The 115343-nt window shown below is 47.9% G+C and carries 98 protein-coding genes and 1 other RNA gene (2 of these 99 cut by a window edge); 91 read left to right on the forward strand and 8 right to left on the reverse strand.

All coding sequences use genetic code 11. The annotated features are described in order from the left end of the window. Positions 1-1013, forward strand: partial view of an anti-sigma factor gene (locus BAZ21_RS14565; protein WP_068501947.1) — the 3' portion only. 454 nt of this gene lie to the left of the window's left edge; only the last 1013 of its 1467 coding nucleotides appear in the window; its start codon lies off the left edge, out of view; its stop codon occupies positions 1011-1013. A 213-nt stretch (positions 1014-1226) separates the two neighbouring features. Next, complete coding sequence (gene holA, locus BAZ21_RS14570) at positions 1227-2258, forward strand: DNA polymerase III subunit delta (protein ID WP_068501949.1); 1032 nt, start codon at positions 1227-1229, stop codon at positions 2256-2258. A gap of 143 nt (positions 2259-2401) precedes the next feature. On the opposite strand, the gene rpsT is transcribed toward holA, so the two are convergent. Further along, the gene (gene rpsT / locus BAZ21_RS14575; RefSeq protein ID WP_007431285.1) at positions 2402-2674 is read right to left on the reverse strand and encodes a 30S ribosomal protein S20; all 273 of its coding nucleotides are present in this window, start codon (positions 2672-2674) and stop codon (positions 2402-2404) included. A gap of 198 nt (positions 2675-2872) precedes the next feature. Between rpsT and gpr the strand changes: the two genes are divergently transcribed. From gpr to BAZ21_RS14685, 21 genes are all read left to right on the forward strand, one after another. After that, a complete protein-coding gene (gene gpr, locus BAZ21_RS14580; RefSeq protein WP_068501952.1) occupies positions 2873-3874 on the forward strand; it encodes a GPR endopeptidase in 1002 nt (333 codons plus the stop codon). A 228-nt stretch (positions 3875-4102) separates the two neighbouring features. Further along, positions 4103-5371 (forward strand): stage II sporulation protein P, encoded by a 1269-nt coding sequence (locus BAZ21_RS14585; RefSeq protein WP_068501954.1) that lies wholly within the window; start codon positions 4103-4105, stop codon positions 5369-5371. 50 nt (positions 5372-5421) lie between these two features. Next, a complete protein-coding gene (locus BAZ21_RS14590; protein ID WP_068501957.1) occupies positions 5422-5931 on the forward strand; it encodes a DUF3679 domain-containing protein in 510 nt (169 codons plus the stop codon). 71 nt (positions 5932-6002) lie between these two features. Next, positions 6003-7817: a translation elongation factor 4 gene (lepA, locus tag BAZ21_RS14595; RefSeq protein ID WP_068501960.1), complete on the forward strand. Its 1815-nt coding sequence runs from the start codon at positions 6003-6005 to the stop codon at positions 7815-7817. A gap of 361 nt (positions 7818-8178) precedes the next feature. Then, positions 8179-9366, forward strand: a complete 1188-nt coding sequence (hemW, locus tag BAZ21_RS14605) for a radical SAM family heme chaperone HemW (RefSeq protein WP_068501967.1) — start codon at positions 8179-8181, stop codon at positions 9364-9366. A 172-nt stretch (positions 9367-9538) separates the two neighbouring features. Beyond that, positions 9539-10015 (forward strand): N-acetyltransferase, encoded by a 477-nt coding sequence (locus BAZ21_RS14610; RefSeq protein WP_007431279.1) that lies wholly within the window; start codon positions 9539-9541, stop codon positions 10013-10015. A 368-nt stretch (positions 10016-10383) separates the two neighbouring features. Then, entirely contained in the window at positions 10384-11415 is a 1032-nt protein-coding gene (gene hrcA / locus BAZ21_RS14615) for a heat-inducible transcriptional repressor HrcA (protein ID WP_007431277.1), read from the forward strand. A 134-nt stretch (positions 11416-11549) separates the two neighbouring features. Then, complete coding sequence (grpE, locus tag BAZ21_RS14620; protein WP_068501970.1) at positions 11550-12125, forward strand: nucleotide exchange factor GrpE; 576 nt, start codon at positions 11550-11552, stop codon at positions 12123-12125. Between the two features lie 89 nt (positions 12126-12214). Beyond that, the gene (dnaK, locus tag BAZ21_RS14625) at positions 12215-14059 is read left to right on the forward strand and encodes a molecular chaperone DnaK (RefSeq protein ID WP_068501973.1); all 1845 of its coding nucleotides are present in this window, start codon (positions 12215-12217) and stop codon (positions 14057-14059) included. 245 nt (positions 14060-14304) lie between these two features. After that, positions 14305-15432 (forward strand): molecular chaperone DnaJ, encoded by a 1128-nt coding sequence (gene dnaJ / locus BAZ21_RS14630; RefSeq protein WP_007431274.1) that lies wholly within the window; start codon positions 14305-14307, stop codon positions 15430-15432. A gap of 160 nt (positions 15433-15592) precedes the next feature. Next, complete coding sequence (gene dcuS / locus BAZ21_RS14635; protein ID WP_084011662.1) at positions 15593-17245, forward strand: DcuS/MalK family sensor histidine kinase; 1653 nt, start codon at positions 15593-15595, stop codon at positions 17243-17245. Further along, on the forward strand, positions 17238-17957 hold the full coding sequence (gene dcuR / locus BAZ21_RS14640; RefSeq protein ID WP_068501979.1) for a two-component system response regulator DcuR: 720 nt from the start codon (positions 17238-17240) through the stop codon (positions 17955-17957). Before dcuS ends, dcuR begins: the two co-directional genes overlap by 8 nt. A 134-nt stretch (positions 17958-18091) precedes the next feature. Continuing rightward, positions 18092-19435 carry a 2-hydroxycarboxylate transporter family protein gene (locus BAZ21_RS14645; protein ID WP_068501982.1) on the forward strand — a complete coding sequence of 448 codons (1344 nt, stop codon included), beginning with the start codon at positions 18092-18094 and terminating at the stop codon, positions 19433-19435. Between the two features lie 63 nt (positions 19436-19498). Next, positions 19499-20701, forward strand: a complete 1203-nt coding sequence (locus tag BAZ21_RS14650; RefSeq protein ID WP_068501984.1) for an NAD(P)-dependent malic enzyme — start codon at positions 19499-19501, stop codon at positions 20699-20701. Between the two features lie 170 nt (positions 20702-20871). Then, on the forward strand, positions 20872-21246 hold the full coding sequence (locus tag BAZ21_RS14655) for a hypothetical protein (protein ID WP_013311164.1): 375 nt from the start codon (positions 20872-20874) through the stop codon (positions 21244-21246). A gap of 24 nt (positions 21247-21270) precedes the next feature. Continuing rightward, complete coding sequence (locus tag BAZ21_RS14660; RefSeq protein WP_068501987.1) at positions 21271-21456, forward strand: YfhD family protein; 186 nt, start codon at positions 21271-21273, stop codon at positions 21454-21456. A 170-nt stretch (positions 21457-21626) separates the two neighbouring features. Further along, the gene (gene prmA / locus BAZ21_RS14665) at positions 21627-22592 is read left to right on the forward strand and encodes a 50S ribosomal protein L11 methyltransferase (RefSeq protein ID WP_068501990.1); all 966 of its coding nucleotides are present in this window, start codon (positions 21627-21629) and stop codon (positions 22590-22592) included. Between the two features lie 2 nt (positions 22593-22594). Further along, positions 22595-23287: a site-2 protease family protein gene (locus tag BAZ21_RS14670; protein ID WP_068501993.1), complete on the forward strand. Its 693-nt coding sequence runs from the start codon at positions 22595-22597 to the stop codon at positions 23285-23287. 164 nt (positions 23288-23451) lie between these two features. Continuing rightward, positions 23452-24216: a 16S rRNA (uracil(1498)-N(3))-methyltransferase gene (locus BAZ21_RS14675; RefSeq protein WP_068501995.1), complete on the forward strand. Its 765-nt coding sequence runs from the start codon at positions 23452-23454 to the stop codon at positions 24214-24216. A gap of 1 nt (position 24217) precedes the next feature. Continuing rightward, positions 24218-25561, forward strand: a complete 1344-nt coding sequence (mtaB, locus tag BAZ21_RS14680; protein ID WP_068502000.1) for a tRNA (N(6)-L-threonylcarbamoyladenosine(37)-C(2))-methylthiotransferase MtaB — start codon at positions 24218-24220, stop codon at positions 25559-25561. A 104-nt stretch (positions 25562-25665) separates the two neighbouring features. Then, entirely contained in the window at positions 25666-26100 is a 435-nt protein-coding gene (locus BAZ21_RS14685; RefSeq protein WP_068502002.1) for an NUDIX hydrolase, read from the forward strand. Here the strand turns inward: BAZ21_RS14685 and BAZ21_RS14690 are convergent. Both BAZ21_RS14690 and BAZ21_RS14695 read right to left on the reverse strand, forming a co-directional pair. Beyond that, a complete protein-coding gene (locus BAZ21_RS14690; protein ID WP_068502342.1) occupies positions 26090-27112 on the reverse strand; it encodes a Na/Pi cotransporter family protein in 1023 nt (340 codons plus the stop codon). The two genes, BAZ21_RS14685 and BAZ21_RS14690, sit on opposite strands and share 11 nt — an antisense overlap. Positions 27113-27261: 149 nt before the next feature. Further along, positions 27262-27690 carry a hypothetical protein gene (locus BAZ21_RS14695; protein WP_176718151.1) on the reverse strand — a complete coding sequence of 143 codons (429 nt, stop codon included), beginning with the start codon at positions 27688-27690 and terminating at the stop codon, positions 27262-27264. Here BAZ21_RS14695 and BAZ21_RS14700 point away from each other — a divergent pair. From BAZ21_RS14700 to BAZ21_RS14725, 6 genes are all read left to right on the forward strand, one after another. Further along, positions 27608-28984, forward strand: a complete 1377-nt coding sequence (locus BAZ21_RS14700) for a class I SAM-dependent rRNA methyltransferase (protein WP_068502009.1) — start codon at positions 27608-27610, stop codon at positions 28982-28984. The two genes, BAZ21_RS14695 and BAZ21_RS14700, sit on opposite strands and share 83 nt — an antisense overlap. 240 nt (positions 28985-29224) lie before the next feature. Continuing rightward, positions 29225-32773, forward strand: coding sequence for a helicase-exonuclease AddAB subunit AddB (addB, locus tag BAZ21_RS14705; protein ID WP_068502012.1), 3549 nt, complete (start codon positions 29225-29227; stop codon positions 32771-32773). Next, positions 32770-36813: a helicase-exonuclease AddAB subunit AddA gene (addA, locus tag BAZ21_RS14710; protein WP_068502014.1), complete on the forward strand. Its 4044-nt coding sequence runs from the start codon at positions 32770-32772 to the stop codon at positions 36811-36813. The genes addB and addA overlap by 4 nt, the downstream gene beginning before the upstream one ends. A 27-nt stretch (positions 36814-36840) precedes the next feature. Next, on the forward strand, positions 36841-38025 hold the full coding sequence (locus BAZ21_RS14715) for an exonuclease SbcCD subunit D (RefSeq protein ID WP_068502016.1): 1185 nt from the start codon (positions 36841-36843) through the stop codon (positions 38023-38025). Then, positions 38022-41417: an AAA family ATPase gene (locus tag BAZ21_RS14720; protein WP_068502018.1), complete on the forward strand. Its 3396-nt coding sequence runs from the start codon at positions 38022-38024 to the stop codon at positions 41415-41417. Before BAZ21_RS14715 ends, BAZ21_RS14720 begins: the two co-directional genes overlap by 4 nt. A 261-nt stretch (positions 41418-41678) precedes the next feature. After that, entirely contained in the window at positions 41679-42092 is a 414-nt protein-coding gene (locus BAZ21_RS14725; RefSeq protein WP_068502021.1) for a hypothetical protein, read from the forward strand. Positions 42093-42292: 200 nt separating this feature from the next. On the opposite strand, the gene BAZ21_RS14730 is transcribed toward BAZ21_RS14725, so the two are convergent. Next, entirely contained in the window at positions 42293-43240 is a 948-nt protein-coding gene (locus BAZ21_RS14730; RefSeq protein WP_068502024.1) for a DMT family transporter, read from the reverse strand. Between the two features lie 206 nt (positions 43241-43446). Here BAZ21_RS14730 and BAZ21_RS14735 point away from each other — a divergent pair, with 206 nt between their 5' ends. The 27 genes from BAZ21_RS14735 to rnpB all read left to right on the forward strand — a co-directional run bounded on the left by BAZ21_RS14735 (position 43447) and on the right by rnpB (position 70000). Then, on the forward strand, positions 43447-44790 hold the full coding sequence (locus tag BAZ21_RS14735) for an aminotransferase-like domain-containing protein (protein WP_068502027.1): 1344 nt from the start codon (positions 43447-43449) through the stop codon (positions 44788-44790). 146 nt (positions 44791-44936) lie between these two features. Next, complete coding sequence (locus BAZ21_RS14740) at positions 44937-45296, forward strand: histidine triad nucleotide-binding protein (RefSeq protein WP_068502032.1); 360 nt, start codon at positions 44937-44939, stop codon at positions 45294-45296. Positions 45297-45465: 169 nt separating this feature from the next. After that, positions 45466-45639 (forward strand): 30S ribosomal protein S21, encoded by a 174-nt coding sequence (rpsU, locus tag BAZ21_RS14745; protein ID WP_005547957.1) that lies wholly within the window; start codon positions 45466-45468, stop codon positions 45637-45639. 16 nt (positions 45640-45655) lie between these two features. Further along, positions 45656-46099, forward strand: coding sequence for a GatB/YqeY domain-containing protein (locus BAZ21_RS14750; RefSeq protein ID WP_007431248.1), 444 nt, complete (start codon positions 45656-45658; stop codon positions 46097-46099). Positions 46100-46382: 283 nt separating this feature from the next. Continuing rightward, positions 46383-47750, forward strand: coding sequence for an NfeD family protein (locus BAZ21_RS14755; RefSeq protein ID WP_068502035.1), 1368 nt, complete (start codon positions 46383-46385; stop codon positions 47748-47750). 44 nt (positions 47751-47794) lie between these two features. Then, positions 47795-48796, forward strand: a complete 1002-nt coding sequence (gene floA, locus BAZ21_RS14760) for a flotillin-like protein FloA (protein WP_305119334.1) — start codon at positions 47795-47797, stop codon at positions 48794-48796. Positions 48797-48841: 45 nt separating this feature from the next. Beyond that, positions 48842-49432 (forward strand): hypothetical protein, encoded by a 591-nt coding sequence (locus BAZ21_RS14765; protein WP_068502040.1) that lies wholly within the window; start codon positions 48842-48844, stop codon positions 49430-49432. A 428-nt stretch (positions 49433-49860) separates the two neighbouring features. Further along, positions 49861-51270, forward strand: a complete 1410-nt coding sequence (locus BAZ21_RS14770) for an amino acid permease (protein WP_068502044.1) — start codon at positions 49861-49863, stop codon at positions 51268-51270. Between the two features lie 318 nt (positions 51271-51588). Next, positions 51589-51882, forward strand: a complete 294-nt coding sequence (yqfC, locus tag BAZ21_RS14775) for a sporulation protein YqfC (RefSeq protein ID WP_010345357.1) — start codon at positions 51589-51591, stop codon at positions 51880-51882. Continuing rightward, a complete protein-coding gene (gene yqfD, locus BAZ21_RS14780) occupies positions 51879-53072 on the forward strand; it encodes a sporulation protein YqfD (RefSeq protein WP_068502045.1) in 1194 nt (397 codons plus the stop codon). Before yqfC ends, yqfD begins: the two co-directional genes overlap by 4 nt. Before the next feature lie 6 nt (positions 53073-53078). Further along, entirely contained in the window at positions 53079-54050 is a 972-nt protein-coding gene (locus BAZ21_RS14785; RefSeq protein WP_068502048.1) for a PhoH family protein, read from the forward strand. A 93-nt stretch (positions 54051-54143) separates the two neighbouring features. Further along, positions 54144-56390 carry an HD family phosphohydrolase gene (locus BAZ21_RS14790; RefSeq protein ID WP_068502051.1) on the forward strand — a complete coding sequence of 749 codons (2247 nt, stop codon included), beginning with the start codon at positions 54144-54146 and terminating at the stop codon, positions 56388-56390. Between the two features lie 55 nt (positions 56391-56445). Further along, positions 56446-56943: an rRNA maturation RNase YbeY gene (ybeY, locus tag BAZ21_RS14795; protein WP_068502054.1), complete on the forward strand. Its 498-nt coding sequence runs from the start codon at positions 56446-56448 to the stop codon at positions 56941-56943. Next, positions 56943-57320 (forward strand): diacylglycerol kinase family protein, encoded by a 378-nt coding sequence (locus tag BAZ21_RS14800; RefSeq protein ID WP_068502056.1) that lies wholly within the window; start codon positions 56943-56945, stop codon positions 57318-57320. The genes ybeY and BAZ21_RS14800 overlap by 1 nt, the downstream gene beginning before the upstream one ends. Before the next feature lie 49 nt (positions 57321-57369). Continuing rightward, the gene (gene era, locus BAZ21_RS14805; protein ID WP_068502059.1) at positions 57370-58272 is read left to right on the forward strand and encodes a GTPase Era; all 903 of its coding nucleotides are present in this window, start codon (positions 57370-57372) and stop codon (positions 58270-58272) included. Positions 58273-58356: 84 nt separating this feature from the next. Next, positions 58357-58758, forward strand: coding sequence for a hypothetical protein (locus BAZ21_RS28555; RefSeq protein ID WP_141694981.1), 402 nt, complete (start codon positions 58357-58359; stop codon positions 58756-58758). A 37-nt stretch (positions 58759-58795) separates the two neighbouring features. After that, the gene (locus tag BAZ21_RS27975; RefSeq protein WP_084011664.1) at positions 58796-58933 is read left to right on the forward strand and encodes a YqzL family protein; all 138 of its coding nucleotides are present in this window, start codon (positions 58796-58798) and stop codon (positions 58931-58933) included. A 42-nt stretch (positions 58934-58975) separates the two neighbouring features. Next, positions 58976-59728 (forward strand): DNA repair protein RecO, encoded by a 753-nt coding sequence (gene recO, locus BAZ21_RS14815; protein WP_068502065.1) that lies wholly within the window; start codon positions 58976-58978, stop codon positions 59726-59728. A 400-nt stretch (positions 59729-60128) separates the two neighbouring features. Next, entirely contained in the window at positions 60129-61016 is an 888-nt protein-coding gene (glyQ, locus tag BAZ21_RS14820) for a glycine--tRNA ligase subunit alpha (RefSeq protein ID WP_068502067.1), read from the forward strand. Beyond that, a complete protein-coding gene (gene glyS, locus BAZ21_RS14825; RefSeq protein WP_068502071.1) occupies positions 61009-63084 on the forward strand; it encodes a glycine--tRNA ligase subunit beta in 2076 nt (691 codons plus the stop codon). Before glyQ ends, glyS begins: the two co-directional genes overlap by 8 nt. Positions 63085-63199: 115 nt before the next feature. Then, complete coding sequence (locus tag BAZ21_RS14830) at positions 63200-63676, forward strand: YaiI/YqxD family protein (protein ID WP_068502074.1); 477 nt, start codon at positions 63200-63202, stop codon at positions 63674-63676. Next, positions 63676-65550, forward strand: coding sequence for a DNA primase (dnaG, locus tag BAZ21_RS14835; RefSeq protein ID WP_176718153.1), 1875 nt, complete (start codon positions 63676-63678; stop codon positions 65548-65550). Before BAZ21_RS14830 ends, dnaG begins: the two co-directional genes overlap by 1 nt. A gap of 43 nt (positions 65551-65593) precedes the next feature. Beyond that, positions 65594-66727: an RNA polymerase sigma factor RpoD gene (rpoD, locus tag BAZ21_RS14840; RefSeq protein WP_007431230.1), complete on the forward strand. Its 1134-nt coding sequence runs from the start codon at positions 65594-65596 to the stop codon at positions 66725-66727. Positions 66728-66813: 86 nt separating this feature from the next. Further along, positions 66814-67653: a hypothetical protein gene (locus BAZ21_RS14845; protein WP_068502345.1), complete on the forward strand. Its 840-nt coding sequence runs from the start codon at positions 66814-66816 to the stop codon at positions 67651-67653. Then, positions 67650-68411, forward strand: a complete 762-nt coding sequence (locus BAZ21_RS14850; protein WP_068502077.1) for a tRNA (adenine(22)-N(1))-methyltransferase — start codon at positions 67650-67652, stop codon at positions 68409-68411. Before BAZ21_RS14845 ends, BAZ21_RS14850 begins: the two co-directional genes overlap by 4 nt. Continuing rightward, positions 68387-69502: a Nif3-like dinuclear metal center hexameric protein gene (locus tag BAZ21_RS14855; RefSeq protein ID WP_068502080.1), complete on the forward strand. Its 1116-nt coding sequence runs from the start codon at positions 68387-68389 to the stop codon at positions 69500-69502. The genes BAZ21_RS14850 and BAZ21_RS14855 overlap by 25 nt, the downstream gene beginning before the upstream one ends. Positions 69503-69602: 100 nt before the next feature. Beyond that, positions 69603-70000, forward strand: an RNA gene (rnpB, locus tag BAZ21_RS14860) — RNase P RNA component class A. 458 nt (positions 70001-70458) lie between these two features. Here the strand turns inward: rnpB and BAZ21_RS14865 are convergent. After that, positions 70459-71679, reverse strand: a complete 1221-nt coding sequence (locus BAZ21_RS14865) for an aminotransferase-like domain-containing protein (protein WP_068502082.1) — start codon at positions 71677-71679, stop codon at positions 70459-70461. A 116-nt stretch (positions 71680-71795) separates the two neighbouring features. On the opposite strand from BAZ21_RS14865, the gene pdxR reads away from it, so the two are divergent. Then, a complete protein-coding gene (gene pdxR / locus BAZ21_RS14870; protein ID WP_068502085.1) occupies positions 71796-73271 on the forward strand; it encodes a MocR-like pyridoxine biosynthesis transcription factor PdxR in 1476 nt (491 codons plus the stop codon). 88 nt (positions 73272-73359) lie between these two features. Further along, positions 73360-73590, forward strand: coding sequence for a hypothetical protein (locus BAZ21_RS14875; protein WP_068502089.1), 231 nt, complete (start codon positions 73360-73362; stop codon positions 73588-73590). 116 nt (positions 73591-73706) lie between these two features. On the opposite strand, the gene BAZ21_RS14880 is transcribed toward BAZ21_RS14875, so the two are convergent. Further along, positions 73707-75587 carry a S8 family peptidase gene (locus BAZ21_RS14880; RefSeq protein WP_068502091.1) on the reverse strand — a complete coding sequence of 627 codons (1881 nt, stop codon included), beginning with the start codon at positions 75585-75587 and terminating at the stop codon, positions 73707-73709. Between the two features lie 186 nt (positions 75588-75773). Between BAZ21_RS14880 and BAZ21_RS14885 the strand changes: the two genes are divergently transcribed. The 6 genes from BAZ21_RS14885 to thiI all read left to right on the forward strand — a co-directional run bounded on the left by BAZ21_RS14885 (position 75774) and on the right by thiI (position 80524). Continuing rightward, entirely contained in the window at positions 75774-76280 is a 507-nt protein-coding gene (locus BAZ21_RS14885) for a YpuI family protein (protein ID WP_007431222.1), read from the forward strand. A gap of 179 nt (positions 76281-76459) precedes the next feature. Further along, entirely contained in the window at positions 76460-76687 is a 228-nt protein-coding gene (locus tag BAZ21_RS14890) for a DUF1540 domain-containing protein (protein WP_029390016.1), read from the forward strand. Between the two features lie 44 nt (positions 76688-76731). Next, positions 76732-77127 (forward strand): hypothetical protein, encoded by a 396-nt coding sequence (locus tag BAZ21_RS14895; RefSeq protein ID WP_068502095.1) that lies wholly within the window; start codon positions 76732-76734, stop codon positions 77125-77127. Positions 77128-77295: 168 nt separating this feature from the next. Beyond that, entirely contained in the window at positions 77296-77994 is a 699-nt protein-coding gene (locus BAZ21_RS14900; RefSeq protein WP_068502098.1) for a lytic transglycosylase domain-containing protein, read from the forward strand. 153 nt (positions 77995-78147) lie between these two features. Beyond that, on the forward strand, positions 78148-79296 hold the full coding sequence (locus tag BAZ21_RS14905; RefSeq protein WP_068502101.1) for a cysteine desulfurase family protein: 1149 nt from the start codon (positions 78148-78150) through the stop codon (positions 79294-79296). Between the two features lies 1 nt (position 79297). Then, positions 79298-80524, forward strand: coding sequence for a tRNA uracil 4-sulfurtransferase ThiI (gene thiI, locus BAZ21_RS14910; protein ID WP_068502103.1), 1227 nt, complete (start codon positions 79298-79300; stop codon positions 80522-80524). A 73-nt stretch (positions 80525-80597) separates the two neighbouring features. Here thiI and BAZ21_RS14915 read toward each other — a convergent pair whose 3' ends face one another. Beyond that, positions 80598-81284 (reverse strand): TerC family protein, encoded by a 687-nt coding sequence (locus BAZ21_RS14915; protein ID WP_256021178.1) that lies wholly within the window; start codon positions 81282-81284, stop codon positions 80598-80600. A 265-nt stretch (positions 81285-81549) separates the two neighbouring features. On the opposite strand from BAZ21_RS14915, the gene BAZ21_RS14920 reads away from it, so the two are divergent. The 5 genes from BAZ21_RS14920 to BAZ21_RS14940 all read left to right on the forward strand — a co-directional run bounded on the left by BAZ21_RS14920 (position 81550) and on the right by BAZ21_RS14940 (position 87824). Further along, the gene (locus tag BAZ21_RS14920; protein WP_068502109.1) at positions 81550-82209 is read left to right on the forward strand and encodes a TerC family protein; all 660 of its coding nucleotides are present in this window, start codon (positions 81550-81552) and stop codon (positions 82207-82209) included. A gap of 102 nt (positions 82210-82311) precedes the next feature. Further along, positions 82312-82803 (forward strand): hypothetical protein, encoded by a 492-nt coding sequence (locus tag BAZ21_RS14925; protein ID WP_068502111.1) that lies wholly within the window; start codon positions 82312-82314, stop codon positions 82801-82803. Positions 82804-83095: 292 nt separating this feature from the next. Further along, positions 83096-84937, forward strand: a complete 1842-nt coding sequence (gene typA, locus BAZ21_RS14930) for a translational GTPase TypA (protein ID WP_068502114.1) — start codon at positions 83096-83098, stop codon at positions 84935-84937. A gap of 117 nt (positions 84938-85054) precedes the next feature. Beyond that, on the forward strand, positions 85055-86116 hold the full coding sequence (locus tag BAZ21_RS14935; protein WP_068502120.1) for an LCP family protein: 1062 nt from the start codon (positions 85055-85057) through the stop codon (positions 86114-86116). A 376-nt stretch (positions 86117-86492) separates the two neighbouring features. After that, complete coding sequence (locus tag BAZ21_RS14940) at positions 86493-87824, forward strand: PhoH family protein (protein WP_068502123.1); 1332 nt, start codon at positions 86493-86495, stop codon at positions 87822-87824. A gap of 99 nt (positions 87825-87923) precedes the next feature. Here BAZ21_RS14940 and BAZ21_RS14945 read toward each other — a convergent pair whose 3' ends face one another. After that, a complete protein-coding gene (locus BAZ21_RS14945; protein ID WP_068502127.1) occupies positions 87924-89021 on the reverse strand; it encodes a coiled-coil domain-containing protein in 1098 nt (365 codons plus the stop codon). Between the two features lie 296 nt (positions 89022-89317). On the opposite strand from BAZ21_RS14945, the gene BAZ21_RS14950 reads away from it, so the two are divergent. The 22 genes from BAZ21_RS14950 to murA form a co-directional block, all read left to right on the forward strand. Further along, positions 89318-89968 carry an RsfA family transcriptional regulator gene (locus tag BAZ21_RS14950; RefSeq protein ID WP_068502130.1) on the forward strand — a complete coding sequence of 217 codons (651 nt, stop codon included), beginning with the start codon at positions 89318-89320 and terminating at the stop codon, positions 89966-89968. Positions 89969-90094: 126 nt separating this feature from the next. Beyond that, positions 90095-91054 (forward strand): ketopantoate reductase family protein, encoded by a 960-nt coding sequence (locus tag BAZ21_RS14955; RefSeq protein WP_068502133.1) that lies wholly within the window; start codon positions 90095-90097, stop codon positions 91052-91054. Between the two features lie 4 nt (positions 91055-91058). Continuing rightward, complete coding sequence (locus BAZ21_RS14960) at positions 91059-91448, forward strand: DUF3397 domain-containing protein (protein ID WP_068502136.1); 390 nt, start codon at positions 91059-91061, stop codon at positions 91446-91448. Positions 91449-91601: 153 nt separating this feature from the next. Next, entirely contained in the window at positions 91602-93305 is a 1704-nt protein-coding gene (locus tag BAZ21_RS14965; protein WP_068502139.1) for a peptide ABC transporter substrate-binding protein, read from the forward strand. Positions 93306-93500: 195 nt separating this feature from the next. After that, the gene (locus BAZ21_RS14970; protein ID WP_068502142.1) at positions 93501-94433 is read left to right on the forward strand and encodes an ABC transporter permease; all 933 of its coding nucleotides are present in this window, start codon (positions 93501-93503) and stop codon (positions 94431-94433) included. A 4-nt stretch (positions 94434-94437) separates the two neighbouring features. Beyond that, entirely contained in the window at positions 94438-95388 is a 951-nt protein-coding gene (locus tag BAZ21_RS14975; RefSeq protein ID WP_068502145.1) for an ABC transporter permease, read from the forward strand. Between the two features lie 11 nt (positions 95389-95399). Further along, positions 95400-96338, forward strand: coding sequence for an ABC transporter ATP-binding protein (locus BAZ21_RS14980; RefSeq protein WP_068502148.1), 939 nt, complete (start codon positions 95400-95402; stop codon positions 96336-96338). A 122-nt stretch (positions 96339-96460) separates the two neighbouring features. Next, entirely contained in the window at positions 96461-98092 is a 1632-nt protein-coding gene (gene bshC / locus BAZ21_RS14985) for a bacillithiol biosynthesis cysteine-adding enzyme BshC (RefSeq protein ID WP_068502150.1), read from the forward strand. Positions 98093-98171: 79 nt separating this feature from the next. Then, the gene (locus BAZ21_RS14990) at positions 98172-99437 is read left to right on the forward strand and encodes an adenosylhomocysteinase (protein ID WP_068502152.1); all 1266 of its coding nucleotides are present in this window, start codon (positions 98172-98174) and stop codon (positions 99435-99437) included. 335 nt (positions 99438-99772) lie between these two features. Further along, positions 99773-100210 carry a division/cell wall cluster transcriptional repressor MraZ gene (gene mraZ / locus BAZ21_RS14995; RefSeq protein ID WP_007431201.1) on the forward strand — a complete coding sequence of 146 codons (438 nt, stop codon included), beginning with the start codon at positions 99773-99775 and terminating at the stop codon, positions 100208-100210. A gap of 17 nt (positions 100211-100227) precedes the next feature. Beyond that, a complete protein-coding gene (gene rsmH, locus BAZ21_RS15000) occupies positions 100228-101178 on the forward strand; it encodes a 16S rRNA (cytosine(1402)-N(4))-methyltransferase RsmH (RefSeq protein WP_068502155.1) in 951 nt (316 codons plus the stop codon). Positions 101179-101201: 23 nt separating this feature from the next. Then, complete coding sequence (locus BAZ21_RS15005; protein WP_068502157.1) at positions 101202-101582, forward strand: hypothetical protein; 381 nt, start codon at positions 101202-101204, stop codon at positions 101580-101582. A 59-nt stretch (positions 101583-101641) separates the two neighbouring features. Further along, positions 101642-104014, forward strand: coding sequence for a penicillin-binding transpeptidase domain-containing protein (locus BAZ21_RS15010; protein ID WP_068502161.1), 2373 nt, complete (start codon positions 101642-101644; stop codon positions 104012-104014). Positions 104015-104097: 83 nt separating this feature from the next. After that, positions 104098-106014 (forward strand): stage V sporulation protein D, encoded by a 1917-nt coding sequence (locus BAZ21_RS15015; protein WP_068502164.1) that lies wholly within the window; start codon positions 104098-104100, stop codon positions 106012-106014. A 55-nt stretch (positions 106015-106069) separates the two neighbouring features. Beyond that, complete coding sequence (locus BAZ21_RS15020; RefSeq protein ID WP_068502167.1) at positions 106070-107557, forward strand: UDP-N-acetylmuramoyl-L-alanyl-D-glutamate--2,6-diaminopimelate ligase; 1488 nt, start codon at positions 106070-106072, stop codon at positions 107555-107557. Continuing rightward, entirely contained in the window at positions 107557-108960 is a 1404-nt protein-coding gene (locus BAZ21_RS15025) for a UDP-N-acetylmuramoyl-tripeptide--D-alanyl-D-alanine ligase (protein ID WP_068502170.1), read from the forward strand. Before BAZ21_RS15020 ends, BAZ21_RS15025 begins: the two co-directional genes overlap by 1 nt. Before the next feature lie 22 nt (positions 108961-108982). After that, positions 108983-109951: a phospho-N-acetylmuramoyl-pentapeptide-transferase gene (gene mraY / locus BAZ21_RS15030; protein WP_068502173.1), complete on the forward strand. Its 969-nt coding sequence runs from the start codon at positions 108983-108985 to the stop codon at positions 109949-109951. Between the two features lie 4 nt (positions 109952-109955). After that, positions 109956-111377 carry a UDP-N-acetylmuramoyl-L-alanine--D-glutamate ligase gene (murD, locus tag BAZ21_RS15035; RefSeq protein ID WP_068502175.1) on the forward strand — a complete coding sequence of 474 codons (1422 nt, stop codon included), beginning with the start codon at positions 109956-109958 and terminating at the stop codon, positions 111375-111377. 49 nt (positions 111378-111426) lie between these two features. Next, on the forward strand, positions 111427-112524 hold the full coding sequence (gene spoVE, locus BAZ21_RS15040; protein ID WP_010345414.1) for a stage V sporulation protein E: 1098 nt from the start codon (positions 111427-111429) through the stop codon (positions 112522-112524). Between the two features lie 6 nt (positions 112525-112530). Next, positions 112531-113640: an undecaprenyldiphospho-muramoylpentapeptide beta-N-acetylglucosaminyltransferase gene (murG, locus tag BAZ21_RS15045; protein ID WP_068502177.1), complete on the forward strand. Its 1110-nt coding sequence runs from the start codon at positions 112531-112533 to the stop codon at positions 113638-113640. A gap of 146 nt (positions 113641-113786) precedes the next feature. Then, positions 113787-114692, forward strand: a complete 906-nt coding sequence (murB, locus tag BAZ21_RS15050; protein WP_068502180.1) for a UDP-N-acetylmuramate dehydrogenase — start codon at positions 113787-113789, stop codon at positions 114690-114692. Further along, positions 114682-115343 carry the 5' portion of a UDP-N-acetylglucosamine 1-carboxyvinyltransferase gene (murA, locus tag BAZ21_RS15055; protein WP_176718154.1) on the forward strand. The gene runs 649 nt beyond the window's last position, so 662 of the gene's 1311 nt are visible here — the first part of the coding sequence; its start codon is at positions 114682-114684; its stop codon lies beyond the right edge, outside the window. The genes murB and murA overlap by 11 nt, the downstream gene beginning before the upstream one ends.

The following is a 115343-nucleotide window of genomic DNA, read 5'->3' on the forward strand; positions in this document are numbered from 1 at the left end:
AAGTGAAGACTCAGCAGAATCAGACTGGAATTCCAGATGCGACGAATGGTAGTGGTGGCTATAATGCTGCCATTGGATCGGAATCGACCAACCCGCCATTAGAGCAGGGACAAGGAACGGATGCATCTCAACCATCTGCAGGTGAAGAGCCTGATTCGAGCAAACAGGATGTAAAAGGCGCAGATCATGAAAATAATCCTTCCAACCCGAATGCTGCAAAACGTGACAATCAGCGTGGGGAGGGAGACTCGGCGAAGTCTGCGCCAGCTGGAGCTTCTTCTCATCAAGATCGAAAGCAGAAACAGCCAGAATCGGATAGTCAAGCGACCAAGGAGAATCCGTCGATGGAGAATTTCGTGCAGGATGCTCCCAAGTCCGATGACAAACAGCTAATGCAGGAAAAATCCAAACAATCGACGATAGCCCCTGATCAGCAGCAGGAATCAAGAATGGAAAATACACCCATAGCGGGTGCAGGGACTGCTCAGGATGGTAATAACGACAACACAGCTACCGATGATTCATCTTCTTCGTTGAGTCAGGAGCTGAAGACGCAGGATCAAACAGCTTCAAATGGAACGTCAACAGATACAAGCTCCCAAAGCATTACCAAGGATTCAGGGAATGCTTTGGGGGATAACGGCAAGAGAGCCACTAACGATCAGTCATCTTCCGTGTCACAGGACTCGGTACGCAAAGAGGGCTTTGTATCTAATTCACTGGTCTCTCCAGACGGTAGTAGTGCCTCCACCTTTGGCGCCCAGTCTACGTCCGAAGATCAGCTGGGCTCACCTGATGGCAGCTATGCGGTGGTTATTGAAGGCAAAAAGCTGAAAGTATATAAGCTTTCCGATAATGGGGTAGACCGAACAACATTGGAGGTTCGTACCTTAAAAGGAGCCTGGGTCAAGGGAAGCTGGTCGGATGATAGTCAGACCTTCATGTACGAGACGGAGCAAGATGGTACAGCAAGTAAATATACGTATACGGTCCCGCGTAGCACTGGAAAATAATTGCCGTAAGTAGTCACACATTTAAAATTAAGGAATAGATTATATGAACCGACGTCGTATCCCGACGGTCGAAAGTTTCTAGAGCTTTCTGCTGCCGTGTTGATATAGATGGTGGTGAAGGGATCTTGCCTATAGGCAGGGTCCCTTTGTTTGTATAATGACTTGCCTTCCGGTCGGATGTCGGGTACGATCAGTGGATGGGGGGAACGGGATATGGATGCAAAAACAGCCGCTAAGGCTATTCGCAAGGGCGATATTTCGCCCGTGTATTTGCTATACGGCAATGAAAAATACCAGATGAAGCAGTTCGTCGAGATGCTCAAGGAAAAAGTGGTGGAAGAGGAGCATCGTGATTTTGCCATTATTCCCTATGATCTGACGGAAACGCCAATCGAGTTGGTCGTGGAGGAGGCGGAAACTGCGCCTTTTCTGGTGCCGAAAAAGCTGATTATTGTCCGGGATACGAGTGTATTCGCAGCAGGCAAAGATGGCGGCAAGATTGAGCACCGCATTGAGACGCTGTTGACTTATATGGATAACCCGACTGACTATAGCGTCATCGTTTTTATGGTTCAGGCCGAAAAGCTGGATGAACGGAAAAAGATTGTCAAAAGACTGAAAAGTGATGCTTCGGTGATTGCTTTTTCCCCGTTGAGTGGAGATGACCTTGTAGCGTGGGTTCATAAACGTGCAGGGGAAAGAGAGGTACAATTGGCTGCAGGAGCTGCAGAGACCCTCATTCAATATACAGGTACAGGGCTGCAATCTTTGGCTGCCGAGATAGACAAGCTGTGCTTGTATGCAGGAGCACAAGGAACGATTTCATCTATGGATATTGAATCCCTTGTACCTCGTAGTACGGAGCAAAACGTATTTGTGATGGTTGAGGATCTGGCTAATTTGCGGCTGGATAAGGCGCTTAGTATTTTTTATGAGCTGCTCAAGCAAAAAGAGGAACCGATCAAGATTGCAGCTTTGATCACACGGCAGTTCCGTATTATATTGCAGGTTAAGGAGCTGGCAGGTCAAAGTTATTCCCAACAGCAAATTGCGAGTCAGCTTAGCTTGCATCCTTACGGGGTAAAAGTAGCGGGTGAGCAGGCCAGGAGGTTCCGTCCCGAACAACTGCGTCAGCTTCTCTTCGAGTTGGGAGAACTGGATTATCATATGAAAACAGGTGTTGTTGATAAGGTACTGGGACTGGAGCTGTTTTTAATGAAATTGGGTATGGGGGCTACAGTCTAACCCGTCCAAGTGACCCCTCCCAGGTGCAGAGCGATTTTTAAGGGACACTAGGCAGGACAGAACACAGACGCTAAAAACTAAAAAATCCTGATCAGCCGAGGCTGGTCAGGATTTTTTCATTAACGTATAAAAGTAGCTCTTGCTTACGCTTGAGCTGTAAGAGCGTTAAGTTTTTTCGCCAAGCGGGATTTCTTGCGAGCAGCTGCATTTTTGTGGATCAGACCTTTAGTTACAGCCTTGTCCAGCTTTTGGGAAGCTACTTTGAAAGCAGCAGCAGCAACTTCAGCTTCGTTACCCACCAACGCTGTATCGGCAGCTTTTACTGCTGTACGAAGCGCGGATTTTTGGGAAGCGTTCAACGCACGGCGTTTGTCGCTCGTTTTAACGCGTTTGATAGCGGATTTAATGTTTGGCATTACATTCACCTCCTGTAAAGGCATTACTTATGAACACAAACGTTTCACAACTTAAAATATTTTAGCACGCTACACCTCAAAATGCAATAAGAAAACATTCTGCGGCTACGCAAATGACAGGATGAAAATGGATGTGCATAAACCTGTTGGGTGTCTCGCACACTATAGCCAGAGATGGTATACAAGGAGGCTTAAAAGATGGATCTGGATTTGCAGAAGTATGCGGTACGCACGGATTTGGCACTGGAGGCAAGAGAGCTGGCAGCACGGGATCAGACTGTACCGCTGGCGGGCATCAGTGAGGACGTAGAGGAAGATAACGGGATTAAAATTACGCGTCTGGATGTACTTAATGAAGAAGGGGCTAATCGTATTGGACGGGTACAAGGGCATTATGTCACGCTGGAAGTACCTGGATTACGTGGAGGTGATAGCGGACTCCAGGAACGAGTAGCTATTGCATTTGCGAAAGAGATGGAGCATTTTATACAAAAAATAGGTATCTCCAAAACGGCACGGGTACTTGTGGTCGGTCTTGGGAACTGGAACGTCACTCCCGATTCGCTGGGCCCGCTTGTCGTTGAAAATCTGATGGTAACCCGTCAATATTTTGAATTGACGCCTGATCAGGTCAACCCGGGCTATCGGGATGTAAGCGCCATTGCACCGGGTGTTCTCGGTATTACGGGAATCGAGTCCAGTGAAATCGTGCAAGGCATCGTAGATCGCACCAAACCAGAGCTGATTATTGCTATTGATGCTCTGGCGTCACGTTCACTGGAGCGCGTCAATACGACTATTCAGGTGGCAGATATCGGGATACACCCGGGATCAGGAATTGGCAACAAGCGACGCGGCATCACCAAGGATATTATGGGTGTTCCATGCATTGCCATCGGCGTGCCAACGGTATGCTACGCTTCGACCATCGTAAATAATGTAATTGAACTGATGAAAACACATTTTGCCAAAGAAAAAGCACCTACGAAGGCGATACTGGGGATGCTGGACGATATTTCAGAGCCTGAGAGACTCGGGCTGGTGAGAGAGGTACTTCAGCCGTTGGGGCATGATCTGATTGTGACCCCTAAAGAGATTGATGAATTTATTGAAGATATTGCGAACATCATTGCAACCGGGCTGAACGCTGCTCTGCATGAGGCTGTTGATCCCGGCAATGTCGCCGCTTATACGCATTAATGCAAGGTTAGCCAAATCATTTTTCCAAGGCACCTAACTCTCTATTTAACAGGTAACCTGTCTCTCTCAATAAGGGATGGGTTCTACCTGTGGGTAGAGATTTTTTGTGTTCTAGCAATTGTTCTCCGTTCATAGAGTTGAAGTATAAGAGATTTCCGCAGCAGATAGGAACCCTATGTTCCGAATGTAAAAGCGGGTTTCGACGGGACGAAGGAGGACAAGGCTCACATGAAAAAAATTCAGACCTGGAACGTCGGAAGATGGAGAAGAAAGGGTATCGAAATTTTGGCGATGGGACATACGCTTGTGCTGCTTATTATGGGCTCGGCGCTTTTATTTGTCGTACTGGGGCTAGGGGGACTGGCCGAAAATCGTTTGCAAACATCTCCCGTTGCTTCGATGAAAGGATTTGCAGGTTCGGTGTCCAGCGGTTTTTTCGCAGACCTGCTTGGTATGGAGGTGCCGCATTTGGCACAAAAGAAGCAGCAATCTTCGTTGTCGGGTGAACAGTGGTCGCCTTTTGTTTTTCAAATGCTTACAGGCATTAACCCACAAGATCCGAAAAGCCTTATTTCCCGCGAAATTCCCGGCATGTCTGCAGATGCACCTGTCTTGCTGCGCAAGGGATCAGGGAACGACAAGGTAGAGGCTCCTGCAGATTATCAGCCCGATCAGGGAACGACGGATACTCCCGGTGGCGCAGATGCTTCTGCGAACCCGCCAAATCATGATGCTGCTACGCCAGATTTACCGACAACACCGGAAACGGACCCTGCAAAAGAGGATGATTCAGGTGATACAGCCAAAGGAGAAAAGCGTATATTAATCTACCATTCTCATCCCAGAGAAGCGTATAACCCACTACTCAGCAAAACCAGCTCCAATCCCAATTCCGGTTCTAAATCGGCGAATGTGTCAAGGGTGGGAGACTTTGTGAAAAAGAGACTGGAGAAGCAAGGAATAAACACGCTGCATGTAAACAAGGACTATGCCTCCGTAGTGCAAAATTACAATTGGAACTACTCCTATAAATATTCACGTGAAACCGTCAAGGAGGCCTTGGCGAGCAATAAGGGCTTAACTTATCTGCTTGATATTCACAGGGATTCCCAGCGTCACAGTAAAACGACAGCCACCATTAATGGACTTTCTTATGCCAAAGTATATTTCATTATCGGTCATGACAATAAAAATTGGCGCAAAAATGAAGCTTTCGCTGCCCGTATTCATGAAAAGCTGGAAAAATCGTATCACGGCGTATCACGCGGAGTATGGGGAAAAGATGGCGGTAAAGGCAACAATGGAGAGTACAACCAAAGCCTGTCTTCCCATAGCATTTTGATTGAAATTGGCGGTATTGATAACACCGAGGAGGAGTTAAAGCGTACCTCGGACGTTTTGGCGGATATGATCAGCGAAGTATATTGGGAGGACCAAAAAGCGCAGAAGGCGGGCACGAATGTATCGGATACCAAAAAGAGCAACAGTGGTAATTAAGTTAAGGCGGTTTGACAGTGGAAAGGTGAAAGTGGAAAGGGGAAAATATAATGTCCGGACATTTTCGTAAAAAAGCGCTTGGATTTGTGCTTCTGATTGGGGTGGGCGTGTTACTTGGTATGCAACTGGCAGGCTCTGGCCTGCGCTCAGTCTATGGCCCGGAATGGGACGGGAACCCGGTTCAATCGGTAAATCAACAGAAATCCGAATATGAGCAGACGGTTATTGAGGATACTCCGGCAGCCAATGTCCGTGTCTATAGCGGTACGAATGACGCAAGTGGAACCGTCGAAATTAAGCCGCAAACCGGCATGAATGAAGCGAATACTGACGAACATAATGAGGATCAGTATGCACGTGAGACACGTGAATGGTATACGACAACTGCCCAGGGTGCCAATACCCGGCAGAGCCGAGAGACACCTCGTGAACTGCTAGCCGTCAAGGCGCAGCAGGCCTCGGTGGATACGATGGCAGACAAAACGGCTGGGCTGCTGCAAAACCTGTCGAGGAAGGGCATTCGCTGGGTCGTGTCTGTATTTGATGGAGTAACCGAATAGAAATATTGCTGACCCCACTTACAACTGATATAATAAGCTGATTGACACTAGGCATTGTGTGGGGGTAAGGCATGACTGACATTTTGGCAAGACAACGTAAAATTCGGAACTTTAGTATCATTGCACATATAGACCATGGTAAATCCACGCTGGCTGACCGGATTCTGGAGTATACCGGTGCACTCACTTCCCGTGAAATGCAGGAGCAGGTGCTTGATCAGATGGAGCTGGAGCGGGAGCGCGGGATTACGATCAAGCTCCAGGCAGTGCGACTCACTTATAAGGCCGATGACGGCGAAGAGTACATTTTGAATTTGATTGACACACCGGGACACGTCGATTTTACGTATGAGGTATCCCGCAGTCTGGCTGCCTGCGAAGGTGCTTTGCTGGTAGTAGACGCAGCCCAGGGGATTGAGGCACAGACACTGGCTAACGTTTATTTGGCGCTCGACAACAATCTGGAGATTTTGCCGGTGCTTAACAAAATTGATTTGCCGAGTGCTGATCCCGAACGGGTAAAGCAGGAAATTGAGGATGTTATCGGCTTGGACACAAGCGAAACGGTACATGCTTCAGCCAAAGCTGGAATCGGTATCAAGGAGATTCTGGAACAGGTAGTCAGAAGTGTGCCTGCTCCGCAAGGAAATCCGGATCATCCGCTCAAGGCGCTTATTTTCGATTCGCATTATGATCCTTATAAAGGCGTTATCGTATATGTACGTGTTGTGGATGGCAGTATCCGTGCAGGCTCGAAAATTAAGATGATGGCGACGGATAAAACGTTTGAGGTCATTGAGGTCGGAGCTTTTATGCCCCGTATGAGTATTGTAAACGAACTGAATGTCGGTGATGTTGGTTTTATCGTTGCCGGGATTAAGCATGTGGGCGATACACGTGTCGGGGATACCGTGACGGATGCAAAAAATCCAACACCAGAACCGATGCCAGGCTATCGAAAGATCAATCCGATGGTATATTGCGGTCTCTATCCAATCGAAACATCCGAGTATAACGATCTGCGTGAGGCGCTTGAAAAGCTGCAGCTGAACGATGCTTCGCTCAGTTTTGAGCCGGAAACATCCAGCGCGCTGGGCTTCGGCTTCCGTTGCGGTTTCCTCGGTTTGCTTCATATGGACGTTATTCAGGAACGTATTGAACGTGAGTTCAATATTCCGCTGATTACAACGGCACCAAGCGTTATTTATCGGGTGCAATTGACCAATGGGGAAACGATTGAAATTGATAACCCGTCCAACTACCCGGAAGTAGGACGGATCGAGCATGTGGAAGAGCCGTACGTAAAGGCAGGTATTATCGTGCCTAATGATTACGTAGGTACAGTCATGGAGCTTTGCCAGACCAAGCGCGGCGAGTACGTGAATATGGAGTATCTGGATACGACACGGGTAACCATAACGTATCAGATTCCACTGTCTGAAATCGTGTATGATTTCTTCGATCAGCTTAAATCCAGCACCAAAGGTTATGCTTCCTTTGACTATGAGATTTCAGGCTATCGCCAGTCCAATCTGGTGAAAATGGATATTCTGTTGAATGGCGAGCAGGTCGATGCATTGTCGTTCATCGTGCATAGAGAGCGGGCTTACCATCGCGGACGTATCATTTGTGAGAAGTTGCGCGAGCTCATTCCACGTCAAATGTTCGAGGTGCCGATTCAGGCATCTGTCGGAACAAAGGTTGTTGCGCGTGAAACCGTTAAGGCTATGCGTAAAAACGTCTTGGCCAAATGTTATGGCGGCGATATTTCCCGTAAACGGAAGCTGCTTGAGAAGCAAAAAGAGGGCAAGAAGCGCATGAAGCAGGTGGGTAACGTAGAAGTACCTCAGGAAGCATTTATGGCGGTACTGAAAATAGATGAGTAAAGCTGCTTGAAGTATTCGTCCATTCTTTCATGGGGCATTAGCCATGCATGGAGAATGGGCTTTCTTTATTTGAGCAAGCTATTCAGGACAGACACCTCGTTCAAGTTGTGTTTCTTTTACTGCAACACCTACACCATAAAAAATGGCCGATTGACGGTAGGCAGCAGCGGAGTGGATGGAATCGTTCTGAAGAAGCGTTAGCGTTCGCCTTTACCCCCGGATTTTCTCCTTTAAGTCTATTTACAATTAAAAAATCCGGGGGTAACAGCGATCGGAAGAATGATCCATCCACGAAGCGTTCTTCCTCCTTATTCGCCATTTTTTCCAACCACCATATCCTGAATTGACAAGGAGGATCGGAATGACCGCATCCATACCAAAACATGAACATTCATCCGCGCCTCAAGCGGTTTACTTGCATATACCCTTTTGTACGAATAAATGCTTTTACTGTGACTTCAACTCTTATGTGCTAAAGGATCAGCCTGTTATGGAGTACCTGTATGCACTGGAACGGGAGATGGAGAATACAGTTAAGCTTCACCCCCCAGGAGAAATCAAGACTATTTTCGTCGGGGGCGGAACGCCGACAACACTCAATCCGAAGGAAATGGAATATTTCCTGAAGAGTGTCCGAACCTACTTTCCGAACTGGTCGGAGGATATCGAATTTTCCATGGAAGCCAATCCGGGTACAACCGATTATGAGAAACTTTCCGTGATGAAAGAGGGCGGTGTCAACCGACTCAGCTTCGGGGTGCAGGCTTTTCAGAATGAGCTGCTTACAGGTATTGGCCGCATTCATAATACAGATGACGTATATCGTAGTCTGGAAAATGCACGTAAGGTCGGATTGGACAATCTGTCGATTGACCTGATGTTCGGCTTGCCGAACCAGACCGTGGATATGCTGAATGAGAGCGTCAGTAGAGCGCTGGAGCTGGAACTCCCTCATTACTCCATCTATAGCTTAAAGGTTGAAGAAAATACCCTCTTCCACACGCTATACCAGAAAAATCAGCTTCCACTTCCTCATGAGGACGATGAGTTGGAAATGTACTTGCTTCTCATGCGCCGTATGAAAGAAGCGGGTTATGAGCAGTACGAGATTAGCAATTTTGCAAAACCCGGCTTGGGTAGTAAGCACAATATGACCTACTGGCGCAATGAGGACTATTACGGTCTCGGTGCCGGGGCGCACGGATATGTTGGCAGAGAGCGTCATATGAACATTAAGGGCATTACCCCATATGTAGAGGCTACTCGAAGCGGCCTGCCGCGGCTGGATAGCTTTGAGGTGCCAGCAGCGGAAGCGATGGAGGATTTTCTTATGGTTGGCCTGAGAATGCTGGAGGGTGTGTCCAAGTCCCGCTTTGAAGCTCAATTTGGTCAGACGCTGGAGGATACGTTCACAGTCCCTCTCGGGAAAATGCTGAATGCGGGGTTGATCGAAGCGACCCAGGACGGTTACCGCCTGAGCGAACGCGGTATTTTATTCGGAAATGATGTATTTGCAGAATTCATCGGCTCCATTACGGTAAATTCATAATTCCATAAGCTCATAAGGGGAGGCTTTAATACAGCATGTTTCAACTCCGCAAGCTGGAGCAATCCATTGATAACATCATTCTGTCACAGCAGGTTAAATGGAGTATTGCGATTCTATGCGCAATGTTGTATATTTATTCATTATATGCGGCAAGCGGCAGGAGGAGAGCAAGATGGCTTCAGTGTGTAAAGATGTATTGTGCAGAAGCGCGGTTCCTGAAGATGTGGAGCCTTTATATCAAATGATTAGCGGCTATGCGGAGCGAGGGATTATGCTGCCACGTTCAAGGGAAGTGCTTACGCGCCAACTGGAGCTGTTTATTGTTGCAGAAGTGGACGGCGAAGTCGTGGGTTGTGGTTCTTTATGCAAACTGGGCGCTGATTTGGTAGAGATTCGTTCCCTTGGTATCTCTGAGGGATATAAAGGAATGGGCATTGGCTCCAAGCTCGTAGAGGGCCTTATTATAGAAGCACGGCGACAACGTATCCCTAAAATTATGGCTTTGACCTATGAGGTCTCATTTTTTATAAAAAACGGTTTTGATGTCGTAAACAAAGAAATTTTCCCTGAAAAGGTATGGACCGATTGCATTCACTGTAGCAAACAAAATAACTGTGATGAAATCGCAGTGCTGAAAATACTGAACTGACCTGTAAGCAATGAGGTTAGTTCTTTTTTTCGTTAGATCGTAATGGTGCTGTACAAGCGAAGCGGTCGCTTTAAAAGCTTTCCGTAGGAAAGCTCGCTTCGGAAGCATCACTTCCCCGGATTTCTACCTTACCGAGGTTTTATTCAAGAAATCTGGGGGCGGTGGCGATGGGAAGCACCATCCGACTGCGTAGTGGTACGATAGAAACTTTAAAGTTCAGCTTATATAATTGAAAATACTGATCTGACTTGACAATGATCAGGTCCGTTTGGTATTTTTGTATTATCGGTTAGCACTCATCGCGAACGAGTGCTAATGATTCCATTTTACAATCAGGCTATTATGGATAACAACAAGGGGGGATTCGCTTGTTAACCGAACGTCAGAGACTCATTTTGAATGCGATTATTGATGACTACATTCGTTCGGCTGAGCCAGTGGGTTCCCGCAGCATATCCAAAAGGCAGGATGTCGGATTCAGCCCCGCCACGATCCGCAATGAAATGTCGGATTTGGAGGAACAGGGCTATCTGGAGCAACCCCACACTTCTGCGGGACGCATCCCGTCTCATAAAGGCTATCGCTATTATGTGGACCATCTGGTGCCACTGAATACACTGAAGCCTGTGGAAATGCGGGAACTCAAAGCCTTTTACGCCGAAAAGCTGAATGTAATGGAGCAAGTGATCCAGCATGCGTCAGGCATTTTGTCTCATATGACCAATTATACTTCCATCCTGCTTGGGCCGGAGGTTTTTCATACTTCATTGCGTCATTTTCAGCTATTGCCGCTCAATGAAACGACGGCTGTGGCGATTATTGTGACCAATACCGGTCAGGTGGAGAATAAGACGGTGGATATTCCGCCGGGAATTTCGATTTCCGAGATGGAGAAGGTTGTGAATTTGCTGAACAGCAAGCTGGTCGGTGTACCGATTTATCAGCTTAAATCACGTCTGTACACTGCGCTTGGTCAGGAAATGGAGAAGCATGTGTCTCATTTTGAGGACGCTATGAAGGTATTGGATAAAGCACTGGATAATGAATCAGATCAGCGCCTGTATTTGAGTGGTGCCACGAACATGCTCAATCAGCCTGAATTTAAAGATGTAGAAAAGGTTAAACATATTCTTGATCTGCTGGAGGAAACACCAACGCTGCTTAAACTGATGACACCTGTTCCCGGAGCGCCTGAAATGCAGGTGCGTATCGGCACGGAAAATGATCATGAGGCGTTTGCCAATTGCAGTCTGATCACCGCTACGTATGCGATAGATGGGGAAGCATTGGGTACCATAGGCATACTGGGACCGACGCGGATGGAATATGCGAGAGTGATTAACATTTTGGATATTCTATCTAAGGATTTGACCGTAATGCTCACGCAGCGGTTTAAATAGAACAAGAACGTGCAGTTTATAGTTCTACACCTTCCGCGTTCGGAACATTTTGTATCCTGCGCGGGTGTATTGCTGCGTGTTTTTATAAGGGGATTTTTATAAGGATAGTTATAACTTGAAGGAGGTGAAACATTTTGAAGGAAGAACAAGCGTTCCAAGAAGAAAAACAACAAAATGTAAGCACAGAGGAAGCTGGCGAGACGATTCAGGAGCAGGAAGAGTCGGTGAATGAAGCGGCAGCACTGGAAGCTCAGGAAGAAGACACAGAGGTGACAAAGCTTCGTGCAGAGGCTGAGGAGCATCAACAGCGGCTTTTGCGCGCACAGGCGGATTTTGACAATTTCCGTCGCCGCACGATAAAAGAGAAAGAAGAACTCGCTAAATATGCGTCTATGAAGCTGGTCACCGAGCTGGTACCTGTTCTCGATAACTTCGAGCGTGCGCTGGCAACAGCACAGCAGGGAGCAGAGACTGAGTCGTTCGCCAAGGGCGTAGAGATGATTTTCCGCCAGTTTGAGGGCGTGCTTCAGGCTGAGGGAGTGACGGCCATGAATTCAGTGGGTCAACCGTTTAATCCTGATTTCCATCAGGCCATTATGCAGGTGGAAAGCGAAGAGCATGAGGAAGGCATCGTTGTTGAAGAGGTGCAAAAAGGATACATGCTGAAGGACAAGGTACTTCGTCCAGCCATGGTAAAAGTAAGCATGTAGCTTTTTCAATATACATTTAGCAGCACATGAATTGAAATTCAACCATTCTGGCCTGCGGGCCTCGTATATACAGAAGGAGGAATTGTCCGATGAGTAAAGTAATCGGTATTGACTTAGGTACAACCAACTCTTGTGTGGCTGTTATGGAGGGCGGCGAAGCCGTCGTTATTCCAAATCCGGAAGGCGCGCGCACAACCCCTTCCGTTGTTGGTTTCAAAAAAGATGGAGAACGTACTGTAGGGGAAACGGCAAAACGCCAAGCGATTACGAACCCGGATCGTACAATCATCTCAATCAAACGCCATATGGGTACAAACCATAAAGAAAGCATTGATGGCAAGGAGTACTCCCCACAGGAAATCTCTGCTATGATTCTGCAAAAGCTGAAATCCGATGCTGAAGCTTATCTGGGCCAAACGGTAACTCAAGCCGTTATTACGGTTCCAGCTTACTTCAATGACAGCCAACGTCAAGCAACCAAGGATGCAGGTAAAATCGCGGGTCTGGAAGTTCTGCGGATCGTCAACGAGCCAACAGCAGCCGCTTTGGCATACGGTATGGAAAAATCCGAAGACCAAACGATCCTCGTGTATGACCTGGGTGGCGGTACATTTGACGTATCCATTCTGGAACTGGGCGATGGTTTCTTCGAAGTTAAAGCAACAAGCGGTGATAACAAGCTGGGTGGCGATGACTTTGACCAAGTGATTATTGATTACCTCGTAAATGAATTCAAAAAAGATCAAGGTATCGACTTGAGTAAAGATAAAGCAGCTGTACAACGTCTGAAAGACGCAGCGGAAAAAGCGAAAAAAGAGCTGTCCGGTGTACTGACTACGACGATTTCTCTGCCGTTCATCACAGTCGTTGACGGCGTTCCACAGCATTTGGAGTTGAACCTGACTCGCGCGAAATTTGAAGAGCTGTCTGAAGGTCTGGTAGAACGTACTTTGGGACCTACTCGTCAAGCGATGAAAGATGCAGGAATGAGTGCCAGCGACATCGACAAAATCGTTCTGGTTGGCGGTTCCACACGTATTCCGGCTGTACAGGAAGCAATCAAAAAACTGACAGGTAAAGAGCCTCATAAAGGCGTAAACCCTGATGAAGTGGTAGCTTTGGGTGCGGCAGTTCAAGCCGGTGTATTGACAGGTGATGTGAAAGACGTCGTTCTTCTCGACGTAACCCCACTGTCCCTGGGTATTGAAACCGCAGGTGGCGTATTCACTAAAATGATCGAGCGCAACACAACGATCCCTACAAGCAAATCGCAGGTATTCTCGACGTATGCCGACAACCAGCCTAGCGTAGAAATTCATGTACTGCAAGGTGAACGTGAAATGGCAGCAGGCAACAAAACGCTGGGTCGCTTCCAACTGGGAGATATTCCTCCGGCACCGCGTGGCGTACCGCAAATCGAAGTTACCTTTGATCTGGATGCGAACGGTATCGTGAACGTATCTGCTACGGATAAAGGAACTGGCAAGAGCCAAAAAATTACGATCACATCTTCCAGCGGCTTGAGCGACGAAGAAGTAGAACGTATGATGAAGGATGCCGAATTGCATGCGGAAGAAGATAAAAAACGCAAAGATTTGGTAGAAGCGAAAAACGCTGCGGACCAACTGATTTACTCCGTAGACAAAACGATTAAAGATCTGGGCGAAAAAGCAGATGCAGCTGAAGTCGAAAAGGCAAATGCAGCAAAAGAAAATCTGCAAAAAACGCTGGAAACCGACAACCTGGAGGACATCAAAAAGGCTACTGAAGAGCTGACTGAAATTGTTCAGCAATTGTCTGTAAAACTGTACGAGCAAGCTGCTCAAGCAGCACAGGCTGAAGAAGCCCAAAATGGCGCAACAGACAGCAAAGGCCGCGACAATGTGGTTGACGCAGATTATGAAGTCGTTAATGAAGACGAGAAGAAAAACTAAGCTACGGATCGGGAGTGGCATTACAGTACACCGGTGCGTTATAATACACTGAATAGTATCTAGCAGCGTAGCTGCCTTGATAAATAACGATGAGACTGAAGAGCAACCGTTATTTTCAGGATAAATAAGCATATTACGGGTTGTACTGCCTTGAAATGATGGGAAGGTCAAAGCCGGGTCATCCCGTGCCTTTGGCTTTCCTTTTATATGTAGTGCAGACGCGTTGTAGGCATGGGGGTGGAACATTGGCTGATAAGCGTGATTATTATGAGGTGCTGGGCGTCGCGAAGGGCGCTTCAGATGAAGAAGTCAAAAAGGCTTACCGTAAGCTTGCGCGTCAGTATCATCCGGACGTGAACAAGGCTGCGGACGCGGAAAGCAAATTTAAAGAAGTAAAAGAGGCCTATGACGTTCTCAGCGATGGTCAGAAGCGGGCAAGATACGACCAATATGGTCATGTTGACCCGAACCAGGGCATGGGAGGCGGCTTCGGTGGAGCCGACTTCGGTGGCGGGTTTGGTGATATTTTTGATATGTTTTTTGGTGGTGGCGGCAACGGTCGGCGTGACCCGAATGCACCACAACGTGGGAATGATCTCCAATATACGATGACGATCGAATTCAAGGAAGCGGTGTTCGGTAAGGAAACCGACATTCATATTGGACGTACCGAAACATGTGATACGTGTCATGGTACGGGAGCCAAAGCGGGCACCAAGCCACAAACCTGCTCTGTCTGCCACGGTAGCGGTCAGGAAGAAGTGGTGCAGAATACACCATTTGGTCGTATGGTTAATCGTCGCGCTTGCTCCAATTGCGGCGGTGCAGGAAAGATCATCAAGGAAAAATGTACAACTTGCAGCGGTTCTGGCCGTGTGCGCAAGCAGCGTAAAATTCATATCCGTATTCCAGCGGGTGTGGATGATGGCTCGCAAATGCGTATCAACGGTGAGGGCGAAGGCGGTATCAACGGAGGACCGGCAGGTGACCTGTACGTCGTGTTCCGTGTGAAGTCGCATGACTTCTTCGAGCGCGAGGGAGACGACATCTACTGTGAAATTCCGCTGACGTTCTCGCAGGCGGCACTGGGAGATGAAGTTGAAATTCCGACGTTGACCGAGAAAGTGAAGCTGAAAGTTCCAGCGGGTACGCAGACGGGCACCTATTTCCGTCTTAAAGGCAAAGGTGTGCCGAAGCTGCGTGGTGTAGGTCAGGGTGACCAACATATTAAGGTGGTCGTAGTTACGCCTAGCAAGCTGAGTGAGGAACAAAAGGATCTCCTGCGTCAATTCTCTGCGCTTAGCGGAGAGCAGACACACGAGAATGAGCAATCCTTTTTTGACCGTGTGAAGCGTGCCTTCCGAGGCGACTAATCCAAGGAAAGAATCGCGGAGCTTCAACCATGAATCAGAGGGGACTATTCCGCAATTGCGGGGTAGTTCCATTTTTTATTCTAGATTTACGCAAACACATACATATCCATTTTTGTATAAGCGTACTGAGCTATTGGCGCTTAATCTTAAGTAGAAAGGGGTGAGTCTCATCGCAATTTCACAGCTAAAGCTGCGTCGGGGGAAACCGCAAATAAAACTCAGAAGGCTGATTACACTGCTGGTTTGTCTCGTTATGGCACTTGTACTTTTACCAGTAACACTGTTATTTGCGGACAGAGTTGAGCATGAAACCGAAATGGGGCTGGAGGAAAAGGCAATGTCCATCGCACGTACACTCGCCCACACACCTCTTATTGTTGAACAATTGCAACAACCCGGTTCGTCTTTCTCCATGCAGGAGTATGTGCAGAAGGTTTCATCTGCTAATCATGTTCAGTTTATCGTAGTTATGGACATGAAGGGCATTCGTAAAACGCACCCGGATGTCAGGATGATCGGCAAAGCCTTTGTTGGTGGAGACGAATACACTGCACTTCATGGTCATGAGAGTGTATCTGTTGCGAAGGGAACATTGGGCCTGTCTATGCGCGCCTTTTCTCCCGTGTTCAGCTCGAAGGGAAAGCAGCTGGGAGCGATTGTCGTCGGTATCTCCATGCAAGATGTACTGAGGGCGCAGGAAGGCAACTACCGCCTTATTGCTATCGCCATTGGCGTCGGAATGTTAATCGGCACCGGAGGGGCTGTTGTGCTGGCCCGCAAAATCAAAAATATGCTGGTCGGTCTGGAGCCACCGGAAATCGCACGCTTACTGGAGGAACGCAGTGCTATGCTCCAGTCCATTAAGGAAGGCGTTATTGCGGTGGATGAATCAGGACGTGTTATGTTAATGAATGCAGAAGCGATCCGTTTGCTAAGGCAAGCGGGAATTGAAGATTTTTCGTCCTCTGGACAGGAAATCACCGCTTATTTATCTGCTTTCCGATTGCAAGAGTTCTTGGAGGCAAGCATTCCAAAGATGGACGAGGAAATGGAGTTGGGGGGAATCACCTTGCTCACTACCAGTGTTCCGATACGGGTAAAAGGGGAAATCGTGGGAGCGATTGTAACCTTTCGGGATAAAACGGAGATGAAGCAGCTTGCCGAGCGTTTGACAGGGGTATCCCTGTATACGGAAGCACTACGTGCACAAGCTCACGAATTTATGAATAAGCTGCATGTTATTATGGGGATGGTGCATTTGCGAATGTACGATAAATTGGAGCATTACATTATGGATGCCGTTGAGCATCATCAGGTGGAGATTGGCTCCATTACCCGGCAGATTAAGGACCCTGTTATGGCGGGTTTTGTGCTGGGGAAATTAAGCCGGGCCAGAGAGGTCGGGGTGAGTTTCGAACTGACTCCGGGTAGCTATTTGCCCGAATCGGGTCAAACCCAAACGATTCATGAACTGATTACTATTCTTGGTAATCTGTTTGATAATGCGGTGGAGGCGATGGAATCTCTCCAGCACAAGCGGATCACCCTTTCACTTTATTATGATAAACATCAGGAGAACGGATGTCTGACCTGCATCATGCGTGACAGTGGTCCGGGTATACCGGAAGAGCTCGTAAAGACGGTATTTGAAAAAGGCTTTTCGACCAAGGGAGAGTCGCGGGGAATGGGGCTTTATCTGGTGGCTCAAAGCGTGAAAAGATTACAGGGCAGCGTAAAGCTGATTCCAGCCGAGCAAGGGTGCTGTTTTGAGATTACGATTCCATATATGACGAGGAATGATGAACATGATTAATGTCCTGATTGTAGAAGATGATCCGATGGTTGCCGAATTTAACCGTAAATATATGGAGCAGGTAGAGGGTTTCCAATGTGAAGGCTGGGCTTCTTCCGTAGAAGAGGCCAAGAAATTTTTGGCTGAGCGAGCCGTTGATCTGGTTTTACTAGATGTGTATATGCAGGAAAGCAACGGCCTGGATCTGCTGTCATTCATACGGGAGGCAGGAGTGAATGTGGACGTCATTGTGATTTCAGCTGCAAGTGACATGAACAGTGTCAAGAAAGCGATGAATTTCGGCGCGGTGGATTATTTGATTAAGCCGTTCCACTTTAATCGCTTTCTGGAGGCACTTACGGGTTATCGGGAGCATATCAGCATCGTGCGTGAACGCAGCTTGCTTTCACAGGAGGAGCTGGACCGTCTTTTATATCATAAAAGCTCTGCCAAGGACTTGGCCCGATTGCCCAAAGGGGTAACCAAGTCAACCCTGGCTATGATCTGGAATTGTATCCGGCAGCATGAAGCGCTGCTATTTTCCACCGAGGATATTGCAGAGAGTGCAGGGATATCCAGAGTGTCTATGCGCAAATACCTGAATTTTTTGACGGAGATTGATGTGCTTTCCATGGAAACGATTTATGGAACCATCGGACGACCTGTGTACCAATACCGTATTTTACCGCAGGCGGAAGAAATCATGGCAGGTTATGATTCAGGCTCTCTCTAATTACTTTAATTACAAAAGTAGATTATTAGTTTTAAAACCAAATAAAGCGTTTTCCAAGGTGTAGAATGAAGACATGATCATCGTTCGTTACTACGAGGCATGATCTTCGTTCTTTACTACAAGGAGGGAGCTTTATGGAAAATGCTTCAAATCAGACTGCCATTCAAAAGGAGCAAAAATGGAATAAAAATCCTGTAAATGGAATCAGGATGCTAGGCAAGATAAAAGTGGGAGTGATTCCGCTTCCACTCTACGTCGTGATTGCGCTGGTTATATACGCGGCTGCGGTTACACAAAAACTTCCGAACGATATGTTGGGCGGGTTCGCCGTCATCATGATTTTGGGCATATTGCTCAGTGAACTTGGTTTCAAGCTTCCGCTGCTCAAGCATATTGGCGGCCCGGCTATTTTGTCGCTCATGGTTCCATCGTTGATGGTATTTTGGAATATGTTCAGTCCGTCCGCGATGGATGCTGTACACACGCTCATGAAGACCTCGAATTTCCTTTATTTCTACATTGCTTGCTTGGTAACCGGGAGTATTCTTGGTATGAATCGCAAAATGTTGTTGAACGGAATCGTGAAAATTTTTGCCCCTATCATCATTGGCTCTATTGCAGCCGTTGCGGTAGGTATGGTCGTGGGGATGGCTTTTGGTTACAGTGCCTATCATACGTTCTTTTTTATCATCATTCCTATTATCTCCGGTGGGATTGGGGAAGGAATTTTGCCTTTGTCCATTTCGTATGGATTGGTCTTGGGCAAAGATTCAGCGATGTTCGTATCCCAGTTGATTCCGGCTGCGATCATCGGGAATATCGTAGCCATCATAGGTGCGGGTGTTCTTAAGAGATTAGCGGAGAAAAAGCCGAGCACTTCAGGTAACGGGAAACTGTTGAAATCTAGTGAGGAAGAAAAGCTAGCTCCTACAAGTCTCGAACAAAACATTTCTTTTCCATTGATGGGTGGCGGAATGCTGTTAGCCTGTACCTTCTTTATCGTAGGTAAGCTGCTGGAGCCATATCTTCATATTCCAGGACCGATTCTGATGATTTTGGCTGCGGCTATCATTAAAACCGTTCAAGTGATGCCAAGTCAGTTGGAGCAGGGAGCTTTTCATTTGTACAAATTTATAACGGCAAGCCTGACGTGGCCATTGATGGTAGGATTGGGAATTTTATATGTGCCTTTGGATAGTGTGGTTGGGATTCTGACGATACCTTATGCCATCACCTGTGCATCTGTCGTAATTGCACTAATTGTCTCTGGGTATTTTACAGCGAAATGGATTAATATGTATCCGGTAGAAGCTGCACTGGTAACCAGTTGTCGCGGCGGATTAGGAGGCACGGGGGATGTGGCTATTTTGTCTGCATCGAATCGGATGGAGCTGATGCCTTTTGCGCAAATTGCAACCCGTATTGGCGGAGCAGCAACGGTCATTTTAGCAACCTTGTTACTCAAATTATGGAGCTAACGGTTTTGTATACAGACATGAAGTTCTATAGCTTAATTACAAAATGAAGGGACGGAGAGAAATATGAGTAGTTTATTAGATGAAATTAGAGAGTTACACGAAGGCGGTAAAATGGAGACGTTACCAAAAAAACGGATTGAAACGATGGAGGCGCTGTCCAAAGTCTATACGCCGGGTGTGGCAGAAATTTGTATGGAAATTGCGAATGACCCGGCCAAAGCGTACCAATTAACCATTAAAAAAAATACAGTAGCCGTCGTATCTGACGGAACAGCGGTGCTTGGATTAGGGGATATCGGCCCTGAGGCTGCTATGCCTGTCATGGAGGGCAAGGCGGTACTGTTCAAACAATTTGCAGGTGTCGATGCATTTCCAATCTGCCTTAATACGAAGGACCCTGATGAAATTGTTCAGATTGTCAAAATGATCGCTCCTGCCTTTGGAGGCATTAATCTGGAGGATATCTCTTCACCGCGCTGCTTTGAGATCGAGAGACGGTTGAAAGAGGAACTGGACATTCCGGTATTTCATGATGATCAGCACGGCACAGCAGTCGTCGTATTAGCGGGACTGGTCAATGCACTGAAGGTAGTCGGCAAGAAAATGGAGGATGTCAAAGTTGTATTTGCAGGTATCGGTGCGGCTGGTATGGCTTGCTCTCGTATGCTGCTCAAGGCGGGTGTACGCAATCTGATTGGCGTTGATCGACAAGGAGCCATTCATCGTGGAGTGGAATACAGCAACCCGCATTGGACAGAGTATGCCAATATGACCAATCCCCAAAATCTGAGTGGTAGTTTATCCGAGGTGATTGTGGGAGCTGATGTTTTCATCGGTGTATCAGGCCCGGATTTATTGACTGTGGAGGATATTCAGAGCATGGCCGCTGATCCTATCGTTTTTGCCATGGCGAATCCTAAGCCCGAGATTGATCCGGCTTTAGCTGCGCCGTACGTACGTGTATTGGCCACAGGCCGCTCCGATTTTCCTAACCAGATTAATAATGTACTGTGCTTCCCGGGAATTTTCCGGGGTGCACTGGATTGCCATGCCACGACAATTAATGAAGAAATGAAACTGGCTGCCGGACTTGCCATTGCGGATGCGATCAGTCCTGAAGAACTAAGTGAAACTTGTATTATACCTAATGTGTTTAATCCTAAGGTGGTGCAAAAGGTGCGGGATGCTGTCATTCGTGCTGCACGGGAGACGGGGGTAGCGAGAGCAGGAGAAGTACCCGCCGCTGCTCAGCACCCGGAAAAGTAACCTTCGCAAACTACGTTCCCAGCGTTCCACCTGCTAAATCCGGTGCTGTCTGTTCCGTTCCGTCTCTGTGGGGAATATAAATTCGTGCCAATGAGCAGGATATAGCAAAGCGCAACTGTATAGTTCTTGAATAAAAGTTGCGCTCAATCTCACACAGGGAGTTTTTGGGGATGGGTGAAAAAAATATTTTGGCGTATTTTAAAAGTCCCGAGGAAGCACAGGGAGCCGCTAGAAAGCTGGAAGCTCTTCGGGTAGCGGATGTGTCGATAGACCGATTTAGCCGATATCCGCGACAGTCCACTGGCAACGCTGGATTACCTGTATTTTCAGGACAAATTAGCAGCTTGTCCTCGCTAACGCAGGGAGTAGATTTTACAGATGCAACTCCAGCGATACTGGCTGCGGCTGATCCGTCTGCCAGTGGAATGAGTGATGGGGGACAGGGTGGACCAACTGGCCGCGATATTTTGTTGACTGCTGTGGTTGATGAGTCCATTCATCATCAGGCAATGTCCATTGTGGAGCAAGCGGGTGGAATGCTGTGAGAAGTTTGGAAGGAGCTGTGACAGATGCCAACAAACAAACGGTACGATAAAGTATTGACAAAAACGGAGAAAATCAAGCGTGCGCAATCTGCCAAAAATGAGGATGTTGAGTTCTCGGCAGAGCAGGCAGATGCTCAGGATTTGGAAGCGATTCGGCGGAGCGAAGCAGCTGATCGTCGTCAGGAGCGCATTATTTTCGACAGCGAGTAGAATTCATAAGACGAGTTATCCCCATCTTGAAGATGATTAAGGGATAGCTCGTCTTATTTGTGTAACTGGGGGTTGATTTTCAATAATAGCCTGATAGCTTTTTTGAACTCCTATGCATGTATATAGTACAATGTAATGTATGCACGTGAAATGAGGAGGAAATGAAAACCATGTTGTGGAATGAAATAACAATACATACAAGTGAAGAAGCCATCGAAATGATTTCGAATTTTCTGCACGAAGCAGGTGCGGGAGGGGTTTCCATTGAAGAATCCGGTTCGCTCAACAAACCGCGAGATACGTCTTACGGGCAGTGGTATGATCGCCCCTTGAACGACATTCCTGAAGGACAAGCGATCATCAAGGGCTATTTTGCCGAGGAAGTGGATATGGACAGCATACGTGCACAAATCGAGCCGCGAGTCGAAGAATTGAGAACATTCGATATTAACCCTGGTGAGGTTCGGTATGAGTTGAAAACGGTCAATGAGGATGACTGGGCAAATGCCTGGAAACAATATTTCAAGCCTTTACGTGTGTCGGATCGCCTAACGATCAAACCGACCTGGGAGGACTATGAGCCTGCAAGTGAGGACGAAAAAATCATTGAGCTGGACCCGGGTATGGCCTTTGGCACGGGGACGCATCCTACGACATCTCTTTGCCTGAGAACACTGGAATCTGTGATTAAGGGTGGAGAGGAAGTCATTGATGTCGGTACAGGCTCCGGTATTTTGGCCATTGGAGCTATAAAGCTGGGAGCGAAGCATGTGCTAGCCTTGGACTTGGACCCGGTAGCGGTATCAAGCGCGCGAGAAAATACGCGTCTGAATGGACTGGAAGAACGCATTACCATTAAGGAAAGCGATTTGCTGTCCGTGCTCAATACAAGCGATCCAACGCTGGGCATCCAGTTGCCGGTCAAGCTGGTGGTTGCTAATATTTTAGCCGAGATTATTTTGCTGTTCATTGATGATGTCTATAAGGCTCTGGAGCCAGGCGGTACTTATATTGCATCAGGGATTTGGAAGAACAAAGAAGAGGTTGTCGAAACTGCGTTGAAGGCAGCTGGCTTTGAAATTGCCGAAATACGCCGAGATGAAGATTGGCTGGCGTTTGTGGCGAGAAAGAGGTAAGTATGGATTTTTTACAAAGTATTTTTCGTGTAAATTTAAATGTTCTTCCATTTTACTTGCTGGCTGTGATTATATCTTTTACGGTCCATGAGTTTGCACATGCGTATTATGCCAATAAATTTGGTGATCCCACAGCCAAGCTGCTTGGGCGTGTGACTTTAAATCCGGCCGTGCATATTGATCTGCTGGGTACGCTGTTGCTGCTGATCGGGGGCTTTGGCTGGGCCAAGCCTGTTCCGGTTAACCGTGACAATTTTAGCCGTCCGCGCCTCATGGGCATTATTGTTTCGGCTGCCGGTCCACTAAGTAATCTGCTGCTTGCATTTGTCGCTACATTGATCTATGCCATGCTGCTTCATTTTCAAGTGCTGCCGGGCATGGAGAACCAGCGGGTAGCTCAGGCGATCTATCTGTTTATCAATGCACTGATCAATTTGAATCTGTTTTTGTTTATCTTCAACTTGATTCCACTCCCCCCGCTGGATGGGTACCGGATTGTGGAGGATGTGGCTCCAACACCTGTGCGCCGCAAGCTTCAGCAGTTTGAACAGTGGTCCATCTTTATTTTTCTGCTTATACTGGTCATTCCGCAGGTGCGGGCTGTAACGATTGAACCTCTTTACACGCTGGCCCAAGTCATATATATACAGTTTTTGCAGTTCTCTTTTTACATCACCGGTTTATTTGGAGCCTAAGGGCTCCTTTTTTTGCGAGAACAGATAAATATTAAGTCAATGGAAAAGGGAACAGGCTGGTCATACAGGCGTAAAAGATGATATGATGGTGCTTGGTGATTTATTCGGATTTTGTACGGAAAGTCAGTGGATAACAGTTATTTTTAGAATAGGTGTGAGAGACAATGCAGCGTTATTTTATTCCGGCAGAGCAATTTCTGGAAGATCACGTGATTGTTGCGGGCGAGGACGCGCGGCATATCGCTAAAGTCATGCGCGGTCGCAGCGGTGACAAAATTATAGTCAGTGACGGGGTATCCAGAGAAGCACTGGCTGAGCTGGAAACGATTGAGCAGGATCATGTGACGGCGACGATCGTCGAGCTGCTGGAGATGACCTCTGAACCGCATGTGCAGGTCACTATCGCCCAAAGTCTTCCTAAAGGAGACAAGATGGAGACGGTGATGCAAAAATGTACAGAAATCGGAGCAGCGGGCTTTATACCGTTTTTGTCCGAGCGTACAGTCGTGCAGTATGATGCCAAAAAAGAAGGCAAGCGACTGGAGCGCTGGCGCAAGATTGTGAAGGAAGCGGCTGAGCAAAGCCACCGTAACCGGATTCCGGAAATTAGCGCACCCATGACGTGGAAAGAGCTGCTGGCTTCTTTTGCGGGGTATGATTTGATATGCTATTGTTATGAAAAAGAGCAGGGTCGGCAGTTACGGGATGTGATCCAGCCTTTGGCAGGACCATGGGCGTCGGCAGATAAGCCGCGTGTTCTGCTGGTGGTGGGCCCGGAAGGCGGCTTCACTGAAGCGGAAAGCCTGGAGGCCGAGCAGGCCGGGGCTCAGTCTACAGGGCTGGGAAGACGTATTTTGCGTGCAGAGACCGCAGGTATGGCTGCATTGGCGTGCATTTTATATGAGACAGGAGAAATGGGAGGGATTTAATATGCCATCAGTGGCATTTTACACATTGGGCTGTAAAGTAAACTTTTATGATACAGAAGCAATCTGGCAGCTGTTCAAAAAAGAAGGTTATGAGCAGGTGAATTTTGATGAGCAGACTGCTGATGTCTATTTGATTAATACTTGTACCGTTACGAATACGGGCGATAAAAAGAGTCGTCAGATTATACGTCGCGCGATTCGTCGAAATCCGGATGCCATTGTGGCCGTAACGGGCTGCTATGCTCAAACTTCTCCTGCTGAGATTATGGATATTCCTGGTGTTGATCTCGTTATTGGTACACAGGATCGGGACAAGATTATTCCGTTTGTGAAGGAAATTCAAGAATCGCGTCAACCGGTAAATGCCGTGCGTAATATTATGAAGACTCGTGTGTTTGAGGAAATGGATGTGCCTGATTTTGCTCACCATACCCGTGCGTTTTTGAAAATTCAGGATGGGTGTAATAACTTTTGCACTTTTTGCATCATTCCGTGGTCACGCGGTTTATCCCGCAGCCGTGATGCCGCGAGCATTATTGCACAGGCGCGTCAACTGGTGCATGCAGGCTACAAGGAAATCGTACTTACAGGTATCCATACTGGCGGTTATGGTGACGATATGGAAAATTATGACCTGTCTGATTTGTTGTGGGATCTGGAAAAGGTGGAAGGGCTGGAACGCATTCGTATCAGCTCGATTGAAGCCAGCCAGATTGACGAAAAAATGCTTGATGTGCTGAAACGCTCCAACAAGCTGGTTCGTCATTTTCACATACCGCTTCAGGCAGGGGATGATACCGTGCTGAAACGGATGCGCCGCAAGTACACGACAGAAGAGTTTTATAACAAGATGCTTATGATTCGAAAAGCAATGCCGGATGTAGCGATTACAACGGACGTGATTGTCGGATTCCCCGGGGAAACGGACGAAATGTTCCGCAACGGCTATGAGCTGATGAAAAAAATCAATTTTTCGGAAATGCACGTATTCCCGTATTCCAAGCGCACTGGAACGCCTGCGGCACGTATGGAGGATCAGGTCGACGAGGACGTTAAAAATGCCCGTGTGCATGAGCTGATTGAACTGTCAGAGCAAATGCAGCTGGCGTATGCTGAAAAGTTTGTAGGTCAGGTGCTGGAGGTCATTCCGGAAGTTGCGCCGAAAGGAACCGAAGGTAGCGGCATACTCTACGGTTATAGTGACAATTACATTCAACTGGTGTTTGAAGGTACTGAGGATTTGGTTGGCAAGGTGTGCCAAGTGAAGCTGACGAAGGCGGGCGTTAATGAAAGTGAAGGTCAATTGGTCCGCGTACTGGAGAACGGGCTGCAAACAGCTCTCTAAGATCATAAAAAGCCTGAACAGGCAATAGCGATGGCAAACAAGGATTTCGCCTTTCCTTACAGAGAGGACGGAATCTTTGTTGCGCAAGGAAAGGAGATTACAGGATGGCAGCAAAAAAGGAAATTTCCGCAGGTGGTGTTGTGTTCCGCAAACAGGGGGAGCAGCTTGAAATCCAGCTGATTACTGACCGATATGGCAAGGCATCCTTGGCTAAAGGCAAAATGGAGCCGGGAGAAACGATCGAACAGACGGCTTTACGTGAAATTCGCGAGGAAACAGGGCTAAACGGGCGAATTATTCAGCATGTGGATATGATTGCTTATACGTACCAGCACGCTGAATATGGGGAAGTGGACAAGGAAGTACATTATTATCTTGTGGAGGCACTGGATGGAGATTTACAGGCACAGATCGAAGAAATAAAAGGTGTCGCGTGGCATACGCCTGAGGAGGCATGGCGTCTCCAGCGCCAGGGTGGATATGATAATAATGATGTCATTTTGAGCAAGGCGCTGTCTATGCTGGGAATTAACGTTTAATTCTAGGGAGAGACATACGTTGCTCTAAGCGTGTCCATACGGGTAAATAGCAAGCGGGCAAGGCGATCAGCGAACTGATCACGTTAAACAGGGTTTGGGCATGAGCGACCTTGGCTCCGGGCTCGGCGGATATCCAGGCGGCCGCCATTTCAAGCCCGGGAATCAACGGCATAAAAAGCAATGCCCCGCCTACGTTCAGCAGAACATGGGACCAGGCTACAAATTTGCCGGACGTGCTTCCGCCTACAGCGGCGATCAGAGCGGTTACGCAGGTGCCCACATTGGAACCGATGACGATGGCGATACCCACGTCGGCTGGCAGGGCGCTTGCCGCAGCAAGGCTGATCGCCATGCCAATGACGGCTGCGCTGCTGTGTACCAGTGCGGTCAGGCAAGCTCCGGCGGCGAAGGCCCACCACATGTTGGCGGCAGCGTGATCCAGAAACCAGCGGAATAGTCCGGCCTGTTCAATCCAGGGCCCGACCGTTTGCATCACGCGGATACCCGCCAGAATCAGCGAAAATCCGGCAAGGACGAGGCTGATAAATTGTACAGCCTGCGGGCGGCTGAGCCCATGGGAACCGGGGGAAGCTCCGGCGGACGCATACTGGTGGTCGAGGACAGCTTCTCCCCACAGGACTGCTGTGCTCCAGCACAGCAGTGAACCGCATAGCAGCGGAACAGCCAGCTTGCCCAGCTGCAGCCCCATCAGCTCGGTGGTCAGGCAGGTGCCAATATTGGTACCGAGGATGATGCCGAGCGTACGACCGTAGGTCAACAGCCCGGCGTTGACCAAGCCGATGGTCATCACCGTTACGGCAGTGCTGCTTTGCAGCAGGGCGGTAATGCCTGAGCTGAACAGCAAGCCTCGCCAAGGGGAGACGGTGGCCCGGTTCAGCCAGCGGGTAAGGAAGGGGCCAGCCAAATGGCGGAGGGCTGCTTCCATCAGCTTCATTCCGCCCAAAAAAATAAGCAGTCCTCCGCACAGCGGCAAAATAACGTGTATAAACACGGGCATAAACCTCTCTTCTAAGGTAATTTAATGTTGGTGACTTAGGCAACTTACGGCTAATTTTGGTCTTTCGATCGCTATTACAATGCCTTGAAATCAGGATATTTTCATGAATTACTTTTAACGTCAACTGAAGCATTTGGCTTCTTTCACAGCATCGCTAAAGCGCTTATGTACAGCCTATGATCTGTCGAGGACAGCCATGACAAGCATGGCCGAGCTGTTTTTTTATAGAACGATAATTTTTGTAATATCTTCACAAGCTTTAAAAGCGTGACGTCGATATCAAGGCGGGCAGTAGCGAAGCGGTTCATTTGAATCTGGAGAAGCGCCAGCGTTCGCCTTTGCAGGGGGATTTTTACCTTTAAATGTTTTACCCAATCCCAAGAATCCCGTGCAACAGCGATCGTAAGATCAAATGAACCGCGGAGCCGCGCCCCCATCGAACACCACGCTTTTAACACTTTGAGTAATCCAAGAATAGGAGTGAGGGTTTTGCCTTCAGTAATATTAGAACGAGGCCGCAAAAAAAGGCTGGAGCACGCACACCCCTGGGTGTTTAAAAATGAAATAGCCAAAGTCGAGGGTAACCCGGAGGCGGGCGATCTGGTCAGCATTGTTAACCATCAGGGTCGATATTTGGCGACAGGCTACTATAATCCGGCTTCACAAATTACAGTGCGTGTGCTATCGTACGAGCCGCTGGAAGCCATGGATAAAAGCTTCTTTGCTGAACGCTTCCGCAATTGTCTGGAGCACCGTGAACGTTTTGTGACCGGAGGAGACGCTTATCGGCTAGTGTACGGCGAGGCTGATTTTTTGCCTGGACTGATTGTAGACCGTTTTGGTGATGTATTGGTCGTGCAGCTGTTAACGCTGGGCATGGATCGGCGCAGGGAAGAAATCAGGGACGCGCTTGTCGAAGTGATGGGACCTGTCGGTATATATGAACGCAGTGATGTATCCATCCGTGAGCTGGAAGGACTGGAACAGACGAAGGGACCTTTGTACGGTGATTGCCCGCGTCATGTCGTGGTGACGGAAAATGGTTTGCAAATTAAGGTCGATATCGTAGAGGGCCAGAAGACAGGTTATTTCTTCGACCAGCGTGAGAATCGTGCGGCCATTGCACCGCTGATGACAGGCTGGGGCGGGCGCAGCGGAATTACGATTCAGGAAGTAGCAGAGCAAGATGGCTCTGGCACCACGATTATGAAGCCTGTAAATAAAAGTGGTAAGGTTGTTGAATTCCCATTTTGGGATGGCGCAACCGTACTGGAGTGCTTTTCACATACCGGAAGCTTTACACTTCATGCATGTAAATACGGTGCCAAAAAAGTAACTTGTCTTGATATTTCCGAGCATGCGATTGAAAGCGCCCGGGATAATGTCAAGTTGAACGGCTTCGAGGAACGCGTCGAGTTTGTCGTCGACGATGCTTTTCAATATTTGCGAAATCAGGTCAAAGGTGTGGAGGAGCGTGCCGCGAGAGCAGGGGGCAAGGGAGATACATCCAAGCCGCTAACAGCTGGCGGCGGGCGCACGTTTGACGTGGTTATTCTTGATCCGCCAGCCTTTGCCAAAACGAAGAGTGCGGTCAAAGGCGCTATGCGGGGGTACAAAGACATCAACCTGCACGGGATGAAGCTTGTTAATGAGGGTGGTTATCTGGTGACGGCAAGCTGTTCGTTCCATATGCGGCCGGAGCTATTTCTGGACACGATTAAGGAAGCGGCGGCAGATGCCGGAAAAATCCTCCGTCTGGTGGATTGGAGAGCAGCCGGCAAGGATCATCCTCAAATTTTGGGCGTGGAGGAAGGTCATTATTTGAAATTCGCTATCTTTGAGGTGCGCAGCCAGAAACAGCTGTAGGTGTGGAAACACAGTGAATCGCCTTTGGGATGGTTAAAGATGGTTAAATAAGTAAAATAGGCTCGTTTAATGTATACATCAGTCCTGTAGAGAAGGCATGCATCTAGCCAACTTGCGGGACTGTTTGATTTTTGAGGAAGGATACATTGCTGCAAGATGGCAAACGTACGTTCTTTTCTTCCTTGCCTCGTGTGCTATACTGTCTAATAGAATGTTGTTCGTTGGAAAGGAGGCCGCATCATGTCGGTCCGTTTGTTGATTGGCCGCTCGGGTAGCGGCAAAAGCGCGTTAATCCGTCATGAAATGACGTCTATGCTACGCGAGCAGCCGCTAGGTAAGCCTATGCTGCTGCTTGTACCGGAGCAATCGTCATTTGCTTCCGAGCATGCGTTGCTTACAGAAGCCGGAAACGGTATTCAGGGGTCGGTGCGCGCCCAGGTGATGGGATTTCATCGTCTTGCTTATTTAGTCATGCAGGAAACTGGAGGTTCAGCGCTGGTGCCTGTGACGGAAGAGGGCAAGAAGATGCTTTTATATAAAATTATTCGTCGTCGCAAGGATGAACTGAGTTTGTTTAAGGACTCGGGGGATCAGCTTGGCTTTGTGGATCGGTTGAATACGTTGTTTACGGAGCTAAAGCAGTATGGGAATGATACCCGGTCTGTACCAGAGCAGTTGGAGCGCATGCATGCCGCAGGGGAGTCGACCCCGATTTTGCGCGGTAAGCTCAAGGATATCAGTCTAATCTATGAGGATTTTGAACGCGAGCTGGCGCTTAAATATATTGACGGTGAGGATACGCTCCGTATGCTGGCAGAACAAATTGCCGAGTCATCCCTTGTGCGCGGGGCAGATATTTGGATGGATGGCTACCGCAGGTTTACGCCGCATGAATACAAAGTGGTAGAGCAGCTTATGCTGCACGCCTCTTCGTTGACGGTGGCGCTGACCTGCAACCGCAGCTACGAGAGCGGACAGCTTCCGCATGAGCTGGATTTGTTTCATCCGTCGGCAGCTACCTATGTAAAGCTTAAAGGAATGGCCGACGAACTGATGATAGAGACGCAGACATTATTATTGCGCCCAGATCCAATGCCGAGGTTCAAGGAGCGCCCGGCATTGGCGTATTTGGAGGCGCATTTTGAACATCGTACAGGGTATCGGATACCGCAGCAGCTACGGGATCAATGGGCAGACAAGCAGCCGGAGGGCATAAAGCTGTACGCTGCGGCCAATCGTCGTGCAGAGCTGGAAGGGGCCGTACGCGAAATGCGCCGTCTGGCCCGGGATGAAGGCGCGCGTTATCGGGAAATGGCTTTGTTTGTACGTCATATTGAGGATTATGAGCCGTGGGTGGAACCGATATTCAAGCAATATGGGGTTCCGGTTTTTCTGGATCAGCGGAGAAGTGTATTGCACCATCCCTTAGTAGAAATGATCCGGGCTTCGCTGGATATCGTCCAGCGGCGTTGGCGGTATGAGGATGTATTCCGTGCGGTCAAAACGGATCTTCTGTTGCCGCTGGATGGTCGGGTTAGCCGTGAGGACTTGGACCGTCTGGAAAATTATGCACTGGCCTGTGGAATACAAGGCAGCCGCTGGACAGACGGACGACCGTGGCAGGCTGTGCCCAGTCTGTCGCTGGAGCTGGAGGAGCAGGAGCGGAACCGACAACGGGATGAAACACTCGATTTGATGGAGCTGTGCCGTGATGTGATCGTGACGCCTTTACGTGCGTTTGAGAAACGTCTGGGCAAGGCCCGCACAGCACTTGAAAAGTGTGAAGCGGTATATCTGCTGCTGGAGGATGCAGAAATCGGTCACAAGCTGGACGTCTCTGTTCGTCAGGCTGAGAAAGCTGGAAATCCCGAGCAGGCCAAGGAGCATCGTCAGGTATGGGATGCGGTGCTTGAGCTGCTGGATCAGATTGTCGAAATGATGGGTGACGAAAGGCTGGATACCTCTTTGTTCGCGGGTGTGCTGGAAACGGGATTGGCCGAATTCCGTATGGGACTTGTGCCGCCAGCTCTGGATCAGGTACTGGTCGGCAACACAGATCGTACACGTGTAGCTGGCATCCAGCATGCCTTTGTACTTGGTATGAACGAAGGTGTGATGCCGGCTGTATTTCATGAGGACGGAGTGCTGAATGAGCAGGAGCGTACCGCTTTGAACGAACGAGGCGTTGAGCTGGCACCGGATATGACAAGACGCCTGTTGGATGAACGCTTTCTCGCTTATTCGGCTCTTACGTCTCCTGGCAAAAGCCTTTGGATGAGTTATGCTGTGACTGATGAAGAAGGGAAGTCGCTGCTGCCATCAGAGTTGGTTCGGCATGTCCGGCAGCTGTTTCCCGGTCTGGAAGAACGTCCATTGGCTGGATACCCATTGCCTGGAGATGCCTGGGCGGCCCAATGGGAGTATGCTTCCCATCCGTCCGAGGCTTTGCCGCAGCTTATTGCGCAATTACGGAATTGGCGGCGTGACGGTGATATTCTGTCTCCCTGGTGGGAGGTATACAACTGGTATGCCAGCCAGCAAGGTCGTGAAAAGGACAAGCTGCGTCAGCTGCTGACCTCTCTTTTTTACGAAAACCACGCCGAATTGCAGAAGGAAACGAGTCACCGTCTGTACGGCAGCAAGCTGCGTACCAGCGTATCCCGGATGGAACGTTTTGTCGCATGTCCGTTTTCGCATTTTGCCTCTCACGGTCTTCGTTTGAAGGAGCGCCAAATGTATCGCCTGAAGGCTCCGGATATCGGACAATTATTCCATGCAGCGCTTGGAGAAATGGCGATCAATCTGCGGGCAAGAAACATAAGCTGGGGGAGTCTCAGCACGGAGGAGTGCCGTCAGGAGGCGGAAACGACAGTGGAGCGTCTGGCTCCTCGCCTGCAAGGCGAGATTTTAATGAGCTCCAAGCGCTATGGCTACATTTTGCGCAAGCTGAAGGATATTGTGAGCCGTGCTTCATTGATTTTGGGTGAGCATGCGCGTAGAGGCAGCTTTGAGCCGATTGGGCTGGAGCTGGACTTTGGACCGGGTCAACCGCTTCCGCCCCTGACCTTTCGACTGGATAACGGCGTTGTCATGGAAATCGTCGGACGGATTGACCGTGTAGATGTGGCAGAGGGAGAAAAAGGCCTGCTATTGCGGGTTATCGATTACAAATCCAGCCAAAAGGATCTGAAGCTGCATGAGGTGTACTATGGCTTGTCCCTGCAAATGCTCACCTATCTGGACGTACTGCTGAATGCGGCAGAGGAATGGTTGGGCGAAACGGCCTATCCGGCAGGGACCTTATATTTTCACGTTCATAATCCGATGTTGCAATCGCCTAACGGTCTTAGCGCGGAACAGGCTCGTCAGGAGCTTTTGAAACGCTTCAAAATGAAAGGACTATTGCTTGCGGATCGAGACGTGGTTGGGCAAATGGATACGGCACTGGATAAAGGGTATTCCTCCATTTTACCTGTTGCGGTGAAGGCAGACGGCAGTTTTTACAGCAGTGCGTCCGTCGCTTCACCGGAACAGTGGGATAGCCTGCTGGCTTCGGTGCGTAACAATATTCGGACGATTGGAACACGGATGACAGAGGGCGATGTGGCCATTGAGCCTTATCGTATTCAGCAGGAGACGGCGTGTACGTTCTGCTCTTTCAAGTCTGTTTGTCAATTTGACGACAGTCTGGAAGGCAGTAGCTACAATCAATGGGGCAAACCCGGCAAGGATCAGATATGGAATCTGCTTGGTCATATACAGGATGGGAAAGGAGGAATGGACCTATGATAGGTGCATCAAGCACAAAAGGCATACTCAACACAAAAGGCATATCGAAGCCGGAAGGCAGCATATGGAGTGATGACCAGTGGCGTGCCATTGCAGAATCCGGCAATAACATGCTGGTGGCAGCAGCGGCGGGGTCTGGTAAAACAGCGGTGCTTGTAGAGCGTATTATTCGTAAAATCGTCGATCCCCAGCTCGGCTTCAGCGTGGATCGACTGTTGGTGGCGACCTTTACAAAGGCTGCAGCTGCCGAAATGCGTCAGCGGATACGGGAAGCGCTGGAGCGCGTACTGGAGCAGGAGCCGGAAAGTGAGCATGTACGCCGTCAGCTATCGTTGCTGAATCGGGCTTCGATTACGACGCTTCACTCTTTTTGTATGGAGGTCATTCGCAGGCATTATCAGGCCATTCCCCTAGATCCCGGTTTTCGGATTATGAATGAGCATGAGACGGAATTGCTGCGACAGGAGCTGCTGGAAGAGCTGTTTGAGGAAAAATATGAGGCTTATGATGAAGGCAGCACGTTCCGCAGGCTGGTGGACTGGTTTAGCGGGGAACGTACCGATGATGCAATGTATGTGCTTGTTCAGCGGCTGTACGATTTTTCTCAAAGCCATCCTTGGCCGGAGCATTGGTTGAGGGAGACGGCAGCAGCATTTCGTGTACAGGATGTGGCCGCTTTGGGAGAGACTCCTTGGGTTCGCAGCATTTTGGCGGATGCCGCGCTTTCCCTACACGGGGCTGCAAGCTTGCTGGAACAGGCGCATGAAGCAGCTATGCAGCCCGGCGGTCCTGCACCTTATGCAGCAACGCTGCAAGAGGATGCGGCGATGGTGAAGGGATTGCTGCAGGAACTGGAGACACAGCCATGGGCAACTCTGTATGATCACTTTCAGCTGGCTTCCTTCGGCAAGCTCAAGCCGGTCAAAAAAGATCAGACCGAGCCTGCATTGCAGGAGCGGGTCAAGCTGCTGCGTGAGGCAGCGAAAAAAATGATTACAGATATGAAAGCTTCCCTGTTCGGCAGGAGAGCGGAAGCCTATCTGGCGGAATTGCACGCAGCGGCTCCTCTGATGGACGAACTGGTAGAGACCGTCATTGCATTCGGGGAACGATTTCAACAGCACAAGCAGTCCAAGGGGATGGTGGATTTCGGGGATTTGGAGCATTATTGCCTCAAAATACTGCGTCATCCCGATTCGACTCCGGATAGACTGCTGCCTTCGGACGCTGCGCTTGAATACAAGGCGCAATTTGATGAAGTACTACTGGATGAATATCAGGATACGAACACCGTGCAGGAAGATATCGTGAGGCTGGTATCGCGCGAGGAACCGGGCAACCGTTTTATGGTAGGAGACGTGAAGCAGAGTATTTACCGGTTTCGACTGGCCGAGCCGGGGCTATTTTTGAATAAGTATCAACGGTATGGCATGCAGGAGCAGGAAGATGGCCTTTTGATAGACTTAGCGCGTAATTTCCGCAGTCGGGAGGAAGTAGTCGATGCGGTTAATTTGGTATTCCGGCAGATTATGAGCGTCGAAGTGGCTGAAATTGAATATGACGAACGGGCGTGGCTGGTGCACGGCGCATCCTATCCCGAACAAACGGAGCACGATGCTGTCTCTGCCTACGCACCTGAACTGCTGTTAGTTGATAAAGGCGGGAACGGTCTTTCGGATGCTTTGGAAGGAGCCGAATCAGGTGACGAGTCTGCTGTACAGGATAACGAATTGGCCGAGCTCGCGGAGCTGGAAACGGCGCAATTAGAAGCGCGTGCAATCGCGCAACGGATTAAGGAGCTGACTGGAGATACAGGACAACCATTGTTGATCTATGACCGAGGACTAAAAGCAATGCGCCCCGCAGTTTACGGCGATATCGTCATTTTGCTTCGTTCCGCCAGCGTGTGGGCTCCCTTAATTGTGGAGGAACTGCGGCTTGAGGGCATTCCGGCTTCCGGGGAGCAGACGACAGGCTTTTTCAAAGCAACGGAGGTTGAGGTGATGCTGTCTTTGCTGCACATTATTGATAATCCGCAGCAGGATATCCCGCTTGCCTCTGTGCTTCGTTCGCCAATTGTAGGCCTGACCGAGGATGAGCTGGCTCAAATTCGATTAGAGAAGCCTGACGGACTGTTTTATGGCGCTTTGCTGGCGGCAGCAGAGGCGGACCCGTTCGAGGGGAGTAAAAAAGGCATCTCCGCTGACCTTATGGAGCCGGACCTTTTTACCGGGGACTCGCTATCTTCCTTTGATTTTAGGAACAGGAATGACGGGAATACGTTGTCTGCGCGACTACGTTCATTTTTGCGTAAATTGGAAGCATGGCGCATGGAAGCCAGACAAGGCAGCTTAAGTGCATTGATTTGGAATTTGCTGGAGGAAACGGGATATCTGGATTGGGTAGGCGGACTGCCTGGCGGCTCACAGCGTCAAAGCAACTTGCGGGCGCTGTATGACCGGGCCAGACAATATGAGACTTCAACGTCTAACCGTGGATTGTTCCGATTTCTGACCTTCATTTCCCGTTTGCGGGAGCGAGGTGGTGATCTGGGTTCCAGCAGTGGCGGTACAGAGCCCGATCAGGCAGTTCGTATCATGACCATTCATAAAAGTAAAGGACTCGAATTCCCGGTTGTATTTATTGCCGGGACGGCTAAAATGTTCAATCAGCAGGATCTGAACGCTCCGTTTCTCATGCACAAGGAGCTGGGGTTTGGCCCCAAATATGTGGAAGAACAAAACCGGGTCAGCTATCCGACGCTGCCTAATTTGGCGATTCGTCGACGCTCCCAGCTGGAGCTATTGGCTGAGGAGATGCGGGTGCTGTACGTGGCGCTTACACGTCCGCGTGAAAAGCTTATTATGACCGGAACGGTGAAGGATATCGCTTCGCGCGCAGCAGGCTGGGCACGTGTCAAAGAGCATACGGAAACCGTCCTGCCGGACTATATGCTGGCGGCAGGCCGCAGTTATCTGGACTGGGTATGTCCCGCTTTGATTCGTCATCCTTCTGCTGTCGCATTGAGGGAAGCAGCGGATGTTCAAGCTGGGTATTTTCACAGGCTGGAGCACATACCGGGGGCAGACTGGCTTTTTAAAATTGTGGCAGCGGAAACTCTTTCCGGCTCCCGTGCGAGCTCGGATCATGAGGTAGAGGTATCGAACGAAGAGCGCCACCTGAAAACGGAAGCGCTGAGAAATGCAGAGCCTCTGGGCATGATTGCAGAAAGTGAAACGGATATTGCTGCGGCTCTTTCCTGGACCTATCCGTATGAACGGTCAGGCAGGACGGCAGCCAATACATCGGTTACCGAGATGAAAAGATGGCTCGAAATGCAGGAGATTGGAGCGGACGATTGGCTGAATCTATCTGCCTCTCAACGAGCAGAGTCACCGGAGGATCAAGAAGATTCTCACACAGGGGGCAATGCATTACATTTACGCAGACCTAAGTTTATGGGAAATCAACGTCTGACTCCAACGGAACGCGGAACGGTGTATCATACGCTGATGCTGCATTTACCGCTGGATGGGGTGATGAACGCCGAGGTTATTGAGGAAACCAAGGCCCGTCTGCTGAATCAGCGCATATTGCTGGAGGTTCATGCGAAGGCGCTGGATACGGATAAAATATTGCGCTTTTTCACCAGTGATCTGGGTGGCAGAATGCTGGAGGCAACCCACGTTCAACGTGAACTTCCGTTTACTTATACGATGCAGGCAGTCGATTACTGGAACCACAGCCTGCCATCGATGCTGCCAGCACAGGAAACACAGAAAGCAGGTCCGGAAGGTGGTCAGGACGATAAAGTGCTGATGAACGGGATTATTGACTGCCTGTTTGAAACGCCGGAAGGACTTGTATTAGTGGATTATAAAACAGACCGGATATCCGAATACCGTACGCTGTCTCATTTAACGGAGCAGTATCGTTTTCAATTGGAGCTTTATGCCTATGTAATCGAAACGATTACAGGTAAAAAGGTTGCTGAGAAGTGGCTGTATTTTTTAGAGGCTGGAGAGAGTGTACGGCTGTAGTTATGTGATAGAGGAAGGAGGAATAGTATGCGGATTTTGCACACAGGTGATTGGCATTTGGGCCGCACATTGGAAGGACGCAGCCGTTTGAAGGAGCAGGAAGCGTTTTTGGAAGAATTGGCGAAAATGGCTGACGATCAGCAGGCAGATTTGATTATGATGGCTGGAGATGTGTACGACTCGGTCAATCCTTCGGCGGCCGCCGAGCAGTTGTTTTATGAAGCATCTGCCCGTCTTACGGCTGGAGGAAGACCACTGATCGTTATTGCGGGCAATCACGATCAGCCGGAAAGGGTATCCTCGGTCACGCCGCTGGTAAGCGGGCGCGGAATTACACTGTTGGGACTGCCCAGCGGGAAAGCGGTGCGCGTTCATACACCACGAACGGGCGAAATGGCATGCATCGCAGCCCTGCCGTATCCCTCCGAGTCTCGTCTAAACGAGCTGTTGTCTGAGGACGGAGATGAAACAGTATTACGCGAGGCATATAGTCGCCGTGTGGGGTTGCTGATGGCACAGCTGGGTACAGCGTTTCGGCCCGACACCGTTAATTTGTCGATGAGCCATATTTATGTGCTCGGCGGGCTGGAGTCGGACTCGGAACGTCCGATTCAGGTCGGGGGAGCCTATACGGTCGATCCGTCAGCGCTGAGCATCGGGGCGCAATATACAGCTCTGGGACATTTGCATCGTCCCCAATATGTGAAGGGAGACGGGCTGATGCGTTATAGCGGCTCTCCGCTGGCATATAGCTTTTCCGAGGCGGGACAAGCCAAATCGGTTACGTTGATTGACGTGGTTGCCGGCAAGCCTGCACAGGTCGAGGAACTGTATATTACCAGTGGACGTCCATTGGTGAGGTGGCGCGCACGGGGAGGTCTGGAAGAAGTATACCGCTGGCTGGACGAAGGGCTGGATATGGATGCTTTTATTGATCTGGAGATTACGCTGGATGAAGCGATGTCGATGGGGGATATTCAGCGGCTGCGCAAAAGCCGTGAAGGCATCATTCACATTCGTCCATTGTATCCTGAAATGGCTGCAGCACAGCTGGAGCATCAACGATCAGAACTGCCGGTTCATGAGCTGTTCCGGGCCTTCTATCAGCGACAAACAGGCGGAGCACAGCCGGATGATGGATTGGTGCAGCTTTTTTTGGAGCTGGTGGAGCAGGATAATGCAAGAGACCACGCTGAGGAGGAGGATGTATGAAACCGATTCTTCTGAAATTGGCGGGGCTGCAAAGCTATCGGGAGCCGCAGGAAATTCGTTTTGACGAGCTGACCGAAACCGGACTGTTTGGGATTTTTGGCCCCACCGGGAGTGGCAAATCAACGTTGCTCGATGCCATTACGTTGGCTATGTACGGTAAAGTGGAGCGGGCGGTGAATGGTACTCAAGGCATAATGAATCATGCTGAAGACACGCTGTCTGTAGCCTTTACGTTTGAACTCATGTCAGCGCAGGGACCTCGTCGTTACCGTGTAGAACGACGTTTCAAACGCGCTGGAGGCGTATCTGTTAATAATACGCTCAGTCGTTTTATTGCGCTCACGGAGGACGGCGAGGAAGTGCTTGCTGACAAGGTGCAGGATGTGACGCGCTGTGTGGAGGAGTATATCGGCCTGAAAATGGACGATTTTACACGTGCCGTCGTGTTGCCGCAGGGAAAGTTTGCGGAATTTTTGTCCTTAAAGGGTAGTGAACGCAGGCAGATGCTGCAGCGTTTGTTCCATTTGGAGAAATATGGCGATCAACTGGCACAGAAGCTCAGTCGTCGTGTGAAGGACAATGACATTGCATTGAAAGAGCTGGAAGCGGAGCAGCAAGGTCTGGGGGACGCGAGTGCTGAAGCGCTTGAACATGTGGAGGTGCGTCTCAAAGAAGCAATTGCCAATGCAGAGGCTTCGCGCCGTGAGCTGGAGCGTGTTGCTCGCGAGGCGGAAGCGCTGAACAAAACCCGCGAATTGGTCATGGAGCGCAGTCGCCGGGCGAATGAGCTGGGGCAGCTGGCAGCACTGGAGCCATCCATTGCTTTGTTGGAGCACAAGCTGCGTCAAGCGTCGGCAGCCGAGGCATTGCTGCCAGTGCTGACGGATTGGAAGGAAGCCGCAGCTGAAGCGGATCAACGTCAAAAGGCCGCCGAAGAAGCGGCGGTTCAGGCCACATCAGCGCAGGAGGCTGCGCTTGTGTCTGCACAAGCAGACGAACAGGCCCGGCAAGCGCTGGGTGCGGAGGAGCCAAAGCTGCTGCTGCGGATCGATCAGCTGGAACAGGCGCTTCAGCTGGAGCGTGATACGGAGGTGCTACGGACCGAACGGGAGCGTCTCGCGGCAGAGCTGGTGCAAAGTGAGCAAACCCTTGCTTCATATGGCGAAGGACTCGCCAAGGAGCAAGAGCTGCAGGCACGAGGCTTGAAGCGGCAGCAGGAGCTGCAACAGGAGCTAAAGCAAAATGAAGTGCGGGCAGATGAGCGACGTATGCTGCAAGAGGCGGTGCAACGGCTGCAACAGCTGGAGACAGCAAATGAGCAATTACGTGAAGCTGAACAGGAGTACGCCCTTCAGGAGAAACGACTTGCGCAAGCTGACGAGCATCTGAAGCTGACGGAGCAGGAGACACAGGAGACGGAGGCGCGGCGTTCTGCTCTTGCTGCACAGGTGGCTGAGAGCATCGAGGCGTTACTGGCGCTGGAGGCGGAAGTTACAGCCGACGTGTCGGTACTGGCAGCCGAGGAGGAGCAGCTGCGCCGCGAGCTCCGCGCCGAGGAGCTGGGCCGTCTCGCACAGCGTCTCGCCTCCGAGCTGCGCGAGGGCGAGCCGTGCGCGGTGTGCGGCTCGCTGCACCACCCTGCACCTGCCGCCGCCGTGGCCCATGGCGCGGATGCGTCTGCGCCGGACGAGCTGCATCGCCTGCGGCTTGGCTTGCAGGAGCTGCGCCTCACGCTGCGCCAGCAGCTGCACGAGCAGCGCAGCCTGCTGGCGCAGCCCGCCGTCGCAGACAGCGGCGCTGCTGCCACGGGCGAGTCTGCCGCGCCCTCCACAGCGCCGGCAGACCCGCGCGGTGCCGCCGCTTGGGCGGCTCGCTGCACGGCGCTGGAACGGGCAGCGGCTGAGCTGGCCGCCCGTGCCCGTGCGCTGCCTGCAGAGGCGCACGCCTTGCGCGAGGCAGACGCCGCCGGGCAGCAGCGGCGTATCCGCGCAGCTGCGGAGCAGGAGGCGGCTGCCGCAGCGCTGACACAGGCGCGGAGCAGGCGCGAGGCATGCGCTACGCGCAGCGAAGGATTGCGCGCCGAATGGGCGACGCAGCTGCCCAACGTGGTGCCGGGCGAAGCCGCAGAGCGTTATCGCGCCATGCAGGAACGCGATGGGCGCGCGGAGGAGCTGCGGTCGCGCCTGGAGACGAGCGTGACCTTCCTCGAGGAAAAAGCTGTACATATTCAGCAGATACAGCAGAGCATCATCGAGGAAGATAAAATCATGATTGCCCGTCGTACAGGGCTCCAAAGCAAAGACGATTCGTTGCGCGAAAAGCGGGAACAGCTCCGAAAATGGGTTGGAGAAGGGCAGGCAGCTTCCTTGCTGGCAGAAGCGACTTCACGCCTACAGAGACTCAAAAACGAAGCTGAAATCGCGTCGCGTCGCCGTACTGAAGCGGAGGAACGCAAGCAGCAGGCCGTTCATGCTTCGTTGATTGCCCGGCAGGCATCCGACTCGGCTGAAGAAAGACGGAAGATGTCTGAGGCCCGTTGGAGCAGTCGTCTGGAAGATTCAACTTTTGCGACAGAAGCAGAGGTTCTGGAATGCTGTCTGGGGCCCGATGAAGCCGCACGTTATGAACGTGAAGTGAGCCTGCACCGACAAAGAGAACAAGAGCTGTCTTCTCGCTTAAAGCATGTGGAAGAGCAGCTGAATGGAGCAACCGTTACGGAGGAAGAGTGGGAAAGAGCTGCTGCGCAGCTTCGCGATTGCCGTATACGTGACGAAGAGGCGCTTCAGAATCGTGCCAAGGCCGAGCGTGATCTGGAGGATTTGCAGCGTCGGCATGTTCGCTGGGTGGAGCTGGAGTCCAATCGTATACAATTGCGTAGCGAGGCAGAAAAGATGTCCAAGCTCCAGTCTGTTTTTCGGGGCAATGCCTTTGTTGAATATATTGCTGAGGAACAGCTCATGCAGGTCAGTCAATCGGCTTCACGACGGTTGCGTTTTCTGACCAAGCAGCGTTATGCGTTAGAGGTAGATTCCAGCGGTGGTTTTGTCATTAGTGACGATGCCAACGGTGGAGTCAAGCGTCCGGTATCGACCTTGTCCGGCGGCGAGACATTCCTGACCTCCCTGTCGCTTGCGCTTGCGCTATCGGCTCAGATTCAATTGCGGGGCCAATACCCGCTTCAATTTTTCTTTCTGGATGAAGGCTTTGGAACGTTGGACCCTGAGTTGCTTGACACGGTGATCACCTCCCTGGAAAAGCTGCATCACGATCAACTGTCTGTTGGTGTAATCAGCCATGTGCCGGAGCTGCGGGCTCGTCTTCCACGCAAGCTGGTCGTTCTACCCGCTGAGCAGGCTGGAGGCGGCTCCAGAGTGGTTATGGAAACATTTTAAAACAACGTGATGCAGATCACAGATACAGTTTCAGAGTGTTGTTATAATACAGCTAAGCCGACAAGTTAATCATACAGCACCCCGGCGGACGTATGCTGAGGAAGGGATTTCCCGGTATACGTCCGTTCAGAGGGGCTCTGCCAAGAGCCTCCGGGGTGCTTCTTTTTTTTTGCAACCCGAAATTCGCCCAATTTTCTGTAGCACATAGCCCGTTTTTGAATAACATACGGTATACATGCAAGAGCCTAGGAGGAAATAACCATGGAAAATAGCATGCCAACCGTTACAGCACCGGAACAAACGGATGCTAAAACACTGTGTCAAAAACATATGTATCGTTATGTATGCGTATGGGTGAAGGACGGAACCATGTATGATGGGATTGTAGAACATGTGGATGATGAGAAATTGTATTTAGCCGTTCCTGTTGGCGAGATGGAGAACGCGAACGTAAACGTGAACGCGAATGTGAACGCGAACGTCAATCTTCCTTATCCACCCAGCAACTGCGGCTGTGGCGGTTCCCGAGCCTATGGGGGATATGGGTTCTATCCACCTTATCCTGCCTACGGATATGGATATGGATACGGCTTCCCTTACGGTCGCCGACGCTTTAATCGTCTGATTCTGCCACTGGCTGCGCTAGCTGCGATTGGCCTGCTGCCTTATTACTAAGCACAGGTTGCCTCATCGCCATAGTGAACACGTTTAGTCAGCTCGCATAATAAACATCTTCTACATGTACAGCAAAGCGGTTTTACTGACGAATTATAGATGATCACACCAAAAAAGCTGTTTCTTCCGTCAAGAAGAAGCAGCTTTTTTATCTATATCCTCCACTAGATTTCAACATAGAAACCTCTACACTTTATAAACTACGTTTTTAGCGTATCTGCACAAAGTGGTATTTCCTTTTTCCGTCCCAAATAATTGGTTCCAATGACCCCGATGATAATCAGCAGCGAGCCAACTAGATGATAGACCGTTATGGCTTCCCCGATAAACAAAGCTCCCGCTGCAATGGATACGATCGTTGACAGATTCGTAAATACACTCATTTTGGAGGCTTCTATTTTGGATAAAGCATAATTTGCAGTTAGTGAAGTGATGAGCGAGGCAACAACGCCAAGATATATAATGGACAGGACGAAGGTTCCGTTACCGGATAATGAGACAAACTGGCCCAGTGTTCCACTTTGAATGTGGTTAGTGAGTGAGATGACCAGAAACGTAATAAATCCGATACCCATCATAAAATAACTGATTTCTGCCGGGCTAAAATGCCTGGAGAGAGAACGTGCCAACACGCTGTACCCTGCAAAAGCCACACATGTCAGAAAAAGCATGGAGATTCCGCCCAAATGCGACACGCTGAAACTGTTTCCTTTCATGATAAAAATGAAGATGACGCCGAATACCGATAAAAAGATCGATAGCTTCTGTAAAAGGGTCGTGGTTTCTTTTAGAAATAACGAGGCGATGATCATCGTCACAACCGGTGTGAAGGCGTACATAATACCTCCCTCGGCGGAAGTAGCGTACTGTAAACCAAATGCTTGCAGTGTGAAAAATCCTAACGGGTACATCAGAGCCAGCAGCAACGCTTTAAATATGGGTTTGCCCCGATAAGACAGCTTGATCCACCCCAAGGCTAACGGAATGGACATGACGATAAAGGAAGCTGCAAACCGATAGGTTAGTGTATCAATAGGATGAGCATACACCAGTGCCATTTTAGTGAATAAAAATGAAAATCCGATAATTGCAGCATTCAGCACTGCAAACATATAAGCCAATTTTAATCCTTTTACTTGTGAGTTCATAAGATTCCCACCTTTCTTTCATGCTTCGGGACCGTGTTCGCGATCGTCTTATCCGATGCACTAAAGATACAACAAGGAACGAGCTTCCGAGAGATCAAATTATCACAACTGTATCGGTACAGTTTTTTTATCATAAGATATCCTGTTTATCCACCAAGCGTGTTAACATCAGGTATATATAGAAAAAATACGATAGGAGGATATTTGTGAAAAAGTATGTTTCCATTTTATCGGATATAGAGCTTAAAATTCGTGAGGGTCAATACAAATCCGGCCACAAGCTGCCGTCTGTCCGTGACGCTTCGGAGTTATACGGGTGCAGCAAAAGCACGATTCTGCGGGCCTATGCCGAACTTGAGAAGAAGCACGCCATCTATTCCATACCGCAAAGCGGATACTATGTAGTGGAGAATTACGGTGATGTGCGCCATAGCCATATTAACGACGTCGTTGATTTTACTTCCGCATCCCCGGACTTAAACGTATTTCCATATTTGGATTTTCAGCATTGTCTGAACCAGGCTATAGATACCTACAAATATCATCTGTTTACTTACGGGGATTCGCAAGGTCTGGAGACACTGCGTCATACATTGGTTTCCCATTTGGCTAATCATCAGGTGTTTGCAAAAATGGATCGGATTATCGTGACTTCTGGTGTTCAGCAGGCGCTGGAAATACTTGCAAAGATGCCGTTTCCAAACGGCAAAGAAAAGGTTTTGGTTGAGCAGCCAAGCTACGATATTTATTTGCGTTTTTTGGAGGAAGAGAACATACCTGTCACTACTATTGTCCGCACAGCAGCAGGTATAGATTTGCATGAATTGGAGAATCAATTTAAGAGCGGAAGCATCAAGTTTTTTTATACCATGTCAAGATATCATAACCCATTGGGAAGCTCATACAACATTGAGAAGCGAAAGGCTATAGCTGCCTTGGCAGCCAAATACGACGTGTATATCGTAGAGGATGATTATATGGCTGATTTGGAGGTCGATTATAGCTTTGATCCCATATATGCATATGACCAGACGAATCATGTTGTTTATTTGAAAAGTTTCTCAAAAATCATTTTCCCGGGCTTGCGTCTAGGGGTTGCGGTTTTGCCAGAAGCTCTATTGAAGACGTTCCAGACATATAAACGATACGTCGATACTTCCATGTTATCTCAGGCTGCGCTTGATATTTATATTAAAAACGGAATGTATGAACGTCATAAGCATACGATATGCAATCTGTATTCAGAGCGCATCCATATTCTCAACCAGGCGGTGGAAAGATATAATCAGGCCGGACTCATTGAAGCGTCAACTGTAGCATCAGGAGTTTATATGCAGTTTAAGCTGCCTCGAACAGTAAACATGGAGCGTTTGGTACAGCGCCTTTCCGAGAGGAAGATCCAGGTTGTATCTGGCAAAGGTTTTTATTTGACGAGCTACAGAGAACAAGAAAAGTTTTTACGCATCAGCATTTCACGTGCACAGCCGGAACAGATTGATGAGGGCGTAAAAACTATAATAGAGGAAGTGGCGAAGGGGAACTGGTATTAAGCCCCTTTTTCCGTTATGATACATCTAGAAATATAAGTATGATTGTATATGCTTCTATTCGGTTGCAGGACATACATAACTTTGAATGCCGAGAGCAATTGTTCTTAATTGCTTATGATCGGCTCATTGCCAAAGGAGAGTTTTGAATGGACGATCTGTTTTTGAAAATTGTGGATGGAACCATCCCTAGCAAAAAGGTACTGGAAACTGACAATGTGCTCGCATTTCATGACATCCAGCCTGCGGCGCCAGTACACGTGCTCATAATCCCGAAGAAATACATTCCTTCAATGAATGCTGTGACGGAGGAGGATCTTCCTCTCATCGCGGAAATTCATCGTGTTGCGATTGAGGTGGCAAAAAAGCTGGGAATCGCTGAGTCCGGCTATCGGCTGATTAACAACTGCGGCCCGGATAGTGGGCAAGCGGTTGGGCATCTGCATTATCATCTGCTGGGCGGCGCTAAATTAGGGGCCCTGACAAGTATTTCGGACTCACATGCTTAAAAATGACAGAGCTTGTCTTTTAGCAATACTGAAGTGAATGGAGAAAAAGATTCCTTTAAGTATTCATTTTTTCTTATAGGTTGACACCCGGTTTCCGTTTCACCTATAATAAAATTTGATGAACCGTGTTATTGCTCTTGGACGGTCTGGTCGGAGGGAGGGAAAACTGGTGTCTGAAACTAAAGTTCGCAAAAACGAGACAATTGATGCTGCACTTCGTCGCTTTAAACGTTCCATTGCTAAGGATGGCGTATTGGCTGAGGTGAAGAAACGCAAGCATTATGAAAAGCCAAGCGTAAAGCGCAAGAAAAAGTCCGAGGCTGCTCGTAAGAGAAAGTTCTAGGAGGAGCTGAGCAACCATGAATTTGAGCGAACGATTAAACGAAGATATGAAGCAAGCAATGAAGAGTAAGGACAAGTTCAAACTCTCCACCATTCGAATGGTTCGTTCTACGATTAAAAATCTTGAAATAGATTTGAAACGGGATTTGGACGACAACGAAGTGCTTGATATTCTGAGTCGTGAGATCAAACAGCGAAAAGATGCCCTCCATGAATTTGAAAAAGCCAGTCGCGATGAACTTGCGGCAAGCACGAAAGCAGAAATAGAGATCATCGCTCAGTACCTTCCTGAACAACTTTCAGAAGAAGAAATTAAAGTTATTGTACAGCAGACCATCCAGGAAACCGGTGCTTCTTCGAAAGCCGAGATGGGGAAAGTAATGTCGGCCTTGATGCCTAAGGTAAAAGGTCGCGCTGACGGTAAGCTCGTGAACCAGGCGGTTCAACAATTTCTGCAATAAACCTGCGACAAACAGGAAAACACAACACCCTCTGTTCACAGAGGGTGTTATTTCTGCATCTAACCATGTTTACCGTAGAGTCGTATAATGTGAAAAACTCCTTTTATGAAAGCGTTATCTTTCGTTGTGTGAAACGTGATGACTGTTGGATGCGTAAAGTATGTGACAGCCGTCAGGAATAGCAACAACCCCAATAAATTCACATTAAATCCTGAAAATTGTGTAGTTTACCTAACAAAGTTTGGTATGCTGTAATAAAGCAAGATCGAAAGGGGGGAGAGAAATGCACAGAGAAGAGCACCACTCCAGTCGAAAAATGATCTTTTTAACGTTATGGATTGTGGTATCAGTTATCCTGCTGCCATTATTTCATTCCGGATCAGTGGAGGCCGCAGCCAAAGGCGGAGCCGTGTTCGTTATACCCGTAGATCAGGAAATTGAACAAGGCCTGGGCCGTTTTATGGAACGTGGATTTGCGGAAGCAGCAGAGTCCAAAGCAGGTCTGATTTTGCTGGATATTAACACGCCTGGTGGACGGGTAGATACAGCGGAGAAGCTGGGCAAACTGATTAAAGACAGCTCAATTCCGACCGTAGCCTACATCAGGGGCGAAGCGGCCTCGGCGGGGAGCTATATTGCGCTCAGCGCAAACAAGATCGTTATGAAACCGGGAAGTATTATTGGAGCTGCAGCGTTGGTAGACGGCAAGGGGCAGGCTGTTACCGACCCGAAAACAATAGCTTGGTGGAAGAGCAGCATGGCATCTGCCGCAGAATCTGGCGGACGCAATCCGGATATTGCGAGGGGTATGGTAGACTCCAAAATGACCGTAGCTATCCCGGAACTGAACTTTAATAAGGAAAAAGGCCAGATCATTTCTTTAACCAGCGAGGAAGCGCTTAAGCTGGGTTATGCGGATCACATTGCCTCCTCAGAACAAGAGGTGATCCAGTGGATGGGCTACAGCAATGATGATGTATTTTATGTGAAGCAAACATCGGCTGAGAAAGCTGCCGAAATATTAACCAACCCGATCGTACAGACATTGCTTTTATTTGTCGGTATCGCGGGTGTAGTTATTGAACTGCTTGTACCCGGCTTTGGTGTACCGGGAATTTTGGGCATACTCGGATTTGGTTTGTATTTTTTCGGCAATTATATCGCTGGTTTTGCAGGTTCAGAGACGTGGCTATTGTTTATCATTGGCCTGGCTTTGCTGGTACTTGAAATGTTCATTCCAAGCTTTGGTATATTGGGCATATTGGGTTCCGTTAGCCTGGTCGCTGGCGTTGTTCGAGCAGCTTACGACATGCAGCATGCATTTATATCTTTGGGCATTGCCTTTGTAGCTGCCGTTGCCGTGGTGGCGATTATTGCGATTGTATTCAAGGACCGGGGGATATGGAACCGTTTTGTACTTAAAGAAAGCTTAACGGCTGACCAAGGTTTTTCTTCGGTTGTGAATCGGGAAATATTATTAGGTCAGCGGGGTGTGAGTCTGACGCCACTTCGTCCAGCCGGAACGGTGCTTATTGCTGATGAGCGTGTCGATGTTGTAACGAATGGCGAGTTTATTGCCACAGATACGCTGATCATCGTATCCAAAGTAGAAGGCGGACGAATTGTGGTCAAGGAGGACACTAGCGTCTAAACACGCAGATCAACGAAGAATTCAATTAATGGAGGATGATGCAAGTGTTCGAATCGGGTATCGTCAGCATTTTGCTGCTTGTCGTGTTAGCGATTATTGTATTGAGCGTATTTTTCAGTTTTTTCCCGGTGATGCTGTGGATTTCGGCATTGGCCTCAGGAGTACGGATTGGTATCATTACGTTGGTGGCCATGCGCTTGCGGCGTGTCACGCCAAGCCGAATTGTGAATCCGCTGATTAAGGCGACCAAGGCCGGTCTGGGCTTGAATATCAACCAGTTGGAAAGCCATTTTCTCGCGGGTGGTAATGTAGACCGCGTGATCAATGCATTGATTGCTGCACAGCGGGCGAATATTCCGCTTGAATTTGAACGTGCTGCTGCGATTGACCTTGCGGGGCGGGATGTTCTGCAAGCGGTCCAAATGAGCGTTAATCCGCGTGTTATTGAGACACCTACTGTTGCGGCAGTCGCCAAGGATGGTATCGAAGTAAAGGTTAAAGCACGTGTTACGGTACGTGCCAACATTGATCGACTTGTCGGGGGTGCCGGAGAAGAAACGATTATTGCACGGGTCGGTGAGGGGATCGTTACAACCGTCGGCTCCAGTAATTCGCATAAGGACGTGCTGGAGAACCCGGATTCGATTTCAAGAACTGTATTGTCCAAAGGTTTGGATGCAGGGACAGCGTTCGAAATCCTGTCCATTGATATTGCAGACGTCGATGTAGGCAAAAATATCGGAGCTTTCTTGCAAACCGAGCAGGCGGAAGCAGACAAACGTATTGCCCAAGCGAAAGCAGAAGAGCGGCGTGCGATGGCTGTGGCACAGGAGCAGGAAATGAAGGCGCGTGTCGTAGAGATGAGAGCGCGTGTGGTGGAATCTGAATCTGAAGTGCCTTTGGCTATGGCTGAAGCACTGCGTGGCGGGAAGCTTGGCGTCATGGACTATATGAATTTGAAAAATATTGAGGCAGATACGCAAATGCGCGGCTCCTTGGGCAAACCGAGTGAGAACTCGGGGAATGACAACAAAAACCGGGATTAAGCAATAGGATATAGCCGATGAATGACGGCAGCAAGGCGGTGAGTAATGGACTTTATCAGCTGGATCTTTGATCATTTGTATATCCTGATTGTGATTGGCTTTGCATTGATATCCTTTCTGGGAAAAAGCATTCAAGGTACTGGGAGGAAAACCCCTTCGGGAAATGGGATGCCCACCTTTGGCGGGGATCAGAGCTCGCGCATGCCCCGGACGTCGCCCAGACCTATCACCGTGGGAGATAGACAGGAGCAAAGCCAGACCAACAGGCAGGATGTTACCGGAGAATTGCAACGCCAATTTCCTAATGAACGACGGGCGGTTATGGAAGCTCGTCGGATGGAAGAAGTAACGAACGATCGGACGGAAATGGAAGGACAAATGGAGCAGAAATCCTCGGATAACGGTTCGACTCTGGAAGAGCGGATTCGGGCCATGGAGGAAGAGCGCAGAATGGTTTTAGCCCGCCTTGACCGCATATCCAATCTGAGAGAGTCAGGGGAGATCACAGGTGGGTTAGAGCCGGTATCGCAAGAACGCAGTACGGTCAATGCAGCTGACCTGCGCAGAGGTGTGATTTGGGCTGAAATATTAGGTCCTCCGCGTGCCAAAAAGTATATGAGTAGAGGTAGACGTTAAATGATAGTGAGATCCGTCACGGCTTTGGCTGTGGCGGATCTTTTTTTTACTAATACATCAGGAATACATAATCATGTCCAGAATAAAAAAAGCTGCTAACGACAAATGTTCCAATTACCTGACAATGAATGTGATAATCCCATGTAACGCACAGCATTCTAACATTCGTTGTCATCAAAAAAGGTGGCATTTTGTCTAGTTTAGTGGTTTATTTGTGAAAATAATTACGTGAAAAATGATCAAATGTAACAATATAAATGAAGCTTTCCAAAAGCAGTTTTCATTTTTTCTTTTTTATATATAATGTTCTCAATGATAAATATTTATGAAAAATTACTCCAAATTTAGCTAAAATATGCGTTCTATCGAGGTGGAGGAACACAGTTTGTTTGACGTATAAAATTTAACTTTTTAGGGGGATGGGATGAATGAGTAATAGCCTGTTCAGAAAAAAAAGCATTGAACAACTGGTTGCTGCTACGCGGGGAGAAAAAGCGCTTAAAAGGGAATTGGGCGCGTTTGATTTAACGATGCTTGGGATTGGAGCCATTATCGGAACAGGGATTTTTGTTTTGACAGGTACAGGAGCGGTCACGGCTGGTCCGGGATTGGTTCTCTCTTTTGTGATTGCGGGGCTTGCCTGTTTATTCGCTGCCTTGGCTTATGCCGAGTTTGCATCTACCGTTCCAGTGTCCGGTTCTGTCTACACTTTTACATATGCCACGATGGGAGAGCTATTGGCCTTTATTATCGGATGGGATTTAATTTTGGAATACATGTTGGCCGCCAGCGCGGTTTCCGCAGGCTGGTCAGGGTATTTTGTGTCATTCCTGAATGGACTCGGCATTCATATTCCTCTTGGATTAACTGCTGCACCAGGCGCTTTAAAGGACCAGCCCACCTATTTTAATCTTCCAGCATTTCTGATTTTGATGGGCATTACATTATTGCTTTATTTTGGGATTCGAGAATCCAAACGAATTAACAATATCATGGTTGTTGTGAAGATTATTGTGATTTTATTATTTATCATCGTTGCTTTTAAATATGTGAGGCCGGATCATTGGACACCGTTTTTGCCATTTGGCTTTAGTGGAGTGTTTGGGGCCGCGGCACTTGTATTTTTTGCCTTTATTGGTTTCGATGCCGTCTCATCTGCTGCAGAAGAAACTAAAAACCCGGCTCGTGATTTACCGCGAGGGATCATTTTCTCGCTTGTGATTTGCACGCTTTTATATGTCATTGTTAGCGGGATTATGACAGGTATTGTGCCGTTTATGGATTTTGAAGGCATTTCCCATCCGGTGTCACTTGTCTTGCAGGTTGCAGGTCAGAACTGGGTTGCGGGTATTGTGGATATAGGGGCCATCTTGGGGATGACAACGGTCATGCTGGTTATGCTTTATGGTCAAACCCGCATCATGTTTGCCATGTCACGTGACGGCTTGATGCCCAAAGTATTATCAAAGGTTCATCCTAAGTATAAAACGCCGTATATTAACACGTTGTTTTTTGGTACTTTATCTGCATTAATGGGCGGGCTAATCCCGCTGGATGAGTTGGCAAGTTTGGTGAATATCGGTACCCTGTCAGCATTTATACTGATTTCGGTTGCCGTCATCGTTATGAGAAAGACACAACCCAATCTGCCAAGAGCCTTTCGATGTCCTGGGGTCCCGTATATTCCGATCCTGGCCATTATTTCGTGTGCAGTACTCATTCTTAATTTGAATGGTCAGACCTTTATTCGTTTTATCATTTGGCTTGTCATTGGTTTGGCGGTTTATTTTTTGTACTCCAGAAAAAACTCACTTTTGAATCGTGACTCCGAAAAATGATCCATGTATACGATAAAAATCAAAAAAGACAACCTTGTTTTCGAATACAAAACGGGGTTGTCTTTTTTGATGTGGATTTTTGCAAATGTTTGTCTTCTTGTGAAGCAATATAGTGGTTGCTGCGAATTGTCAGTTTCGCCTCATAAATGCGATGAGTGGATCATAAAATGTATAGTACAGATATCTGTGGCGCTGGTGTGATGACGTTCATATAAGCGCTATCGGCAGTTCATGTAAATAGAAGCGCAGCTATCATCAAAACTTCAACTGGCTGTTGGATAACAGCTGCTTTGATGACAGGAAAGGAGATTTCGCCGTATGAGCCGGATGAGCCGCAAACTGCGAAAGTGGGCCAGCGAAACGCTGGAGCTTCCGCAGGACATTTTATTTGACCTGCCGCGGTTAACCCTCATTGGCAGTCGCCAGCTTTATGTGGAGAATCACCGGGGGGTTATGGATTTCACACCGGATCGGCTTGTACTGGCGCTTGCGCAAGGCAAGCTGCGGGTGTCAGGGCATAACCTGGTCATTACGTCCATTTTACCGGACCAGGTAAGTGTGGAAGGACAGATCACGGATATTCAAATGGAAGGAACGGAGGAAGGCTCATGAAACATCCTGCTTTAACAAAGCTGCGTGGCACGGTGACGCTTGCCGTTAGGGGCGAAAGCGTGGAAGATTTCATCAATTTGCTCACCGAGCATCATATACCTGTTTGGAACGTGCGGCCGATGGGTACGAAACTTGCAGAGATGAACCTTCTGCTGCCGCACGTCTTCCTGCTGCGTCCGCTATTGAGAAGGACAGGCTGTAAAATGCATATTCTCAAGCGGCAAGGGCTTCCCTTCGTCGCTGTCCGACTTGCCAAACGTAAATTTTTTCTGGCAGGACTGGCTTTATTCTGGATCGGTCTCCTCCTGATGTCATCGCTCATTTGGGATATTGAAGTGAAGGGAAATGACAAGCTCTCGACGGAATCCGTTCTCAAAGCTGCCCGACAGGAGGGGCTCTATCCGTTTCAATGGAGCTTTCGTCTTTCCAGCCAGGACAAGCTTTCGCGTGCGCTCATGCAAAAGCTTCCGCAGGCATCCTGGATCGGCGTGGAGAAGCAGGGAACATTGGTGACGATTCAGGTTGTCGAAGCCTCACAGCCTACTCCTGAGCCGCTCTACAGCCCACGTCATCTCATCAGTAAAGCAGACGCGGTAGTTACTGAAATTTTCGCCGAGCAGGGTCGCCCTGTTGTGCATAAAAATACACGTGTCAAAAAAGGAGCTATTCTCATTTCAGGAACGCTTGGAGATGAAGAAAATCAGCAGCAGGTCGTGGCCAAAGGGGAGATCAAAGGACTAGTATGGCATGAATACGAAATTAGCAGCCCCATGGTGCGGCGTAGCAGTACATACACGGGAAACAGTCACGACCGCTTGTATCTGGTGCTGGGCAACCGTGCAGTGCAGTTATGGGGATATGGGGAAATACCTTATGCTGCCCATAAAACAACAGTTGAGCATGACCCGCTAACGTGGCGCTCCTACAAGCTTCCGGTTGGATGGATGACTGAAAGTGTACGAGAGACCAAGATACAGGAGGAAAAGCTTACGGAAGCGGAAGCCCAAAAAACAGGGATCGAAGGAGCACGTGCCGATATTTTAGCCAAATATGGTAAAGGAACGAAAATAATGAGCCAAAAAATTTTGCATGAGAAGAGAGAGAATGGTAAAGTTTATATGAAAGTGCTTTTTGAAGTGGAACAGGATATTGCGGAAGAACTTCCGTTAGTTCATAACCAAGGAGAATGAGGCTATTTGGCAGAACAACAACGCAGCATACAAATTGCATTGAACAATGCGGGAGAAGGACAGGCGTTATTCGGCCCGCAGGATTCCTTTTTAAAATTGATTGAAGCCGCTGTTCCCGCGAAAATAGCATCTCGTGAGGCAGAAGTTAATGTTTTTGGTAACGCTCACGAGGTGGAAGTGCTCGAACAATTGTTCGATGTACTCCTCCAGTTAATTCGTAATGGATATATCCTGACCGAAAGGGACGTCCATTATGCGATTGAGCTGGCAAAAGATTTGCGTGCTGACCAGCTGCTTGATTTGTTCAAGGGAGAAATTACGACCACGTTCCGTGGCAAGCCGATTCGGGTCAAAACGATTGGACAAAAGCACTATGTAACGACGATCAAGAAACGCGATATTGTATTTGGAATCGGGCCTGCGGGTACGGGAAAAACGTATTTGGCTGTGGTGCTGGCTGTAGCCGCTCTGAAGGAAGGTTCGGTCAAGCGTATTGTGCTGACCCGTCCTGCGGTGGAAGCTGGTGAAAATTTGGGCTTTTTGCCCGGGGATTTACAAGAAAAGGTTGATCCCTATCTACGACCATTGTATGATGCGCTATACGATGTAATGGGTCCAGAGCAGACTGCGAAGGCACTGGAGCGCGGATTGATCGAAATTGCCCCTTTGGCCTATATGCGGGGACGGACGCTGGATGACTCATTTATTATTTTGGATGAAGCACAAAACACCACACCGGAGCAGATGAAAATGTTTTTGACACGGCTTGGCTTCGGCTCGAAAATGGTCATTACCGGCGATGTTACCCAGATTGATTTGCCTCGTGGCAAAAAATCCGGCCTGATTGAAGCCCACGCGATTTTACAAGGGATTGAGGAAATCGGCTTTGTCCACTTTGCGGAAGAGGACGTTGTCCGTCATTCCCTCGTTCAGAAAATAATCGTTGCTTATGACCGAGTTGCTGAAAATCAAGGATAGCCGCCATGTTACGAATGCGGTCTGGTTCACTTCGCAGAATGAAATGAGCAGCGTAGCTGCCTTGAAAAAGATGATGGAGAGGGATTGTTTTAGATGACCTCGAAGGAATTATCTAACGGAAAAACGTTCCAACATAGAATGAATGGATGGAAGTATAGCGTGGCGACACGCTATCTTCTGTTTTTATTTTTGGTGATTCTTTTTTATGTGGGTTTTGCGTCCAAGCTGCTTCCCGAGCGTTATGATATCCGGATAAACCAGCCGAGTGAAAAAGAAATTGTCGCCCCGATGCAGCTTCCTAACAGCAAGGCGACTTTGAAGGCACAAGAGGAATCAGCTGAACGTGTGCAGCCTATGTATACGATTGTACCGATTCGCAACGATAATCTGATTACTGGTATTTTGGATCGTATTGAACGACTCAATCAGGATGATCAGGTGTCCAGAGCGGACAAGATTGCGATTTATAAGGATGAAATTCCTCAGCGGGCACGGGATTTTGTGCAAAATTTTGTGAACAACAGCCGGAATGCGGACGCATACCCGGATAAGCTGCTGGATGAAGTGCTGCAAAAAACGAAGGAGCAAACGTACCGCATTCCAGAGGAAACGTTCATTAAAATTCCGCGATTGACCTCTGAGGATATTGCCGAGATGCGCCCCGTAGCCCGTGAGATTGTGACGGGTTTGATGAATGATCAAATTACGGATGCCCAGACAGCCCGTGCCAAGGTGGCTGAACGGGTTAGTACAAGCTCGCTCACCAAGCGTACCTCGCGGGAGGTTGTTCAGGAACTTGCAAGGCTTGTGATTACAGCCAATAAATTTTATGATGATACAGCTACGAAGGATGCCAAGGTACAGGCTCGTGAAGATACGCCAACGGTCTATATTAAACAGGGTGAGGTGCTCGTCAAGAAGGGTGAAATTATTACCCAGGAAATCTACACTTTGCTTGATGAAAACGAACTGCTTAAGGATAAAATCAACTATTGGCCACAATTTGGCCTGTTGATGCTGTCTACAATGCTGGCTCTGGGACTGTTCATGTACATTCGCCAATTCCAATCACGAACACGAAACTTCAAGTATAATAATGCGCAATTGCTTATGCTGGTATTGATCTTTGTGATTACGGTAGGGGCAATGCTGCTAGTAGCCATACTACAGAACAGTGAACGTTCCTATCTCGGCTATCTGGCACCTATCGCGCTTGGAGCTATGCTCGTAACGCTGTTGCTTGATATGTCGGTGGCTTTCGTTTGTGCCGTTATATTTAGTATATTGGCAAGTGTTATATTGAATGTCCGTCAAGGACAAATTTTTGACTTTAATTTTGGATTTTTTGCCCTTGTGGTCTGTCTGGCAGCCATTTTCTCAACTCATCGGGCCAGCCAGCGATCTACATTGTTCAAGGGAGCGATTATGGTATGCTTGTTTGGTGCCTTGACTGTTTTTTCTCTAGCATTGATTGACCAAGGCAACTGGACTCAAACAACGACCCTCTATGGGGTAGCCTTTGCTTTTGCAGGTGGTCTGATTACGGCGATACTTGTTATCGGGTTAATGCCATTTTTTGAGTCCACCTTTGGCATCTTGTCGGCGTTAAAGCTTGTGGAGCTGTCCAACCCCAACCATCCGTTGCTGCGCAAACTGCTTACAGAGACACCGGGGACGTATCACCATAGCGTAATGGTAGGGAATCTGTCCGAGGCTGCAGCGGAAGCTATAGGAGCCAATGGCTTGTTGTGCCGGGTCGGTTCGTATTATCATGACATTGGTAAAACGAAGAGACCATCGTACTTCATTGAAAATCAAAATGGGTTGGAGAATCCACATGATACAATAGAACCGAAGCTGAGCAAATCCATTATTATTGCCCATGCCCGTGACGGTGTGGAAATGCAATTGGATTACAAGCTACCCAAGCCGATTCGTGATATTGCCGAGCAGCACCACGGAACGACGTTCTTGCACTATTTTTATCACAAGGCATTGCGTGAAGCGGAAGAGAAGGGTATTGAGCCTGACTTCACTGAAGATGATTTTCGTTATCCGGGACCGAAGGCTCAGTCTAAAGAGTCTGCTGTGGTAGGGATTGCGGATAGCGTGGAAGCCGCAGTTCGTTCCTTACGGAAGCCAACGGTGGAACAGGTAGAGTCCATGATTGAAAAAATTATTAAAAGCCGACTTGATGATCACCAGTTTAATGACTGTGAGTTGACCATGCGGGAGCTTGATATCATAGCTCAAACTCTCAAAGAAACGGTAATGGGGATCTTCCATTCCCGTATTGAGTATCCCGAAGAAAGACCCAAGCCCGAGAACGAGAAAGCTTAACATCATTAGTCATGAAGCACGGCTGTAGCATTAAGAATTAAAAGGAGCGGTTGGCATGGGCCTTCAATTAGCATGGAATAATGAACAAAATGATATGGTAATTAGCGAATCCTTGATCTCGCTGCTGAACACCTTATTAGAAGAGGCAGGCAAGGTGGAAGGAGTAACGGACGGTGAGGTGGCTCTCACCTTCGTAAATGATGAGCAAATTCATGAACTGAATAGGGATTATCGGGGAATCGATCGCCCCACCGATGTGTTGTCGTTTGCGATGAAGGAAACACTGGATGAAGAGCTTGAAATCATCTACGAGCCGATTGAAGAAAATTCATTGGAGGATGTACCCGATGTGCTGGGGGATATTATTATCTCTGTGCAGACAGCGCAAGCTCAAAGCGAAGAATATGGACATTCCATTGAGCGTGAAATCGGCTTTTTGTTTGTTCACGGTTTTTTGCATCTGTTAGGCTATGATCATCAGGATGAGGCGAGTGAAACCGAAATGATGGGTAAGCAGGAAGCTGTGCTGTCTCAAGTGGGGTTGACACGGTAATGAGACGTCAGCCTTGGAGAATGACCTTTCGCTATGCAGCAGAAGGGGTGTTCTACGCTCTGCGTACGCAAGTTAATATGCGGATACATGCGGTCGTGGCGCTTCTTGTCATTATAGCTGGCCTATGCCTGCGTATCTCCCGGCTCGACTGGTTGTTTGTCTGTGTAGCAATGGCCCTGGTTATTGTAGCCGAGCTGATTAACACCGCTGTCGAAGCAGCGGTGGATCTCATCTCACCTGATATTCACCCGCTGGCCAAAGCGGCTAAAGACACCGCCGCCGGAGCCGTGCTCCTGGCAGCGGTTTTTGCTGTAATTATTGGCATATTTGTGTTTTACAGTCCTTTGTTGACGTTAATTCGTCAGCTCATGCAATGAAAATAACAAAACAAAAAAATAGGCGCTTAATAGCGCTGGAGGAAACGAAATGGTTAAGAAACACTTTAAGTCAGGTTTTGTCGCGATTGTTGGCAGACCCAATGTAGGAAAATCAACACTGATGAACCATGTTATTGGTCAAAAGATCGCTATTATGTCAGACAAGCCGCAGACCACACGTAACAAAATTCACGGGGTATACACGACAGAGGACACGCAAATTGTATTTTTGGATACACCGGGGATTCACAAGCGCCAGTCTAAATTAGGCGATTACATGAATCAAACTGCCTTTAATGCGTTGGGTGAGGTGGAGGCGGTACTTTTTCTTATTGATGCCGCTGAAGGTTTGGGTGGAGGCGACCGTTTTATTGCGGAACAGCTAAAACAAGTGAAAACGCCAGTTATTTTGGTTTTGAATAAAATTGACCGGATTGAGCCGGAAGCGTTGTTGCCCCTGATTGAGCAATATCGTAAGCTGTATGACTTCGCGGAAATCGTGCCGATCTCGGCCAAAATGGGCAACAATGTAGACCGTCTGTTGGAGCAGTTGCAAAAATACTTGCCAGAAGGTCCACAGTATTACCCGGATGACCAAATTACCGACCACCCGGAGCAGTTTGTCATTGCCGAGCTGGTACGGGAAAAGATTTTGCATATGACGCGCGAGGAAGTACCACATTCTATTGCAGTCATGATTGAAGACATGAAAGTGCAGGACAACGGTGTCGTGCATATTATGGCTGTCATTTTTGTGGAACGTGATTCCCAGAAGGGGATTATCATCGGCAAACAGGGAGCTATGCTCAAAGAGGTAGGGAAACAGGCACGTCAGGACATTCAAAATTTGCTGGGTTCGAAAATTTTCCTGGAGCTGTGGGTTAAGGTCAAAAAAGACTGGCGCAACCAGGAACGCGTCCTTCGTGACCTCGGCTTCCACCGCGATGCCTAAAAAGCATAGCTCGACTCTACGCTCACTTTAGTTCAAGGGTTTATTGAGGCTAAAATTGATATTAAATAAATATGTATAGTTGCTATGAGCATCATAAAAAAAGCCGTCCCGATCCTCGACAAAAGACGTGAAGTAACATGTCTTTTGATCATTCCAAGCGCCGCCGCATGTGCGGCGCTTAACTCTTTGCTCTTTCTAATCTTTTCCTCCAGCGATGAAATAAGGAGCGTTTTTCAAAAGGGTTATGTAACTGCGTGCACGTTGCAGCGGAGCGAAGGATTTGAATCTGAAGAAGCGCCAGCGGTTGCCTTTGCCCCCGAATTTAACCCTTTGTTTGTACATTCAAATAAATTCGGGGGCAACAGCAATCGTAAGATCAAATCATTCGCGGAGCGGCGTCCTAACCCGTATACAGCAGCCTTTTTTAACACAATCCATTTATTTCATCGCATACTTCCCTTCTCTTCGCATCATCCTATCTTTTGAGATGCAGACGTCATTTCCGAAGAAAGGATGAATACGATTGCGAGATTTTTCGTGGAAGTATTTTGCGATGACTGGAGATGTCGGTGCGTATCTGTTATACAGGGAGAGCGCCGTGATTAGGGAGCAAGACACGGATGAAGAGGAGTCGGATGAGCATGAAGAAGCCTGTGAATAGCGCGAGCCACTGGCTTCTTCGCGAATGTTTGGGGGAAGAGGCATGCTTTACAGGGTGGAAGGAATCGTCATCCGCAGCATGGATTACGGTGAGGGGAACAAAATTATTACGCTTTGCACCGAAAGCGGAGGTAAAGCTGGCGTGTTGGTCAGAGGAGCAAAAAAGTCCAAAAGCCGTCATGCCGCTTTGACGCAACCGTTTACGTACGGCGAATTTGTTTATTTTCGAAATACAGGCTTAGGCACGTTGAATGCCGGTGAAATTATCCAATCTCACCATGTATTGCGCGAGGATATCACCAAAGCGGCTTATGCCTCGTATGCCTGTGAGCTGCTCGATCGAGTGCTACAGGATGAAGAAACTGGAACATTCTGGTTTAAACAGCTTAAAGCTTGTCTGGAGGCGTTGGAGAGTGGCAAAGATCCGCTGATCGTCATGAGTATTTATGAATTTAAAATACTGCAGGCGGCCGGTTATGCTCCTCAGCTAGATGCATGTATCTCAAGCGGACAACAATGTGCCGATGAGGATATGTTTGTCAGTCCCAGGCTGGGCGGGGTTTTGTGTCGGAGCTACAAGCATTTTGATCCAGCTGCCTTGAGCGTCACTCCACGTACGTTGAAGTTGCTTCGCTTGTTCGCCAGAATGGATTTAAATCGTCTTGGCAACATTGACGTGAAGGACTCCACCAAGCTGGAGATCAAACATGTCATGCGTCAATTTATGGATATGCAGCTGGAGGTTAAGCTGAAATCACGGAGCTTTTTGGATCAGCTCGACAAGTACGATATGTGAAATGCCCTGATCTCTTGACTGTGTTGCTGAAAACGTGTAATATCCTACTATATCTCCTTTGGGAGCAGATGCATTGAACGAGAAAGTAGCGGGATTATTCTCTAGGATTAGCGAGTTGGGGACGGTGTAAGCCCAGCGAGAATTGCTCGTGAACAAGGCACTCGGGAGCGTCTGAATGGACACGGAAAAGAGGATTACGGTCTGACTGGTGACGTAGGATCGTAATCAAGTAGGGTGGAACCGCGGGAGTGAGCTCTCGTCCCTACGTCTGTACAGGCGTAGAGGCGGGGGCTTTTTACTGTCTCTGGCAAGGCATGTTGAAAATAGACGGCCCTGTACATACGAGTTTTATATAAAGAAATCACCATCATTTGAGGTAATTGGAAAAGGAGTGTATACCATGAATTTTCAGCAGATGATTTTAACGCTGCAACAATTTTGGGCCGAGCAGAATTGTATTATTGTACAGCCGTATGACACGGAAAAAGGAGCAGGCACGATGAATCCGATGACCTATTTACGGTCGATCGGACCTGAGCCGTGGAACGTAGCTTATGTTGAGCCTTCTCGCCGCCCATCAGACGGACGTTATGGCGAGAATCCGAATCGTCTGTACCAGCATCATCAGTTTCAAGTGGTCTTGAAGCCTTCGCCGGACAATATTCAGGAATTGTATCTGGAGAGTCTGAGTCGTTTGGGAATCAACCCTCTGGAGCACGATATTCGTTTTGTTGAAGACAACTGGGAAGCACCAACACTGGGAGCTTGGGGGCTAGGCTGGGAAGTATGGCTGGACGGTATGGAAATTACCCAGTTTACGTATTTCCAGCAAGTAGGCGGCATTGATGCCAGTCCGGTTGCGGTTGAAATTACGTATGGTATGGAGCGTCTGGCTTCTTACATTCAGGACAAGGAAAATGTGTTCGATTTGGAGTGGGTCAATGGAATCACGTACGGTGATGTCTTCCATCAGCCTGAATTCGAGCATTCCAAATATACGTTTGAAGTGTCAGATGTCAAAATGCTTTTCACTCTTTTTAATATGTATGAGGAAGAAGCCAATAAAGCGATGGCGCAGCATCTTGTATTTCCAGCCTATGATTATGTGCTGAAATGCTCTCATGCGTTCAACTTGCTGGATGCACGCGGGGCAATCAGTGTGACGGAACGAACCGGATTTATTATTCGGGTGCGGAATTTGGCGCGTCAGGTGGCTGCGACCTATCTGGAGGAACGCGAGAAGCTGGGCTTCCCGCTGTTGAAGAAAGGAGGTGCGGCACATGTCTAAGGATTTATTGTTTGAAATCGGTTTGGAGGAAGTGCCTGCACGGTTTATCCCGAATGCGATTCAGCAGTTGAAGGAGCGTATGGCAGCGTGGCTTGACAGCTCGCGTATTGCTTATGGCGCTGTAGAGGCTTATGCCACACCTCGCCGTTTGGCGGTGCTGGTCAAGGAAGTAGCAGAGAAACAAGAGGACATCAATGAAGAAGTTAAAGGCCCTTCCCGCAAAATTGCGCTTGATGAAGCCGGCAACTGGAGCAAGGCCGCTCTCGGTTTTGCTCGTAGTCAGGGGGTTGATCCTGAACAGTTTACGTTCAAGGAGCTTGGTGGCGTGGAATATATTTATGCGACCAAGAGCAGCGTGGGTGTACCGACGGCGGAAGTGCTATCTGAAGGGTTGCTGCACATTTTACATGCGATGACATTCCCTAAATTCATGCGTTGGGCGAGCTATGACTTCAAGTTTGTTCGTCCGATCCGCTGGTTGATTGCCTTGTTTGGCAGCGATATTATCAACCTGGAAATTGCCGGAGTACAGTCAGGAAATGTGACGAGAGGCCATCGTTTCCTTGGACAGGACGCTGTTGTAGAGCGCCCGGCTGACTATGTTGAAGTGCTTCGCAAGCAGCATGTCATTGTAGACATTGAGGAACGTCAAGCGCTTATCGTGAAGCAGATTGAAGCGTTGGCAGCCGAAAAAGACTGGACGATTGCAATAAAGGATGATCTGTTGGAGGAAGTATTGTATTTGGTCGAAACACCAACGGTGCTGTTTGGAGGCTTTGATCCATCCTTCTTGAATATTCCGAAGGATGTACTGATTACTTCCATGCGTGAGCATCAGCGTTACTTCCCTGTGTTGGACCGCGCCGGAGAGCTGCTGCCATACTTTGTTACAGTACGTAACGGTGGCAGTCAATCGCTGGAAGTCATTGCTAAAGGGAATGAAAAAGTATTGCGTGCGCGGCTGTCCGATGCCAAATTCTTTTATGAAGAAGATCAGAAGCTGGAAATTAAGGATGCACTCTCCAAGCTGGAAAGTATTGTTTTCCACGAAGAGCTGGGAACGGTTGGGGACAAGGTACGACGGATTCGGCGCATTGCTGATGCTCTGGCAGAGAAGCTTCGTGTTTCCCCAGATACACAGGAATCGGTTAGCCGGGCAGCGGATATTTGTAAATTCGACCTGGTAACACAAATGGTATATGAGTTCCCGGAACTGCAAGGTGTTATGGGTGAGGATTACGCCCGTAAGGCTGGAGAAAAGGAAGAAGTGGCGAGAGCTGTGTTTGAGCATTATCAGCCTCGTTTCGCCGGAGAAACGGTTCCTTCTACGAACGCTGGAGCTATTGTGAGTATCGCTGATAAAATAGATACGATCACAGGCTGCTTTTCAATCGGTATTATTCCGACAGGCTCGCAGGACCCTTATGCACTTCGCCGTCAGGCCGCAGGGATCGTCCAGATCTTGCTGGATCGCAAGCTTTCCGCTACGTTATCTGATGTGTTCAATATCGCGATTGACGTGCACGGAAATCTTGGAAATATGAAACGCTCCGCCGATGAAATACGTAAAGAATTACATGAATTTTTCGGATTGCGCGTGAAAAAATTATTGTCCGAGACTCTTCGTTATGACGTCGTGGACGCTGTGCTTGCAGCCGGATTTGATGATGTTGCTTCTGTTGTCAATCGCGGAGCTGCGTTGATGGCTGCGGTACAAACAGGTGATCGTTTCAAGTCAACGGTTGAGTCCTTTAACCGGGTGAGTAATTTGGCTACCAAAGCGGTTCATAAGTCAGTGAATACCGGTGAGTTTACGGAACAGGGTGAAAAAGCGCTTTATGAAGCATGGTATGGCGCTTACGAATCATATAGTGCAGCCTTACAGGAAGGTGATGCGACACAAGCGTTGGCGCTTGCTTCATCCATTACTCCTGCGGTGACGGCGTTCTTTGATTCCGTTATGGTTATGGCTGAAGATGATGCTGTTCGTAATAATCGTTTGGCTTTGCTGGCTGCTATTGACTCAGAACTGAAGCGTTTTGCTGATTTTTCTAAACTTGTAGGCTAAACGACAGTCGTCATGGTATGAACAACTTGAAGAAATGGGTATAAATATACGGAACGGTGTAAGAGTGATCTTGCACCCGTTCCGTATTTTACTCGAATTCGCATGGAGATGGGGGATGCTGGTGGAGATATCCGAAAATTTATTGGGTGTCCGGATCGTTGTTGACGGGGATGCTTGTCCCGTTAAAAGCGAAATTGCAGAAACGGCTTCCCGTTTTCATGTTCAGGTTATTATGGTATCCTCGTATGATCATCTCATCCAGGGCAGCGAGGGCGTGACTGTTGTTAAAGTGGACCGGAGCGACCAAAGTGCCGATCTCTATATTGCTAATCATATCCGACGAGGAGATATTGTAACTACCAATGATTACGGTCTTGCTGCCCTTGCCTTGGCTAAAGGCTGTGAAGTGATGTCTTTTCGCGGAGCTAGGTATCGAAACGATTCGATAGATTTTATGCTTGATCGCCGTCATACTTCTGCCAAAGAACGGAAAAAGGGACGCTATGGAAAAGGTCCTAAACCGTTTACATTAGAGGATCGCGAAGTTTTTCAACATAAACTGACAAAACTTTTACTCTACTTGCAGGAATAATGAGTAACGGTATCGAATTATATTTACGTGCTAAAGAGATGAAGGTGGTTAACATGAGTGCCGGACAAGGTAATATACCGGATGATATCATTGAGGCGGTTTTACAGCATCATGATATTGTAGATACGGTAAGCAAGTACGTGCATTTGACCAAGCAGGGGAAATATATGAAAGGCCTCTGTCCTTTTCATTCCGAAAAAACCCCTTCATTCACCGTGACACCGGATCGCCAGATTTTTTACTGCTACGGCTGCGGCGCGGGAGGCAATGCCATCAAATTTATGATGGAAATCGAAGGATTATCCTTTCCCGAAGCTGTCAGGACAATGGCGGAAGAAAGTCATATCCCTCTCGGCGAATGGCAGGGACGTGAGTCATCGCATCAGCACCCTGAGTTGGACAGGCTGCTGCAAGCGTATGAACTAACTTCTAAGATGTACCACTTTTTGCTTAAAAATACGGAGCACGGCAAACCAGCTATGGAATATTTGCGTTCACGGGGGTTTAGTGACAAGATTATTGATCAATTCCAAATTGGCTATGCACCGAACCGATGGGATACGATTGTTCAGTTTTTGGAGAAACGTTCCTTTGATCCTGTAGAGATGGAAAAGGGGGGACTTATTTCTCCCCGACATGAGGGTGATGGGTATGTGGATCGATTCAGGGATCGTATTATGTTCCCCATCTGGAATAGAAATGGAAAAGTTATTGCCTTTGCAGGCCGTATTCTTGGCGAGGGACAGCCAAAGTATTTGAATTCACCGGAAACGAAACTGTTCAACAAGAGCCGAACGCTGTACAATCTTCATCATGCTAAAACCTCCATTCGCAAGCTTCGCCAGAGCGTTCTTTTTGAAGGCTATGGTGATGTCATCTCGGCATGGGAAGCGGGTGTACAGAATGGGGTGGCCGCTATGGGAACAGCCCTGACAGAGCATCATGCTACGATGTTAAAAGGACTGTGCGACGAGGTTATTATTTGTTATGATGGTGACCGGGCAGGACAAGCTGCTGCGCTTAAAAATTTTCCACTGTTGGAAAATGCGGGACTTCACGTTAAGGTAGCATTGGTCAGTGATGGTATGGACCCGGATGATTTTATTCGGCAATACGGCGGCGAGCGCTTTCAGCGTCAAATTATCGAAAGTGCTGTTTCAACGGTGAAATTTAAGCTTATATATCTGAAAAAAAACCATATACTGCAAGAGGAAGAAGGAAGAATCGCGTATTCCCGCGAAGCATTAAATGTCATTGCACCTCTGTCATCCCCGACTGAGCGGGAAGTGTATTTGCGCGAAGTATCAGCCGAAGTTAAGGTGGATTTTGAAACCTTAAAGCAAGAATGCAATATACTCCGCCAGTCCCTGCAAAAAAAACAGGACTTTGGGGATAATAACGAAAATGGGTGGAATAATGGTAGGCATAAAAAAGGGCAGGTCTCCACACCTAATTTACTGCCGGCTTACCATGTGGCGGAACGCAGATTGCTTCACTGGATGATGCAGGATTTAGAAGCTGCAGAGTATGTTGAAAAGCATTTGGGGGACGCCTTTAATATTGAGGATCATGCAGCGATTGCTGCTTATCTATACGCCTATTACGCACAAGGAAAGTTACCGGATACAAGCCGCTTTATTTCATCTTTGCAAGATGACCGTCTGGAGAAAAACGTAAGTTCGATCATGATGATGGATGCTCCGGGCGTATGGGCACCGCACATTTTGGACGATTATATTCATCAGGTGCGAAAATTTCCATTGCAGGAGCAACTGGATCTGAAGAGGGAAGAGATGAGAGCCGCTGAGCGCGTAGGTGACTTTTTGCGTGCAGCACAAATTGCAAGTGAGATTATAGCCCTAGAGAGACAATGAACACACAGAGGTCGGATGTTTCTAGGGAGGAGGGAGTCGAAAGATGGCGAATGATCAGCATACTGAACTGGAGACGGAACTGACACTGGATCAGGTCAAAGATCAATTGATTGAGTTGGGTAAAAAAAGTTCCTCTCTGAACTACAAAGATATCATGGAAAAACTATCGCCGTTTGATCAGGACCCCGAGCAAATGGATGAGTTCTATGAGCAGCTGGGTGACTTGGGGATTGAGGTTGTGAATGACAACGACGAAGAAGTTACCAGATTGCGTCAAAATGATGACCCGGAAAACAATGACGGGGATGATTTTAACTTCGATGACGATCTGAGCCTGCCTCCCGGTATTAAAATCAATGATCCGGTCCGGATGTACTTGAAGGAAATCGGTCGTGTACCGCTACTTTCAGCTGATGATGAGGTAGAACTCGCCAAACGGATCAATAACGGTGATGAAGAAGCTAAGCGTCGGCTGGCAGAAGCAAACTTGCGGCTGGTTGTAAGTATTGCAAAACGTTATGTTGGTCGCGGAATGCTTTTCCTGGATCTGATTCAAGAAGGTAATATGGGCCTGATTAAGGCAGTAGAGAAATTCGATTACGAAAAAGGATTTAAATTCAGTACGTATGCAACCTGGTGGATTCGTCAGGCCATTACGCGCGCTATAGCCGATCAGGCCAGAACGATTCGTATCCCGGTGCATATGGTGGAAACAATCAACAAGTTGATTCGTGTATCGCGTCAACTGCTGCAAGAGCTGGGGCGTGAACCTACGCCGGAGGAAGTGGCTGCCGAGATGGAGCTAAGCGTGGAAAAAGTACGGGAGATTATGAAAATTGCCCAGGAACCTGTTTCATTGGAAACGCCAATCGGTGAAGAGGATGACTCTCATTTGGGGGATTTCATTGAGGATCAGGAAGCGCTGGCGCCTGCGGATGCAGCTGCCTATGAACTTCTGAAGGAACAGCTTGAGGATGTACTGGATACGTTGACTGAACGGGAGGAGAATGTGTTGCGTCTCCGCTTTGGTTTGGACGACGGAAGAACCAGAACTCTTGAAGAGGTGGGTAAAGTATTCGGTGTTACACGTGAACGCATTCGTCAGATTGAGGCCAAAGCGCTGCGCAAGCTGCGCCATCCAAGCCGCAGTAAGCGACTGAAGGATTTCCTCGAATAGAAGCGGTACATTGCGGACCTTCTGCGGCTTGAAGCGCGCAGGGGGTCTTTTTTTATCTCATGGCAGCCATGGTGGAGGGGAGAAGCTTGGACCAGGAGAAGAAACGGGCAATACTGTTACATGAAATTGAGCATTGGCGGCGAAGTCGGTTGCTACCTGAGCAATATTGCGATTTTTTGTCCAACCTGTATCGAGAGGATGGAGATCCGCCACAGAGTCAAAATCGTAACAACACCGGGCTGCTTACATATCTTAGACACGGGCATGGATTCGCCTGGATTCTTGGTTTTGTCATTATTTCCTGCATTTGTTTGATTGGTTTTTATTTTACCGCTTTTCCGTTGGCAATGCAAATATTCTCGGCATGTGTAATCACCGCGATTTGTTATGGGTTGGCCGCAATTTGGCGTTCTTCTGAAAAGAGTATGAGTGCCATGCTGAGCACCCTCGGTAGTGCGGTTATGCTTGGTTCGGGTGTATGGATTATTCAGCTTCATCAGGGTGAAGCTAAGGATTGGCTTCTAGTGCTTGTGGCCCTATGTGGCCTGGTATGGTGTCTGGTGGGAATAACCTTGCGTATTAGTCTGCTGCATTACTGTGGCCTTGTTGGGCTGATTTTAGTGTATGCAGTGCTTATGGGCGGCTATTGGCCTACGGCTACTCTTATGATGCTTGAGGTATTTTGGATTTTGCACACTGTACTGCTGGTGGGTTTAAGCTGGTGGGTACACCGCCGTTTCCCGCGTCTGGCCTTGGTCTATTTTGCTATTGGAATGACACTGGCTTTTATGGCTGAAGCAGACATGATCATCCTGCGCCATCAAGCGGCTGGGAATATGGTGTTTTACAGCATACTGAAGCTGGCTATTGTTATAGGTATTTTATTTTGGACTCGAAAAAAATGGATTACGTGGGTGACGTCATGAAACTTTCGCAACGATTACAATATATTATGGAACAAATTCCTGCCGGGAGCAGACTTGCAGATATTGGTTCGGATCACGGGCTACTGCCTGTAGCTGCGGTGCGTAGTGGCAGAGTGCCGCAGGCTGTTGCGGGCGAGGTCAACGATGGCCCGTTGCGTGCAGCGCAAAAGCAGGTGGCTGAAGCAGGCCTTGCTGATCGCATTACGGTTAGAAAGGGAGACGGCTTGGCTGTGATTAAGGCCCATGAGGTCGATGTTATTACGATAGCCGGCATGGGCGGTGCCTTGATCGCTTCGATATTGGACCAAGGGAAAGACAAGCTTGCTTCAGTGAAGCAGCTTGTTTTACAACCCAACGTAGGCGAGGATCTTTTACGTCGCTGGTTGATTGAGCATCAGTGGGTATTAACAGGCGAGCATATCATGGAAGAGGACGGGAAAATATACGAAGTTCTAACGGCAACACCTGCTTCAGAAAGCCCGTTGAAACAGGACGAGCTGTATCGGCCATGGGAGCTTCCCGGCAGCTCATTGGTACTGACTCGGGATTGGCTGATGCAGCTTGGACCGTTATTGGTCAAAAAGCCGAATGAAGTCTTTTTCAGGAAATGGCAGCTGGAAATTCGGAAGCTTCAGGATGTACTGGCACAAGTATCGCGGTCTGAGCAGGAATCTGCGCAGCATAAGCAGGAGCAATTGCGTAAACAAATTGAACAACTGGAGGAGGTACTTGCATGTTTGCCAAAGGACAAACCGTAATTAGCTATATGGAGCAGCTGGCACCCAAATATTTGGCAGTCCCGGACGACAGAATCGGGCTTCAGCTTGGCAGCCTGCAGAAGGAAATCAAGAACATATTGATCGCTCTGGATGTCAATGATGAGGTTGTCGAAGAGGCGATCCGCGTAAAGGCTGACCTCATTATTGCCCATCATGCGATTATATTCCGCCCACTTAAAGCTTTGAACACGGATCAGCCTGCGGGCAGATTGTATGAGAAGCTGATCAAAAATGATATTGCTGTCTATATCAGTCATACGAATCTGGATACGGCAGAGGATGGCATGAATGACTGGATGGCAGAAGCATTGGGGATGCAAAGTGAAGGCTCGCTGGAGGATGTTCACACGGAGCAACTGTTCAAGCTGGTTGTTTTTGTACCCAAAACACATCATCAAAAGGTATTGGATGCCGTGCTGGGTGCGGGAGCCGGACATATCGGCAACTATAGTCATTGCAGCTTTAATATTGATGGCTATGGAACTTTCGTACCTGGTGAAGGCACACAGCCATTTTTGGGCGAGCCGGGTAAAATGGAACGTAGTGAAGAGGTCCGTATTGAGACCGTTGTACCGCAGGGTGTATGCAATAAAGTCGTGCAAGCAATGTTAAAGGCCCATCCTTATGAAGAGGTGGCTTATGACCTGTACCATATGGATTTGCAGGGCCGAACTTTCGGTTTGGGACGGGTAGGCAAGCTCAAGGAAGCCCGCACCTTACGCGAGTTTGTAAATGACGTGAAAAAAGGCCTCAACGTCGAGCACGTACGCGTGGTGGGAGACTTGAACCGAACGATCAAAAAAGCAGCTGTGCTGGGAGGCTCGGGTAGCCGATATGTGAACAAGTCGCTTTTTAAAGGTGCTGACGTATTAGTCACGGGGGATATCGACTATCACACGGCACAGGATGCCCTGATGGCGGGCATCGCCATCATTGACCCTGGACATAATGCTGAAAAGATTATGAAGCCTAAAACGGCAGAATGGATGCGCAAACGGTTGGAAGAAGGCCGATATTCGACAGAAGTACATGTGTCACAGGTAAATACTGAACCCTTTCAATTTTTGTAAAACCTCGATGCTATGAAAATTAAAAGGAATTTTTCTGTTTTACAATAATTTCAGGTTGTATCGTGCGTACGTTCCCTGTATACTATGTAATGTTGTTCGGAAAGTTTGACAGACAATCGCTGGCGGCGTGAGCCGCGAGAGGAAAGTCCGGGCTCCATAGGGCAGGATGCTGGATAACGTCCAGTCAGCGCGAGTTGAAGGATAGTGCCACAGAAATGGACCGCCGATGGCCGCTTGCGGCACAGGCAAGGATGGAACCGAGGTGTAAGAGACCCCGAGGAACGCTGGTGACTTCGTTCCTGGTAAACCCCATCTGGAGCAAGACCTAATGGGACACAGCTTCTTCGCGAAGCAGCCTTAGCCCGAGGCGTGTCTAGGTTGGTCGCTGGAGCCGGATAGCAATATTCGGCCTAGATAGATGATTGTCGCTTGTAGTGGGAGGGTAGTTCCCGTCTGTACCACGATAGCACAGAACCCGGCTTACGGAAAACTTTCCTAACTGCAACACTTTAAAATGCATGAATTTAACTTTGTAAATAACCTGTTTGCATAAAAAACTTTTAATCCAAATGTGTTTATTAAAAAAGGGTGAGTCATGTTCCTGTTGGAAACATAACTCACCCTTTTTGCATACCGATTTACGCAGCAAGAGTGCATTTTTATAGTATTAAATTTATTTTGTTTGTTCTTTGCCAAACAGAATAAAGCCCCGATAATCATGCGGGGCTTTTTCCGTTTTTCCATCTACTCATTCCCTCTACCGTAAAAAACGTGCGGGGATGGGGCACGCAGTTAGCGTAGCGGAGCATTTGAATCTGGAGAAGCGAAGCGTTCGCCTTTGCCCCCGGATTCCGACCTTTGTCGGAACTTATATAATTAGGAATCCGGGGGCAACAGCGATCGCAAGATCAAATGATTCGCGAAGCGGCCTCACGTACGTGCACTGCCAAAATTCATCAGCGCACGCTTTTTTCCAATCTTTCCTCTGTATACATTTTCAATGCCCGGTCCAAACGATCAACCGCTTCAGGAAGCAGCGAAGGATCGGTATGCGTAAAGTTGATCCGCATATGGTTGCTACCGCTCAGATCAGCATAAAATACTTGTCCTGGCACAAATGCGACGCCTTCTTGAATAGCCAGTTCCAGCAAGCGATCGGAACGGAAGCCTTCGGGTAAAGTGACCCACATAAACATGCCGCCTAGTGCATCATTCCACGTAATGCCTTCCCATTGGGGCTCTTTCATCAGTGTTGTCAGGCGTAGCATACGAGAGTGATATTCGTTGGATACGGTACGAATATGTCCGTCCAAATCAAAAAAGTCCAAAAGCTCATTTAAAGCACGTTGATCGATACTGCTGGAGTGCAAATCAGCAGATTGTTTGGCTTTTGCAACTTTATCCACAATTGCTTGGTCGGCAATCAGCCATCCAGAACGAACACCAGGAGCAACGGTTTTGGAGAACGTAGAGGTATACATGACATGACCGTCTCCACCTTGCTGCTGGTCAATGGAGAAAAGGGATGGAAAGTTAAGGTTTTCGTCAAATTTGAGACGCCCGTAAGGATCATCCTCAAAAATCAAAGTTCCGTATTTACGGCATAGCTCAACAACGCCTGTTCTGCGTTCCATGCTCCATACATTCCCCGATGGGTTGGAAAAGGTTGGAATGACATACACGAACTTAGGCTGATGTTCCTTGAGCTTGGCTTCAAGATCATCTAATTGCATACCATTGGAGTCTGTATTTACACTTACAATGTTGGCGCCATAGGACTTAAACACCTGAAGAGCTGCCAAATAAGTAGGGGATTCCACCAATACAGTATCCTGCGGATCAAGCAGCACGCGCGAAACCAGATCGATCGTCTGCTGTGAGCCCGTCGTCATAATAATGTTATCTCTGGTGACGGAGATGCCTTGGGATGCCATCATGGTTGTAAGACGTTCCCGTAGAGGAATATATCCCTCGGTTAGACCGTATTGAAGCGCGGTAGTACCGCCGAGACGAAATACCCGTTCATAGGCTTGAGCAACAGCTTCGACGGGAAAAAAGGCATCGGCCGGAAGGCCACCTGCCAGGGATAACACTTCTGTTCCCTGTGTCAGCTTCAAAATGTCCCTAACGATGGACGAGCCCTGAGTACGAGCCATACCCGAAAATTTGTATTCCAATCCAATCATCTCCTGTGTTCTATACTGTACTATGAAATTTGTTGTATTATAACGATAATGAAGTATAACAGTAAACGTCTGAATATAACAGTTGATTTTTGGAGGGGACGGTTCCGATGCATATTGATCTCAGCCGCAATAGCAGCGTCAAATTATATTTACAGATTGCCAAAACCTTGGCGGATCGCATCCAGTCCGGACTGCTGCCTCAGGGTACAAAGCTTCCCTCAGTCCGTCATTTGTCCAGTCTGCTTGCTGTAAGTCCCGTAACTGTAAGCAAAGCGTATACAGAGCTGGAGTCGAATAATCTGATTACATGTACGCAGGGAAAAGGATGCTATGTAGCGGAGCCTTCTGTACCTGTGCCACGTGAGGGGACGCTGGATTTGTCATGGCAAATGTCGCTGATCGATTATTTGCCGCGGGCACAGTTATGGAGAAACTTCAACCATAGCCGGCAGGTCCCCTATTCTTTTCATATCGCAGCCATTCAGCCGGAGCTTCTTCCTACACGTGAAATTATTGCAGATACCCGGCGTTTATCCTCTGAAAATCCTGACGCAATGGCTGTTTACGGTACGTTTGAAGGAGATTTGGCATTGAGGGAAGTGTTTGCAGCTCACATGAACGAACGTGGCATACGGACGGTAGCAGAACAGCTACTCGTGACCAGCGGTGCCCAGCAGGGGATTGACCTGGTGGCGCGTACGTTTGTTGGCTCTGGCGATGTTGTCTACATGGAGGCTCCTACATATACTGGGGCCATTGATGTGTTTACCAGTCGAGGAGCCAAAGTCATTATGATTCCGATGGATGAGCAGGGTATGCGGATCGATATCCTGACGCGTCTTTGTGATACTCATCCGCCCAAGCTGATCTATACGATTCCCACCTTCCATAATCCTACCGGAGTGACTTTAACGACGGCCAGACGCACGCAATTGCTGGATTTAGCTCAAAGCTATCATTGTCTGATTGTTGAAGATGATCCATTTTCTGAACTATATTATAAAGCGAAGCCGCCACTTTCCATCAAGGCGCATGATCAGTCCGGACATGTGGTATATATCAAAAGCTTCAGCAAAATTGTCGCCCCCGGCTGTCGTATAGCATGTGTAGCGGCTACTGGCAGTGTATTGGATCGTTTGGTGGCCGCCAAGTCAACTGCGGATTTGGGGAGTCCTTTATTAACGCAAAAAGCACTGTTGCCTTTCATCAGTCACCGGCTTGAGCAGCATCTCGTCTGGTTGCGGGATCAAATGCGGGATCGCCTGACAGCGGCATTGCATACACTCCAGCGTTATGCTCCCCCAGAGGTTACTTGGTATACTCCCGAAGGTGGCCTCAATTTGTGGATTAAGCTTCCGTCTGTTGTCGATATCCCGGAATTGGGGCGATTGGCTGATCGAGAAGGTATTTCCTTTTTACCAGGTGCGGTGTGCTATGCAGGTGGTATGGACAGTAATCATATCCGTATTTCCTTTTCGTATGCGGACAAGGAAACACTTAAAATAGGTCTGCGCAAGTTGTGTCGTTTGTTGGGCGAACAGCTTGATCATTCGGTCATTGTGGAGAGAAAGCCTATTTTATAGAGGGTATTTGTATTTGGGGGTAAACATCCAAGCACAGGGCATTCCTTCTTAATATGCTGTACTAATTCACCGAAAGGAGTTGCACATTATGAGTCACTGCTCTTACGACCCGATCGTGTGCCCGCCGATCCAATTTGTAAATCATCAATTTTTCCCACAAGTCGTGCCTGTGGTTCATCCGATTGAAATTGTTAATCAGACGCACATTGTACCTGTACCTCACCACGTATTTCCGGTGAGTATAAAGGATCCTGGAGATCCATGCTGTCATACTCGCAGTCATGGCAAGCGTCCTGTCCGCAGCAGCTCCAAGCGTTAAGGAAGTCTAAAAAAAAGCAGCCATGGCGTTATGAACTGCACTCCAATTGTTATTAATGTCTAACAATAGGGGTGCAGTTCATGCACATATGGCTGCTTTTTGACTAAAAGGAATTGTTACATTTCCAGCTTCTTTAAAATGGATTTTAATTTGTCGCTCAGATGCTGTGGATACAATTGTAAAGGAACATATGGGCGTTGTGCTGCTTTTAACGCCTTGTACACATCGATTTGTCCATATCCGAAATATTTGTCATGTCCTGGTGCACCCAGATCAATGACGCTGCTTCTCATTAAATCCATAACCTCTTTATTGGTTAGATCGGGGTTGATCGACCGAATCAGGGCAGCGAGTGCTGACACATGCGGACTGGCCATCGAAGTGCCCGACAAAGCAGCATATTGATTCCCTGGATACGTGCTGGCTATGCTTGCACCTGGAGCCATGACGTCCACATAATCCCCATAGTTGGAAAAAGAGGCACGGTGCATGGAAGAATCTGTAGCCGAAACGGCAAACACTTCGGGGTACGCTGCCGGATAGCCAGGCCGTTCCGTATTATCATTGCCCGTGGCTGCAACTAATACAACATCTTTGTCATAGGCATATTTGATCGCATCATGCAAAAATGAAGCTTGCGCGTAATTACCCAGACTCAAATTAATAACCTTGGCTCCGTGATCAGCTGCCCATATAATACCTTCTGCAACCGAGTATGTCGTACCGGAGCCGGATTGGTCGAGTACCTTGACTGGCATAACCTTGTTATACCACGTCATGCCGGCGACACCCTCGCCATTATTCACGAGTGCAGAAATAATTCCGGCGACATGCGTTCCGTGACCAACGTCATCATAAGGTTTTTCAGACGGTTTGACGACGTTATGTCCCGAAAGAATTTGCCCCTTTAGATCGGGATGATCCAGATCCACTCCTGTGTCCACGACGGCAACAACTACATTCTTGCTGCCTTTGCTTAATCCCCAACCCCGGTTGGTTTCGGTGGCAGGAAGATTCCATTGATATCGAGAAAAGAGTAAATCATTGGGGATATTTCCATCTGATTTAAATATTTTCTTTTCATTGGTTAGATACATATAGTGAGGTTCTGTATAAAGGGGATTCCATTTTTTCGAAAAATATTGACTTAACTCCTTGTAGCTCATGTTGTCGGAATGAAACACATAGGTGTAACCCAGCTTGCGACCAGGCTCACAGTGTAAATCTTTTGCGATTTGGCGCAGCTGCTGTTGATCGGGATTGTGACGGAAGCGAACGACGATTTCATTTTCAAAATAATGGCTCGCATTTTCGTTGTCGTGACCGGTCTTGACTGTAATATCGTGCAGGGTGTCAGGATGTACGGATTCGACCTTGTAGCTGCCTTCCTTGGGGTAGGGAATCAAACGCAGATTTTTGCGCTGATGCTTCTCCACGTCACGCAATACTTGCTGGCTGACCAGGGCGGCAACGCCATAGGTTCCGTCAGTCGATGGTTCTGCCATGACAAAATATTTACCGCCATCTACCTGAAAAGCAGCGGATTCGTAGGATTTATTTTGCATGACGGAACGGCGAGCCACAGTCATGCTGCTTTTGATTTGAGGATCATTCAGCAGACGGGGTTGTACTTTGCTGCCTGTATAGGTGCTACTTTTCCCGTCACGCGTATGAATCCACTGTAACGTATGAAGATGGTTGTGCGATTGCTGCAGCTTGCGGATAAATTGTTTTTTCTGATCGGTGGTTTTGCCGTGAAGCTCCCGCATGACGTATTGAATATCCTGCCTGGCATCCGTGCGAGTGAGTGAATCTGTAGCGGACACGTCCAAAGCCAGTATTCCCTTTTTAAGTTGCTTTTCTTGCTGTGGTACCATCTTGGCCGTATACTCGGGTTGCGGTGTGTGGCGGTGATCACGGGAAGGCAGCATTAGTGTGATAAGAAGCACCCCGGCAGCTGCACCGAGCAGGGGTTTTAACCATTTTTGCCGAGACATGGGACCATCCTCCTTGAGTGTTTATAAATTTATGGTTTAGCGTGAGGAGGTTGGCATGTTTTTATACCTTTCAGTGCTTATTTGTGGTAGGATAAATACTGAAAATTACAGCTCTTTCGGTTAGAAGGGACTATTTTCGGGTAACCAAATTGATGAACAAGCAACAAATAAGGGGGAGCTGCCTTGATGTCAGCAGTCAACGTACAAAAATTATGTGAGTCGGCGCAGGAGAGACTGAAAACTGCCGTGAAACGTGTGGAAAAATTCCTCAATGAGCATGCCCTGCCGCAGCTTGCTGTGGATGGAAATGAGGAGTCCGTACTTTTTTATAAAGGCTTTTTGTCGGATCTCCGCCATATCCTTGTTTTTTCCGAAGTATCCTATGAAAAGCTGGGTGTGGCTTTACGTCGTGCCAACTTTGACGTCGATTTTGCGGAAAAGGCATTGTATAACGTTTACCATGACTGCGTGAACAGCTTTTTTTATCCCAAAAATGAATCTTACGCAGAGGACGGACGCTATGCTTATACGGGACAAGATGCTATTCGCTTCCGTAAAACGCCTGTGCCTGCCGCGCGCGAAGTGATCATGGACATTACTAAAAATTTTGAAGAGCTGCGTGATGATCTGACTTATTATGAAAGTGATTATTTGACTCAGCGTCGTATGCAGACTCGTCGTACTCATGCTTAAGCAATTCATGAGTAGATCGTTTTTAATCGAAAACTAAGACAAGCAAGCCGTTTTCTCATGTTTCCTGCCAGTTTGGAGGAGGTGAAGAAAGCGGCTTTTTTCGTATGTCACCAACTGCCATATGTCAGACGCGCATAGGTGCGCGGGAGTAGGGGGAAAATGAATCCGAGGTGATGAACATGAGCCAAGAGGCCAAACCCATAGTTAAATGCAGCGTAGCCAATTGCCATTATTGGGGAGAAAACAACTTTTGCAAGGCGGATTTGATTATGATTGAAGTTGATGGTCATGCCGATAAGAAATTTAAGGAAGAATACGCGGGAGAAAGCTTCAGCTCTGAAGAACGTGATAAAGCTGCCACGTCTGCTGCCACTTGTTGCCACACTTTTAAGCCGAAGTCTTTGTAAAAACTCATAACGCCAATCATTCGTATTTGGAGGTGTAGTGTATTATGGAGGATCATGAAACCGAAAAGCATCAAAATGAAGAGCATTTTAGCCGTGAACGAGTAGATTACCCACGTCATATTCAGAAGCACTCCGCCAAGCGACGTCATCACCGTGAAGAATATGCCGCAGAAGTGGCTCCCGGCTCGCCAGCTGTGACACGAGATGAGGACAAGGGTGAACAGAAGGTTATAAATAACAGTGGTCGTATTTCCGGTTATGTTGGCATAGCCGCAGGAATTGCATCCCTGTTCATGTGGTCTATTGTGCTGGGGCCAATCGCTGCGGTTTTAGGTTTTTTTGCTTATGTGAATGGTAGCAAAACGACAGGTATTTGGTCGATTGGACTTGGTGCGCTCGCAACATTGAGTTATTTCGCTTTTATCCCGTTTGTTCGTTGATCCTGCGAAGGTACAAAAAAGCTTAATTATTAAAGCTCCACTGTCTTTTCGACAGACCAGGAGCTTTTTTTCGTTAAAGGTATGGCAGTACATAGCAAAAAGTTGTATCATTAGCAGTAACGATAAGCTATTTGGGATATAACAACTACAGAAAGTTGGGAACACCACATGCAAATTGATCCGCGCGTGTCCAAATCCATGTTAGACATGCAGCTGTTAAATAATATGAGTGCTACAACCCAAACGGGCACAACGGACGCTTTTTCCGGATTGCTGGAGCAAGTAGGCCAGTTGGAGACAGATGATGCCGCGACTCGTGAGAATTCTGGCGATGTTACCCGAGATGAAAATGGGTTGCTCTGGCTCCAATTGGGACCTTCGAGGGGAACGTCTTCCCCTTTTGCGGTATACCCTGCTTCTTCCAGCCCAGGAAGCGACGGACCTACGAAGCCTACTGCGTATGATGATTTGATTAGCGAGGCCAGCCAAAAATACGGTGTGCCGGTAGCTTTGATTAAAGCGGTTATTGATACGGAATCTTCATTTAATCCGCTGGTCACTTCTTCGGCTGGGGCCAAAGGGCTTATGCAGCTTATGGATGCCACCGCTCAAGGTTTGGGAGTTAGTGACCCATATGATCCTTCCCAAAATATTGATGCTGGCGTTCGTTATTTGTCTTACCAGATCAAACGCTTTAACGGACAGGAAAATATGGCCTTGGCGGCATATAATGCAGGCCCCGGACGGGTGCAGCGTCTTGGTGTAAGCAGTGATGAGCAATTGCTGGCTGTACTGGATAAGCTTCCATTAGAAACGCAAAAATATATTGCGAAAATACAGAATGCACGTGAAAAATATACGATGTAAGCCCTATAGCTTATAAAAAATGTGTGAAATTTTAATTAGATCAGGTGCGCAGACAGGATCAATATGGGGAAAGGGTGTCGCTGGAACGTAGCGGCCTTTCCCTGTTTTGGTTCTTTTTTGTTGTAGCAGTTATAGGGCAGAAAGGGGAGTTTTATGAGATATTTTGATTATGCTGCGACAACTCCGCCTTTTGAAGAGGTAATTACAACAATTGCCGAGGTCATGAGACGACATTATGGCAATCCATCTTCGATGCATCGTTATGGAGAGGATGCAGATAAGTTGCTTAAGCGTTCCCGGGAAGTATGCGCTGCGGCTTTGGGCGTGCAGCCGGCGGAGATTGTATTTACATCCGGGGCAACTGAAAGCAACAATCTGGCCATTAAGGGAGCAGCGATACAATATCAGGCCAGAGGCAAACATATCGTTACGGTATTGACAGAGCACCCGTCTGTATATGAGGCTTGCAAACAGTTGACAGATCTGGGTTTTGAAGTTACGTTTTTGCCCGTTGATGCGGAAGGGCATGTCAGCGCCGAGCAGGTATGTGATGCCGTCCGTCAAGATACGATTTTAGTCAGTATCATGCATGTTAATAATGAGACGGGAAGGGTACAACCGTTGCATGACATCGGGGCTGCATTGAAGAAACAGTTCCCTCGTGTCCTATTTCATGTCGACGGTGTACAGGGCTATGGAAAGCTGCCGATTGATATTCGGGGCTGGCAGGCTGATCTGTACAGTCTCTCTGCACATAAGCTACGTGGACCCAAAGGTGCTGGGCTGCTGTTCGTTCGGGAAGGTGTGAAGCTTTTCCCACTGCTGAGTGGCGGCTCTCAGGAGCAGGGCTTGCGTGCAGGTACGGAAAATGTGCCGCTGCTTGTTGGCATGTCCAAGGCGGTACGGCTGGCGGGCGAACGGCAAGCTGAGACAGCACGGCGTATGGCTGAATGGAGAGATCGGGTAGTTGCAGAAGTGAAGACGATTCCTCAACTGCGTCTGAACAGCGGGGAGGAAGCGCCACATATTGTCCATTTTTCGTATCCGGGTATGAAGGCTGAGGTGCTGTTGCATACGCTGGAGCAATTGGGTGTGGCAGTATCAACCAAGTCGGCCTGCTCCTCGAAATTGGCCGAGCCCAGCCGGGTGCTGCTGGCGATGGGATGCAGTGAGCTGGAAGCGTCCGGCGGCATTCGTATCAGCTTCGGCGACGAACATACCGAACAGGATATCGACGAGCTTATACTTGCGCTGCGGCAGGCTGTAGCTAAGCTGGAATCCCTGGAAAGGTGGAAACATTAAAATGCATTATGATATGCTGTTGCTTCGCTTCGGCGAATTTACATTGAAAGGGAAAAACCGTACCCGTTTTGAAAAGGCGGTATTGAATCACGTAAAGCTGCTGCTCAAGCCGTTTCCCGGCGCCTCTTTGCGAAAGGAATTTGGACGAATTTATGTGGTTCTCGGAGGAGAGCCCTATGAGCAGATCATTCAAGTGTTGAAAAAAGTATTTGGTATTACCACGATTAGTCCTGTCAAAATGGCTCATGCCCAGCTTGATGAGATAGTTAAGGCTGCTGTAGCTTTGATGCGTGAGCTGAATGTGGCAGAAGGCACAACTTTCAAAGTAAATGCCCGCAGAGTGTGGAAGGAGTTTGACCATTCTTCTCATGAGATGAACCACCTTATTGGTTCCCCTATATTGCGGGAGTTTCCTGTGTTAAAGGTCGATGTGCATCAACCGAATATTGAGCTGCGTGTGGAGGTCAGGGAACAGGCAGCTTATATATTTAGCGAGATTATTACGGCGGTAGGAGGCTTTCCGCTAGGTACGAACGGCAAGGCCATGCTGCTCTTGTCCGGTGGAATCGATAGCCCGGTCGCAGGCTGGTCTTCCATGCGCAGAGGATTGGAAATCGAATGTGTTCATTTTTATAGCTACCCGTTTACAAGTGAGCGCGCGAAAGAAAAGGTTATTGATCTGGCAAGGGTATTAGCTGGTTATGCAGGGCGGATTAAGATCCATCTTGTACCGTTTACGGAGGTGCAGACGGCTTTTACACGTACGGGACAGGATAATCTGATGATTACGCTCATGAGGCGGTCGATGCTGCGGATTGCAACGATGCTGGCTGAGCGTGAAGGAGCACTGGCGCTTGTAACGGGTGACAGTCTGGGTCAAGTGGCCAGTCAAACATTATCCAGCATGAATGTGATTGGCCGTTCGACAGAGCTGCCTCTGCTGCGGCCTCTCGTCATGATGGATAAACAGGAAATCACGGAAATCGCGAAGCAAATCGGTACCTACGATCTATCTATTCTCCCTTATGAGGATTGCTGCACATTATTTGTTCCCAAATCCCCGACGACCAATCCCAACTTGTGGGTTGTTCAAAAGATTGAAGCCTCTATTCGGGATTTGAATGCCTTGATTGAGCAGGCTGTGGCTGCAACCGAGACTGTCGTTCTTGAGGCAGGCGGGGCTATGGAGGGCCGTAAGGAGGAAGTTGTGCAGGAAGATTGGTTTTAAGGCATGAAAAAGGCAGACCCATCAGTGATGTTGTGGTCTGCCTCTTTGATTTAGAGCTTTGAAAGGACTTTAATCATTTAAAAACGGCTTTTTCACGGTTGGATATGGCCCTGCGGTTTTGAAGATACCCTGTGAGTAATATACCAACCGTAATTAAGGCAATAAACAGGATACGTAACGCTGGGTGTTCAGTAAAGTACGGCTCAAGCTTACGTTCTTCGGTAATCATATTAGACGCCGTATAACCAAGCACGGCTGATCCCAAATAGATAATCCAAGGGAATTTATGAATAAGCCTAATAAAAAGAGTGCTTCCCCATACAACGATCGGCACACTGATCAGCAGACCGAGCACCACAAGCACCAAATGCTGCTGGGCAGCGCCGGCAACAGCAATTACGTTGTCCAGGCCCATGGCCGCATCGGCTATAATAATGGTGCGAATAGCACCCCATAAAGTGGTTCCGGCTTTGACTTCGGTGTGATCCTCCTGATCCACCAGCAACTTATACGCGATCCAGATCAGCATTACACCACCAATCAATAATAACCACGGTATTTGAAGCAACCAAAGTACCACAATGGTGGCTGCTATGCGAATAAGCAGGGCACCTCCAGTGCCATATATAATCGCTTTTTTTTGCGTTGCGGGCGGCAGCTTCCTGGCGGCAAGTCCAATTACAATTGCATTATCTCCTGCGAGCAGAAGGTCAATAAATATCACATTAAGCAGTAGCCAAACAAACTGAAATCCGGACATGTCAATTGTTCTCATCTCCCTGATTAAGCATCCCAAGATCATTACTATCTGTATATTAATACCTGTTTTTCGAAAATACGATTTATTATATTGCTGATCGCTGCTGATTTCAAGGTATTTACTCAACGAATTTGACATGAGTTTTTAAGAAATGATGACTTATGATGAACAACACAACCTGACTGATTGGGATTTTATGTATTTTATGATACGAGCATAGCCTTCTCCTGTTGCGCATACAAGTAGGATGGGGGTGTTTGTACACATGGAGCATATCATTTTGCTGTTAAAAATATTAATGATCAATTTGGTGTTAAGCGGTGATAATGCAGTTGTTATAGCCATGGCGAGCAAAAACTTGCCTGCAAGACAGCGTAGCCAAGCGATATGGTGGGGGGCGGTAGGCGCAGTTGGCCTGCGCTGTGTGTTGACTTTTGTAGCAGTCATTTTGCTGCGCATACCCTTTATTCAAGCAGCGGGCGGTCTACTTCTGTTATGGATTGCGTTTAAGCTGCTTTACGAGAATGAGGATCATGTCGGAATCAGAGCTGAAACCAGCATATGGAAGGCTATACAGGTGATCCTGGTAGCGGATTTTGTAATGAGTCTGGATAACGTATTAGCTATCGCAGCGCTTGCGAATGGAGATATCGCCATTATTGTCATCGGCATTGCGATTAGCATTCCAATTGTGGTCTGGGGCAGCAATGTTATTGCGATCTGGCTTCACCGCTTCCCTGTACTTGTTTTGCTCGGGGCTGCAATTTTAGCCTTCACGGCAGGAGAAATGCTGCTGCGTGATTCCAGATTAGGCGTATGGTTAGCAGGAGCAGGGGAAGTTTTACATGCATGGTTACCGGGATTGCTGGCCGCAGCAGTTATCATTGTCGGAATATATCGTCAGTTGCGAGCCCACCACATTTGAACGTAGTTTTTTTGGAAAACATCGGCTAAACTATACATAGTACACTCAAAAACAATCACATTAAAAAAGCACAAACCAATTCAGCAAGCAAAGGAGACCGCGATGAATTCCGGAAAAGAGCGTATGATCAGAGTGGGCATTGTTGCCGTAGGACTGATTATTTTGTTGGGAAAACTGGGGGCATTCTCCTTTTTGGGACGAACCTTTTGGCCCTTGCTGATATTAATCCCGGGAATTATACTGCATGCGATGTACATGATGCGTAAAGTATCCCCCTTTATGCTGTTGCCCGCCGGAATTTTGACCGTTTATGGCTTTTTATTTTCTCTCTGTAATACCTGGGGCTGGCATTTAATGGCCTATCTGTGGCCTTTGTTGCTTCTTGGGGTAGCGATCGGATTGTGGGAATACGCCATCAATGATTTATCACTGTCTCGTAATGTATACACAGGAAGTGTTATCTTAGGCTTGGTATCGGTGATTTTATTGATGATTAGCCTGTTAAGAACAGGCATTATTTATATTATTGCAGTTTTGCTGATCGGGGCTGGAATTTGGCTGGTCGTTAACAACCGCGGCACACGTAAATGGTAGAACGACAAGCTGTCAGGATTCATGGCGGTAAATTACGGAACAGGGAAGAATGTCTTGCTTTATGACATATTTCAACTATAATATAATGGATATGATAAAAGCGTCGGAATGATTTCTGACGCTTATTTTAAGGTTTTCACGCGAATCGGAGAGAGAAGCTGTCTGTATAAGGCCTAAAACATATAGGAGGCTGGCAGGGAGTGGGCCTGAAGAACGATTGTTAGCCTTGAATCAGTATTACTTCAGGATAGAGACACTATTTTGATATACGGAAAGGATATGGATACAAACCATGCATGCAAGAGAGAACATTCGGAATATTGCGATTATTGCCCACGTCGACCACGGTAAAACGACGCTTGTCGACAAGCTGCTTCAACAGTCTGGAACTTTTAGAGAACACGAGGCTGTTCAGGAGCGCGCCATGGACTCCAACGATCTGGAGCGTGAACGCGGTATTACGATTTTGGCTAAAAATACAGCTATCACTTACAAAGATTATCTGATTAACATTGTAGATACACCGGGACACGCCGACTTTGGCGGTGAAGTGGAACGGATTATGAAAATGGTTGACGGCGTTTTGCTCGTCGTTGATGCTTATGAAGGTTGCATGCCGCAAACGAAATTCGTATTGCGGAAAGCGCTGGAACAAAATCTGACGCCTATCGTTGTCGTGAACAAAATTGACCGTCCGGCAGCTCGCCCGGCAGAAGTCATTGACGAAGTGCTGGATCTGTTCATCGAGCTGGGTGCGAATGATGAGCAATTGGAATTCCCTGTTGTGTACGCTTCGGCACTGAACGGAACTTCCAGTCTGGATGCTGAAAAACAAGACGATAACATGCAAGCATTGTACGAAACCGTTGTAGAGCATATTCCAGCTCCAACTGAAAAAGTAGATGAGCCTCTTCAATTCCTCGTAACTCTGATGGACTACAACGAATACCTGGGCCGGATTGCCGTAGGTCGTGTAAACCGCGGTATCATCAAGCAGGGACAATCGGTTACTGTTATTCAGCGTGATGGCAGCAGTAAAACAGCACGTATTGAGAAATTGTTTGGTTTCCAAGGCCTGAAACGCATTGAAACCGATCAAGCGGGCGCTGGTGACATTGTGGCGATTGCGGGAATTAAGGATATTAACATCGGTGAAACCATTGCTGATCCGAGTCATCCTGAAGCTTTGCCTGTACTGAAAATTGATGAGCCAACACTGCAAATGACCTTCTTGGTTAACAACAGCCCATTCGCAGGACGCGATGGTAAGTGGGTAACATCCCGTAAATTGCGTGAGCGTCTTCTAAAAGAGCTTGAAACAGATGTCAGCTTGCGTGTGGATGAAACGGACAGCCCGGACGCTTTCATTGTATCTGGACGCGGTGAGCTGCATCTGGGTATCCTGATTGAAAACATGCGTCGTGAAGGTTATGAACTTCAAGTGTCCAAACCGGAAGTTATCGTTAAGGAAATTGATGGCAAGAAAATGGAACCTATCGAGCGTCTCCTCATCGATATTCCGGAAGAAAGCATGGGCGCAGTTATGGAAAGCCTGGGTTCCCGTAAAGCTGAAATGGTTAACATGATTAACAACGGTACCGGACAGGTTCGCTTGGAATTCCTGATTCCTGCTCGTGGTTTGATCGGTTACACTACAAACTTCCTGACTTTGACTCGTGGTTACGGCGTAATGAACCATGCGTTTGACAGCTATGGCCCATTTGTTGGCGGTCAAGTAGGTGGACGTCATCAGGGTGTACTCGTGTCAACGGAAAATGGCAGCTCTACATTTTATGGTATGCTAGGCGTAGAGGATCGCGGTATTTTGTTCCTGGAGCCAGGTACTGAAATCTATGAGGGTATGATCGTTGGGGAGCACACACGTGATAACGACATCGTCGTTAACATTTGTAAAGAAAAACAATTGACCAACGTTCGCTCTGCAACAAAAGACGATACGGTTAAACTGAAAACACCTGTTATCTTCTCTCTGGAGCAGGCGCTTGAATATCTGAATGATGATGAGTATTGCGAAATTACACCTAATGCCATTCGTTTGCGTAAAAAGATCCTGAACAAAGGTGAGCGCGAGCGTGCTGAGAAACAACGTAAAACAGCACAAGCAAATGCGTAATTAATTGATTTGGTCTTTGGCCACAGCGGCGACGCCCGGAATGGGATGCGCCGCTGTATGTGTTTTTAGATTATAAACTCGGAGTCTTTCTCAAAACGCAGGAAAAGGTGTTGAATTATGAGTAATCTTTCAAACGGATTGCCTCCCCGGACACATAGCGGGAAAAAATCCACCAAACAGAAAAAAACGAAAAAGAAAAAAAGCTTTTTCAGATCGTTTATGAAGTTTGTTTTGTTTTTGCTCATTATAGGTATATTGGCAGCAGGTGGTTATACCTACTATATTTATAATCAGGTAGAGGAAGTTTTGGATACAGGGATCAACAAGGAAGTTCCTCAAGCGGAATTGGCTGAAGCTAAGCCTTTGACCATTTTATTGCTCGGAACCGATTACCGTCCTGATCATCCGACTTATCTGTCAGATGTTATTATGGTAGCCACATTGAATCCCAATACTAAATCGTCTACCATCGTATCCTTGCCGCGCGATACACGTCTGGAAATGGATGGATATAAACCGCGCAAGCTGAATGAGTATTATCCGGTATTTAAAGCCAGAGAGAAGGAATCTGGTGAGGTCGCTGAAGAGCAAATGAAGAAGATGATCGGCAAATATTTAAACATTAATATTGATTATGTAACGGTTATTAACTTCCAGGGCTTTAGAGATGTTGTGGATAATTTGGGTGGCGTAGATGTTACGGTTGATAAAAACATGTGTTATCGTGACCGTGCAGATGGTACCGATATTAATCTGACGGCAGGAGCCAAGCATTTGAATGGTGATCAGGCTCTTGATTTTGTGCGTTACCGCAAATCGAATTGTCGTCCGAGAACGGCTGAATCTGACGATTTTGATCGCAACCGTCGACAAAACCAGGTGCTTCATTCCCTAATTGACCAAATGCAATCCTTTAACGCTTTGACCAAGTTTAGCGCAATTATTAAATCAGTTGATAAAAATATGATGACTGATATCGAGTCACAGCAAATGAAAAATATTGTACAAACCTATTGGAATATTTCCAAGCAAAATGTGAAGTACAATCCGGTAGCGGGAACATGGCGTAGTCCTTATGTATATATTGATGAGCAACAGCTCGATGCAGCCAAACAGGCGCTCCAAGAGGAATTGGCAAAAAAAGCAAGCGATAGTACTGCAACTTCTTCCAATTCCTGAGTATGTATATTTCTTCCCTCTTATGTTATACTCGCAGCGAGTAAAAGCACTTATATGACATAAGGGGGTTGAAGTATGTCTGAATTTGTAGTGCGTCAAGTATATCGTTTGGATATGTGCAACGGTTTGGAATCAAATATCGTCTATTGTTTCTGTATGGAAATGAGAGAAAAAAGTTAGGTCCAGTGAATGATCACTGGGCCTTTTGTGTCTTCCTAAGGTGTACAGGCTCTTAGGCTATGTTGAGCTACAAAATTTTCGCTGCTTCATGCTCATGAGGAGGTCTTTTTTAAGGGAATCAGCAAGTATTGGGGAACCTGTGAATAGGATAGATATGAAACACGAGATTGTCCACGCCGCTTTGGAGGGGATTTTAATGAAGAAAATTTTTGTGCTGGATACGAATGTGCTGCTGCATGATCCGAAAGCCATTTTTACCTTCAAAGAACATGAGGTTGTTATTCCAGCTGTTGTTCTGGAAGAAATCGACTCCAAAAAACGCAACGCGGATGAGATTGGACGCAATGCCCGCAATGTATCACGATTGTTGGACGGGTTGAGAGAAGTAGGTCATCTGCATAGTGGTGTTCCGCTTCCCCAAGGTGGGAGCCTTAAGGTTGAGTTAAACCATCGGAGTTTTTTGAAAGTTCAGGAGATGTTTGGGGAGGTTTCTAACGATAATCGGATTTTGGCAGTCGCCTTGAACTATCATCTGGAAGAGCAGGAGCAGCCTGAACCGCGTTCGGTCGTGTTGGTCAGTAAAGATGTACTGGTCAGAATCAAGGCAGATGTATTGGGACTGCTGACCGAAGATTATTTATCCGATAGAACAGGTGATCCAAGCGAGCTATACCCCGGGTATTTAGCAATCCAGGTGCATCCGTCCATCATAGATGAATTTTACTCCAATCGTTTTTTATCAATCAGATCACTGAATTTGCCCTATATGCTGTATCCGCATGAATTTGTGATTCTGAAAGATCAAATGGGGACTGGAAAATCAGCTTTGCTGAAAGTGAACCAGGATGCAGAGCGATTGGAGCCTCTGTATTTAAGTAACGAATCGGTGTGGGGAATCAGTGCGCGTAATGCTCAACAGCGGATGGCATTGGAGCTTTTACTGAATGACGATATTCCGCTTGTGACGATTACCGGAAAAGCGGGCACAGGCAAAACGCTGCTGGCGTTGGCAGCAGGTTTGCTTAAGGTAGAGGATGAGCATCGTTTCAAGAAATTGCTGATTGCCAGGCCTGTTGTTCCTATGGGCAAGGATATCGGATATTTACCAGGAGAAAAGGAGGAAAAGCTTCGCCCGTGGATGCAACCGATCTACGATAATCTGGAGTACCTGTTTGACGCCAAAAAATCAGGCGATATTGATAAAATTTTGATGGGCTTGGGCAGCATTCAGGTGGAGGCGCTCACTTATATTCGCGGGCGTTCGATACCAGGACAATTTATTATTGTCGATGAGGCTCAGAATCTATCGCGCCATGAAATCAAGACGATTGTGTCCCGAGTGGGTGAGGGGAGCAAGATCATTTTGATGGGCGATCCGGAGCAGATTGACCACCCGTATCTGGATGCTGCCAGCAACGGCTTGACCTATGTGGTGGAACGGTTCAAGCAGGAAGGGATTAGCGGGCATATTATGTTGGAAAAAGGAGAACGCTCCAAGCTCGCACAACTGGCTGCCGATCTGCTGTAAGATTCATATCGTTTTTACAAATATTAAAGACCTCGGGAATCCCGGGGTCTCTTGTTTTGTTCACGAAAAATGCAGAATTAATGAAAGGTGAGCAAAAGCTTATTTCAGGCTTAATTCGAGCTTAACCTCAAGTGTTCCCGCTGAGGTGTGTACTTCTGTGGCTTTAACATACGAAATGAGCTGCTGTGGATAAAAGCCCAGATCAAAATCATTTTCCAGCTTGTTACGGGTCGTATCCGGCAGTTCCAGCCCGTTAAATACTAGACGATCCACATGAAATAAAATTGCATTTTGTGGTTCGTTCTCTACGGTGTAGTGCCCTTCTACCATCAATTTCATCGTTCCCTGTTGGCCTTCTACCACAATACGGTCCTGCTTGAAAGAAAAGTTGAAGTGATTGAACAATTCATTTTCAGATTTTAAAAACCGGTTAAAATCTTCCTCACGAATGTTTATCGTAATGGTTTTGCCGTTCGTAATCATAGCTCCTTGCTGTTGTTGAATAAATTGAGGTAAATCCTGCATAGCCTGCGCCAGTGCTTTAAAGTGCCTATTTAGCTCATAGACGCCTACATTCTCCCAGTAAGCAGTCAGCTCACTGATCAGCTTGCGGAGAGTATCCGGGTCTTTACTGGCGCTAACACCTTCGTTTACACGCGACTGAAGCATGACAATGCGTTTACGCTGCTCCAGTAAGTTTGTTTTGACCTTTTCCAATTCCAGCGAGGCCTGAGTGACTTGTTGCTCTGTTTTTCGCATAGTCTGAACATTGGATTCGTATTCCTGAAGAACATCCTGGTCGTGACTGATTAACAACAGGTAGTAATCGTACAAGGAGAGAAGCTGCTTTAGATTTTTAGCCCCCAGCACTACACTGAGCAGCTTGTCCCTTTCCCCCATATAATAAGAGCGTAGCACAGACCCGGCACGGTTCCGTTGCAAGGTCATCTGCTCCTGCTGTGTGATAAGATTGCTTCGTAATTCCTGTTGATGCTGTATAAGAGTCTTTTGTTCCTGGCTGATACGCTCAATTTCATGGTCTATTTCAATAATGGACAGGCTATCTTGTAAAATCTGGTTTGCCTCTTGGGAAGGGGCAGCCAGAATAGGACGTACATACATTGAAGTTAGCATCAAAGTTAGTGTCATAGCGATGATCAGCAGGGTACAGCATATGATTTTTATTGGTTTTTTCATTTGGTTTCCCCTTTTATGTATTACCGAAAAAGACTGATGATAATGTATATGATCTTTTCTCATTCTTTAACCATTCATTTATTGTACAGCAGTCAGAGCATGCTTGTAACCCAAAACTGTTTGTGTTCACGTATGAGTTCTTGCAGAAATGGAAATACAATTTAGTATCAAATAGATTCTATGAACTCTACGAGAGGCATAGGAATGAATAAACAGCTTTTATACCCTATTCAAATACCGGCAAGCTCGGTTCATGAAGACGGTTATTTCAGGATGTTGTTAGGAGGGCTAGAAGCATGACTGCAATAAGACAAGATGCATGGAGTGCAGAAGATGATTTGATATTGGCGGAGGTGACATTGCGCCATATCCGGGAAGGCGGTACACAGCTCGCTGCGTTTGAGGAGGTTGGACAAAAAATTGGAAGAACCTCCGCGGCATGCGGCTTCCGCTGGAACAGCTGCGTGCGCAAACGCTACGATGAAGCGATTAGCATTGCCAAAGCGCAGCGTCAAAAACGCAGTTATATCCGCAAGCAGAGCCCAGTGGGAGTATCGCAGGTGGCGGCCTTTGCCACACTTGATACGGTCGAAGGAGGATACAGAGCGGATGGAACGAATGAGGATACGTTATCCATTGATGCGGTGATTCGCTTTTTGCGTCAATGGAAAGGAACTGTGCAGGAAACCAATCGACAGATTAAGATGCTGGAAAAAGATTTGCGGGAAAAGGAAGAAGAATTGAATCAGCTCCGTTCCATGAATGATCGGCTGTCCAAGGAAGTCAACGAAGTGCAAACCGACTATCGTGTCGTAAATGATGATTATAAAGCCCTGATTCAGATTATGGACCGAGCACGGCGCTTGGCTTTAATTACTGAGGATGAGGATGAGCTTAAATCCAGATTCAAAATGGACGCCAATGGGAATCTGGAGCGCATTGAGTAGCAAGATTACATCAGCAAATACCATATAAAACGTCAACTCGTGCTTTGCCGTAGTTGGCGTTTTTTGTATTTCTCTGGAGTGCATATGATATAGTAGAAAAAAAGACGGAAGCGAGACGATACAAACGTGATTGATATTATTGGAGCGGGTTCGCTGGGATTGTTGTTCGCCGGGAGACTGGCGGCAACAGGCACTGAAGTGAGATTGTGGACACGAACATTTGAACAGGCACGCAGCATTGCCTGTGATGGAATTACGGTGTTTGACAAGGGGGGAGAGATCGCTGTTCATGTGCCTGGGGATACATTAAAGGTAGCTCCATTGGCGGATTGGCAGCGGTTAAATTCACATGCTCCCGCACAATGGATTTTTTTAATGACCAAGCAGGGGGCTATTAGGGAAGTGTTGGAACAAATTCTTCCTGTGTCCAATACGGAAAGAAAACCAGAAATGGTTTGTTTTCAGAACGGAATCGGACATATCGAACGTATTAGACAGGTTTGGCCTGAAGGTGTGTTATACCCTGCCGTGACGACCGAAGGAGCCAAGAGACAGGGGGCTGCATCTATTGTACATGCCGGAGCGGGTGTTACTGAAATTGGCTGGCTTGAGGAATGGGAGAAGGCGTATGCTGGAAATTTTAAAGAATGCGTGCTAAATCGGCTGCTTGCAGCAGGATTTGACGTCTGCTTGTCGAAAGAAATCGAGAATGGTATGTATCGCAAGCTGTTGATTAATGCCGTTATTAATCCGCTGACGGCGATATGGCGAATTCGTAACGGCGATCTGCTTTCAGAGCCTGTTCGTTTACATATGATGCGCAAGCTGTATGATGAAGGCATTCAAGTATATGAAGCCCGTGGTATCCCCTGGGACAGCAGTTGGTGGGACCAAATTATGAATGTTTGCCAGGTAACGGCAGAAAACCATTCGTCCATGCTGGCCGATGTGCTCGCACAGTCTATGACAGAAGTTGCTTCCATTAACGGGCAGCTGGTGCAGATGGCAGAGCTGGCTGGGGTTACTGCACCAACTCATGAGGTATTGTGGCAATTAATTGAAGGCATGCGGCTAAAAGAGGGGTGATCAGTTGAGTATTATACAAGGTACGATTAGCACATTCAGTATTCTTCCCTTTTTTCCTTTTCTGATCGTATTTGTGGTTTGTCGCTACATTCTTAAAATGGAAAAGAAAAAATCGTTGCTTGCATCGATGGATATCACCACGGCTTTTCTGATTCTTTCTGTCGCGGCACTCTTTAATGTCATTTTCACATCCCGCTTCGGTTTTTATTTGATTTTACTTCTTTTACTATTGGCGCTGGGTTTAATTGGAGGTGCCCAAAATCGAATAAAAGGCAAGGTTGATGGTAAAAGATTATGTAGAGCGGTCTGGAGATTAACTTTTATAGCGATGACATTGGCGTATATTTTATTGACTGTTGCTGGTATATTTAAGAATATATTCAATACCATGTGATATAAGGTGACATGAAAAGCTGAAAAAATATGAATTAATCATGTTTTTTTGAAAAAAAAGCTCAATTTAAAGAAATGTAATGTAGATTTTTTTGACCGCTGGTTGTATAATCTATAAACATATACCACTTTAGAACTAGGGGGAAAACGCTAGATGAAAAGGAAAAGCTTTTTAGTCCTTTTGACACTCGTTCTTGCAGTTGGCGCACTGCTCGCAGGTTGTGGCTCCGCCAAGAACGATACCAATGGTAAGGGCGCACAAGAAAGCGCATCAACTACTCCGGCTCCGGCCGACAAGCAAATTTTGCGCATTAACCTTCTTTCCGAACCACCAACCTTCGATCCGGCACAAGCTCAGGATAGTCAAACTAACACGGTTCTGAAAACTTTGTATGAAGGTCTCGTACGTATGGGTCCTGATGGCAAAGAAATTCCTGGCGCAGCTGAATCTTGGAAAATTTCCGATGACGGCAAAACCTATACGTTCAAGCTTCGTGAAAATGCAAAATGGAGCAATGGCGACCCAGTAAAAGCAAGTGACTTCGTATTTGCTTGGCAACGGGTATTGGATCCTTCTACGGCTCCTGCACCTCCATATGCTTATCAATTGTACTATATCAAGAATGCTGAGGGCTACAACCTGAGCACTTCGAAATCCTATAAAGGCACTAAAATTACAGACTTTAAAGATGTAGGTGTCAAAGCTGTTGATGACCATACATTGCAAGTAGAGCTGGAAAACCCAACTCCTTACTTCCTTGGTTTGACTTCTTTCTATACGTACTACCCTGTTAATCCTGCTATTAAAGGAAATGACAAGTGGGCTGTTCAGAAAGATAGCATGATCACTAATGGACCTTACACATTAACAACTTGGGACAGCGGTCAAAAGATCGAAGTCACCAAGAGTGAAAACTATTGGGGTAAAGACCAAATCAAACTGAGCAAAATTACGATGTCCCTGGTAAACAGCGGTGCAACAGAGCTGGCTTCTTACAGAAGTGGACAACTTGATTATGCAGGTTTGCCAAACGGTGAAATTCCTACAGACCAAATTCCGGCTGTGAAAAAAGAACTGCCAAATGAATTTGCGGCTAAAGGGATTGCTAGTACGTATTACTACCTGTTTAATGTAACTGAAAAACCGTTTAATAATGTTAAAATCCGTAAAGCGTTTGCGATGGCTATTCAACGCCAACCAATTGTTGAAAGAGTAACATTGGGCGGTCAAATTCCTGCCTATGGCTTTGTACCTCCAGGTATCAAAGGAGTTTCTCAGGAATTCCGTACTGAACATAAAGATGATTACTTCAAAGAAGACTTCACTGAAGCGAAAAAATTGCTTCAAGAAGGTATGAAAGAAGAAGGGGTAACTACACTTCCTCCGGTAACCTTGCTGTATAACTCAAGTGAAAGTCACCAAAAGGTTGCTTTGGCAGTCGCTGATATGTGGAAGAAAAATCTTGGTGTGGACATCAAAACCCAAAACCAAGAGTGGGGCGTATTTATTCAAACACGTAACAAATTGAATTACCAAATTGCTCGTGGCGGTTGGTCTGCTGACTACAATGATCCGATGACATTCCTGGATATGTGGACAACAGGTAACGGCAACAACAATTCGGGTTACGCTAACCCTGCATACGATGCTTTGATTCAAGCAGCTAAAACAGAAACGGATCCAGCTAAACGTATGGAAGATTTTGCGAAAGCAGAGAAAATTCTGGTTCAAGATGATATGGTAATGCTTCCGATCTACTACTATTCAAATGTTTCTTTAACGAAACCGAATGTAAAAGACATCGCGCTTGACTTTAGTGGAGCAATTGATTTCACAAGAGCGTATATTACACAGTAACTGAAGCTTAATTCTGAAGTTTGATAGTTACTTCGGGATATATATGTGGATTGAACCATATATATCCCGTTTTTTTTGTGTCCTAGTCTTTTCCATCAACATGTAACCATGCAAATAAGTAGATTGGGCTGTCCAATTCTATTTCGATAAAATCGAATGGTGTCGAAAAAAATTTATGGGGGGTGTAAACGGGCAATGACGCGTTATTTGATCAGTAAATTTTTCTACATGCTGCTATCTTTGTTCATTCTGATCTCTGCGACGTTTTTTCTCATGAAAGCAATTCCAGGTAACCCCTTCATGAGTGAAAAAGCGACTTCTCCTGAGATTCAAGCCCGGTTAATGGAGCAATATGGGCTGGATAAGCCTGTATATGTCCAATATTTTAAATACTTAGGTGATATTGCTTCAGGTGATTTTGGTATTTCCATGAAAAAGCTGAATCAAAGTGTAACTGACATTATCGGGCAAACTTTCACGGTTTCGCTTAAATTAGGTTTTGTAGCTATTATCGTGTCGATTATTGTCGGTATTTTGCTAGGTATGCTAGCGGCGCTGTACCATCGCAGGCTCATTGATAACATTGCAATGATCTTGGCGATTATGGGGATTGCAGTTCCCAGCTTTGTCTTGGCGTCTCTAATTCAGTATTATTTCGCGCAGAATTTGGGCTGGTTCAATGTTATGGGATTTGAAGGTCCACTGGATTATGTCCTGCCTGTCGCTGCGTTGTCAGCTCAACCGATTGCGTTTATCGCTAGATTGACACGCTCCAGCATGCTGGAAGTGCTCCATGCAGACTACATTAAGACTGCCAAGGCTAAAGGTTTGCAGCCTATTACGATTATGTTTAAACATGTGGTGCGGAATGCTATCTTACCGGTCGTTACCTATGTAGGTCCAATGACTGCAAATATCATTACTGGTTCTGTGGTTATTGAACGGATTTTCGGAATTGGCGGCATTGGTAAGGTATTTGTTGATAGTATTACAACCCGTGATTATACCATGATTATGGGCGTAACTATTTTTTACGGTATCTTATTGATGGTAGCGCGTTTTATTACAGATATTGCATATGGATTTATTGATCCACGGATTAAGCTTACTGGCGGAAAGGAGGGATAACTTTATGTCTGTGAAAGATAATGCTGTGAACTTGGATAAGCTTCAGGTGAAACCTGAAGACTTTAAGAGAATCGGAGCGGATGAAAAGCAGTCTGAAGTTATTCAGCGTGAAAGCTTATCCGCTTGGCGTGATGCTTGGGAACGGCTTCGTAAAAATAAGGTGGCTATGGCTAGCTTGATTGTGCTGGTGCTAATCGTGCTTTTTTCTCTGATTGGTCCGAAATTGTCACCCTATAACTACTATTCTAATGATTTGCTGAGCACGAATCTCCCACCATCTGCGGAACACTGGTTCGGAACGGATGACCTTGGCCGTGACATGTTTGTCCGTACAGCGATGGGGGCACGAATTTCCTTGACGATCGGTCTGGCTGCAGCAATGATTGATTTGCTAATTGGTGTTATTTATGGTGGAATCATGGGTTACTTTGGTGGCCGCGTTGATGAAATCATGAATAAATTTTCTGAAATTTTGTATTCCATTCCTTATTTGCTGGTTACAATCCTGCTGCTCGTTGTACTGGAGCCAAGTATTACCACCATTATTATCGCACTTTGTGTAACCGGCTGGATCAATATGTCATGGATTGTGCGCGGTGAGATGCTGCAACTCAAAAACCGGGAATTTGTACTTGCTTCCCGTTCTATGGGGGCTGGAGCAGGCCGTCTGCTGTTCCGCCATTTGTTGCCAAATGCTGTTGGCCCGATCATCGTTACTTTGACTTTAAGCGTTCCAACTGCAATTTTCTCCGAGGCGTTCCTGAGCTTCCTTGGATTAGGGGTACAGGCTCCTCAGGCATCACTGGGTTCAATGATTGAATCAGCTCTGACAGGATGGATGTACTATCCATGGCGTATGCTTTTCCCGGCAGGTTTGATCAGTTTGATTATGCTTGCGTTTAACCTTTTCGGCGATGGGCTGCGTGATGCGCTTGATCCGAAGCTGAAGAAATAGGAGGTGAAATCATGGTGAGTAGCAACAATTTAATTGAGGTAGAAGGTCTTAAAAAGTATTTTAATGTTGGCAAAAACCGTGTGCTCAAAGCGGTGGATAACCTGAATTTCTATATTCGCGAGGGTGAAACACTTGGGATGGTAGGTGAATCCGGTTGTGGTAAATCTACAGCGGGTCGTACCATTTTGCGTTTATATGAACCTACAGCAGGTAGCGTACGTTTTAACGGTACAGATATTTACAAATTATCACCGAGTAAAATGAAGGCCATGCGTCGTGATATGCAAATGATCTTTCAAGATCCATATGCATCATTGAACCCGCGTTTTACGGTTTCTGATATCATCGGTGAGGCGTTAGATATTCATAATATGGCGGGTAGCCGTGCTGAACGTAAAAAACGGATTGAAGAGTTGCTGGATCTGGTTGGTTTGAACCCGGACCATGCAACCCGCTATCCGCATGAGTTTTCCGGTGGGCAGCGTCAACGGATCGGTATTGCCCGCGCGTTGGCAGTTAATCCTAAATTCATTATTTGTGATGAGCCGATTTCAGCTCTTGACGTGTCCATTCAGGCTCAGGTTGTCAACCTGTTAAAGGAGCTTCAAGAACGTTTGGGTCTGACATACCTGTTTATTGCGCATGATCTGTCGATGGTCAAGCACATCAGTGATCGGGTAGCTGTAATGTATAGAGGCAGAATGGTTGAGCTTGCTGAAAGTTCTGAATTGTATGCCAACCCGATCCATCCATATACGAAAATGCTTTTGTCGGCGATTCCACTTCCTGATCCGGAAGTCGAAGCTAACAAAAAACGAATTATTATGCCTGACGATCAAGGCGGTCCAATTCATGATGCGTCCGATAATAAGGCAGGGGCTTATAACCTGGAAAATGCTACACTGATCGAAGTGTCCAAAGGGCATTTTGTGGCTGAGCCTTACGCTTGATCCTGCTCTACACACGAACCGCCGAGTTACTCGGCGGTTTTTTTTGTAGGAAGCTTTGACGCGGAGAGGGGCTTTCGGTACAATCAAGCAGTAAGCTTTTGGTGGAGACAGGAGGCAGACCCATGAGAATTATCCCTGAAACCCTTCGCGGAGGGTCGGCTTTGGCAGAAGATTATACTAAGGGTACAGGGCGCGCGCGCGATTTGTATGAGTACGATGTTCTGCATGCCGATGCATATGCCCAACGGGCGAAGTGGCTGGATGAGACGGAGCATCTGCGATTAAGCCGTAAGGAAGTCGTAGCATGTCTTCGCATATACAATGAGCAATACAATTCGTATGAGGCAGTTCGGGCTTCATTGGATCGTCTGGAAAGTCCAGATGCTTTAGTAGTAGCTGGCGGACAACAGAGTGGGCTGTTCACAGGTCCGATGTTGGTCATTTACAAAGCGGTCACCATCATTCAGGCGGCCAGGGAAGCAGAGGAGAGGCTTGGACGTCCGGTCATTCCCGTCTTTTGGATTGCTGGTGAAGATCATGACTGGGACGAGGTCAATCATACATACGTACTGGCGAGTGACCCGCAAGCAGTCAAAATCAAGCTGAAAAAGCAGCCTGAACGCCGTTCTTCGGTTAGTGCCATTAAAGTGGATGCTGTAGAGTGGGAGCAGGCAATGGCAGATATAGAACAAAGCTTGCCTGATTCAGAGCACAAGGCTGATATTTTGCGTATGATTGAGCATGGTCTGACAGATTCATATGGACTAAGTGAGGCCTTTGCCAAGCTGCTGGGCCTTTTATTTGGCGACTATGGATTAGTGCTGCTGGATTCAGCAGATCCTTCGCTGCGCAAGCTGGAAGCATCTGTTTTTCGTCGGTTGGTTCAGCACAATGATGAGCTGGAGCAGGCATACCGGACGGCTGCTGCGCGAATCGTGGATTACGGCTATCATTTACAAGCGGATGTACACGAAGATGGCGCGAATCTTTTTTATATCCATGAAGATGAACGTTTGCTGCTTTTCAAGCAAGGCGGACTATTTACGGATCGGCGCGGCATGGTAACTTTTACACAGGAAGAACTGCTTAGGGAGATAGATATACATCCGGAACGTTTTAGTAACAATGTACTAACCCGTCCTCTCATGCAGGATTCATTGTTTCCGGTACTTGCATCTGTGCTAGGTCTAGGAGAAATTGCCTATTGGGCGATTACCCGGGACGCCTTCGGGGTTCTGAAGATGCAGATGCCGATACTGCTGCCCCGAATGTCCTTTACGCTGGTAGAGCCGGGTGTAGAAAAGTATATGCTTAAGCACGAATTAAGCTTTGGACAGGTTAGGGACGGCCTTGAGGAGTCGAAGAAACAATGGCTTGCAGCCCAAGATCAGCTTGGAATTCAGGATCAGTTTTCCGGGGTGAAAGAAGCTTTTGCCCGTCTATACGAGCCGCTTGTACAGCAGGCAGGTTTGATTGAAAAAGGGTTGCTTCCGATCGGAGAAACCAACAGCAAAAAGATTCTGTTGCAGATCGCTTATCTGGAGACAAAAGTTCAGGAAGCGCTCCTTAGGCAAAATGAAACAGCACTTCGCCAGTGGGATCGTATTGAGTGGTCGCTTTTTCCATTTGGTCAGCCGCAGGAGCGGGTGTACACGATCTATCATTTTCTAAACCGTCACGGTCTTGGTTTAATTGATATGATTATGAACATACCAACGGATCTGACGGGTACGCACCGTGTAATTTATGTGTAATTTATGTAAGATTTTTTGTGTAGTGCATTGATTTTACCGTGTTAGCAGATTCAACCCATATTAAGGAGGAAACAACATAATGACTTCCCATTCTCTGCAAAACAGCATTGTTCACGATCTTAAACTGGCCCCTGAAGGTCATCTGAAAATTGATTGGGTGGAAGCCCACATGCCGGTATTGAACCGGATACGTCAACAGTTCGAGCGGGAGCAGCCTTTTGCAGGTCTGAAGGTAACCATCTGTCTGCATCTGGAGGCTAAAACAGCTTATTTGGCTAAAGTAGTACAGGCAGGTGGGGCGCAGGTCACGATTACCGGTAGTAATCCATTGTCCACACAAGATGATGTTTGCGCGGCATTGGTTGAAGATGGGATTACAGTCTTGGCTAAATACAATCCGGATCCGGAAGAGTTCAAAAATTTGCAAATTAAGGCGCTGGAAACGAAGCCGGATCTCATCATTGATGATGGTGGTGATCTTGTAACTCTGTTGCAATCCGAACGGCCTGATCTGATTTCTACCATCCGTGGGGGAGCGGAAGAGACCACTACAGGGATTATTCGTTTAAAGGCATTGGAAAAAGAAGGGCAGCTTCACTTTCCAATGGTGGCCGTGAATGATGCATACTGCAAATATTTGTTCGACAACCGCTACGGTACAGGACAGTCAGCTTTCGACGGCATTATTCGTACAACGAACCTGGTTGTGGCAGGAAGTACGGTCGTTGTAGTAGGCTATGGCTGGTGTGGCAAAGGGGTTGCAATGCGAGCAAAAGGCTTAGGAGCCAATGTTGTTGTAACTGAAGTTGATCCAATCAAGGCAGTAGAAGCCCATATGGATGGTTTCCATGTATTGCCGATGGTAGAAGCGGCTAAACTGGGTGATTTCTTCATTACAGTAACTGGAAATAAAGCTGTAATTACCGGGGAGCACTTTGATGTTATGAAGGATGGGGCTGTGCTGTGCAACGCAGGACATTTTGATGTGGAGGTTAGTAAGCCTGAGCTTGCCAAACGCTCCGAGTCCATTCGCACGGTCCGTCGCAACATTGAGGAGTATCGCTTTAAAGACGGGCGTAAAATGTACCTGCTGGCAGAGGGACGTCTCGTGAATTTGGCTGCTGCGGATGGTCACCCTGCTGAGATTATGGATACAACATTTGCGCTTCAGGCGCTTGGCTTGAAATATGTGAATGATCGTTATAACGAACTGGGCAAAGCTGTTATAAATGTGCCTTATGAAATTGATGAGCAAGTAGCCCGCTTCAAGCTCGATAGCCTGGGAATCAAGATCGATGCTTTAACAGAAGAACAAAAGATCTACCTGGACAGCTGGAACGCGTAACCGGAGTATTTCCAGTCACAATGCTGACTGCGAAGGCATTCGGTTTTTAAACCAGATGCTTGTATAGGTTGACATCCGGATTGGAGATTAAGCCCTTTATTTCATGTTGTTTCGAAACCTGATGCATATTGTCGGGGGTTCGGCTTCATGGAGTAAAGGGCTTTTTGGCATCTTGTGACGGAGGGTTACAATAACAGACACAATCGTATCGATTTGCCGTTTATCACTTTTTGGTAATGAAAAAGAGGTCTTTGATTTTTTAAAGCGAATCTATTATGCTTAGGTGGTGGAAAGTGGGCCAAAGTGGGAGAATGGGGTAAGGGGTGACGAAACCAATGTTTATGGGGGAGTTCCAACATAGCATTGATGAGAAGGGTCGGCTTACAGTTCCGGCCAAATTTCGTGAACTTCTCGGTGCCTCGTTCGTAGTTACCCGCGGGCTGGACCAATGCCTCTTCGTGTATCCCATGGATGAGTGGGCTGTCATGGAGAAAAAATTGAAGGCACTGCCTCTGATGAAAGCTGATGCACGGGCGTTTACCCGATTTTTTTTCTCGGGAGCGACTGAATGCGAATTGGACAAACAGGGCAGGGTAAATTTACCGGGAAATTTGTGCGAATACGCCAAGCTCACTAAAGAGTGCGTCGTATTGGGAGTGTCCACTCGGGTAGAGATTTGGAGCAAGCACACTTGGGAACAATATTTCAGCCAATCAGAAGAAGCATTTAACGACATTGCTGAGAAATTGGTTGATTTCAACTTTGAATTGTAATTTAGGAGGTCAGTCGTTTGTTTCACCACATTACCGTACTCAAGGAAGAAGCAACACAGGCACTGAACATCAGGCAGGACGGGATCTATGTGGACTGCACGCTGGGAGGGGCAGGACACAGTTCCGTCATTGCGTCACAGCTCGGCCCTGAGGGAAGGCTCATCGCCTTTGATCAGGACGATTGGGCATTGGACAATGCGCGTGAGAAGTTGTCGGCCTATCAAGGAAAGATTTCATTAGTGAAATCCAACTTCCGCCACCTGCAGGACAAGCTGGCCGAACTGGGATTGCCCGAAAAAGACGGCGTCCCGCAGGTCCAAGGCATTTTGTTCGATCTGGGTGTATCCTCGCCCCAGTTCGATGAGGGGGAACGGGGATTCAGCTATAATCATGATGCACCGCTTGACATGCGGATGGATCAGAGTAGCTCGCTTACGGCCTACGAAATTGTCAATGAATGGCCGGAAGCGGAGATTGCACGTATCCTGTTTCAATACGGAGAAGAGAAGTTTTCACGACGGATCGCGAAGATCATGATTGAACGTCGAATGAACAAGCCTATTCACACAACGGGGGAACTTGTCGATATTATCAAAGAAGGAATTCCGGCTGCGGCACGCAGAACCGGGGGACATCCGGCTAAACGCAGCTTTCAGGCTTTGCGGATTGCTGTGAATGATGAGCTGGGTGCACTGGAAGATACTTTGCATCAGGCTATAAAATGTCTGGCTCCAGGGGGCAGAATTTCGGTTATTACGTTTCATTCCTTGGAGGATCGGATATGCAAACATATTTTCAAGGAGTATTTGGCGAAAAGCATCTATCCGTCTGATTTGCCTATTTTGGATGACAAAATGGTAGGCGATCTAAAGCTGGTGAATCGTAAGCCGATTGTGGCATCAGAGCAGGAATTGGAGCTTAATCCACGGTCCCGGTCGGCCAAGCTGAGAGTTGCCGAGAAATTGTAAATTTAATGAGAAGGAGAGGCGACATGGCTTATACACGGGGTAATTTGGCTGTAAAAGAAAGAGCCCGTCAGGAACAGGTTCAACAACAACGGTATCGTGAGACCACCAAAGTCGTTACACGCCGCAGAGAGCTGCCGATTCGGGAAAAGCTGCTGTATCTGTTGACACTTGTAGCGTGCATAGTCATTGCTGGTATGTTGATTGGCAGGTACGCTCATATTTATCAAATTAATTATGCGATTAATACGGCCAGCAAGGACATCTCCAAATTACAGACCAATATCGCCCAACTGAAGATTCAAAAAGAGAGGCTCGAGAATCAGATTGCGCCAACTGCAAAGCAGCAGGGATATATCGAGCCAACAAAAGAGCCCATTCGTGTAGAAAAGCAGACTGCCAAATAGGTAAGAGCATAGCATCAAGCTATGCTCTAATGTACATTTTTTGCAGAGAGGTTTGAGCTATGGTCAAGAGAATAAAGCTTCGCACACTGCTGATAGGGGGATGTATTACCCTCTTTTTTCTTGTTCTGCTGCTAAAGGTATTTTGGATTCAGGTCGTAAGCGGGGAATATTGGCATAAACAGGTAGTTGCACAGGTGGAAAAAGATCAGGTGATTCTGCCCAAGCGTGGAACGATTACGGACCGTAAAGGAAACGTACTGGCTACGGATGCACCTGCTTATACGGTAGTGGTCAACCCGAGTATCATTCAGGAATACGACTTGGAAAACGAGGTTGTAGCCAAACTGCATCAGTTACTTAAAACACCTGAGGATGAGTTGAGAAGACATCTTTCGGCCAAGGACAGTAAGGGGAACTACTTAGTAAATCGCGAGATCCGTAATGGTGGCTGGAAGGCAGATCCCGAGGTCAAGGTACAGGTGGATACGTTCAAAAAATATTTGAAGGATAAGTATGAAGTGGTTGGGGCGGTGGACACGGCTCAGGAGTCCAAACGCTATTATCCCGAAAATAAACTGGCTTCTCATGTTCTTGGCTATCAACGAAAAGATGGAACAGCAGGTATGGGGCTGGAGGCTTATTATAATAAAGAGCTTTCGGGTACGGCTGGCAAGCTTCTTTATCAGCGGGATCTGAAGGGTGTTCCTCTTCAGGGATCGGAAAGTATCTATGAGCCGGCACAAAATGGAAAAAATTTAAAGCTGACGATTGATGATACGATTCAGTATTATATAGAGAACGCCATGCAGGAAGCTATTGCAAAATACAATCCGAAAACGATGACTGTTGTAGCGGCAGATCCCCAAACGATGGATGTTCTCGGGATGGCGAGTTATCCCAATTTTAATCCCAATACATATGGGAGTGCACCATTGGAATCTTTTCGTAATAACGCTACTCAGTCTATCTACGAGCCGGGTTCTACGTTTAAGATTGTAACCTTGGCTGCTGCGGTTCAGGAAAAGGTATTTAATCCGAATGAAACCTACCGGTCTGGTATCGTTAGGGTCGGAGGCTGGGATATTCGCGACGTGAGCCGTAACTGGGGAACGTTAACCTATCTTCAAGGTGTCAAGCGTTCAAGTAACGTCGGTTTCGTCCATCTAGGGCTGGACAAGCTGGGTGGCGAAAAACTGAAAAATTATATTAATAACTTTGGATTTGGTGTAAAAACAGGGATTGATCTTCCGAGTGAGTCTGCTGGAGCTATCACATTCCATACCCAATACAAATCCGAAGTTGCAACGGCTTCCTTTGGACACGGACGTGTTCAGGTGACACCTATCCAGCAGGTAGCTGCGATTTCGGCCATTGCTAATGGGGGTAAGCTAATGGTGCCTCATCTGGTGAAGGAAATTGTGAATCCGGATACGGGCGAAGTGCAGACGATTCAACCTAAGGAAGTCCGTCAGGTGATTTCGAAGGAATCGGCAGTCCAGACAAGCAGCTATCTGGAGCAGGTTGTGTCGGACCAGGAAATTGGTACAGGACGCCTTGCCTATATTGACGGATATCGTGTTGCTGGTAAAACAGGTACGGCGACGAAAGTCGTCGGCAAAGTATACGACCATTCGAAGGATGTCGTGTCCTTTATTGGATTTGCACCGGTAAATGATCCGAAAATAGCCGTATTGGTCGTCATGGACGAACCTAACAAATCGGTAGGCGGTGGTACGGCAGCGGCGCCTGTATTTAAAAAAATCGTGTCCCAGTCACTGCAATATATGGGAGTTCCCAAAACAGGAACCAAGGCGAATAAGACAGATGGCTCTGCTGTGAAAACGGTGGACCTGCCCACGGTACCACAATTAACCGGTCAGGTGAAAAAGGATGCACAAAACGCATTGCTCAAACAGGGGATTGCCTATGAAACAGTAGGTAAAGGCTCCAAAATCGTTCGCCAATATCCTGAGGCAGGCGTCAAAATGAAATCGGGACAACGCATTTATTTGCTGACCGAGGATAGTGCCAACATGACCATCCCTGACTTTACAGGTGTTTCATTGCGTGACACACTTCAAGTTTTGACGCTTATGAAGGTTGGTGTCCAGGTGAGTGGAGAGGGTTACGTTGTCTCTCAAAAGGCACAAATGGTGAATGGCAAGCGGACTGTCAGTGTGAAGCTCCAGCCAGCCAAGGAAACCGTAACCGGAGTGAAACCGGAGGACACGCCGGATCAGGCCACAGGTGTGGCTACAAATCAGTCAGGCAGTGCAGCGAAGACGGGTACCAATCTCAAAACCGATACAAAAACCGACACCGGCACCGATACTACTGCGAATGCAGGCACAAGCGTCAGGTCTCCGAGTGGAGGAATCTCAGCTATAGCAGATGAAAAAAGTGCTGCCGCTATTAAAGGCGAGGATAATTGATAGCTTGTTCTAACGTCCGTTTTTTTGAATATTCATGAGGTAAGACATGTCATGAGTATTTGGAGGAACGGAGGGGAGCGCGTTTGAAAAAATCTAACGTGATCATGCGGCGCAGGCTGGTGTGGGGGCTGCTGGGATTGTTTGTACTGTTCACGGCCTTGTCGATCCGGCTCGCCTATGTTCAATTGGGTAAAGGAGGCGAGCTCTCGGCCAAGGCTGAGGATTCGTGGCGCCGCAATATTCCTTTTGCCGCCAAGCGTGGCGAAATTTTGGACCGGCAGGGTACAGCATTGACCTATAATGTTAGTTCGCCGACAGTTATGGCGATACCCGTACAGATTAAGCAGCCGGAAGAAACGGCACGGAAGCTGGCGCCCTTGCTGGATATGAGTGAGGATAAAATGCTTAAGCTCATTACCAAACGAACTGCAAGCCAAAAACTTCAGCCCGGCGGACGGAAAATTACGATGGAGAAAGCGCAGCAAATTCGTGATTTGAAGCTGCCGGGTATCGTTGTTGCTGAGGACAACAAACGTTATTATCCCTATGGCGATCTGGCGGCTCATATTCTCGGATTTACGGGAATTGATAATCAAGGGCTGACAGGCGTAGAGAAGCAGCAAAACAGCAAGCTTCGGGGTATTGATGGGAGCATTGCATATTTATCCGATGCAGGTGGACGGCTGATGCCCGGATCTTCTGAAAAGTACATTGAACCGAAGGATGGTCTGAATTTACAATTGACCATTGACAAGTCTGTGCAGTCCATTATGGAACGAGAGCTTGACCAAGCTATGGTCAAATTTCAGGCCAACTCAGCATTATCTATTGCCATGAATCCCAAGACGGGTGAGATACTGGGCATGGCTGGACGACCAAGCTATGAGCCAGCGCTATACAAGCAATATGCGCCTGAAATTTACAATCGGAATTTGCCGATCTGGATGACCTACGAACCTGGTTCTACGTTTAAAATTATTACATTGGCCGCAGCGCTGGAAGAAAAGAAAGTGGATCTTAAAAATGACCGTTTTTTTGATCCGGGATATATTGAAGTCGGTGGGGCGCGCCTGCGCTGTTGGAAAAAAGGCGGTCATGGCAGCGAGACCTTTCTTCAAGTGGTGGAGAATTCTTGCAACCCCGGTTTTGTAACGCTTGGGCAGCGCTTAGGCAAAGAAGCACTGTTCAAGTACATTCGCAATTTCGGCTTCGGCAGCAAAACGGGCATCGACATGATTGGTGAGGGAAATGGAATTTTGTTCAAACTTCCTCAGGTGGGGCCTGTAGAACTGGCGACAACCGCCTTTGGTCAAGGGGTTTCGGTCACTCCGATCCAGCAGGTGACGGCGGTATCTGCTGCAATTAATGGTGGCAACCTTTATAAGCCTCACATTACAAAAGCCTGGATTCAGCCGGGAACAGGCAAGGTGCTGGAAAAAGTAGAACCGGAGCTGGTACGAAGGGTTGTTTCAGAGGATACCTCCCGACAGGTGAGGGAGGCGCTGGAGAGCGTCGTTGCTAAAGGCACAGGTCGTCCTGCTTTTATTGAGGGCTACCGGGTGGGCGGTAAAACGGGTACAGCGCAGAAGGTCATTAATGGACATTATTCTTCTTCAGAGCATATTGTATCTTTTATCGGCTTTGCTCCCGCGGATGACCCGCAGATTGTGGTTTACACTGCTGTTGATAACCCGAAAGGTGTTCAATTCGGAGGGGTAGTCGCTGCGCCAATCGTGCAAAATATTTTGCGGGATTCGCTGCTTGCTCTGAAAATACCACCTCGCACCAATCAGATTGCCAAGGAGTACAAGTACGGGGAAACTCGAATTGATACGGTCCCGGATTTGGTAGGTGCCGGCGTGGCTGATTTGTACGAAGATATGAATATGAACTTTATGCTTGTAAAATCCGGGTCAGGCAAGACGGTTGTCAGTCAGGCACCGAAGCCGGGCTCCAGATTGGAACGAGGATCAACGATCCGTATTTATATGGGGGATTGATAGGTTTTTTTTATACCATACTATGAATAACGAGAGAGCAATGGAGGAATGAAAGATGGAGCTTCAACAATTGGCTTCACTGCTGGCCGTCTCCCGCATTGTGGGGGACGGTACAGTGGATTGCCGAGGAATCGGGGCGGATTCACGTCGGGTGGAGCAGGGGGACTTGTTTCTGTGCTTGCCCGGTTTTACAGTGGACGGACATGACTATGCCGTGCAGGCAATTGCGTCCGGTGCGGCAGCCTTAGTTGTAGAACGGGAGCTGGATGTGCCTGTTCCACAGCTTGTGGTTAAGGACGCTCGTTATGCTATGGCGGTTTTGTCGGATTATATGTTTGATTCACCGAGCCGCCGATTGCGCATGATCGGCATCACCGGAACAAATGGCAAAACCACGATCACTTATCTAATTGAAAAAATCATGAATGATGCCAGAGTAAATACCGGACTGATCGGTACGATTCAAATGCGTTATGGTGGTCAGTCTTACCCTATGTCAGGCACCACGCCCGAAGCGGTAGAGCTACAACGTTATCTCGGAAATATGGCAGAGCAAGGTGTTCAATGCTGTGTCATGGAGGTATCCTCCCATGCATTGGAGCAGGGACGCGTCAAAGGAACTGATTTTCGTACTGCAATATTTACAAACCTGACGCAGGATCACCTGGATTATCACAACACGATGGAGGAGTACCGTGCTGCCAAAGGACTTTTGTTTTCCAGATTGGGAAATGCCTTCTCGCGGGATGCGACGGATAGTAAATATGCTGTTCTGAATGCGGATGATCCGGCCTCTTCCTACTTTCAGGCCCAAACTGCGGCCCAAGTCATTACATACGGCGTGGAAAAGGAATCCGATGTGCAGGCATCCCGTATCACGATTAGCGCGAAGGGAACCTCCTTCCATGTGTCCACTTTTAAAGGGGATACCGATATTGAGCTTCGAATGGTAGGCAAGTTCAACGTGTACAACGCATTAGCAGCCATCACGGCTGCTTTACTGGAAGGGATCTCGCTGGCCGATATTAAGCACAGTCTGGAGTCTATAGCAGGCGTAGACGGGCGGGTAGAGCCTGTAGATGCGGGTCAGCCATTTGCTGTGATTGTAGATTACGCCCATACTCCGGACGGATTGGAAAATGTTCTTCGCACGGTTAAGGAATTTGCGGTCGGTAAAATATGGTGTGTATTTGGATGCGGCGGAGACCGGGACCGTACCAAACGTCCCTTGATGGGAAAGATTGCCGCGCGATACAGCGATCATTCATTTATTACTTCCGACAACCCCCGAACAGAGGACCCGGAAGTTATTTTAAAAGACATCGAGCAGGGGCTGATTGACGAAGGGATAGCCGCAGAACGATACGAGCTGATCGTAGATCGCAGAGCTGCTATTCATAAAGCTATTGAAATGGCAAGCCCTGACGATGTAGTATTGATTGCGGGAAAAGGTCATGAGACCTACCAGCTGATCGGAAAAACGGTGCATGAATTTGATGACCGCATCGTAGCCAAAGAAGCGATAAGGGGTTTATCCAAGTGATGAAAAGAACAATCGGTCAAATTGCCTCCATGAGCGGGGGAACGCTTCACATTGAAGCGGACGCTGAACGGATGGTTGAGGGCGTTTTTACAGATTCACGCAAGCCGCAAAGCCAAGGACTGTTCGTTCCACTTTCCGGCGAGCGATTTGACGGACATAATTATGTGCAGCAGATCATGAGCGAGGCAGGTGCAGCTGCTTTTTTATGGCAAAAGGATCACGGAGCGCCTCCGGCGGGAAACGCCATTGAAGTAGAGGATACATTAGAAGCTCTCCAGAAGCTAGCAGCTGCATATTTGCGTGAAACTGGCGTTTCAGTCGTCGGAATCACAGGAAGCAACGGCAAGACGACGACAAAAGACATCGTGACGGCTCTGCTGGGCACGACTTTTAAAGTACACAAAACCGAAGGAAATTATAACAATCATATCGGTTTGCCTTTAACGGTACTGTCCATGCCGCAGGATACAGATATTCTTGTTCTTGAGATGGGTATGAGCGGACGCGGCGAGATTCGCCTGCTAACTAATATTGCAAAGCCGGATGTTGCAGTCATTACGAACATAGGCGAATCACACTTGCTCCAGCTCGGTTCCCGTGCGGAAATCGCTCGTGCAAAGCTGGAAATCGCCAGTGGCCTCAAGCCCGGTGGCTTGCTGATCTACAACGGTGATGAACCACTATTGCCACAAGTGCTGGCGGAGCCTGCAACGGTCAAGCCTGAAGGTTTAAAATGGTTTACGTTCGGGATATCCAAGAACAATGATGATTATCCAACAGCAATCACTTCGGATGGAGAAGGTAACTTATTCACAACAGCCCAATCCGGCAAAGAGGCTTTCCGACTTCCCTTGCTTGGACAGCACAATATTGTGAACGGGTTGGCAGCGCTGGCGGTAGCGCGTCATTTCAATGTCGATGCAGATCATATACGCAAAGGGCTGTCGTCTTTGAAACTGACAGGCATGCGCATTGAGGTTGTGAGATGCTCTGACGGACTTACTGTGCTAAATGATGCCTATAACGCCAGTCCTGCTTCAATGAAGGCTGCACTACAGACGTTATCCGGGTACAAAACGGACGGACGTAAAATTGCCGTGCTTGGTGATATGCTGGAGCTGGGATCGGAGGAAAAGCAATTCCATGAGGAAATCGGGCTTTTTGCAGTTAAGCATGACGTAGAGGAACTGTTTACCTACGGTGAGCTAGGGATGGCTATTGCACAGGGAGCTCTAGGGCTAATGCCAACTGAACACGTACACGCTTATACGGATAAGGAAAAGCTGATCCAGCATTTGCGGACTTATCTCCATGCTAATGATATTGTGCTGGTTAAGGCATCCAGAGGGATGCGATTGGAAGAAATTGTGGATGCGCTGAAAAACGGTCCGCTACAGAACTGATGTTGACGAGAGGAAGACTCCCATGGATATTCAATTATTACTGCTGACGATCGTCGTATCGTTTATACTGGCGGTCATTGCCGCTCCACTGCTTATTCCGCTGCTGCGGCGTATGAAATTCGGCCAGCAGGTCCGGGATGACGGGCCACAAAGCCATCTTAAAAAGATAGGTACGCCTACAATGGGCGGTATCGTGATTTTGCTGGCTTTTACGCTGACCTTTCTTAAGTTTTCAGCTATCAAAAATACGGACTTTTACGTTTTATTGGTCGCTACGCTCGGCTTTGGGCTGATCGGCTTTTTGGATGACTATATTAAAATTGTATTCAAGCGCTCACTGGGTCTGACGGCGCGCCAAAAGCTGTTTGGACAATTATTGTTTGGCGGGATTATGTGCTGGCTTTTGCTCAGCAATGATCATAGTACTGCCATCGGCATTCCGGGTACCTCATGGTCATTTGATTGGGGTGGCTGGTTTTACTACCCGTTCATCATTATCATGATGCTGGCGATCAGCAATGCTGTCAATTTCACAGACGGGCTGGACGGGCTGCTGTCCGGTACCAGTGCGATTGCCTTCGCCGCTTATGCCATTGTCGCGATTCAGGCGACCTCGCTTCCGGCTGCGGTATGCTCGGCGGCGATGATTGGTGCTGTGCTTGGTTTTCTTGTATACAATGCACACCCTGCCAAAGTATTTATGGGCGACACGGGATCGCTGGGCATCGGTGGCGCCATGGGTGCCATCGCAATCGTTACGAAAAGCGAAATTTTATTCATTATTATCGGTGGCGTATTCGTGATTGAAATGCTGTCCGTGGTCTTGCAGGTAGCTTCCTTTAAAACACGTGGCAAACGCATTTTCAAAATGAGCCCGATTCACCATCATTTCGAGCTGTCCGGTTGGTCCGAATGGCGCGTAGTTATCACATTCTGGGCTGTAGGACTGCTGCTGGCAGGACTCGGACTTTATCTCAACAAGGGGTTGTAGACAAATGAATCATCCAGACGCATACCGAGATCAGGAAGTTGTCGTTATAGGCCTGGCCAAAAGCGGTGTACAGGTTGCCAAGGTGCTGCATCAGGCAGGAGCCAAGCTGACCGTTAATGATAAAAAAGACAGGGAACAATGTCCCGAAGCTTCTGAATTAGAGGCTTTGGGAATTTCCGTTTTATGCGGGGGGCACCCGGAGGGACTGATTCATCCGGGCGTGAAGCTGGTTGTCAAAAATCCAGGCATCCCTTATACCGCCCCGCCTGTACAGAAAGCTGTCGAGCTCGGCATTGAGGTTGTGACCGAAGTTGAGGTTGCCTACCATCTGTGTAAAGCCCCGATCATCGGAATTACTGGCTCCAATGGGAAGACGACCACGACCACGTGGGTGGGCAAGCTGTTGGAGTCTGCTGGCATGAATCCGATCGTGGCTGGTAATATCGGAACTCCATTATGTGAGGCGGCTGTGGACGCCAAGACAGATGAGTGGATGGTTGTGGAGCTGAGCAGCTTTCAATTAAAAGGAACAAAGGATTTTAAGCCTGCTGTTGCTTGCTTGCTCAATGTAGCTGAGACACATCTGGACTACCATGGAGGCATGGTGGATTATGTTGCATCCAAGGCACGTCTGTTTGCCAATCAAACGTCCGCTGATACAGCGGTGGTGAACTGGGATGATCCGGTCTGCCGGGAGCTTGTGCCTTATATTAAGGCGAAGCTGCTTCCGTTCTCGATGACGGAACGTTTGCAGGAAGGGTTGTTTGCTGACCCGCCATACATACCGGATGTGACGGATGATATCGAACGAAGCATCGTATATCGCGATAGCCTTGGGGTGGTGCATCCCATTATAGGTGTAGCCGAGATTGGCCTGCCGGGCCGTTTTAACGTAGAAAATGCGCTAGCTGCTTGCGCAATAGCCATTGCCGCAGGCGCAGAGCCTGCGAAGCTGGCAGAACCCTTAAGCGCTTTTCGCGGTGTAGAACATCGGCTTGAATATGTCATCGAGCATGCCGGAGCAGCCTATTACAATAATTCCAAAGCAACCAATTCCAAAGCGACTATGATGGCCCTATCTTCCTTTAAGCAACCCATTGTACTGATTGCCGGAGGGTTGGATCGCGGCTCAGATTATACGGAGCTTGTACCGTCCCTGCAGGAGCGTGTAAAGGCTGTTGTGCTCTTGGGTGAGACACGGCATAAGCTGGCAGATCGGGCTCATCAGGCCGGAATAGAGCATGTCGAGGTCGTCGATAATGGGGAGGACGCCGCCGCTACGCTCGTGGAGGCTGTGAACAAGGCGGCAGAATTTGCTGAGCCGGGAGATGTGGTATTACTCTCACCCGCTTGCGCAAGCTGGGATATGTTCCGATCCTATGAAGAGCGTGGACGTATTTTTAAAGAGGCGGCGCATAAATTGTAAGTAGGGGGGTTGGATAAGCCCCTACTTTTATGCAAGGGGTGGCCTCCTGATGAAGCAATCTCGTTCGGCGCCGGATATATGGCTTTTCGTCTGTATTGTAAGCTTGTTAGCCATCGGCATGATTATGGTATACAGCGCGGGCGCCGTCCTCGCTTTTCACGAGTACGGGGACTCCTACTATTTTGTAAAACGGCAATTGCTTTTTGCGGGGCTTGGTCTTGTAGCGATGTATTTTACTGCCCGAACGGACTATCGAATCTGGCAGAAATATGCCAAGGTCGTGCTGCTGATCTGTCTCGCGTTGCTGGTTGCCGTGTTAATTCCCGGCATTGGTGTAGTTAGAGGCGGAGCACGGAGCTGGCTGGGTATCAGCTCTTTCGGCATTCAGCCTTCCGAGTTTATGAAGCTGGGCATGATTCTTTATCTCGCCCAATGGCTCAGTCGTGCGGATTATGATATTAGCTCTTTTACGCGTGGCCTATTGCCTCCGCTTGGACTCATGGGACTGGCCTTCGGCCTGATCATGCTGCAGCCCGATTTGGGTACAGGCACAGTGATGATGGGAGCGTCCATGCTGATCGTATTTACGGCAGGTGCGCGTATGAAGCATCTTGGCCTGCTGGCCTTGTCGGGGGCAGCAGGGTTTGCTGCACTGATCGCGGCTGCGCCTTATCGACTCCAGCGGATTACTGCTTTTCTGGACCCTTGGTCCGATCCGCTTGGTGCAGGCTATCAAATTATTCAATCGCTATATGCCATTGGACCTGGTGGACTGGCGGGTCTGGGACTTGGCATGAGTCGGCAGAAATACAGTTATGTTCCCGAGCCGCAGACGGATTTTATCTTTTCTATTTTGGCGGAGGAGCTTGGGTTTATCGGCGGAATGACGGTGCTGGGACTCTTTCTGGTACTCGTATGGAGAGGAATGCGTGTCGCTATTACCATTCCGGACACCTACGGCAGCTTGCTTGCAGTAGGCATTGTCGGAATGGTCGCCGTGCAGGTTGTCATTAACATCGGTGTTGTCATTGGCTTAATGCCTGTGACAGGAATAACATTGCCCTTAATCAGCTATGGAGGTTCTTCCCTGACGCTGATGCTAACTGCGTTGGGTATTTTATTGAATTTATCACGTTATGCGAGGTGAACGTTTATGCGCGTCGTGTTGAGCGGCGGCGGTACCGGAGGGCATATTTATCCGGCGCTGGCCGTAGCCAGACAGTGCGAAGAGATTGATCCGGACGCTGAATTTTTATACATTGGCGGTCAACGAGGACTCGAAAGCAAGCTGGTTCCTCAGGAAAAAATTCCGTTTGAGGCTATTGATATCACAGGATTTCGTCGCAGCTTGTCCTTGGAAAATATAAAAACGATCATGCGCTTTTTCCAGGGGGTTCGCAGGTCCAAAGCGTTATTAAAAAAATTTAAGCCAGATATCGTCATAGGCACTGGGGGATATGTATGCGGCCCTGTCGTCTATGCAGCTTCCAAGCTGGGCATACCCAGTATCATTCATGAGCAAAATGCGATTCCGGGCCTGACCAATGCATTTCTGAGCCGCTATGTGGATACGGTGGCCGTTAGCTTTGAAGGCTCCGAAGGGGCTTTCCCCAAAGCCAAAAATGTATTGTATACCGGGAATCCACGCGCGACGACAGTTCGTTTGGCTAACCGGGATCGAGGCTTTGCTACGATCGGGGTTCCGATGAATAGTTCGGTTGTACTTGTGGTAGGTGGTAGCAGGGGAGCGAAAGCTATTAATGATGCTATGATTGCCATGGCTCCGCAACTTTCGCAACTAAAAGACGTCCATTTTGTATATGTGACTGGTGAATCTTACTATGAACAGACGTTGGACAGCATACGGAATCAGATCGGCTCATTGCCCAATCATCTTCACGTGCTTCCCTATATTCACAATATGCCAGAGGTGCTGGCTTGTACCTCTTTAATCGTTAATCGCGCTGGTGCGTCCTTCTTGGCCGAGATTACATCGTTGGGTATTCCGTCCATTCTGATTCCATCACCTAATGTGACCAATAATCATCAGGAGGCCAATGCCCGCACGCTTGAAAAGGCAGGTGCTTCGGTAATGATCGTGGAAAAGGAATTGAGCGGTTCTTCTCTGTTTCAGACCATTGCGGGAATTATGGAGGATGAAGCATTGCGTAACCGGATGGCAGAGTCGGCGTCTGCACTTGGCAAGCCTGACTCGGCAGATATTTTAGTAAAAGAAATGGAACGCCTTGCCCGTAAAAGGTAGTCCGCAGGGCAGTTTGGGCGGTTGTCACACACTGGACGCTATTGACATAGGATACCCTATAGATTGTGACCATCACTCAGGCTGCCGGTTGTCAGGTGAGAGCCTAATAACTATGCGGGGGCAAGCAACAAGGAGGTTTCAGTACAATGCAGCAATGGATGCCATTATTAGCGGAGCATGATATCGGAAAAGTGCTGGAGCATGAGCCGCTGTCCAAATATACGACATGGAAGATTGGAGGCCCTGCGGATGCTCTTGTCATCCCGGATACCAAGGAGCAGCTGGCAAGGATTTTACGGCTGGCCAGTGAGCACGGTATCCCCTGGATGCAGTTGGGGAGGGGCTCCAACATGCTCGTTTCCGACAAAGGAATACGGGGGCTTGTGATCAAGCTGGGGCCGGGATTTGATTATGTCCTTTTTGAGGATGAACGGATCATTGCTGGCGGAGGCGTGTCACTGGTCAAACTGTGTGTTATGGCTAGTAAGCAGGGGCTGTCCGGCCTTGAATTTGCGGGAGGTATCCCGGGATCAGTCGGGGGGGCTGTCTACATGAACGCCGGTGCCCATGGGTCTGATGTGTCACAAATATTCCAGTCCGCTGAGATTGTGCTGGATACAGGGGAATTGGCTATGTACGATGCCGAGGACATGCGTTTCAGCTATCGCCACTCCGTGCTGCATGAGCAGCGTGGAATGGTGACAGAGGCAGTATTTCAGATGAAGCGGGGCGACCGTGAGGAAATTTCAGCGGCGCTTACGGCTTTTAAAGACCGCCGCAGGCTGACTCAGCCGTTACAGTTAGCTTGCGCAGGAAGCGTGTTCCGTAATCCGCCAGGAGACTATGCCGCCCGGCTTATTGAAAGCGCAGGTCTGAAGGGCTTGAAGGCGGGAGGCGCTGAAGTATCTGTACAGCACGCCAATTTCATTGTAAATACCGGTCAAGCGACAGCAGAGGACGTGCTTACCCTAATGAAGCATATTCAAAGTACAATATCATCTCAAACCGGCATCAAGCTAGTTCCGGAGGTTTTCGTAGTGGGTGAGCGGTAAACTCGGAGGTGATACATTGGACAAATTGGTGATTGAGGGAGGCCGTCCCCTGTCAGGCACCATACGTATCCATGGAGCAAAAAATGCGGCACTGCCTATTCTTGCAGCAAGTTTGCTCGCGCAAGGTAAGGTGGAAATTCGGAATGTGCCCCATCTATTAGACATTAAGGTTATGCTGCACATCCTTGAAAGACTCGGCTGTAAATGCCGACATGAAGAGGAAACGGTATATGTGGATACGTCGTCCGTCCGATCGTTCCAAATCCCGGAAGATTTGATGAAGCAAATGCGTTCATCGATCTTTCTCATGGGACCCCTGCTCGCCAGATATGGTGAAGTTTCCATTTACCAACCGGGAGGCTGCGCTATAGGCGAGCGTAAAATCGATCTTCATCTGGAGGGATTAAAGGCTCTTGGTGCAGAGATCGAGGAAAAAGACGAGCAAATTACGTTCCGTGCCCGCAAGCTGACCGGCTCTGACATCCATATGGATTTTCCTAGTGTAGGGGCAACGGAAAATATTATGATGGCTGCCGTGTTGGCTGAAGGACGAACAACGATCACCAACGCAGCGAGGGAGCCGGAGATTCAGGATCTTCAAAACTTCCTGAATGCCATGGGTGCCCATATTATCGGTGCAGGAACAGGCAC

This window comes from Paenibacillus kribbensis, from assembly GCF_001705305.1.
Lineage (GTDB): Bacteria > Bacillota > Bacilli > Paenibacillales > Paenibacillaceae > Paenibacillus > Paenibacillus kribbensis_B.

Bases quoted from the DNA above. Each gene is read 5' to 3' on its own strand.
- holA (WP_068501949.1), top strand. From the start codon at position 1,227: ATGGATGCAAAAACAGCCGCTAAGGCTATTCGCAAGGGCGATATTTCG.
- rpsT (WP_007431285.1), bottom strand. From the start codon at position 2,674: ATGCCAAACATTAAATCCGCTATCAAACGCGTTAAAACGAGCGACAAA.
- gpr (WP_068501952.1), top strand. From the start codon at position 2,873: ATGGATCTGGATTTGCAGAAGTATGCGGTACGCACGGATTTGGCACTG.
- BAZ21_RS14585 (WP_068501954.1), top strand. From the start codon at position 4,103: ATGAAAAAAATTCAGACCTGGAACGTCGGAAGATGGAGAAGAAAGGGT.
- BAZ21_RS14590 (WP_068501957.1), top strand. From the start codon at position 5,422: ATGTCCGGACATTTTCGTAAAAAAGCGCTTGGATTTGTGCTTCTGATT.
- lepA (WP_068501960.1), top strand. From the start codon at position 6,003: ATGACTGACATTTTGGCAAGACAACGTAAAATTCGGAACTTTAGTATC.
- hemW (WP_068501967.1), top strand. From the start codon at position 8,179: ATGACCGCATCCATACCAAAACATGAACATTCATCCGCGCCTCAAGCG.
- BAZ21_RS14610 (WP_007431279.1), top strand. From the start codon at position 9,539: ATGGCTTCAGTGTGTAAAGATGTATTGTGCAGAAGCGCGGTTCCTGAA.
- dnaK (WP_068501973.1), top strand. From the start codon at position 12,215: ATGAGTAAAGTAATCGGTATTGACTTAGGTACAACCAACTCTTGTGTG.
- dcuR (WP_068501979.1), top strand. From the start codon at position 17,238: ATGATTAATGTCCTGATTGTAGAAGATGATCCGATGGTTGCCGAATTT.
- BAZ21_RS14645 (WP_068501982.1), top strand. From the start codon at position 18,092: ATGGAAAATGCTTCAAATCAGACTGCCATTCAAAAGGAGCAAAAATGG.
- BAZ21_RS14650 (WP_068501984.1), top strand. From the start codon at position 19,499: ATGAGTAGTTTATTAGATGAAATTAGAGAGTTACACGAAGGCGGTAAA.
- BAZ21_RS14655 (WP_013311164.1), top strand. From the start codon at position 20,872: ATGGGTGAAAAAAATATTTTGGCGTATTTTAAAAGTCCCGAGGAAGCA.
- BAZ21_RS14660 (WP_068501987.1), top strand. From the start codon at position 21,271: ATGCCAACAAACAAACGGTACGATAAAGTATTGACAAAAACGGAGAAA.
- prmA (WP_068501990.1), top strand. From the start codon at position 21,627: ATGTTGTGGAATGAAATAACAATACATACAAGTGAAGAAGCCATCGAA.
- BAZ21_RS14670 (WP_068501993.1), top strand. From the start codon at position 22,595: ATGGATTTTTTACAAAGTATTTTTCGTGTAAATTTAAATGTTCTTCCA.
- BAZ21_RS14675 (WP_068501995.1), top strand. From the start codon at position 23,452: ATGCAGCGTTATTTTATTCCGGCAGAGCAATTTCTGGAAGATCACGTG.
- mtaB (WP_068502000.1), top strand. From the start codon at position 24,218: ATGCCATCAGTGGCATTTTACACATTGGGCTGTAAAGTAAACTTTTAT.
- BAZ21_RS14685 (WP_068502002.1), top strand. From the start codon at position 25,666: ATGGCAGCAAAAAAGGAAATTTCCGCAGGTGGTGTTGTGTTCCGCAAA.
- addB (WP_068502012.1), top strand. From the start codon at position 29,225: ATGTCGGTCCGTTTGTTGATTGGCCGCTCGGGTAGCGGCAAAAGCGCG.
- addA (WP_068502014.1), top strand. From the start codon at position 32,770: ATGATAGGTGCATCAAGCACAAAAGGCATACTCAACACAAAAGGCATA.
- BAZ21_RS14715 (WP_068502016.1), top strand. From the start codon at position 36,841: ATGCGGATTTTGCACACAGGTGATTGGCATTTGGGCCGCACATTGGAA.
- BAZ21_RS14720 (WP_068502018.1), top strand. From the start codon at position 38,022: ATGAAACCGATTCTTCTGAAATTGGCGGGGCTGCAAAGCTATCGGGAG.
- BAZ21_RS14725 (WP_068502021.1), top strand. From the start codon at position 41,679: ATGGAAAATAGCATGCCAACCGTTACAGCACCGGAACAAACGGATGCT.
- BAZ21_RS14730 (WP_068502024.1), bottom strand. From the start codon at position 43,240: ATGAACTCACAAGTAAAAGGATTAAAATTGGCTTATATGTTTGCAGTG.
- BAZ21_RS14740 (WP_068502032.1), top strand. From the start codon at position 44,937: ATGGACGATCTGTTTTTGAAAATTGTGGATGGAACCATCCCTAGCAAA.
- BAZ21_RS14750 (WP_007431248.1), top strand. From the start codon at position 45,656: ATGAATTTGAGCGAACGATTAAACGAAGATATGAAGCAAGCAATGAAG.
- BAZ21_RS14755 (WP_068502035.1), top strand. From the start codon at position 46,383: ATGCACAGAGAAGAGCACCACTCCAGTCGAAAAATGATCTTTTTAACG.
- BAZ21_RS14765 (WP_068502040.1), top strand. From the start codon at position 48,842: ATGGACTTTATCAGCTGGATCTTTGATCATTTGTATATCCTGATTGTG.
- BAZ21_RS14770 (WP_068502044.1), top strand. From the start codon at position 49,861: ATGAGTAATAGCCTGTTCAGAAAAAAAAGCATTGAACAACTGGTTGCT.
- yqfC (WP_010345357.1), top strand. From the start codon at position 51,589: ATGAGCCGGATGAGCCGCAAACTGCGAAAGTGGGCCAGCGAAACGCTG.
- yqfD (WP_068502045.1), top strand. From the start codon at position 51,879: ATGAAACATCCTGCTTTAACAAAGCTGCGTGGCACGGTGACGCTTGCC.
- BAZ21_RS14790 (WP_068502051.1), top strand. From the start codon at position 54,144: ATGACCTCGAAGGAATTATCTAACGGAAAAACGTTCCAACATAGAATG.
- ybeY (WP_068502054.1), top strand. From the start codon at position 56,446: ATGGGCCTTCAATTAGCATGGAATAATGAACAAAATGATATGGTAATT.
- BAZ21_RS14800 (WP_068502056.1), top strand. From the start codon at position 56,943: ATGAGACGTCAGCCTTGGAGAATGACCTTTCGCTATGCAGCAGAAGGG.
- era (WP_068502059.1), top strand. From the start codon at position 57,370: ATGGTTAAGAAACACTTTAAGTCAGGTTTTGTCGCGATTGTTGGCAGA.
- BAZ21_RS28555 (WP_141694981.1), top strand. From the start codon at position 58,357: ATGAGCATCATAAAAAAAGCCGTCCCGATCCTCGACAAAAGACGTGAA.
- recO (WP_068502065.1), top strand. From the start codon at position 58,976: ATGCTTTACAGGGTGGAAGGAATCGTCATCCGCAGCATGGATTACGGT.
- glyQ (WP_068502067.1), top strand. From the start codon at position 60,129: ATGAATTTTCAGCAGATGATTTTAACGCTGCAACAATTTTGGGCCGAG.
- glyS (WP_068502071.1), top strand. From the start codon at position 61,009: ATGTCTAAGGATTTATTGTTTGAAATCGGTTTGGAGGAAGTGCCTGCA.
- BAZ21_RS14830 (WP_068502074.1), top strand. From the start codon at position 63,200: ATGCTGGTGGAGATATCCGAAAATTTATTGGGTGTCCGGATCGTTGTT.
- dnaG (WP_176718153.1), top strand. From the start codon at position 63,676: ATGAGTAACGGTATCGAATTATATTTACGTGCTAAAGAGATGAAGGTG.
- rpoD (WP_007431230.1), top strand. From the start codon at position 65,594: ATGGCGAATGATCAGCATACTGAACTGGAGACGGAACTGACACTGGAT.
- BAZ21_RS14850 (WP_068502077.1), top strand. From the start codon at position 67,650: ATGAAACTTTCGCAACGATTACAATATATTATGGAACAAATTCCTGCC.
- BAZ21_RS14855 (WP_068502080.1), top strand. From the start codon at position 68,387: ATGTTTGCCAAAGGACAAACCGTAATTAGCTATATGGAGCAGCTGGCA.
- pdxR (WP_068502085.1), top strand. From the start codon at position 71,796: ATGCATATTGATCTCAGCCGCAATAGCAGCGTCAAATTATATTTACAG.
- BAZ21_RS14875 (WP_068502089.1), top strand. From the start codon at position 73,360: ATGAGTCACTGCTCTTACGACCCGATCGTGTGCCCGCCGATCCAATTT.
- BAZ21_RS14880 (WP_068502091.1), bottom strand. From the start codon at position 75,587: ATGTCTCGGCAAAAATGGTTAAAACCCCTGCTCGGTGCAGCTGCCGGG.
- BAZ21_RS14885 (WP_007431222.1), top strand. From the start codon at position 75,774: ATGTCAGCAGTCAACGTACAAAAATTATGTGAGTCGGCGCAGGAGAGA.
- BAZ21_RS14890 (WP_029390016.1), top strand. From the start codon at position 76,460: ATGAGCCAAGAGGCCAAACCCATAGTTAAATGCAGCGTAGCCAATTGC.
- BAZ21_RS14895 (WP_068502095.1), top strand. From the start codon at position 76,732: ATGGAGGATCATGAAACCGAAAAGCATCAAAATGAAGAGCATTTTAGC.
- BAZ21_RS14900 (WP_068502098.1), top strand. From the start codon at position 77,296: ATGCAAATTGATCCGCGCGTGTCCAAATCCATGTTAGACATGCAGCTG.
- BAZ21_RS14905 (WP_068502101.1), top strand. From the start codon at position 78,148: ATGAGATATTTTGATTATGCTGCGACAACTCCGCCTTTTGAAGAGGTA.
- thiI (WP_068502103.1), top strand. From the start codon at position 79,298: ATGCATTATGATATGCTGTTGCTTCGCTTCGGCGAATTTACATTGAAA.
- BAZ21_RS14915 (WP_256021178.1), bottom strand. From the start codon at position 81,284: ATGTCCGGATTTCAGTTTGTTTGGCTACTGCTTAATGTGATATTTATT.
- BAZ21_RS14920 (WP_068502109.1), top strand. From the start codon at position 81,550: ATGGAGCATATCATTTTGCTGTTAAAAATATTAATGATCAATTTGGTG.
- BAZ21_RS14925 (WP_068502111.1), top strand. From the start codon at position 82,312: ATGAATTCCGGAAAAGAGCGTATGATCAGAGTGGGCATTGTTGCCGTA.
- typA (WP_068502114.1), top strand. From the start codon at position 83,096: ATGCATGCAAGAGAGAACATTCGGAATATTGCGATTATTGCCCACGTC.
- BAZ21_RS14935 (WP_068502120.1), top strand. From the start codon at position 85,055: ATGAGTAATCTTTCAAACGGATTGCCTCCCCGGACACATAGCGGGAAA.
- BAZ21_RS14940 (WP_068502123.1), top strand. From the start codon at position 86,493: ATGAAGAAAATTTTTGTGCTGGATACGAATGTGCTGCTGCATGATCCG.
- BAZ21_RS14945 (WP_068502127.1), bottom strand. From the start codon at position 89,021: ATGAAAAAACCAATAAAAATCATATGCTGTACCCTGCTGATCATCGCT.
- BAZ21_RS14950 (WP_068502130.1), top strand. From the start codon at position 89,318: ATGACTGCAATAAGACAAGATGCATGGAGTGCAGAAGATGATTTGATA.
- BAZ21_RS14965 (WP_068502139.1), top strand. From the start codon at position 91,602: ATGAAAAGGAAAAGCTTTTTAGTCCTTTTGACACTCGTTCTTGCAGTT.
- BAZ21_RS14970 (WP_068502142.1), top strand. From the start codon at position 93,501: ATGACGCGTTATTTGATCAGTAAATTTTTCTACATGCTGCTATCTTTG.
- BAZ21_RS14975 (WP_068502145.1), top strand. From the start codon at position 94,438: ATGTCTGTGAAAGATAATGCTGTGAACTTGGATAAGCTTCAGGTGAAA.
- BAZ21_RS14980 (WP_068502148.1), top strand. From the start codon at position 95,400: ATGGTGAGTAGCAACAATTTAATTGAGGTAGAAGGTCTTAAAAAGTAT.
- bshC (WP_068502150.1), top strand. From the start codon at position 96,461: ATGAGAATTATCCCTGAAACCCTTCGCGGAGGGTCGGCTTTGGCAGAA.
- BAZ21_RS14990 (WP_068502152.1), top strand. From the start codon at position 98,172: ATGACTTCCCATTCTCTGCAAAACAGCATTGTTCACGATCTTAAACTG.
- mraZ (WP_007431201.1), top strand. From the start codon at position 99,773: ATGTTTATGGGGGAGTTCCAACATAGCATTGATGAGAAGGGTCGGCTT.
- BAZ21_RS15005 (WP_068502157.1), top strand. From the start codon at position 101,202: ATGGCTTATACACGGGGTAATTTGGCTGTAAAAGAAAGAGCCCGTCAG.
- BAZ21_RS15010 (WP_068502161.1), top strand. From the start codon at position 101,642: ATGGTCAAGAGAATAAAGCTTCGCACACTGCTGATAGGGGGATGTATT.
- BAZ21_RS15020 (WP_068502167.1), top strand. From the start codon at position 106,070: ATGGAGCTTCAACAATTGGCTTCACTGCTGGCCGTCTCCCGCATTGTG.
- BAZ21_RS15025 (WP_068502170.1), top strand. From the start codon at position 107,557: ATGAAAAGAACAATCGGTCAAATTGCCTCCATGAGCGGGGGAACGCTT.
- mraY (WP_068502173.1), top strand. From the start codon at position 108,983: ATGGATATTCAATTATTACTGCTGACGATCGTCGTATCGTTTATACTG.
- murD (WP_068502175.1), top strand. From the start codon at position 109,956: ATGAATCATCCAGACGCATACCGAGATCAGGAAGTTGTCGTTATAGGC.
- spoVE (WP_010345414.1), top strand. From the start codon at position 111,427: ATGAAGCAATCTCGTTCGGCGCCGGATATATGGCTTTTCGTCTGTATT.
- murG (WP_068502177.1), top strand. From the start codon at position 112,531: ATGCGCGTCGTGTTGAGCGGCGGCGGTACCGGAGGGCATATTTATCCG.
- murB (WP_068502180.1), top strand. From the start codon at position 113,787: ATGCAGCAATGGATGCCATTATTAGCGGAGCATGATATCGGAAAAGTG.